This window comes from Halomonas sp. V046, assembly GCF_052645355.1.
Map to the genome: position 1 here is coordinate 1 of NZ_JBQXYF010000018.1, position 90,859 is coordinate 90,859.

Below are 90,859 nucleotides of genomic sequence, written 5' to 3' on the forward strand. Positions count from 1 at the left end.
ACTCAAGCTGGTGTCACCGTGCAAACACTGCTGTGCCACCAGCAGTTTGAACCACTCGTCGTATCGGTTGCTCATGAAAACACCCCGAAGGTTGGATGTGGGTGTCCAACTTTCGGGGTGCAGTTCATTACCTGGCAGGGCCTTGGAATGTGGTAACAGCCGCTGGAATCGCACCAGCTCTCTCCGGGTTATGAGCCCGGCGACTTAACCATCTGTCCCGACTGATGAAACGAAAACGCCCCGGCTCGGAAGCCAGGGCGAAGTCTTAGATGCTGGGGATAGCTTAGAAGGTTCTGATGCAGTTGGCAATACCAAAACCTTTCTGGCGACGTCACCGAGTGTCATCTATGTTTAAAATGCAACTTAAATAACAAGGCATTAAAAATGCAAGCACATGATTCGTTCATGCTCAGCTTTTTGGCTTACAAACTAGCATCGATACTATCTGGAACCTTTATTTGCTGGATGGGTTTTAAGCTTTTTGTGAAAGGATTTCATGGACCATCTGGCGACATAGATGCCACGTTCTCAGGAGGCAATCGAATATATATAAAGAAAATTGCGCCCGGATCTTTTTTCTCGCTGCTTGGAGCTGCAGTAATTGGCGTGACGCTATACAAAGGACTTGAAGTGGAAACGTCAGGAAGTAACAGCCAGCCAACGAGCGAAACAGGTTCATCAATCACTTTGCCAAAGCAACTTCCATGAGGCGTACTTATGAGAATAACATCAGTATTCATTCTGTGTTTTTTGGCCAGCACCCCTGTGCTTTCTAACGAAGAATCTAACAAAATTGGCGAAGACTACTACAACAAAGGGATTGAAGAGCTAGAGAATGAAAACTATGTGGCTGCGCTAAACAATTTATATGCTTTTCGCGCAATGAATGACGAATACCTGGGCTCAAACTCAAGCATCAGCCAGCGACTGAATGAAGCTATAAAAGAGCTTTCTGATTCAATTAACAATGCTGTCAACGGATTCTGGGGAAAAGCGATCGCCACTGGTGATGGCAACCAAGGAGGAGCTAACGGCTCTATAACTCCTGTAGTTCATCAAAGTGATGACCAAATATTCATCTACACGGGACATGGAAGCTTTTCTTTAGGCGAAGATAACTATCAAATGATGAGCCAAGAGGAACTTCGCAGTGAAATACAAATAAAAGACAACCAGATAGAAGAGCTAAACGAACAAGTGAAAAGAATACTAGAAGGACGCCAACCAGAATAACAGACCTCAGGAAAAACATCAAATTACTACAAAATCCAAAAATCGAAAGCGCTGTTTTCTTGGCATTACAAGGAACGAAGGCCGGCCACATCCACTAAAACTGAAATGACCGACCATTTTGACACCGACAGCGGCTATGAAGGACTTTAAAAAAATCGCTCTTAGTTTTTTTACAAACGATTTATCAATCACGCGGGCCCCGGCAACTACGCTGCGGCATAGATCAGTAAAGCCACCGTGCCAAGGGACTGTTCCTCATAACGATCAAGGTTCTTTAGCGCGAAACCCCAGACCGAACCCCATGACGCTCGGTCATGACGGGTCCAGAACCTAGTATCAATATCCGTTCCATACTCACGCCTCAACCAACTCCTGATAGCATTCGGCGCTGGCAGCCCGGCTCGCCGATACGGCCAGGTCGTCTCGCTGTGGTGGTAGAGGGCTGCCGCGCACAGGTACCGGAGCGTCTCCAGCTGCTGCGCCGTAGGCCTGCCCTTCCCCTGCCCTGGTAGCTTTACGCCGTCGGCCAATAGCTGGCGGTACAAGGCAATCTCGACAGTCTCCCTGTCCTCATCCAGTTCGTAGCGAGTGAATGGCCCAAAGCAGTAGCGAGCCAGGGCCGCCAGATGCGGAGGCAGCGCCTCGACCCGGCTCATCACGGCGCCGGCCTCAAGGCCGTGGACGATACGCCAGTCGTTGTTGCTCTTCTGAGTCGTCTGGACTCGAGCACCAAGCTGGGCAATTTCCGTCGCCCCTGCCATCACACTGCCCCGCTGCGCCTGATAGGCGTCAAAGATCATCTGTCGTGCGCTCAGGTATCGCATTGGCTCTCCCGTTTCCTACCGTTTCCCAAATCGTTTCCCGTTTTCCCGATTCGTTTCCTTTGGCATCGGAATGCCCTCTTTCCAAACCGCTCTAGCACGCCGTTCATCCGCCACTGGGAGCGTTTTCTGCCACCGCGTAAAAAAGGCGCGCCGCTCCTTTCTGGTGTTTCCTCTGAGCGATATCGCACCGGCGATCATGCTCCACACACAGCCTTGCTTTGCTGGCCAGGGTGCTCGTCGCGGGCCAGACATCTCGCCACTCCTCGTCGTAAACCTCGTTGATGACCATCCCTCTAGGAATCATCAAGACCGATAGCGGTGGCAGGCCGCGTACTCCTTCACGGACCGTCCTGGGTCTTACTCGGAAATGGTTCATGCCGCAGTCCTGAACCGGATGCGGCGATGGCCGGCAGCAATATCTTCGCCCTCTCCTACCGGGATGATCTCCACCCATGTGCCTGTCTCAGCCTTCCGATCTATCTCTGGCGGCTCCAAGATGATCCGACGCACGAACTCACCGCGGTCATCGGGCAGGAGACCGGCGGCAACTAGTCCGTCCTCCAGGTGCTTCATGCTCAAGCTGTAGTTGCTCGTATCCCGCCGCCGTACTCCTTTCCCAAGCCTGGGCGTGAACACCAGATCTACCTGGCACTCAACCGGAGTAAGGCCCGCCCGGTTCACAGCGTTGCGGACGATAAGGTGGCAGGTATCCACCTCACGCTTACGTCTGCTCCAGTGCTGACGAGTGCCCACGTTGGTGCTACTGGCCAAATACGGCACGAAGATGCGCATCAAGCGGCCTCCTTCTCGTCGATGAATTCCCAGGCTCGGATCAGCTCCGATCGGATGTCACCGCTGAACTGCCTCACTCCGCGGGCAATGACATGGCGTAACCAATCAGGCTGGTAACGCTGCAACTCTGGCAGCCGGTGAATGTCCTGGTGACACGGTCGGCAGGTTGGCATGGCGAAGCTGTCCGGAGCTGTGGTGCCCATACCGGATAGCCCCCAATGCAGGCCGATTACGTGGTGAGCGTCATCCGCCGGCGCACCACAACGGCAGCACGGCAGAGTGCGAACGAACGCAAGATAGGCTGGGCTGCGGAAGCGCTTGTCCTTCGCTGGAGAGACACAAGGCTGTTTGTGTTTCGTGGAATGGCGATTCTTTGACGACAAGCCTCGCTTCACCGGTTTGCGAGCCATTGGTGCCTTGGCCTTGAGTGGCGTTCTGCGCTGGAGGGGCTGGCCACGGTTCATCGACTTCCCTCCTTGGTTGCTCGCTTCAAAGCCTTCTTGATTGCCTCCCGGTTGTGCTGTCGCTCGACCTGTCGGCTGATCCAGGTGAGAGCCAGCACGATGCCAATGCCGAGGAGGACGGCGCCGGCGAGGAATGTGGTGACAATGGTCATGCGGCCTCCCGGTATTGATCAGGCCCGATGCCTTGGAGCCCTGGATCAGTGAGGTGGAACCCAAGACCTGTGAAGTGCTGCCACATGGCATTCAGGTATTCCGTCTTCTGGCTCTTGTTCATGCCCCGGGTCACCGGCCAGTCGAACGGCGTCATCTGGAGCTCGAGCTTCTGCTCGTAAGGAAGCGGCTTAATGACGCGATCATAAGCTTCGCGATACGCCTCGCTGTCTCGGCGCAGAATCGGAATGCCGTAGTGAAGCTTGCAGTAGCCGCGGTATTCCTCGGCCGTCATGTCGCCCTGCTCTGCGGCTTGCTTGCACCACAAGCGCTGGAGACGGTTCTGGTCCAGGCTGCGCTTCTGCTTGCGCTTCTGGACCACCACCTCGACGTCACCCCACGCGTCGATGGCCTGAGCTAGGACGCTCGGGAGCCGGGCCACGATCGACAACGAATCCTTAATACTGCTGGCCCGGCTGACGAAAGGCTTGGCGTCTTTCACGCCGCACCTCCGGTGCCGCCGTCCCATGCGGCCATTAGTCGATACTCGTGCGGCCGGGTCCCACCAGGGCCCGGTGATTGACGATTGGCGATGGTGACGCCCTGGGCTCGAAGGTCGCGGATGCGAGCAGAGATGGCGGCATGGCTATCCATCTGGCAGAAGCGGGCCTGAATCGCATCGCCAATCTCGTGCAACTGCATCCAGTAGGTGGCGTCCCGGAGGACGATGTAGGTCCGGCCCAGCTGGTTGTTGGGGTTATCCAGACGACGATTACGACGGGTGCTGAGGTTGATGACGGTTCCCATGGCTATGCCGCTCCTCGTTGCTTGGTCTGCATGTTTTCGATCAATCCGGACAAGCTGGAATCAGTAACGCGCTTCACCTGGGTGCCGTTGGCCAATGCGCCGCGGCCCTGGTCGATTACCTGCTTGGCCCGGTGCTCATCACCAATCAGCGTGATATTCTTTCCGGGCATCCGGCCCCGGGTGTGCTGGCCGATCTGGGCGTTCTGCTGCGTGGAGATGCCCGGGAGAAATGCCGGCCATTGGTCAGGCTTGTGGATGGCGTAGGTGCGGTATTGAGCCTCGAACCGTTGGCGTAGCCACACGATGTCCTTCTCGCTTTCCACCATGGCGATTTTCGGCCAGCCGCCCATACGCTCGATCGCTGCGTGAATCAGGGGATCGTCAAAGGCCACGTCGCTGTAATGCCCAACGCTGCGGATGGCGCGCTCGACCTTCGCCCAGGCGTGCAATGTGCGGCTCTGGCTGTCGCCTCGGGCGAACTTGATGACGTCACCCGGTTTCGGCGGGAACTGCCCCGTGTCAGGGCTCTGGATGTGCAGGGTCAGTGCGCGCCGGACTTCCTCGATGTCCAGGTGCTTGAGTGCCTGGTAGACCAGCTCAATGGTTCCGGACGTCACGGTGCGGTTATAGATCTCCTGGGCTTGGCCCCAGATGTCCGCGAACTTCTTGAAGTCGTGATCGGTCATCACCAGTGCCCTCCCTCGGCTTCGTAGACCTGGCCGCCCCAATGACTGGTACCCGCTCGGCGATTCTCCACGGCCTGACGTACCGCTTCCTGGTTGGCGGCGTGCACGCGCTCTGCTGCGTTCATGCCCGCACCTTGGCGCTGCTGGGTGCTGAGGCGACGAACAAGCCAGTCAGCTTTGACGCCTTGCCATCCGGCGAGCACGGTTTCATCCAGCGCTTGGTCTGGTGTCAGGTCCGGAATGCGTTCGGCAGCCCGAAGGGCCTCGTTCACATTCAGGTTCAGCGCTCTCTGGGTCAGAGGCTTCTTCAGCGCCTTGCGGTGCTCGATGAATCCCTGGACGGCCTCCGGAGTAACACCGCCAGGCAAATTGCTCAGATCGAGCTGGATTGGTTTACCCTTCCCCGGCTTCGCTTCGGATGGCTTGGAAGGCTTTTGGTCCTGGTCGGATTTTGGCGAGCGCCCTTCCCCCTCGACCGAAGGGAGAGGGGGTATGTCTTTCATGTCTTTAGAAGCGTTACCAATTTGGTAAGACTCAGATTTACCGTTTTGGTAAGAGTCGTACCGTTTTGGTTGAGGCTCGCCAGTTTGGTAAGTCTCGACCGGATTGCCCTGTTTCGGGGGTGGTGTCTTGCGGCTGGGTTCGTGCAACTTCCACTGGTCAGCATGCTTGTTGAAGGAAACCGGTGAGCGGCTGCCACCGTGACGAGTCACTACATTTTTCTCCACGAGTGCCGCCAGTGTTTGGCTGGCCTTGGTGTCGGGCAGGCCTGTCAGCTTGCCCAACAGGCCACCAGTGACTCGCGCCTGCTTACGATTCCAGCCGTAGGTCAGCCGGATGACCGCCAAGACGACTCGCATCTCCCGCAACGTGAGTGGTGCCGCCATCACTTGCTCCATAAGCTCGTTGGCGATCCTCGTGAATCCGTCTTCCACTTGAGGGCTCCTGCCAGGCCTGCTAGGGCCAGGCTCTTGGCCGTCATCACGACGGTCTGGGAACTGGAAAATCTGCGCTGGCTCGGTCATAATTGACTCCTCTCTGAGCCCCGGCACACGGCCCCTACAGCCCGCCGGGGCTTTCTTTTTACGGCCTTAGTTGGATTCCCCCCTCCTCCAGCTCCCGCTAATCTGGTTTGGCTAGGGCTGCGACCCCTAGCTGTCACCGATCGCAAGGTGGCGAAAGGGCTCTGCAATCCGGAGCGTTTCGGCTCTCGCCATCCCATGGCGTTGGCCAAGGGCCACCCCCAGTGCGGTGGCGTGAATCCCGGAATTAACCGCTGCTTGCCCGCCTGCTGATCCCTCGTTGCTAGCGCGATATCAGCGAGCGCTTGGCAAAGCGCTATACAAATACAGGTCTTCCAAAGACCTGAGGCCTCAGGTCGCTGACACGGAGTACTTCCCGTGGAAATGCACCTGAACCTGGCTGTCACCATCGACGTCGCACAGACGATCTCCGCGTTTGCAGCACTGTTGATCGTTATTCGTCGCACGAAGTGACTCCAAAAAGTCCTGATCGGGGTAGCCAGCCCCGACCAGGCATCCACTTGCCCTGATAGGCCCTACCTTCATAGAGACCGAGCATCACGCTCGGCCACCCTCCACGACTCTCAACTGTGGCTTGCCTCGCTGGCTTCGCAGGGCGTACAGCTGGCCTTGGACGGTTTCGAGGCACTTCTCCAGCACCACGTCCTCCACTGCCATTCCCCGCATCACTGCTTCTCTCCTCGCCGCCTCCTGGGCTTCGGGAGTCAGCAGGCCCAACACTTGCTGCATTGATCCGCGATCCAACATCGCGCACTCCTTGGCCCTTTCAGGCCGTGTCTCGTTGATCAAAACTCTTCATTAGCGATTGCTCAGCCATCTTGGCGAGCATCTGGATTAGCTCGTCGTGCTGGTCATCCGTTGGGACTTCACCGCCAGCCAGCTTGGCCAACAGCGCTTGGCGGCGTTCGCGCATGACCTCGAGGCCAACCATCGTGGCGTCGTGCACAGTCGTCGCGAGCTTGCCGTCATAGCGCATAGCCGCCTCCGCTTGGATGAGCTCGAACTCGTCATCGGTGAATCTGGGTTTGACGAGGTGCTGTAGGTGCTCGCCTTCCGGCTTGCAGCGACGATCACTGAGGTGTGAAAGCATGGGCAGTTCCTTCTCTTTCAAGGTGGTGGCTGCGGCCTTCACAGGCAGGCGGATGGAGAAACTAGGCGGCGATCGCCGTGGTGAAGAGGTCTTCAATAGACACGTCAACGCCACAGGACCGGACCACCTCAATAATCTTTTGAGCCACCTCGAGGCTCGGCGCGCGTATGCCAGCCTCGTAGTTGCCGATTGTGGATTGACCAAGGCCGCAGGCTTCGCCCAGCTCTCTCTGAGTCATGCCTGCCTTGGTTCGGAGGGAACGAATGTCCATGCCATCGCCTCATTGTGTTTCAAATCAGAATATCACGTTTCGTGGTTGTGTAAACCACAAAACGTCGAGTGCGGCTAACACAATCCGTGTTGATAATGCTGACTAAGGGACACCTTCCGTGTCATCGGATCGCTCCAACCGAGCTCGACTAATGGCAGGAGAGATACAAGTGGCGGCATCGACGATCGGCGACCGCATCAAAGAAGCCAGGCAGCGTGCAGGGATGACCCAGCCTGAACTGGCAAGAGAATGTAAGTGGGCTTCTCAGGGGCGCGTTTCCAACTATGAGCGTGGCCTGAGAGAACCTAAAAGTGGGGATGTGGCGCTACTGGCGAAAGCGCTTAGTGTCAGCGAGGGATGGCTCTGGACCGGTGAGGATGGTGCGAATAACGTCACCAACCTGAAGCCGCGACAATCTCCGCGGAGTGACGAGGTAGAGTTTTTCGGCAGCCTAGACCCCTGGGATGACAACACTCCTCTCAGCGGTGATGAGGTAGAGCTGCCTCTATACCGAGAAGTCGAGCTAGCCGCCGGCGCGGGGCGCACGCAGGTCATAGAGAACCATGGGGCGAAGCTGAGGTTTGCGAAGGCCACCTTGCGCCGCGCCGGAGTCATGAAGGAGAACGCCGCATGTGCGTACGTGAATGGCGATAGCATGGAACCCGTGTTGCCGGACGGCTCTACCGTCGGCGTCAACACCGAAGAAAAATCCATCAAGGATGGCAAGCTCTACGTCATCGACCATGATGGGTTGTTGCGTGTGAAGCTGCTGCACCGGCTTCCTGGCGGTGGCCTGCGGATTCGCAGCTATAACCAGGCGGAGTTTCCAGACGAGGATCTTGGTCCTGGCTGGCCAGAATTGGTCGAGATCAAGGGGCGTGTATTTTGGTCCAGCACCATGTGGTAACGCTGACCGAGAGGGTGTAATCGTCTTTGGGGCTGTACTCATTGGCGTGTCACTCGACACCCCTCAGCCCGCCCTGTGTGGAGGGCTCTTGCTACGCTAAAAGCTCTCCATCCACAGGAAGGGAAGGATCATGCGTAAGCTCATCGCCTATCTCGTTGTTACAACTACGCTTGTCCTCGCTGGTTGTGCCTTCGCTTGGGACGGCTACGACAAAGACAGCAATAGCGATATCACCATCGAATCTGAAAATCCCATCCGCACTGGTAGCGAAATCGAGTACTACGACTGGGACTCAGGCGAGTACCGCCGCGCAGAAGTCGAGAGCACCAGTAGCTACGGCAACACTGTCGAGCTAGAAATCTACGACTACGACACTGGTGAGTACCGGATCTTTGAGATGGAAGAATAGCCCGCCTCTCCGCACAACCAGATCCCTTGAGCCCGCTTGAGCGGGTTTTTTTATGCCTATTTTTCAATGGACTGCTTCAAGACCCTCTCAAATATCACAATTTGTGGTTGACGAAAGAAACACATTACGTGATATTGGATCACATCCGAGGCGTGAACGCTTCGGAAGGCTCCAACAGGGCCGCGCTCTTTAAAATCACGAGATCCCCCGGTGCTTGGGCCAATGCATCCGCTCACGAGATGAGTGCTTTCGAGAGTCCCAAGCGGGGCGTCAGGCGCACGCCGAGAGGTTAGAGCCTGGCGCGGGTGGCACCGGCTGTAGCGAAGCCGCTTGATTGAAGACCTCGCCGGGGTCAGTACCGGAAGGTTTTCGGGCTTAGCCTTGGCAAAGCCCGTATGAGTTTGACGTGATCCGCTACGCAGTGCGGCGCATGGCCTGCCGCCTGGGCCGAGAATACAGGCGGCGTCTGTAAGGCCATTCGTTCAGAGTGGTCTGCCAGACGCCTGAGCACTACCCGTTACAGGCGCAACCAGGAGGCTGGTGACAGGAATAGCTACGACTAATACAGCTGTTACCACACGCTTTTCCTTGCCTGCATACCCTGCAACACCCTTGAGCGAGCATCACATCTGATGCGGTAAGCGACGTGAATTCCTCGACCTCAGGGCACTGGCCTTCAAATTGTACTTCTTGGGTGAATGTCTGCGTTTGGGAGTCAGTTGGTGTCGGTTGATCTGCATATGCAAAAGAAAGCGACATCACCATGCTAGCAAGCATGGCTATCACAATTTTCTTCATGGAATACCCCTAGCGTATATTAATTTATTAGTAATGCCTCTTTGGGCACATCTAACGCTCCCACCCTTACGCTCCTAAGCCAATAGCCCATTAGTCGCCTGATAGAAACACTTTAGGCGGCTTCAGCCCTGTCATTCTTTCTATTCCCTGCGTCTTGCCTGGCTATGTGCCGGGCTTTTTTATTTCCGGAGGTCGCCATGGCCAGCAGATATATCGTCCGCGAGACGCCGACCGGGCGCCCTTCCGTACCTCGCCCCGACCTGGGGCTCCACTCCAGCCGCAAGGTAGCAAAAGCCGTGGCTAAGACGTTGCCGGTGGACACAGAAATCGTGACCGTCAGGAGGTCAGCATGAAACGCAATCCCGTACTCATAGAGTTGAAGGCGCAGCAGCTGGCCCGTGGCGAAGTCATCAACGCGCGGAATAGGCCGATCATCGGGTGCCGAGCCCATCTTCCGAAAGACCCGGTGAACGCCGCGAGAGCAGCCACGTTCCAGGCACGCTGGCATGGCCAATCAGAGCCACTACTACAGCTAATCCGGGGATAGCGATGCCAGCCGTTTCTCCCCCTCCCATGACCCGCCAAGAAGCTCAATGCGGCGTCATCCACCACATGCTCATAGAGCACGGCCGGAAAAGAGCATCAGAGCTGATCCTCATCAACGGCAAGGCCTACCGACTGACCGTCGAGAAAGTGGCCCACGACGACATGCCGGCGGCGACCCGCCAGCTGATACAGGAGATGACCGATGAAGAAGTTGATCGCTGAAATCGAAGAGCTGGTCGCGGAAATCCCACACCAGTGTGGCCTGACCGCCAGCACAACAAGATCATTCGGCGAGGACGGCTGGCAATCGCTCCAGGTACAAGTTTGCCTTGTGCCGCCTGGCATCGAGCCGAAACGCGACGACTGGCTCTTCCTGCACGCCAACGAGGAGCACCACTTCTCTGGGCTGCGCGATCGTCTGGCTCAGTTCATCGCCGAGCATCGCAGAACGGAGGCCGCATGAGCTTCGTGACGCAGGTTGCCGGCATCCCCTGCCGGTGCGAGGTGACGTTCTACAGCAGGCCGGCACCGATGCGAGTCACTGGCTCAGGATTTGGCGATGCCGAACCGCCGGAAGCGGGTGAGTTCGAGTACCGGATCCTCGACCGTCGAGGGCGCCATGCGCCGTGGCTCGAAGAAAAGCTGGTGGAAGCGGACCACGATCGTCTGCTTGAGGAATCCCTCACTCTGCAAAACAGAGCCGCATGAAAAAGCCCGTCACCAGGTGGAGCTGGTGGCGGGCCGGATGATCCACACGATATGAATCAGCGAGGAGTATCCCCCGATGAACCAACCCGCACAAGACCACCAGCATCCGGGGCGACAGCAGACGCCGTTCCAGATGATGGCTACGCGCCTAAGCGTCGATCCCGAGACGGTACAGAACCTCATGACGCAGACGCTCATGAAGGCCAAGGGCGGCCAGCAGCAGGTCACCCACGAGGAGCTGATGGTCTTCATGTCCATCGCCAACGAGTACCGACTTAACCCGCTGGCGAAGGAGATTTACGCCTTCAACAACCGCGGGGCCATCCAGCCGATCGTCAGCATCGACGGCTGGCTAAAGATCATCAACACGCACCCGCAATTCGACGGCATGGAGTTCGACGACAAGCTAGATAACCAGGGCGGGCTGCTGGCGATCACTTGCCGCATCTTCCGCAAGGATCGGAGCCGGGCCACCGAGGTCACCGAGTACCTCAACGAGTGTCGCGACCAATCCGGGAAGTCGGAGCCGTGGAAGAAATGGCCGGTTCGCATGTTGCGTCACAAGGCCACCATCCAGTGCGCCCGCTACGCCTTCGGCCTGTCGGGGATCATCGACGAGGACGAGGCAGACCGGTACCGAAGCACCAATCTCGAGCGCGACGTCACGCCGCCGAAGGAGGAGCCGCAAGCCCTGCCCTTCTACCCGGCCGAACAGTTCGACGACAACTTTCCGACCTGGCAAGCCGCCATCGAGGCCGGCAAGCGCACTCCCGAACAGGTCATCGGCTTCCTCACCAGCAAAGCCCAGCTCACTGACGAGCAGAAACAGCAGATCCAGGAGGTAAAGGCATGAAGATCGTCAACGTCCAACAAGGCAGTCAGGAGTGGCACGACCTGCGTGCCCAGCACGACACCGCTAGCGAGGCCTCGATCATGATGGCCTGCTCGAAGAACGTGAAGCGCAACGAGCTTCTTCACATGAAGGCCACCGGCTCCGAACAGGAGTTCAGTGAGTGGTTTCAGAAGAACGTGCTCGACAAAGGACATCGCATCGAGGCCAAGGCTCGTCAGATCGCGGAGCACATTGTTGGCGAGGAGCTATACCCGGTCACTGCGGTGTCGGATGACGGCGCTCTGCTGGCCTCGTTTGATGGCATCACGATGCTTGAGGATGTTGGCTGGGAGTGCAAGCAGTGGAACGCCTCAAAGGCTGAGGCTGTGACGTCGGGAGAGGTGCCGCAAGAGGACTACTGGCAAGTGGTTCAGCAGCTGATAGTGAGCGGCGCAGAAAAGTGGCTCTACATGGTCACGGATGGCACCGAGGAAAACACGGTCAGCACTTGGGTCACTCTCGATAACTTCCACGCAAGACAGCTGCTCGCCGGGTGGGTGCAGTTCCGCACCGATCTCGAGACCTACCAGCCCACCGAGCAAATGGTCGCGCCCCAAGGCGAAGCACCCTCAGCCCTTCCAGCGCTCAAGATCCACCTCGACGGCGCGGTAACCGCCAGCAACTTGCCCGACTTTAAGTCCCGCGCGCTGCCGATGATCGAGGGCATCAAGACCGAGCTCGCCACCGACAAGGACTTCGCCGACGCTGAGTCCACGGTCAAGTTTCTGCAGAAAGGCGAGAAGCAGCTCAAAGCTTCGAAACAGGCGGCGCTCGAGCAGACCGCCAGCATCGCCGAGGTATTCGCCACCATCGACGAACTGTCCGAGACCATGCGCCAGAAGCGCCTGACCCTGGAGAAGCTAGTAAAGGCCGAAAAGGAAAATCGTCGCCTGGAGATCCAGCGCAAGGCCACCGCATCGTTCGATGACTTCCTGGCCGAGCTGGACTGCCCGTTCGAGCCGGCTCACAGCCTCAACATCACCGGTGCCATGAAGGGCAAGAAGACCATCGCCACCCTTCAGGCTGCTGCCGACGACGAGGTAGCCCGAGCCAAAATCGAGGCTAAACAGGAAGCCCAGCGTCTCGCCGATAACAAGGCTCTGATCGAGCAGCATCAAAGCAACTACGCCTTCCTATTCAGCGACTGGCGCGACCTGATCCAGCGCGATGCCGAATTCATCAAGCTGCAAGTCGAAAACCGTATTGCCCATCACAAGCAGGAGGAGCAGAAGCGGCTCGACGCCGAGCGCGAGCGTATTCGTCAGGAAGAGGAAGCCAAGGCGAAGAGTGAAGCAGAGCGAAAGGCGCGCGAGGAAGCGCCGGCACCGACGGAAGGCGAGCCGGCCATCGGGACCCACGGCTCGAGCGCAAGTCAGCCCAGCTACCGGAGGCCGATCGACACCAGCCGCATCGCCCAGGCTGCCGACACCTTCCAGCGCGGCAGTCAGATGGCCAAGCCGGCGACGGTCGAAATCACGAAGAAGGAACACGAGGTGCTGCTCGCCGACCAAGCTCGCCTCCACGCCCTGCTGGACGCCGGCGTGGACAACTGGAGCGGCTACGGCGACGCCATGGCCAGCCTCAAAGCAGCCTAACCCCTACCTTCTGGAGCTGTGACGATGCCCCCTATCCTGTTCTTCGATACCGAGACCACTGGCCTTCCGGACTGGAAGGTTCCGTCGGACAGCGAACACCAGCCGCACATCGTGCAGCTGGCCGCCATCCTCGCCAACGCCGACACCCGCCAGGAGATCGCCACCCTCGACCTGATCATTCGCCCCGACGACTGGGAGATCCCCGACGAGGTGGCCGAGATTCACGGCATCACCCACGAAAAGGCCATGGACGTCGGCGTGAACGAGGAACTGGCGGTGATGCTCTTCCATGAGCTGTGGGCGGGGCATCGCCGCGTCGCCCACAACCGCACCTTCGACCAGCGGATCATTCGCATCGCCATGAAGCGCTACGGCTTCGGCGAGAAGCCGATGGAGGAGTGGGCCGACAAGGACACCTTCGACGACACCATGCTCATCGCCAAGCCGATCATGGAGCTGCCGCCGAAGGGAAAATACGGCTGGAAGTCTCCGAAGCTCGTTGAAGCATACCGGTTCTTTACCGGCAAAGAGCTTGAAGGTGCTCACTCAGCCATGGCTGATACCCGGGCTTGCATGGAAGTTTATTGGGGGTTGCTCGACCACCGCGCCAAGGCTGCCTGATCACCCACCCTAGGGCCTGTTCTGGCCCTGCCCCACCCTCCTAGAGGCAATCCCAATGTCTCACCCAACAGACGTGGCCAGGTTCTTTGAGGACCTGGACGGCGGCGTGCTGGCCGAGAGCCTGGGCGTCATTCTCAGTCACGCCGCGGCAGCAGCCACGGACAACCCGAAAAAGAAGGCCAAGGTCACCTTGGATCTGAGTATCGAGAACATCGGTTCCGGCAGTCAGGTGGGCGTGCTCCATAAGCTGTCGTTCAAAGTGCCGACTGCCCACGGGGCCACCGCTGAAGATCACACCACCGAGACGGTCATGTACGTGAACACTGGTGGCGAGATGACGCTCGAGCCGAAGAACCAGCTCGACATGATCGGCCACTCTCACCGCAAGTCCACCCACCAACAAAAGGAGAGCGACCAGTGAGCCTGACCAAAGAAGCCCTTCAGCATTTAGAGCAGTCCCACAAGACCGGCACCGAAGTGGCCGAGGGCCACGCACTGATGCTCGGCAGCGACTTCCAGATGGCGGACCTGGAGAAGTGCCAAGACCACCGCCGCCGGTTGCGTGGCAAATTCGACACCGAGGGCCTGGCATCCTTCATCGCCTATGTGTCTGGCCGCGCACCCGAAGGTGTGCCGGTATTCATCGACCGCGACCAAATGGCCGCCCGCAGCTATCTCGACATCGGCGAGCAGACGCGCGCTGGGCATTGTGAGCACGTTGCCACCTTGACCCTGCCCAAGACGCCGGAGTACAGCGCCTTCCTGCGCGCCAACGGCAGCACGTTCGACCAGGAAGAGATGGTCGCCCTGATCGAGGACTGGGGCCACCTGATGACCTTCGCCAACAGCAAGGGCGATGCGCTGGATCTACGCAAGGTGATCCACGCCTTCCGCAAGGTCTCCATCGACGACCTGACCAGCATCGACAGCGAGAAGCAGGAGCACAGCTCGCAAGTCGGCGTAATGAGCAAGGTCACGGTGAAGAATGCCGAGCGCCTGCCGGCGGTCATCACTTGGCGCTTGGCACCCTACGAGGAACTGGAAGAGCGCAAACTCGAAATGCGCGTCGCAAGCCTGAGCAAGGGCGGCCCCGGCTTTCGCCTTCGCGCCATAGCCCTGGATGCTGCAGAGAAAGAGGTCGCCCAGGAATTCGCCGACACGATCAAGCAAGGGCTGCCGAGCTACGAATGTCTTATTGGCGTTTTTGCTCCCTGATCTCTGCAAGGTCTATGTGGAGCCTTAATGGACCCTACTTCTGGAGACGTTTATGGGCAAGCAGCACCAGTGGACGACGGCCGAGCACCAGGAGGGTAAAATAAGCACTACTAAGGAAAATATCAAAATTATATTTCTAATCAGCCGATAAGAATGACCTGAATCAATCATCAAAAAAAACCTCATGATGAGAGATGGTCATTTCCACTGTCTCTATCATGTTTTCTATATCTAATAGATCCACATCCAGCTTTGACAACCTCCGCTTTGCTACTATTAATTCTAGCTCATGTTTTTTGCCCTCTTCTGACGAGGAATGCCCGTGCCCATGCAAGCTTTCATTGTAACGCCAAAACTTATTCTTAATTATTTCGGAGCGCACCTTCTCTCTTTCCAGTTGCAACTCTGACTTTTTGACATACAGCTCATCAAGCTTGCTCCTCAGTTTCATAACTTTGCCATTGGGGTAAAGATATTCGTGATTTATTGTGCCTCTACGCCCGCTCTCAGATAAATCCTCTTCTATTTTACCTGCATTAACGCTGTGACTGTGAACGTGGTTGACTCGAGATATTTGCTTGGTTTCTTCAGCAAGGCTAGACTCCTCAGCAACATCAAACTCAACAGAAGCTCTACTTAAGAACCTTTCTGGCGTATAAAACAAAATATCCTGTCCAGAAGCCGAATAAAACTCTTGAACTAGTTCAGGCCTAGCTGAGATCAATTTTCCATTGGCTATTTCCCACCAATCTTCCTTCTGATCATCCGTGACAAATATAACTGGCCGGCCTAACCCCTCCACACCTTTTAACAACTGAGTCCAAACTATATAATCTCCATACGCGCTGATTTTTTCTGACAACGTTCCCCCGACCTTATCTTTAACCCAGTCTTTATAGCCCGGCGGTGTTTTGTTTTCGTATCTTCTTTCTCCTTCGCTGATCAGACCATCTAGCTCACCAGCCTCCGGAGAATCCCCAACGCAGTCCGTAAACAAATCTACAATCTCAGCCAGCGCCCCATCATCTGTCAAAAGTTTTTCATAACTTTTCATCCCCGACTCTAGATCACCATTCAATTTCTCAAATGAAGCATGAAGATCCTCTTGAACTTCGGGGCTTACAAAGGGGTGGCTTCTTTTTGCGTCCAGTTTTTCGCGAAAAGATCTTAGCTCTGCCAATGAATTATTGTACAGCTTTATCTGATCAGAAATAACCTTTAATCTATTGGTAAAAAACTCTTCTAGCACACGATGCGGAACCCAAAGGCGGCATTTCATTTTTCTAAAAAGATCTAAAAGCTCAGCTTTGGCATCTGGAGAGTATCTATAGATGTTTAGCAAGACATTTGCATCTAAAACAATAATAGCACTATTCCAAATCTCTTTGATGCACGCCTCATCTTTTGGAACAAAACCAGGAAATTTATTCTTCATCACCCCCCCTAATAAGAAGTTTAACCTTAATTCCTTAACCTTCATTTTACATCTGAATAAAAACAGAACAACAAACATCGCTCTGGAACTCGTTTACTACTAAGGCTTGACAAGACAAAAAACCACCTAGCCAACCGAAAAAATGGATTTCTAGGGCTTGTACGAAACACCGTCACCTACGGGCATTGCTACGGCCGGAGAGTGCCGTCACGGATACCCCGCTGAGCGGACGCTGCGGCATCGGTGGCCACCATCGAATAACTCGTGTTCCGAGAGGGTGCGTGCTGCTGCATGGCCAGCGTTTAGAAGTCTACTGACCCCAGGGTTTAACCGGCTTAATAAGCAGCGGCGTCATGCCCGAAGTGGCTAAGAAAGGCTGTCGGGATGACCTGCTATTTCTCCGGAATCAGGGGATTGAGGAGAAAAATTGAAAGCTGGTCCAGCCTTGGATGATGTGGAGCGCGATTGCCAGGCTGCTCGAAAGCAGCGCGACACCCTAGCGTCTGCTGAGGAAACTGGTGCTATCCAAATACCAACCTAAAGGCTGGTTTTCCTCATCCTGGTCACGAAAGGAACTCAGAATTTCAACAAATTTTTGTGGATTCTCGCAGTATGCATGGGTTATCATACCGCAACTTGAGCTGCCTCAATTTTCCGAGGATCTGGTAATGTTTATACACAATATAAGTTTTTCAAATTTTTACTCTTTCTACGAAGAAAGTCTCATTGACTTCACTACCACAGAAAGCAAAGCGACCCCGTCAACAGATCTATGTTGCGGGAGTTACGTTAATAAAATAAATGGTGTATTTGGTGCAAATGGGTCGGGCAAGACTAACGCTCTAAAAGCCATTGCCTTTTTAGATTTTATGGTGTTCTCATCTTTTTTAGGAATGGAAGAAAAAGAAGACATACCACTGGAGACTCATGCATTACACCAAGACGAGCAATCGAATTTCAAAATCGAATACAGTCATGGCGACGAAACTTTTCGCTATTCCATTTCTATTGAGAAAAAAAAGTTAAAAAGCGAAACCTTGCTTTTTAAAAATAAAAAAACAGGAAAGTTTAACACTATATTTAAGCGCTACAAAAATGGTGGTGAATTTATATTATCATCGCCAAGAAAAAGCATTCTTCCGAGCTACGCGGAAAATTTCTCAAGAGATAATGTTTCACTCTGCTCCTATATATTGAGCGCCGAGAAACAAAATACCTTAGAGGCTAGATACCCTTTACTTAACTCCGGAATATCAGCTTTTTCTGCATTAAGAACCAACGTAGTGTCTAGCGGGAAAAATGATGACCTTGAATCTGCCATCTATAACCTATCTAAAAGTTTAAATGAAAAAAACTCTATTGCCCTAAAACTTATAGAGCATGTGGTAAGAAATATTGACCTCGGAATAGACCGTTTGGAAGTTAGAAAGATCCCTGTAATAGATGACAAGAAAGCTGCTGAGAGAGATCTTTTATTCGCAACACACCGAGATGAGAACGATGATTTTTTCTCTATCCCTGTTTTCGAAGAATCAACTGGAACTCAGAAAATACTATGTGCGTTGTGGCGCCTTCTACCAGTTATGTTCACAGGTGGCGTTGCCGTCTACGATGAGCTAGATAGTGACCTGCATCCTTACATGATGCCGTTTATAGCAGAGCTTTTCATGAACCATGAGGTAAACATTGGTCGCGGACAGCTAATTTTTAGTGGCCACACGCTCGAATCTATTAAAGATCTATCAAAGCTACAGGTGTTTTTTGTAGAAAAGCACAACCTACGAAGTGAAATATTTAGAGCAGATGAAATAGAAGGCTTGCGCTCCGACGATAACCTTTATAGTAAATATATTAAAGGGGCATTAGGAGGAGTTCCTGAGCTTGACGCTTCAGAAATATCTGTCGCAAAAATATTAGACGATATTAACGAGATCAAGGGGAGGCAATAATGGCTCCCAAGAAAAAAAGGACAATATCTCAAGCCACAATACTGATAGTCGTTGAAGGTTATGTAGAAAAAGCTTTTGTATCTGTTCTGAGAAGCTATTACTCAAAACCAGGATGCAAAGTAAATATAAACAACAGGTGCGGGGGAAGTTCTGATAGTGTGGTTAACTTCGCCTGCGCCGAAGAAAGTGGGAACGAAATAGTCGCGGCAGTATTCGACGCTGACGTACCACTTTCTGCCGAAGTTTCTGCAAGATCCAGAAGGTGCGGTATAATTCCAGTAATAAGCACTCCATCAATAGAAGGAACTCTTCTTGATATTTTAGAAGTTGAGCGTGATAACAATACAAAAAACTGCAAGAGACTTTTTAAAGGAATTATTGGAGAAGGAAAAACAACCTACAAAGGCGCGCATAAAACGCTATTCCCCAAGTCACTTATAGACAGGAAAAGGAGCGACGTAAAAGCACTGAATGATTTGATATCTGCCATTGAAAGGAAAAAATAAAATAACCAAGTATTTACTGCTTTTTCTTTTGCTGGGGCGTTAAAAATTAGTTATCTAACGCACTGAGGCTTATCAGTCCGGCAATCGTAATCATCGCTATAGCCTGTAGCTTACGTGCATTTTATCGTAAATTATTTAAATAGCAGAACAGCAATTAAAATTAGAACGCTTACAATATAGCGCATCAACCATTAGATTCTAGGTATCCGACGATTAATTGAGAGACAATATTAATGTTAACCGACCGCCTACGAGGCGGTTTTTTTGCCTGAGGCCCTGCATGTCCCTCGCAGGCCTGATAAGGAGAGGTAATTATGATGCTATTCCTGGCCAGTGACGAGATTGAAGAGCTCACCGGTCGAAAGCGTCGGAAGGAGCAGTCAGCGGCTCTCGATCGTATGGGGATCCGCTGGAAGATGAATGCAGCAGGAAGCCTCATCGTCGGGAGACGTCACGTTGAGCAGGTGCTGTGTGACGAAGGTAACTCCGACCGGCAACGCACGCGACCAAACCTGGAGGCACTATCTCGATGACGGAGAAATTCGGTGTTCCCCGAGTGTACTGGCGCAAGGGGGCATGGCGGTACATGTGCAATCAGCACCAAAAAGCGCTCTTGGGGAAAAGCTGGATCCGGCTTGGAGAGACACGAGAAGAGGCCCTTGCCACACTGAAAGAATGGGAGGCCAGACTATTCCCGAAAGCCGGGATGGGCCGCCTCTTCGATCGCTACGAAGCGGAGATCATTCCAGCGAAAGCAGCTGAAGCAACACGAAAGGCCAACAAGCAAGAACTCAAGCGGCTACGCGCGGTGTTTGGTGAGTGTGAGACCGGCGACATTACCGTGCACGATATTTTCGCCTTCATGGATGCCCGTGGCGCCCAATCGAAGACGCAAGCCAATCACGAGCTCGCCCTTCTCAAGCATATCTTTCGCTATGCCCAGCGCTGGGGAGTGATGGAGCACAACCCGGCAGATCCCGTGGCGAAGTTTAAACTGAAGCCCCGCGACCGCTACGTGACAGACACCGAGTTTCGACGCTTCCTGAAGCACACGTCCCCGTGGGTTCGTCGATATGCCCTTTTGAAGTACAAAACCGGGCTGCGCCAGGCTGACATGCTGAAGCTGCGCCTGGATCAGCTGTCGCCCGATGGCATCGCACTACGGACCAGCAAAGCCGGGAAGCTGGCTATGATTCCATGGGACGATGAGCTACATCGCCTCGTGCAACAGGTCAAAGCGGACAATCTCGTTCGAGGCCGGCAGGGCCCGACCCTGTTCTGTAAGCGAAACGGGAAGCCGTACGATAAAGACCAGTTTCACAGCCGCTGGCAGTACGGTATGCGGCTTGCCATCAAGGAAGGTCAGATCGAGCGGTTCACAGAGCATGACTTGCGCGCAAAGCACGCGACCGATGCTGAGCGTCAGGGGTTGGACGTTCAAGCCAACCTGCAGCACAGCGATCGGCGTACGACCGAAATTTATCTGCGTGCCAAGCAGGTGCTAAGAATTTCTGCACTGGAGGCAGAGGGGTTCTTTTCCGAGTGAAAAGGAGCAACAAAAACCCAGACAACAGTCAGGGGTAACAGGCACAAAGAGCAACGGTGCAACAGAATATCGTTGCACCCACATTACCTAACCACATGATTATAAAGACAAAAAATATTCAAATCTACTCGTCTTGAAAACCGGCGTAGGTTAATAGCCTACCCAGGGTTCGAATCCCTGTCCCTCCGCCACCTTATTCAAGGGGATCAGCGACTTAGCTGGTCCCCTTTTCTTTGTGTGCGGCTTTTCCATATACGGGCTCTTTGTGTGCTGGCCCAGGAACAACCCAACGAGCCACGTTTGCCGCGCTACTGCCCCCTGTCGGTGCGAGTGGTTTATCACCGTAATCCACGAGTTTCCAGGGTGCGTAGGAGAGTTAATGCCATGAGCCGCCGGGCACTCTCGGCTGGCCATGAAAGTTCCAAGATCACGCCACAAGCACCTGCACTAGTTAACTCAGGGGTAGACTGAAATATTTAAGAAATGCTTCCACAAGACACGCCCCCGTTGTCTATGAGTTATTATTGCTTGCTTGCTTGCTTGCCCGGCACGCAGAACGCAAACACTGAATCATGCGCGCGCGGTGAAAATGATTAAAATGAATAGCTATAGGCCAGTACCGGGCCTTCGTAAACGACTTCATCCAGATAATCAGCATGCCGAAGCTTCCACTTCATATAACGATATCCGGCCGTCACACTGCTATTCCCCCAGTGATATTGGGCGGCACTATATGCCTGAAAACTCACGTCGGAACCTCCGGTGCCGACATCGACTACAAATGGCACTTTCCATCCAGTCGCTACGTTATAGTTTCCGCGAAGCCCGAAAGTCGCATCCGTTACATCTTCCTGGGTGTTAAACTTCTTGGCGCCTAGTCCGTCAGCATCCACGACGAGTTCCGTTTCAAATCGAGTGAATCGCAGCCCAGCCGTGCCGTAGATCGACCAATCGCCTCTCTCGAACCACTGGTGCCCAATATAGGCATTGATAAACGTGGTCTTGGTGCTAAAGTCCAGTACCGTATCGATGGCTCCAGAGCTTCCAGGTTCCGCATCCTCGACCGGAACATCGACGCTACCGTCTTTACCAATATCAGCGTACAACGCATCCAGCCCATACATCCAGGCATCGCTCCGGTGAGCGATAGCCCCCATCAAGCCGAAGTCGAGATTTTCTAGTACTGTTCGACTATCGGTTTCTACGCTTGCTCCTCCCTTCAAATCCTGGCTGACATCGGTGCTCCACAAGTAAACCGATGCCGTAGTCTCGCCTGCTAAGCAGCCGTTCGCACCCAGGCTCGTGGCCAGTGCCGTAACGCCCAACAACATGGGCCTGCGGATGCTTGGATTAGCGGTATTTTCCAACGGCATTGCGACGCTCCTATACGCGTGATGGCGAGTTGGTAATCTTGGTAAACCTAGCAGAGAATTAGTGTTTTGCGAATTTTCGTTTGACTACATTTTCAGCTTGTTCATGGGCTCCTTTAGAGCGCATGTTCCAGTTGCTGGCCACCCGAACCTAGCGACTCTCCGCTTACTCCTCTGCAGTTGGTGAACGCCTTGTTCCGCAAAGGGCCCGCCGGAAATCCTGTCTCGCTTTACGGTCGGGTGACGTCGAGGCAGGGACTTGCTGGCATCGTCAAAAGGGGGGGCGCCCCAGAACAAACCCGATGAGCATACGACTGGATGGTACGAAGCGGACGCGCGCCAATATCGATTCACGGAAAGCGCTGTTAACGACGCTCGGAACCTGACGTCAAAACGCGGGAGCGATTCATTTCCCTTCGAGACTCACCTTCTGACTAACGACGACGGCGATAATGACCGCTCTCGACCAGGTGCCTGGCACCCAGGAGATGCGTTCAGAACCGAGGCCCGCGTTCACGATTGCATTGGCGCCCGCCAATGCCGATCGACCCAGTCGTCGCCTGCCTGCAGTAAATGGCGTCGAGACGAGTGATGCACGCCAGTGCAATCCGGTTCCGCCATATGCCGAACTCGGTCCAGTTACGGTCCGGCTTCGATACGGCCTGGCCGATCCCGTTGCGCCGACAGAGTCGGACTACGGGGAGAGCGATGCAGAAAGACAGCCACAACTGCCAAACGACACCGAACATTTCATTAGACAACAATTGCTTACAAAAATTGTGGCGGATGTGGCGGATTCAGTCCGCAGGAGACGCACTGTGCTCAAATTGTACTACATTCATTAGCGACCACTGAGGGAGAAGCATGGACAGTCGATCATTCCAAGGGAAATCAACCATGATGAAACGCAAACAGAGTCTCGCCATCGGCCTGCTAAGCGTGGCTTTCGTAACGACTCCTGGTGCCTATGCCCAGCAGGCCACCTCGCCGACGTCCTTCGCTGATCTATCCATGCCGTCCAGCGAAGTGACTCCCCATCCAGGGTACGTAAAGGCGATTGCTCGGGCGGCCTATATCTGGGCATGGCCTATGGTAAATATGCAAAATAGGTTCGATGCCATCACACAAGCGCCCGAACCGGGCCTGCTAGGCGGCATACTTCCCGTGGGCCCACGAGGCCAAATCGGAATGCTCCATGACTACCTTGAGCCCTCACAGCGTTTCATAGCTTGCCCGAACCAGGATGTTGTCTACGGTCTAGGCTTTTTCCAACTTGATGAAGAACCGGTGGTTGTGCAAGTTCCTGAGTTTGGCGACCGCTTCTGGGTATATGCCGCCTATGATCAGCGTACTGACCAGTTTGGCGAACTGGGGAAGCCTTATGGAACAAAACCAGGGTTCTATCTTCTCGTCGGACCAAACTGGGATGGTGAAGCGCCCGAAGGAATCAATGGCGTCATACACTCCTCTACGTCATTGGCGAATATCGTACCTCGTGTATTCATGAATGATACAGACGACGATCGGGAAGCCATTCAGGATCTGATTGACCAGGTGGTGGTATATCCGCTCTCAGAGTTCGATGGCGACATGAAAACCATTGACTGGAGTGAAGCCCCTTCCATTCCGGCTCCTGATCAAGGCAGCAGTGGAGGCGGTGAAACCAAGTGGGTGGTACCAGAGGCGTTCTTTGACCAGTTGGGTGACGTACTCGACGATGTTCCTCCCCTGCCGGGTGAGAAGGCAATGTATGCTCAGTTCCAATGGTTATTGGACATGGCTGAGACCGACCCCAGCATCAAGCAGATGATTGTTGAAGAAGCGGCTATTATCGAGGAGGAAGTCATCACGCCCTTCTTCCGTTGGGAGAATAACGGAAAACCTGCCGGAAATGGCTGGAACCGTTCCGTCAACAATGCTCAATGGGGCATTGATTATTACAACAGAACAGGAACCGCCCGCTCTAACATGTTCGACAACCGACCTAATGAAACGCAATACTATTACACTGATCACGATGAAGGCGGTGAACAACTCCGCTCAGAGAAAAATTACGAGGTTACTTTCGAGGCCGGTGAACTGCCCCCAGTCAACGGATTTTGGTCCCTTACTATCTATGATGAAAATCACTTCTTTACAAGCAATGAGCTCAACCGTTTTTCACTTGGGACCAAGAATACCGATCTTGAGTATAATGATGATGGCTCCCTGACGCTGCAAGTTAGCTCAACGGCGCCTGAGCAAGGCACCAGCAACTGGCTACCAGCGCCGGAAGGAAACTTTTCCCTCTATATCCGCGCTTACTGGGGGAAAGAAGGAATACTCGATGGGTCGTGGCAGCCGCCAGCCATCACCGCCTCTCCATAACGAAACTGCCAACACCGCCTCGAGATGCCTGCTCGTGTTTCGGCGCGAAGCCGGCATCTTCTCGCCGCCGACCTATCGAGTCTTCACGTTGGCGATCATCCTCGCCCAGGCTAGGTCGAAGATCCGTCTGTCGGCCCTGCACCGGCTATTGGCCGGTACAACGCTTTAGGACCCCGTATCACCCTCACCCATGGCACGACGCCGGCGATACACTCTGAAAGCTGGCCCGGGCGGCTTCCATGTGTCGGCGCAAGCCGTCGATGCGAGACGCGTGGGCGGGGTGTGTGGAGAGCAGCTCCGGCGGTTGTCCCGATGAGATCGCCGCCATGTTCTGCCACAGCCGCACGCTCTGCTCCGGATCAAACCCTGCGTTGGCCATTATCGCCAGCCCCATCTGGTCGGCCTCCTGTTCATGGGCACGACTGAACGGCAAGGCGATACCGAGTTGGGTGCCGAGGCCGAGTGCCTGCATCAGCGACTCATGCCCCACCTCGCCCTCGCTCATTAGCCCGACCACCAGCATCACGGCACTCAGACCCAGCTTCTGGGTGAGGCGTTCGTTGCCGTGGTTGGCCAACACGTGGCCCATCTCGTGGCCGATGACGGCGGCTAGTTGGGCGGGTGTCTCGGCCACGTCGAGCATTCCGGTATGGACCCCGATACCGCCCCCCGGAAGTGCGAAGGCATTGGGACTCGCGTCCTCGAACACCACCACCTGCCATCGTTGTGGTTGCGTGGCACCGGGGTAGGTCGTCTCCGCCGAGTCCGCCAGGGCGTTGGCGATGCACTGCACCCGGGCCTTGGTCTTGGCGTCGCCCAGGGTTGGCGCGGCGGCGCGACGCTGATCGAACGCCTGTCGGCCGATGTCTGCCATCATGACGTCCGGCACCAGAGCGATCTGGGACCTGCCGGTTGGCGTCTCGTCACAGCCTGTCAGGGTGGCCAGCAACAGGGCCAGCAGCACGAATACACGCATGGTCAAGAATCCCTGCGATGGTACGGTGATGATCGTTCGGCGGGCACGCCCCGCGTTGTGATCGAAACGCGGCGATAGCAATCGACACCATGGCTCTACGCCGGCGGCAGCCATCACGGCGCCCTATTGGATCAAGGTGGCTACGGTGTCGACAACGGTACCGCCCGGCCTGATCTCTGGTCCCCGAGGTGGTCTCGTCAATCTTTCGAGGGCGCGACCCAGATGCAATTACGTCCCGCACGCTTGGCCTGGTAAAGGGCGTCATCGGCGCGTCGAAACACCGCCTGCATAGCCTCCCCGGGGTGTCGGCACGCCACGCCGATGCTGATCGTTATCGAGAGTACATCGCCGTTGTCGAGGGCGAAGCGCCCCGACTCGGCACGGGCGCGCATTCGCTCCAGCACCGTCGGATAATGGTATGAGGAGGTATCCGCCATGATCAGACAGAATTCTTCGCCGCCAATGCGCGCGCAGAAGTCGTCGGCCCTCAGCACCGAGGCGAGTGTCTCCGCCAGCCACGACAACACCCGATCCCCCACCAGGTGCCCATGGCCATCATTGACCGCCTTGAAATGATCCACGTCGAAGACGGCGAGTACGATCTCCATGGGGCTGTGCTTGAGCGACGCCTCCAGGGCGGCGGTATGACGCTGGTAGGCGAGCCGATTCGGCAGTTGGGTCAGGGCATCGGTGAGAACCTGGGTTTCGAGCTCGTCGCGCTCGGCCCTGACCGCCTCGATCACGCGGCGGTCGGCAACGACTCGTTCGATCGCACTGCCCAGCAGGCACAACAACTCGATCTCGGCATCATCAAAGGGACGCGAGCGTGACGCCGTACTCGTGAAGTTGAGCGTCCCCCAGAGCTTTCCCGCCAATCGCAATGGTATGCCGATATAGGTTTCCAGGCGAAACTGCTGATAACACGGGTGGCCGCTGATCCGACCATCACGGCCGGCATTCGTCGTATGGAAGACGCCGCCGTGCTGAAGTAGCAAATGGCAGTAGGTGTTGCCAAGGGCGAATACCTGACCGGGACGCAACCCGAGATCGGGTGGCTGAACCCAGGCCACGGTGTAGTCGTTGCCTACGATCTGGCTCACCAGGCCGATCTCCAGGTCGAGAAAGTCCAGCGAGCGCTTCAAGATGTCATTGATGATCTGATGGTTACTGATATCGGTGCGGTTGATCAGGCGATAGACCTCACGCAGCAGGGCAATCATCCGATTGTACTCGGAGACATCATCAATCAATGCATAGAAGCCCACCACCTCCCCGCCTTGAATATCAGGCAAGTACTGTACTTTCAGGTGCACATGGCGCCCATCCCTCAAGGCCAGTGAGTCTTCGTAGCAGACACGCTCCCCTGCCAGAACTCGCGAGAAATACGGCTGAAGCCGGGCGAAGGACTCCTCCCCGACGATGTCATCGATACGCTTTCCAAACAGCGCCTGTCGCGACTGGCCGATGAAGGCCTCAAACGCACGGTTATTGAATCGATAGCACAAGTCCGTATCGAGATAGGCAACGACGGTGGGCAACTCGTCGGCGATGCGATCGACCAGGCTACGAAGTTCGACGTCGCTGGTCGGGCTGAGGTGAAGCACAACTTCGCCCGGGGAGAGGCGGCAGATGTGGCAGCCAAGGCTCCGTCCGCTGTCGGTGCGAGCATCGACAAGCGGATAAAAGGTGCTCCGCCCCTCGCGCAGCACATCCTCGATCCTGGCAACCAGCACGGGATCCGCCAGTGCCGGCGAGAGCTCTGCCAGAGGGCGCCCCACGGACTGGCCAGATAGCCCGTCACCCAGCAGGGCCATGTCACCGGTACAATCCAGCAGCACCAGCTCCGATGACACCCTCAGGTAAAGGCCGTTCATTTTTTCTATGGCCGCCGCGAGCCACGCCTGTCGAGCCAACGCGTTACCTCCACTACCGCTGGTGACCACACCTGCCCTTACGCTGCACTCAGTATAACCGTAACCCCACCTGGGTGATGCGATTGCCCTCCATGGCGCTGACCACCCAATGAATTCCGTGCCAGTCGACGTCATCCCCGACGACAGGGTGTCCCCCTACTCGCAGGGCGATAAAGTCACCCAGGCTAAACGCCGCTTCCCCCGGACTCAGGGTCAATCCGTAGGCATCGGCCACATCACGCATCCTGGCGTCGGCATCGAGAGTAAAGGTGCCGAAGAAGGCGCGCTCCTGCTTCAACTTGGCATCGCCATTGAACAGCCGGTTCAAGGCCGGCAGGTCATCGTCACGGCCGATAACACAGATTACGTCACCGAGACAAAGGCGCGTACTGCCCTTGGGATGTAGCATCACATGATCGCGAAACAGTGCGGAAATCAAGGCTCCAGACGGAAAGCGCAGCAACCGAATGGGGACATCTTCCAGGTCGGCGTTGTCGACGCGATAGACGAACATCTCGAAATCGTTCTCGGGCAGGATGCCGAGCGGACCGCGCTGATTCGGCGTAGCACTGTCGGGAACCATGACCCGCATCTTGCGTGCCATCCACGGCAGGCTACCGCCCTGGATCAACAGTGACAGCAGCACCACCGCAAAGGCGACATTGAAGTACAGCGCGGAATTCTCGACGCCGCCTATCACCGGAAAGATCGCCAGCACGATGGGAACGGCGCCACGCAAGCCCACCCAGGAAATGAAGAACACTTCGCGCCATCGAAAATGAAAGAACGGTTTGAGAGTCACGATCACGGCCAGAGGGCGCGCGATAAAGATGAGCGCCAGAGCCACGATGGAGGCCGGCAGGATGACATCCAGCATCTCGGTAGGCGACACCAACAGCCCCAGCACCAGGAACAGACCGATCTGGCTCAACCAGGCCAGACCATCGTGCACCGGCAGGATAAAATTGAGGTGCCTGCCGGGCCTGTTGCCGATCATCAGGCCGGCCAGGTAGATGGCCAGGAAGCCGCTGCCACCGAGCGCGCTGGTCAGGCCAAAAACGAAGAACCCCAGGGCAAGGGCGAGTAACGAATAAAGGCCAGGGGCAAGATCCACCGCACGTAACAGGCGCGCGATCAACCACCCCGCACCGAGACCAATCGCGATGGCCAGCGCAAACTGTTGGACGAAGAACAGCGCCATGCTGGCGACGCCACCGACATCCCCGACCAGGGTTTCGACCAGCACCAAGGTCAAGAAGATAGCCATGGGGTCGTTGGTGCCCGATTCGATCTCCAGCGTGGCCCCGACTCGCTCGTTCAGGTTTAGTCCCCGCCCGCTGAGCATCGAAAAGACCGCCGCTGCATCGGTGGAGCCGACGATAGCCCCGACCAGAAGCCCCTGGATCAGGGTCAGATCGAACACCCACATGGCCAGCACGCCCACCAGGCCGCTGGTAATGAACACCCCCAACGTGGCCAGGCCCAATGCTGGCCGGAAGCCCACGCGAAAGGTTTTCAACCGAGTGCGAAGGCCGCCGTCGAGCAGTATCATGGCCAGCGCCAGATGCCCGATGACGAAGGCCAACGAGTAATCATCGAAGGCGATGCCCAGAAGGCCATCCTCGCCGGCGAGCATCCCAAGTCCCAGGAACAGCAGCAATAGCGGCACCCCGGCCATGGCCGACAACCGGCTGGCCAGCACGCTCAGCGCGATCAAGGCGCCGCAGAGTAGAAAGAGACTATTGATCGAGTCCATAGGCATCCCTTGCCGACATTGGTGGCATTGTCTCACGGCCCCTGCGCCGGTGCGACGGCTATACGAACTGCAGGATGAACAGCGTTCGATCGACTCGACAGCCGGTGAGTCTATCGCGATGACAATTGATCCGGCGCTGGTCTCAAGCGTCTACGCTTGGCTACACTAGCGCCTTCCTACGACAGTGCTAGTTCCCTGGAGATTCACCATGTCGATGGCCCAACGCCGACGACCATGGCTGGTGGGCGCGCTGAGTGCAGTTTGCTTTCTCTACGCGCTTGGCCTGCCCGCCGATGGTTTCGCTCAACAGGCCGATGGCCCCACCGCGCCAGTCGCCACCGAGGACCGCCCTGCGGCCCCGTCAGCGTCAGCCCCAGCGACCGATGGCGAGCCGACAGCAAACGATGACGAGTCGGCCCCGCCGGCGGATGCCCCGAGCCACAGCGCCCCCGAGGGCAATCCGGACACCCCGGGGCCGCGACCACAAGACGCCCGTATCGGCATCCCTGGGGCATCCGGTTCCGACAGCGTCGACGATGCTGTTTCGCGCTACCGGGGCCTCCCTAGCGGGCCGAGCGTCGATACGCCCTCGATGCCTGTCGCGCCATCGGTGGTCGATTCAGCGCCAGAACCGATCGCCTTACCGCCGGTGCAGCGAGTCGACATCGCGCTCGATTGGCACCCCGGGCCAACACATGCGGCACTGATCATCGCCAAGGCCCGCGGACTGTTCGCACGACGAGGCCTCGACGTCAGGCTGCAGACGCCGGCGGACCCGGACGTCCCATCGAAACTCGTCGCCGCTTCCCGCGCCACCCTGGCCGTTACCGATCAGCCCACGCTGCACCGGCTGGTCGACCAGGGCAAGCCGCTGGTTCGCGTCGCCACCCTGATCGAACTACCGCTGTCGGCTCTCATCGTGCGCCGAGCCTCGGGCATCGACTCCGCCTTGGCCTTGATCGACCACCGCATCGGCTACGCCGACGATGTTAGCCACGACGTACTGCTCCGCGCGGTGCTCGATGAAGAAGGGCTCAACCTGAACCACGTGACGCCCAGGGACGTGCACTTTGGAGCGGTGTCGGCCATGGCCGAGGGGCGCGTCGATGCCTTTCTCGGCGGCTTGCGCTTCACGCTCCCGCGTCAGTTGGCCGACCTCGGCATTGCCACCCGGCTGTTCACCCTGGAGGATCTGGGCATCCCCATTCACGACGGCCTCATTCTGGTGGCAAATCTCGATCACTATCGCACCCAGCGCGAGATTATCCGGCCTCTCGTGGATGGCCTGCAGGAAGCCACCGAGTGGATCATCCAGCACCCGGACAAGGCGTGGGGGCTGATGGTCAGCACCGAACCAACGCTGGATACCGCGGCCAATGCCGAGGCCTGGCCGCAGATTCGTCGCCGCCTGGCACTGCGCCCCGGCGCCGTCGACCGAGCCCGCTATCGACGGCTGGAACGCCACCTGTGGGAAAGCGGCATCCTCAAGGCCCTCACTGACGTCGACCGCCTGGCCCGGGATCCGGGGTAGCGCAAGTTCTCCCGTCGCCTGCGATGATCCGCTCCCAGGCCGTGGTGCCGGGCAACGGCAACTGCACTCGTCTCACGCCAAGCGTGACAGAAAGGCGTTGACTGCCTGCTGGAAGCCTTCGGCCTGCTCGGTGTGCAACCAATGCCCGGCAGACAGCGTGACCAGTTCGGTGCGAGGGAGCACACGCTTCGTGGCCTCCAGGCGTTCGTCGTTGACGTAGTCGGAGCGATCGCCGCGCAGCACGAGAGTGGGTAGATCGACGCTGCCATCTCCCGCCGGCAGCTGCATGATGTCGGCGTAGCCCTGCTCGATGGCATCCAGCCCTACCCTTACCCGCAACACGCCTTCGCCGTCGCGCACCAGGTTGGTGGCGAGAAACATCCGCGTGGGTTTTTCGTCGATATGCTCGGCCAACAAGGCGTCCGCCTGGCGACGATCCGTCGGCTCTCCGGATTCGACCCGCCGCAGGGCAGCGAACACCGCATCGTGGTGGTGGTCATACGCAACCGGCGCGATGTCGGCGACAATCAGCGCGGCGACCCGCTCAGGCATCAGGCGGGCGAGGCTGATGACCACCTTGCCCCCCATGGAATGACCGAGCAGGTACGCCTTGTCGACATTGCAGCGATCGAGAACAGACACGACATCGTGTGCCATATCCGCATAGGCCATCCCCGACGCGTGAGGCGAACGCCCGTGATTGCGCAGATCGAGAGCGATGACACGATAGTGCGATGCCCAGGCTTTGACATGCGAGCGCCAGTTATCGGCGCTGCCGAGCAGCCCGTGGACGATGACCAGAGGAACCCCTGCCCCTCCCGTATCGGTAAAATGCAGTTCCATGATCAGGCAACCTCCAGTGTCGTTAGAATCGCGGTGCGTCGAGCCGATCCGTCAGGTTGACGCCCGGCTAGGAGCGTGAGCCTTCGACGCCATGCTCGTGTGCACGCTCGCCGTCCCCTGTGGCGGCGACCAGACGCTGACTCAGAGCCCGCAACAGCACGCCGTACAGGGGCAGAAAAAATGCCAGACTGATGGCCAACTTGATCGCATAGTCGACCGCGGCAATTTCCGGCCAGTGCAGCGCCATGAAAGGATCCGGGCCCCGGTGAAAGGCAATCGAGAAGAACGCAAAGGTGTCCACCAGATTCCCCACCACCGTCGAGACCGCCGGTGCAACCCACCAGGCGCCGAGTCGCCGCAGCCTGTCGAAGACCTGAACGTCCATCAGTTGCCCGAAGAGATAGGCCATGAAACTTGCCAGTGCAATCCGCGCAACGAACAGATTCCATTCACCAAGCGCGGCAAAGCCCTCGAAGCTGCCGCGTGGGAACACCACCGAGATCACATAGGAAATCACCAGCGCGGGGAGCATGACGCGCACCACGATCGCCCTGGCCGGCCCCTTGCCGAACAACCGAACGGTGAGATCGGTGGCGAGGAAGATGAAGGGGAAACTGAAGGCACCCCAGGTGGTATGCAGCCCGAAGATGGTAAAAGGCAGCTGAACCAGATAGTTGCTGGCGGCGATGACGACGATATGGAAACCGATCATCAGAGCCAGCAGACGCTGTTGCTGGCGGGAACTGAGAACAAACATGACGCACCTTTTTGGTCAGGGGTGAGGGAACCCTGTGGGCGAGACGCGAACGACGTATCGAACACCTTTTTGGGCCACGTATTGTACGTGAGCCACTCATCGGGGGCCAGGCCGCCGTCATTCACCTGCCACTACAGTGCTCGGCATGAGTCCAAAGGGCCGCGACGAGGAGCCTTGCAATCGCCAGCGTTGTGACGGGTTGTGCTGAAAGCAACAAACCCGACCCTTGTCTTGGGACATTGTCAACAAAGCAGCGCGACCTTGCGCAACAAAAACACATACTACCGCAACCAATCGCAACAAAAGCGTTACGGAGCTTATATTTCACACCAAATTGTCGACAATTATCGAAGTGTCATGCACAAATTCTGCAGTTCCGATTACAAACAAGCGTTTAAGACGCGTTTACTCCTACAATGCGCTATTATTGAGGAGATCCTGAATCAATAGCGGTAGACCAGCGTTACTGGCAGAAGATGCCGACGTTCCACGAAGCGGCTTGCGTGTTGAAAGAATGCGTTAAAACGTGGCGCCGCGGGGACTTCGGCTGGAAGCACACTCAACAGCGAACGGTGCCGGTGAAGCAGCGACAGCAACGGACACACTGAATGCACGGGGAAAGCACAGGGAACGCAGAACGAGAGTCACCTGCATAAGCCACCTGCACAAACTGTGCACAAAATAGAAGTGTTGTCGACATGCTTCACCGCTGCTGCCGCTGTAACAGATGGCTGGATGGATGCGACAGCCGGTTGCGACAGTCGGTTGCGACAGGAGGCTAGGCAGATGGAAGGCTCGCATGCAGTGGCATTGTCGCCAGACCAGGTTTCCGTTGTCTTGTACCGGCGGGGATGCGCTAAACAAGGCGTGATTGAGCAAGGCGCGATTGGGCACCATGCCGACGTCGGAGTTTCGTCGTACCGCTGGGCCCGAATCGCCATGGTGATTCGCGAACCGAACTTCACTTATCGAGCTTCACGAACCGAGCTTTACGAACCGAGCTAGGCCAGGCGTACCGGCAGCAAGCAACCAGATGCAGCGGCATGTCATCAGGCCGATCTCGCATCGTCGGACACGGCAATTGGCCTGCCCATGGGCACTGAGTCAGCCGTAATGGCAGAACGGTGGTGCGGAAATGCGCGTAGCACGTCACACGAGCAGCCGCATGGCACGCATCGCGGAAAAGATCGAGAAACACGAACGGACTCCACCCGGCGGCAGGATGGAGTGCCGTAAGCACCATCAATAGGCACCATCAACAGGCACGATCGCCTCATGGCATATCGGGAGGGGGATGTCGATGAATAGCTCACAGCGTGTGGCAGGTCGTTTGCTGGAAGGCGGCGACGCCGTGGTCGATAAGGCCAGCGGTTTATTGAAGGCCATAGCCAATGACAACCGCCTCAGAATTCTCTGCCTGCTTGAAGGTAGCGAGCTTTCGGTAACGGAGCTCAATCAACGACTGAGCCTTAGCCAGTCGGCCCTTTCTCAGCATTTGGCGATTCTGCGACGAGCCGAACTGGTGACGACGCGACGGGCGTCTCAAACCATCTACTACTCTCTCAATGGCGACAGCGCGAGCATCATGATAGCGGCCATCGTCAAGATGAATGCCGCCAATGACGGATAGGCCGCTACAGCACAAAGGTGGAGGATAGCGGCACCGAGCCACAACCTGGGGAACGCCACGACCTCGCGATGACGGCTCGAGGGGCCACGGCGGGTCAGCATCGCGAACAGGCCCGAAACCGTCGCGGCCTCGGCTCCTGCCCTTCGGTTTCTTGGCGATCGGCTCGGTCGCCTGGCTACAGTGCGGTTTAGCGCTTTTCCCAACGAGCGGCGTCCAACCGCTCTTCCACCCTCTCGATAAGGCGCTCCGCCACTTGCGCGGCACTGAACCCCAGGCGTTCGGCCAATGGTTTGGGACGTTCAATACGCAGTGACATGACACGCGAGCGCTTCATCGCCGCCATCAGATAGTCCTCGCTCGTGCCCACGTCATCGGCCAGTCCCTTGTCCACGGCCTCGGTGCCGTACCAGATCTCTCCCGTGGCGACCTCGTCGATCGCCAGGCTCGGCCGCCGATCGGCGACGTAGCGCTTGAACTTGTCATGGGTCATTTCCAGGTCCGAGCGGAACTTGTCCCTGCCCTCGTCGGTGTTTTCACCCAGCACGGTCAGCGTGCGCTTGTAGCGTCCCGCGGTCATCAGTTCGACATCGATGTCGTGGCGCTTCAACAACCGATGAATATTGGGCACCTGGGCGACGACGCCAATGGAACCGATGACGGCGAAGGGTGCGACGCGAATGCGGTCGGCATTGCAGGCCATCAAATAGCCGCCACTGGCCGCAACGGCATCCACGCAGACGGTCGTGGACAGCCCGGCCTGACGCAGGCGGTCGAGCTGCGCCGCGGCCAAGCCGTAGGTGTGTACGAGACCGCCAGGCGACTCGAGGCGTACCACAATCTCATCATTCTGCTCCGCCACCGACAACAACGCGGTGGTTTCCTGAGCCAAGCGCCCTACGCCACTGGCCTTGAGGTCACCATGAAAGTCGATGACCCATAGCGTGGGTTTGCGCTCGTCACTGCCACCATCGGCAACAGGATCGGCCTTGCGTCGGGAAAGGCTCGGAAACCGGCGCCACCGCGCCTTTTTTTTCGCCGGCGCAATGGTCTCGTTAAGGTGCTTCTGACGGCGCTCGAATCGCAGGCTCAAGTCTTCAAGGCGCAGGCGATCGGCGTCACTCCTGGTGCCCGACTTGGCCCGCAGGATAGCAAGGGCCACCAATACGACGACCAATGCGACGGCAACCAGTTGAACCAGAAACGTGCCCATTTCCGCGAGCCAGTGGATCATGTCGAACTCCTCATTCACAACTGTGTCTGTGGTAAGACGCTTTCAGGGTTAATGCGAAGCGCTTGAATAAAACGATCGTTTGAAATAACCTGCGCAGCTCCATCACTTTTCACCAAGGACGCCGTCATGTCACAGACCCTCGCCGCTCTGCAAGAACGCTTCGACCCCGCCGCCGCACAAGGCATGCGGGAAGTCTTCCAGTTTCACTTCAGCGACGCCGACGACCACTACGTTGCGATCAACGACGGCACGCTGGACATTCAGCAGGGCGAGCACGACGACCCATCGGTCAGCCTGAGCATGAGCACAGATACGCTCAAAGGCATCATGACCGGCGACATCAATGGCATGACGGCCTTCATGACGGGCAAGCTCAAGGCCACCGGTAACATCATGCTGGCGACGAAGCTCACCGAGCTCTTCCCCAAGGGCTGAAAGACATCGCCGAGGCGCTCCCCCTGCACTTTCGATGGCTGCCGGAGCTCTTGCGTGGCCCGTTCCGGCACCGGCCAGCCTCGACCTTGCGGCCGGCTCGGCTCGGCAGGACGAGGAGCCTGCTCGAGGCAGGGGCGGTAGCGACCTGCCCCGCTATCTGCCATCGCGCACTTCGGCCAGATGGAGCTCGATCAGTTCCCGCGAAATCGAGTACAGCGGCGGTAACTGGGGCAGCTTTCGCGGAGAAAACCAGGCGGCATCCTGTATTTCGCGGCCATCGATGACGATACGACGACTCGCCGCCTCCACCAGGTAGCCGAGCATGAGCGAATGCGGGAACGGCCAGGCTTGGCTGCGAACATAGCGCAAGCGACCCAGCGTCAGCCCCACCTCTTCATGGACTTCTCTATGCAGCGCCTCCTCGGCCGACTCGCCCGGCTCGATGAAGCCTGCCAGCGTAGAGTAACGCCCCGGAGGAAAGCGCGGACTACGCGCCAGGAGAAGCGACTCGCCGTGGGTGACCAGGGTGATGATGCACGGCGAAATCCGTGGATAGTTGCGATGGCCGCAATTATTGCAGTGCATGGCAAACTCGTGGTCAAGCCGGTTCGCCGGCGAACCGCAACGACCGCAGAAGCGATGATTGAGGGCCCAGGCGCCAACCTGCAAGGCGGTCGACACCAGCGGAAACCAGCGCTCTGGCAGATGACTCAGCCAGGTGCGCCCATCGGGCCAGTCGTCTTGCGGCGACTCGACGAGTTCGAGCCCCACCGGCTCGTCGCCCCACCAGCACAACGCCTTGATGCCCTCACCCCACGCCCGGGGTTCGCTTAACGGTGTGCCATCGAGCCCTGGCGCAATACGCCCACTCGCCAAGGAAATGACGCGGCCACGACTCACTCCGATGGGAATCTCACGTCTCAGCATCATCACGCCTCGTTGCTGCGACCGGTGCCATACAGACGCTCGGGTAACGCATCCCAGACGCAGGTGCCGGCCTTCGCGCGCAGCCCATCGAGCTTGCCATGGTGAGCCGCGAGCTCGGCATCGGACAGACGAGAAACCCGTAGCTGCCCCGGCTCGAGTGCCAGGCGCCGCACGCTAAATTCTCCCGGGGCCTCGCTGGTCTTGCTGCCGGCGTCATCGCCGGCGTCCAGCGACAGGGCCGTCTGCCCACCGGTCATCGCCAGATAGACGTCGGCGAGTATCTCGGCATCGAGCAAGGCCCCGTGAAGCACCCGGTGACCGTTATCGATATCGTAGCGCTTGCACAGTGCATCCAGGCTGTTGCGCTGACCGGGGTGCATCCTACGGGCCATGACCAGGGTATCGAGCACCCCACAATGCTCTTTCACCGGCCCCAGGGGAGCGCCCTGCCGCGCGCCGTTCAGCCGGTTGGTCTCGTGGTCGATGAAGCCGACGTCGAAGGGGGCGTTATGGATCACCAACTCGGCGCCGCGAATAAAGTCCCAGAACGCATCGGCGATCTCGGCGAACACCGGCTCATTGGCCACCCGCTCATTGGTGATGCCATGAATGGAGATCGCCTCGGCTTCGATCTCCCGCTCGGGGTTGATGAACTGATGGTAGGTATTCCCGGTCAACCGCCGGTTGATCATCTCCACCGCACCGATCTCGATCAGGCGGTGGCCATCGCGAGTCTCGATGCCGGTGGTTTCGGTATCCAGTACGATCTGGCGCATCTCGGAGTCTCATTGGTCGGGTGGCGAGCAAGGCCTTGCTCGGGGAGAACTGCAAACGCGAAGCACGACTAGCCCGAGGCGCTCAGCCTTTCTCGAGCAAGTCGTCGATGGCTTCATTGACCAGGCGGTCGGCGGCTTCGTTCCCGGGGTGCCCGCTATGCCCCTTGACCCAATGCCACTCGACGTCATGACGTAAAGATTGCTCGTGTAGCGCGCGCCAAAGGTCGGCATTCTTCACCGGTTGTCTTGCCGCCGTCTTCCAACCGCGCTTGATCCAGCCGTGGATCCACTCGGTGATCCCTTTGCGCAGGTACTCGGAGTCCGTCCACAACGCCACACGGCACGGCCGCTTGAGCTCGCGCAAGGCCATGATGGCCGCAGTGAGTTCCATACGGTTATTGGTCGTCGACGCTTCGGCGCCCTTCAAGGCTTTCTCGTGAGGCCCGCTGGACATCAGCGCCCCCCAGCCACCCGGTCCAGGGTTACCACGGCAACCGCCGTCCGTATAAATGATCACTTGGGGGTCTGAGTTGACCTCTGTCACCGAGTCGTCACCTTGTGCTTGGCGTGAGCCTTGGGGTTGGGATCCAGCCGCGTCGCGCCGAGGCTGGATGTCCCCAGTGGCGTGCCAAACAGGGGCCGCTTGGTCTGGTGACATGCCAACTGGGAGCGACAGCGCGCCTGGATGATATAGCCGTCACCCAGCGGTAAGTTATGGCGCCGCCCGAGGGTTTCGAGCAATGCGTTGCGCGGCGCCATGCCGGGTAAATGGAAGCCGCAATAGTCTAACCGTTCGATCTCGAATTCCACAAACTCCAGCCAATCCTTCAACCGCCCGGCGGTGCGCCAATGGCCCTGGCCCGGCAGTCGCTGACGGTGCCCGGGGCCCAGTCGCATCATCCCTGCCGCGGAGACCGGCGACCAGCCGACGATGATCAACCGCCCTTGCGCAGCGGTGACCCGCGCGGCTTCCTGAAGCAGCTGGTGAGGGTTTTGCACCACCTCGAGCATATGGTGCAACACCACCAGGTCCAGCACCCCTGCCGGCAGCGGAAGGCTCTCCGACGGGCACACCAGGGTCGAGGAACTTTCCGCCAATTCGCGGGTCGGAGCCCAGCGCATCAAGTGTCGGATATGGCACATGTCGGCGACCAGCGGGTCACCCAGCGACATCTCCAGCCCGTGGGCCCCGAACCAGCGCTCCCCGAGTGGGCCAAGGCAGGCCCGTTCCGCGCGACGCATCGCCTGACCCGCATCGCTGGCCCAGAACTTCCGACCATGCCGCATCAAGCGGGCGAGTTGCATCGGTTCCGGCTCATTTGACATGGTGAGGCGTTCCCTCCAGAGTGTCGGATTTTGCGGGGCACTTTACCTATCACCTTCGAACAGACGGCGCCAGGCATTTTCGAGCAGACGACGCCAGTATTTTTCGAACTGACGGCGCCAGGCCGAGGCCACTATCGCCCAGACCAGACGCATCGAGGACTCTTTTGCCCATGTTGAGCGTGACACCGATCCCAGCCTTTAGCGACAACTATATCTGGCTGCTGCGCCAGGACTCGAGTCAAGAAGTCTGCGTCGTGGATCCGGGTGATGCGGCTCCGGTGATCGCGTATCTCGAGCGCGAGGGACTCACCCTCGGCGGCGTCTTGATCACCCATCACCATCATGACCACACCGGTGGCCTGGGTGAGCTGATTCAACGTTACGCGCCTCGCGTCATCGGCCCCGACAATCCCGAGATAGACGGCATCGACGAGCGCGTGTCCGATGGCGATGAGTTTCGCATCATGGGCCGGCTGTTCGAGGTCATCGCCGCCCCGGGGCACACGCTGGACCACATCGCCTTCTTTACTGCCGGGATCCCGCCGTTGCTGTTCAGTGGTGACGTGCTGTTCAGTGGTGGTTGCGGTCGCTTGTTCGAAGGGACTCCGCCCCAGATGTGCGCATCGCTGACCCGCCTCGATGCACTGCCCGACGATACCCTGGTATTCGCTGCACACGAATATACCCTGTCGAACCTCGCCTTCGCCAAGGCCGCGGACCCCGACAACGACGATGTGATCGCTGCCGCACGAGAGTGCGAGCGCGCCAGGGACCTGGACCGACCCACATTGCCTACCACGCTGGAGCGTGAGCGCCGCATCAACCCCTTCCTGCGTTGCGACGACGCCGGGGTACGGCGCGCCGCCGCGGCTCATGGGTCGACTGATAGCAAGGATGCCACCTTTGCAACGCTACGTGCCTGGAAGGACAACTTCTGACTTCGCACGCGGCGCCCTTTTCCCGTTATCCGTTTGATCGATGAGCGACCGGCGACAGGCTCGCCGGCCAGGAGACCCTAGTAAGCATGACTTTCCACACTGCCCGTAGACGACTACTCGGCGCCGCCAGTAGCCTGGCCCTGCTTGGGTCCTTGATGGCCGGCGCCTATACCAGCCAGGCTTCCACTCTGCCTGCCAACCACCTGCCCGGTGCCGGTTTTACCACCTCACAGGCACCTGGCTCACAAGCCCCGTCCGCCAGCCCCCACCAGAATCTGACGATGCACTTCTGGGATGCGCTGGAGCTCGAGCCCCAGGATGCCTGGACCAGCCTGCGGGCCGATTTCCAGTGGCGCGACGAGGTGGTCAATGCACGGGTTCAGGAGTGGATCGACTACTATCGGTCCAGTCCCGAAAACATCGCGGAGATCACCGAGCGCGCCCGTCCTTGGCTTGCCTGGATCACGCAGCAGGTCGAATCACGTGGCCTGCCGGGCGAAATCGCTCTGATTCCCTTCGTCGAAAGCTCGTTCGATCCCAAGGCGCGTAGCCACTTCGGCGCCGCCGGGCTATGGCAGATCATGCCCCGTACCGGCGATGCGCTTGGCCTCAAGCGTAACGGTGCCTGGGACGGTCGCAACGATGTCGTCGCCTCGACCCGCGCCGCGCTCGACTATATCGAGACCCAGGCCGATCAATGGTACGCAGGCGACCTGCAGCTATCGCTCGCCGCCTACAATGCCGGCGCCGGCACGGTCAACAACGCTCGCCGCGCCGCCAAGGCACGCGGGCTGACCGGCGACTACTGGGACCTGAACCTGCCGTCCGAGACCATGGCCTACGTGCCCAAGTTGATGGCCATCTCTCGGATCATCGACGACCCCGAGGCCTACGGCATCGTGCTGCCGGAAATCAGTGGCTCGGCGGCCTTCGCCAAGGTGTCTCTGACGTCGCCGATCAGCCTGAGCAAGGCGGCAACACTGGCAGGCACCACGACCGCCGAGCTTGCCGCGCTGAACCCTGGCCTGAAATCGTCGACCGCGGACCCGCGCCACACGCGCCAGCTGCTGGTTCCGTCGGCGAATGCCGCGACTCTTCGCTCTGAACTCGCCACCCTCGGGGCGATCAACGTCGCCAGCTCCGCCACCGCTGGCTCCATGCACACCGTGCAACGCGGCGACACCTTGTCGAAAATCGCCTCGTTGCACTCGGTCGCCGCCACCGATCTGGCGCGTTGGAACGGCATCGATAATCCTCAGGCTTTACAACCGGGTCAGCAACTGACACTTTCCGGTAGGTGAAGGCGGGCGCCACCCCGGCGCCCCGTAAGACAAGGACTTACCTTCGATGCGATGCCTGGCGACTGGCACCTGGCTGATACTGGGTGCCTTGCTCGCGGCCCCCGGGCAGGCCGCCGAGCCCTCCGAGGTGCCCACCGTGCATGCCCTCGCGCTGTATGGGGCGCCTGGCCTACCCGATGGCTACGACCATCTGCCGTATGCCAATCCCGAGGCCCCCAAGGGCGGCAGCTTGATTCGTGCGGCAGTCGGCAGCTACGACTCGACCAATCCGTTCATTGTTCGTGGCACGCCCGCCTCAGGCCTTACACTCGTCTACGATACCTTGCTCGAAGCCAACGCCGATGAACCGTTCACCATGTACGGTTTGCTTGCCGGCGGCATTCGCCTGGACCCCGATCGGCGCTGGGTCGAATTCGACCTGCGGCCCGCGGCACGCTTTCATGACGGCGAGCCGGTGGAAGCCAGCGACGTCGTCTTCAGCTTCGAGACCTTGACCCAAAAGGGCCAGCCTTTCTACGGCGCCTATTACAGCGATGTCACCTCGGTCACGGCCGTCGACCAGGACACGGTGCGCTTCGAGCTCGGCGAGAGCGAGTCGCGGGAGCTGCCATTGATCCTCGGCCAGATGCCGATTCTGCCCCAGCACTACTGGGCCGAGCGTGACTTCACTGCCGTGACACGCGATGCGCTACTCGGCTCCGGTCCCTATCGCATTGCCGAGGTCGACCCCGGACGCCGCATCGTCTATGAACGAGTCCCCGACTACTGGGGCAAGGACGTGCCGGTCAATCGAGGCCGGCATAACATCGATCGACTGGTATTCGACTACTACCGTGACCAGACCGTCGCGCTGGAGGCGTTCAAGGCCGGGAACCTGGATATGCGCATGGAAAACTCGGCCAGCAACTGGGCGACGGCCTACGATTTCCCGGCCCTCAACAACGGTTTCGTGACTCAGTTGACGGTGCCCGACGGCCAGCCCGCCGGGATGCAGGCCTATGTGATGAACCTGCGCCGAGCCAAGTTTCAGGACAGAAAGGTGCGGCAGGCGATCAACCTGGCCTTCGACTTCCCGTGGCTCAACAAGAACCTGTTCTACGGTGCCTACGAGCGCACCGACAGCTACTTCGAGAACTCCGAGATGGAGGCCACCGGCCTGCCCTCGGAAGCGGAACTGGCGCTGCTGGAACCGCACCGGGATGAACTCCCCGAGGCCGTCTTCAGCGAATCGTTACCGATGGCGACACCCGAGGCCATGAGGCCACGCCTGAGCGAAGCCCTCGCCCTGCTCAGGGACGCCGGTTACGAGGCTCGCGACGGCGCCATGATCAACACCGAGACAGGCGCCCCGCTCTCCGTCGAGATCCTGCTCTACAGCACCCAGTTCGAGCGCATTGCCCAGCCGCTGCTGCGCAACCTCAAGCGCCTCGGCATCGACGGCAACGTGCGCACCGTAGACGTCAACCAGTACCTCAACCGGTTGCGTAGCTTCGACTTCGATATCGTCGTCGGCAGCTTTCCCCAATCGGCCAACCCCGGCAATGAGCAGCGCGATTTCTGGGGCAGCGAATACGCCGACCAACCGCAGAGCCGCAACCTGATCGGCCTGGCAGACCCCACCATCGATGACCTGGTCGATCGGCTGATCGCCGCCGATTCACGCGTGGCGCTCGATACGGCCGCCCAGGCCCTGGACCGGGTGCTGCGCTGGGGCTTCTACGTGATTCCGCAGTTCCATCTCAGTGCGCATCGTATCGCCCTGTGGGACAAGTTCGCCTGGCAGGAGCCGTTTCCGCGGTACACCCTCGACCTGGAAGCGTGGTGGGTCGACCCCGACCGTGGCGCCGACATCGAGAGTCGTCAGCGTAGTCGCTAAGCCATGCCGGGCACGACGCGAATCGCTGCCAGATAGTCGCTAGGCGCGACGCCGGGAAGCCGGCGTCGTCTTCGTTCCCGCCGTAACCAAGGATCGCCCGTGGCCGCTTACGTCCTGCGCCGCCTGCTGCTGATGATACCGACCCTGTTCGGGATCATGCTGCTCAACTTTCTCATCGTTCAGGCCGCTCCGGGCGGACCGATCGACCAGATTCTGGCGCGCTTCGAGGGGCTCTCCAGCGAAAGCAGTACCCGCCTGCAGGGCGGCGGCGGTGATACGGTACAAGGTGGTGAGTCTCGCGGTAGCCGCGGCGTGCCCGAACAGTTCATCCGCCAACTGGAGGTCCAGTTCGGCTTCGACAAGCCGGCCCCGGAGCGTTTCCTGGACATGATGGTGGACTACGCGACCTTCGACTTCGGCGAGAGCTTCTTCCGCGGTGAGAAGGTCACCACGCTGATGCTCGACCGACTGCCGGTGTCGATTTCGCTGGGACTGTGGACCACGCTGCTGGTGTATCTGGTCTCGATTCCCTTGGGCATACGCAAGGCCCTTCATCACGGCTCGCGTTTCGATGTCTGGACCTCGGGGCTGGTGATCGTCGGCTACGCCATACCCGGCTTTCTGTTTGCCATCCTGCTGATCGTGCTATTTGCCGGCGGCAGCTACTGGGACCTGTTCCCCTTGCGCGGGCTGACGTCGCCGGACTTCGCCGATCTCTCCAACTGGGGCAAGGTAAAGGACTATCTGTGGCACATCGTGCTGCCCGTCACGGCGTCTGCCATCGGCAGCTTTGCCACCCTGACCATGCTGACCAAGAACAGCTTCCTCGATGAAGTGCATCGTCAGTACGTGCTCACGGCGAGAGCCAAGGGCGCCAGCGACCGCCGCGTCCTCTACGGCCATGTGTTCCGCAACGCCATGCTGATCATCATCGCCGGCCTGCCCTCGGCGTTGATCGGCATCTTCTTTACCGGTTCACTGCTGATCGAGGTGATCTTCTCGCTCAATGGACTTGGTCTGCTCGGCTTCGAAGCGGTAATGCAGCGCGACTACCCGGTCATCTTCGGCACTCTGTATCTGTACACCCTGATCGGGCTGGTACTGAAACTCGTCTCCGACCTGACCTATGTCTGGGTCGACCCCCGCATCGATTTTGACACTCGGGAGTCCTGAGCATGCGCGCCCCGTTCGCCTCCCTGTCCCCCATCACCCGTCGTCGGCTACGAGGCTTCCGCCAGCACCGTCGTGCCTGGTGGTCCTTGTGGGTATTTGCCTTCCTCTTTGTCATCAGTCTCGGCGCCGAGCTGGTCGCCAACGACCGTCCACTACTGGTCAACTACCAGGGGCAATGGTACTTCCCGGTAGTGGCGGACTACCCCGACACCCAGTTCGGTGGGTTCTTGCCTACACCCGCCGACTACCGTGACGACTTCACTCGGGAAGCCATAGAGGCCGATGGCTGGATGCTCTGGGCTCCGATCGCGTTCTCCTACGACACCCTGGACATGGCCCTGACCCACCCGGCACCGTCGCCCCCGGACGCGACCCATTGGCTGGGGACCGATGACCAGGGACGCGACGTGCTCGCCCGCGTCATCTACGGCTTCAGGTTATCGGTGGTCTTCGCCTTGATTCTGACGGCGGGATCGCTGGTCCTGGGAGTGGTCGCCGGGGGTGTCCAGGGCTATTTCGGTGGCCGCGTCGATCTTATCGGCCAGCGTTTCACCGAAATCTGGTCGGGCTTGCCGGTGCTGTTCCTGCTGATCATCCTGGCAAGCCTGGTCGAGCCGAATCTATGGTGGTTGCTGGGCATCATGCTGCTGTTCTCCTGGCTCGGGCTGGTCGACATCGTACGCGCCGAATTCCTGCGTGCCCGGAACCTTGAATACGTCCGAGCGGCCAAGGCCATGGGCTTGCCCTCGCGGCTGATCATGTGGCGCCACGTATTGCCCAATGCCATGGTCGCAACCCTCACCTTCGTGCCCTTCCTGTTCACCGGGGCGATCACGACCCTGACCGCGCTCGACTTTCTCGGCTTCGGTTTGCCGCCCGGTTCGCCATCGCTTGGTGAACTGGTCGCCCAGGGCAAGAACAACCTGCAGGCCCCCTGGCTCGGGATTACCGCCTTCGTCACGCTGGCCACCATGCTGTCGCTGCTTGTCTTCATCGGCGAGGGAGTACGCGATGCCTTCGACCCCCGCCATGTACAACACCCTGAGCCGTCCGATCGCGCCACGCCGACCACAGGATCTTCCGCTCATGACCACTGAGCCGCTGTTCTCCCTGGACGAACTGTCCATCGCCTTCGATGGCGTCACCGTCGTCGATCGCCTGTCACTCAGCGTGTCCCCCGGTGAAACCTTGGCACTGGTCGGCGAGTCCGGGTCCGGCAAGTCGGTGTCGGCGCTGGGCGCCTTGAACTTGCTACCGCGCAATGCGCGCATCAGCGGCGGACGCCGCCTGGACGGCACCGATCTTTCCACACTCGCCCCGAGGCAGTGGCAACACCTGCTCGGACGACGCGTCGGCTTCGTCTTCCAGGAGCCCATGACGTCGCTCAACCCACTTCACCGCATCGGCCGCCAGATCGCCGAAACCCTGCGTCTGCACCAGGGACTGAGCGGCAAACATGCCCGCCGGCGCTGCCAGGAACTGCTTGAACAAGTCCAGCTACCGCGCGCCAACGAACTGCTGGACGCCTGGCCTCATCAGCTCTCGGGCGGCCAGCGTCAGCGCGTCATCATCGCCATGGCGATCGCCAATCGGCCCCAGCTACTGATCGCCGACGAACCCACCACGGCCCTGGATGTCACCGTGCAACAGGACATTCTCGCTCTCTTGGCAAGCCTCAGAGACGAGAACGGCATGGGCATGCTGTTCATTACCCATGATTTGAATCTGGTCCGACGCCACGCCGATCGCGTGTGCGTCATGCGTCATGGTGAAGTGCAGGAAAGCGGCACGGTCAAGGAAGTGTTCAATGCCCCGCGTAGCGCTCATGCCCGAGAGTTGCTGGCCGCGGAGCCCGCCGGGAAGCCGTCGGCCAGGGCGAGTCAACGCCGCTTGCTCGAGACCCGCGGCCTGGCGGTGGCCTTTCAGCGCCCGAAACGGCTCTTTCGCCGCCGACCACCGGCCTTCGAGGCAGTCGCGCCACTGGATCTGCATGTCGGTGAGGGCGAAACCCTGGGCATCGTTGGCGAATCCGGTTCCGGCAAGACGACTCTCGCCTTGGCCCTGCTACGCCTGACAGCGAGCCGTGGAGAGATCGACTTCGACAACGAACGACTGGATCTGCTCGCCGGCGATGCCCTGCGCCGTCGGCGCAGACAGCTTCAGGTCGTCTTCCAGGACCCCTACGGCTCGCTGTCACCACGCCTGCCGGTGGCCGACATCGTCAGCGAGGGGCTCCGCTTCCATCATCCGAACCTCGGTGCCGACGAAGTGGCTCGGCGAGTGCGCGACACTCTGAGGGAAGTCGGCTTGCCGGAGGATGTCAGCGAGCGCTATCCCCATGAGTTTTCCGGCGGGCAGCGTCAGCGGATCGCGGTGGCACGGGCCATCATCCTCGAACCGAAGCTGATCGTGCTCGACGAACCGACCTCGGCGCTGGATCGCACGGTGCAAAAACAGCTCGTCACCCTGCTGCGAGATCTGCAGGCACGCCGCGGCCTGAGCTATCTTTTCATCAGCCATGATCTGGCGGTGGTACGTGCGATGGCGCATCGCATCATGGTGCTCAAGGACGGACGAGTGGTCGAGCAAGGCGACTGTGATGCCGTGCTTAGCGCCCCCTCCAGTGACTATACTCGTGCCTTGGTAAACGCTTCGGGCTTGTGTGCGCCTGCGATGGACGAATGACAATATTAGATGTCTGGCGTTTCGTTGTGCGTTGTGGATGTTGGATAGTACAGCAGGTAACGGTATAACCCCGGGCGCCTGTGATGGATACGCGACAGGGAGTACCGAGTCTAGCGGTGCGCCATCACCGCCTCCCCGGCGCCACTGCCCCTGGTATTGTTCCCCACGTCGTTGCTCCTGATGCCGCCTCGCCACCCGAGACCATTCAACCGGTCGTGACGGGCCCAGCGACTTGGAGGGTGGCAGATCGTTCGAAGTAGCCCGTGCCATATCGGCTCAACGCCTATCGTTTGAGCACATTAGCGTTGACTCAGTCTGCCGAAATCGTCCCCCTATGCGCTCTTCAGCCGTTCTATACTGCCCGGGTCGATTTTCGCTGGGTCTATGATGTCTTCGCTTTTGCGCTATCTTGTCGCCCTGCTGGTCCTAGCGACCTCTACGGTCCTGCCCGCTGCCGAGCCGGGCGGAAGCGCCGTGCCGCTCACCCAGGGCTGGGAATACCGTTGGGGCGATTCGCCTTTTGGCACCGACGGGGCCCCTCGATGGGCTGCTGGCAGCGATGACCCGGGCTGGCAGGAGGCGCCAGGGCCACTGAATCCGCCGGGACGCGGCTCCCACGACAACCTCTGGCTCAGGATCGCCCTGCCCGATGGCGAGTGGCGCGAGCCTGTCCTGTTCATCTCGAGCATCAACCTTATCGCCGAGGCCTATCTCGGCGGCAAGGTCGTCTATCGCCATGGCCAGTTCGATGGCGACGGAAAGGGCCGATTCGCTGGCTGGACCTGGCACAGCATTGCGCTGTCCGAAGGTATCCCGGGCAAGCTCCTCTATCTGCGTCTGTTTTCCGATTACAAGGATATTGGGTTGTGGGGCGAGGTCTCGATCATGGAGCAGGCCGACGTGCTCCCTAGGATCCTCAAGTCGACCCGGGGAGACCTGATCGTTTCCGCTTTTTGCCTGCTTCTCGCGGCCCTCGCCGCGCTGATGGTCCCCCTGCAACGAGAGAGTTTGCATTTCGGCAGCATCAGTCTGTTCGCCTTGTCGGCCGGCACCATGGTGCTGGCCGAGAGCGACGCGAGTCAGCTGCTGCTGGCAAGGCCACTGCTGTGGGACTATCTCGCCGCCCTTGGCTACTTTTCCCTCCCCATCGCCATGGCGTTGATGCTGGAACACTGGTTCCCCACCAAGGGGACACGGATCCTTCGCGCGATCTGGCTCGGTCACCTGGGGTATGCGATTGCCGCGGTCGGGCTGTCTCTCGCCGGTGTAGTGTCCTTGGCGGACACCTTTCCTGTCTTCGACGCCTTGCTATTGACGAGCCTTATCCTGCTCACCGGCATTCTGGTCCTTCACCACCGGACCCTCACCACCAATCAACGGCTGGTGGTAAGCAGTTACGCTGTATTCGCCATATTCCTGGTTGTCGACATGCTTGTCGCCCATGGCTTCGTCGACTGGTACATGGTGCCAGTGCACCTGGGAGCCCTGGCCTTTACGTTGGCCATGGTCATCATCTCACTGCGTCATTACGTCAGCAGCCAGCGCGAGTTGACTCACCTTAACGCCTTTCTGGAACGCGAGATCGCCGAGCGCACCCACGAACTGGCCGTCCTGGCCGAGCAGGAAGGACAACGCGCCACCCAACTCGCGCTGGAGAATCGCAAGACCCATGAGCTTGGCAATCTGATCGATCGCCTGCAGCGCACGGGCAGTATCGACATCGCCCTGGACATCATCGCGGGCGAACTGCCCACGCTGCTGTCCCCGCTCGCCGGCGCCTTCTACCGCCCCGCGGTCAGTAACGACCGCCTGCTGTTTGAACATTCGTGGCCTGACGGGGTGCACTTCCCGGCGATCCTCGAGGATGTGCCCAAGCCCGCCGAAACCGAACTTCAGAACGGCAGCCTGGTGACGCCATCCCAGCACATTCCGATCATGCTACGCCAACCTATCGTCCGATCCGCGTACCGGCAGCAACAGGATGCCAACGCCAGCGCCCCCCTCTGGTACCTGCCACTCGATGTTCCCCGGCCACATCGCGAGTCGCGCCGCCTCGCCGTGCTGGTGCTACAGCCAGGGGAATCTCTCGATGAGCGACCGTCCCAGCGGGAACAGACGCGACGCTTCATCGAGCGTGGCCTGTCCCGGGTGGCGCTGGTGCTAGCGGGAATTCTGCTGCAGGACGAACTGGCCACCCTTTCCTATCAGGACGGCCTGACAGGCCTGCACAACCGACGCTACTTCGATGAGTTGATGGCCCACGAGGCGGCGATCTCTCTGCGCAAGGGCAACCCCTTGAGCCTGGTGATGATCGACATCGACCACTTCAAGCACTTCAATGACCGCTTCGGCCATGCCGCTGGAGACGTCGTGCTCACCGGCGTTGGCCGACTGCTGGCCGGCAGCTTTCGCGAGATCGATGTCGTCTGCCGACTCGGCGGCGAAGAATTCGTCGTGCTGCTGCCGGGCGCCACGGCAGACGAAGCCAAGGCGCGCATCGTCGACATGACCAATGCCCTGGCCAGGGCCGCGTTCCACCACGAAGGAGAATCGCTCGGGACCATTTCGGTGTCCTGTGGCGTCGCCAGCTTCCCCCACCACGGCAATGACCCGCGCGGCCTGCTGGCCCAGGCCGACCGGGCACTGTACCGCGCCAAGGCAGCAGGCCGGGCGCGCATTGAAATCGGCGACTGACCCGGCGGGGCGAGCCCGAATCAGAACAACGCCACCTCCTCATCACTCAAGGTGCGCCATTCCCCTGGCGCCAGCGACGCATCAAGGGTCAACTCACCGACCGACTCGCGATGCAGCGCATCGACATGATTCCCCAGCGCCGCGAACATCCGGCGTACCTGGTGATAGCGTCCCTCGTGAACGGTCAGTCGTGCCTCCTTCGGCCCGAGCATTTTCAGCTCCGCCGGCTGGGTAGGCTTGTCCTCGCCCTCCAGCAGCAACCCGTCCACCACACGCTGGATGGCTTGCTCGGCCGCCTCGCCCTCCAGTGCGCGAGCCAGCGTCGCTCGATAGACCTTGGCGCAGCGACGACGAGGCGACGTCACGCGGTGCGACCACTGCCCATCATCGGTCAGCAACAGCAGGCCGGTGGTTTCGACATCCAGGCGTCCCACCGGCTGCAGGCGATCGGCATTGGGCAACTCGATCAGGTCCACCGCGCGGGGGTAGAGGCCGCGTCTGGCGGTACACTCGACGCCGACGGGCTTGTGCAGCATCAGGTGGCGCAAACCGACCAGCGCCAGCGGCACATCCTGCCAGGCAACGCGATCATCGTCCTTCAGGTGTCGTGCCGCCTTGGATTCACGCTCGTCGTTGACCGTCACTTCGCCACGGGCGAGAGCCCGTTTAGCGAGGCTACGGGTCAGGTCGGTGGTTTCAGACAGAAATCGGTCCAGGCGCATCAGTGTCCTACCTCGGTGGAAAGCATAAAGGCATCGGCGTCCATCCAGGCGGGGAATTTCTGGCGAAACTCGGACAGCGCATCGCGATCCAGCACGCCGGTACGCAAGAACGGCTGCCCCTCGGCCTCATCGATCAAGGCCTCACCCTTGGCATCGATCAGCATGGAATCACCGGCATAGGGCAACCCCTTGGCATCCTCACCGACCCGATTGACGCCGATGACGGCGCACAGGTTCTCGATGGCGCGAGCCTGGAGCAGCGTGCGCCAGGGATGGCGACGCGGCGCGGGCCAATTGGCCACACACAACAAGGCATCATATTCGAACTTGTCACCTGCCGCGGGCTGCTGACGCAGCCATACCGGAAAGCGCAAGTCGTAGCAGACACTCAACAGAATGCGAAAGCCGTTGAGTTCGACAATCACACGATCCAATCCCATGCCATAGCGTTCGTGCTCACCGGCCATGCGGAACAAGTGGCGCTTGTCGTAATGCACCAGGGTACCGTCGGGCCGTGCCCAGATCAGGCGATTGAAGTACTCACCGCCCTCCTGAATGGCGACGCTTCCGGTCACCACACAGCCGCGCCGACGCGCCTGGTTGACCAGCCAGGCCACCACCGGGCTATTGTCCATGGGTTCCGCCATGTCACGAGAGTTCATGGTGAAACCCGTGGCAAACATTTCCGGCAACACGATCAGGTCTGTCTCACCCTGCCCTAGCTCGCCCAGCAGGTCTTCCAGCATCCGGCAATTGGCCTCGGGGTCTTCCCAGCGCAGGTCACACTGCACCAGGGTAGTTCTCAACTGGGTCATGACCGCCCCCTTGTGGATGTCGACGTGATGTTTCGCCGACTAGCGTACCGGAGCCAGGCCCGAGGCGCAGCCCCGGCGACGGCGGTGTGGTACCGTGAGCGTTTTTCCGCCGGGAGAACACCATGGGGCAGCCCACCGAGCCGCGCAAGGGAATCGCACTGGGCCTGATGGCCTACGGCATGTGGGGGTGCTTTCCGTTATTCTTCGCCCTGTTTCAAGGCATCGGCGCCGGTGAAATCCTCATCCACCGGATCCTCTGGTCGTGCGTCTTCCTCGCCTTGGTGATCACTGTCCTGCGGCGCTGGTCGGCGGTCCGCTCCGCCCTCACCAGCCCCTTGCGGCTATGGCGAGTACTCGGCTGTGCCGTGCTCATCGCCGTGAACTGGGGACTCTACATCTATTCGGTAGAAACGCACCGTGTGCTCCAGGCGAGCCTCGGCTACTTCATGACACCCCTGGTCAACGTGGCATTGGGCATGCTGGTGCTCAAGGAAACACTGTCACGTGCCCAGGCTATCGCCGTTGCGCTGGCCGGCGCCGGCATCGCCCTGCAGCTCGCGTTGCTCGGAACCCTGCCCTGGATCAGCCTGGTCCTGGCGCTGTCCTTTGGTACCTATGGCCTGCTCAGAAAGCAGGTGGAGCTCGATGGGCTCTCGGGGCTATTCGTCGAAACCCTGCTATTGGCGCCCATCGCGCTGGCCGCTCTCACCTGGCTGGTCGGCGACGGCCTCTCCCACTTTCTCCAAGACAGCCGCTCCACCGCACTGCTGGTCGCCAGTGGCGTGATCACCGCGATTCCTCTCCTCGCGTTCGCGGGTGCGGCACGACGCCTGTCGTTGGGCACTCTGGGCTTCCTGATGTACATCAATCCGACGCTACAGTTCTTCATCGCGCTGTGGATCTTCGGCGAGCCACTCGACCCGGTGCGTTTCGCCACCTTCGTACTGATCTGGTTCGGGCTCGCCCTCTATTCATTCTCGACCTGGCGACGCCAGCTTCCCTCCGCGGGGTAATCCGCTGCGCCGACATCGAACTCGCCACCACCGGCCCGCTGCCCGGGCCTATAACGCCTCACGAAGTCGCGGAGCTCCATGGGGCGGGCGAAGAAGTACCCCTGCCCCTGCTGGATGCCCAACGTGATCAGCCAGCGGGCATCCTCGATGGTCTCGACGCCCTCGGCCACCACGGTGAAGCCCAGCCGCAGGCACATGGCCACCAGCGCGGCATAGGCCTGACGAGCCTGACTCATGTGCCTGGCGGCGTGGAGCAGGGAGTGGTCCAGCTTGACGGCTTTCAGCGGCAAGCGTTGCAACAGCTGAAAGGCCGTGTGGCCGGTCCCGAAATCATCCAGCGCCACGGCGATCCCGCTATCGCGCAGCGCCGCCAACTGCATCCTCAGGCGCTCGACGTCGTCGAAGTGCTCGTGTTCGACCAACTCAAGCTCGAGGCAGTAGTGGGGCAGTCCGCGCAGATCCAGTTCGGCCACGACGAAGTCACGAAAATCGTCGGCAAGCAGCGTCGAGAGATGCACGTTGACCGCCAGGGATCGCAGCCAATCGCGGCTGTTCGCGGCGAACCAGTCCAGGCTGGCCTGGATCACCCAGCGGTCGAAGCGCTCGGCCAGGGCCAGCATCAAGAGCACCGGAATAAACTCCTGCGGCGAGATATCTCCGGCTTCGGGGTGGTGCCAGCGCGCCAGTACCTCTACCCCGAGGAGGCGCTCGTTCAACGGCGACACCTTCGGTTGCACCACCAGCCGCCACTGCTGCTCGGGATGATCGATCAAGGCACCGACCTGACGGCTGAGCCAGCGAAAACGCGTGTCGTGGTAAGGCTCCACCGCCACCACGGTCAGTGTGGGCCGGATCCAGCCCTCGCGTTCGAGGCGCTGAACGCCCTCATCCAACGCGCTCAGGCAGGCCTTGGCGTCCACGGTGTGATCCGGGACCTTGACCAGCACCGCATGCCAGCGCAGCAACTGCGCCGACGCGCGTCGCTGGGTCACCGACGCCAGGCTGATACAACTGTCGATACAGGACTCGATGTCGAGCTGTCGCGCACAGACCGGGACGACACCGATCAGTTGTTTCTCATCTCCCAGGTACAACAACCAGCCAGCGGGCAGGTGGTGGCGCAGCGCATCGATATTGATCCCGAACAGCCACTCCAGGCTGACCGCCTTGAAACTGCTGCGATAGAGCTTCAACTGCGGCGAGACCAACAGGAACATCCAGCCGACTGAGCCACATAGTTTGCTCAATTGGCTTGTCTCGAGGGCGAGGCGCGTTGGCAGCTGATAAGACGAATCCACCATCAGGGTGCGGCGCCGCCTGCGCGCCAGGTAACGGCTGAGAAGCAGATACAGGCTCGACACGATGGAAAGCCCGGCGACAGCAAGCAGCACACCTACCGAGGTCCGATACTCCCCCGCCAGCTCGTCGAATCGCCCTCGGATGCCGACCCATTCGAAGGGCAGATCGGCTTCGCTGGCGAACAGCTCGTACCAACGCACGTTGATCTGACGGCGCTGGGCCATGACCGAAGAGCGTTCCGGTACCAACTCGAACGCCGGCGACAATGCCATTTCCACGGCCGCATGGGCGAGGAACTCGACGTCAAGAATCGCGCCACCGGCGCAGCCAATGGCCATCTGAAATTCGAAATGGCAGAACACCGGAATGTCGGCCTCGGCAAGACGCCGGATCCTCGACTCGGTGCTACCCACATCGTCACGCCACCCCGAATCCTGTCCGCCCTGCAGGTAAAGCCGGGTGTTATCCGGTGCGCTGGCCAGGCGCCCAATCACGTCCTCGGGACGCCAGCCGGCCAGAACATCCACCAGTTCCACCTCAGCGAGGGTGCCAATCACCTCAGCGAGGTCATCGATCACGTTGCGTCCGTGGTCACTGTCATCGCCGAGAATGATGATCCTCAGTGGCGCGCCAAAGGCCTCCAGCAACAGCCGCAACGATTGCGCCATCACCGGGTAGGAGGTCAGGATCCTGACCTGAACGGCCTTTGCCTCGAGGCGTAAGCGGTCATCATTGAGCCCCATCGCGACCACCTGGTCGGGCCAATCGAGCTGCTCGCGGTAACGCAGATAGAAGGCCATGGCCGGATCATCGGCCAAGATCAGGCCGCCGTTTGCCGGCATGCCGCGATCCTTCAAGCGCTGGTACAGTCGGCCTTGGCCATCGGCTTCGCTCAGGCGTAACGCATCGACATACTCGACCAACAAGGAGTCCCTGGCCGCTCCCGACTCAAGGTAGTAATAGGTGACTTCCTCGACCACATCGTCGTTCCAGCGATAGCCCTCATGATAGGAGGTCAGTAATACTAGCCCTTCGCCTGCACGTTCATCGCTTGCGAGGAGCGCCGGCCGAGGAGACAGCAGGGGCAAAGGCGAACCAGCAGGCGCCAGCCCCATCAGGATGAGGCCAAGCAGGACGGCAGCTTTTGCGACGATATGGCACAGAGAGGTCATGACAGCCCCCTCAAGGTAACCAGATAACGAAACGACACCGCAGCGGGGCCGCATCTGGTACAAATGCATAGGCCGACCGCTGTTTATTCAGCATAGGCCTATCGACCGAGCCGCTCCGTCCATCATCGGAGGTAGAGGCCCTCTCCCATTCGCCCGCGATCACCAGGATTCCCGAATGCCAGCAGCACCGCCTCCTCCGCCAGAGATTCCCGAGTCCTGCCGCCGTTCGGGTGCAGGCGGTGGACAACGACACATCGTCCTGGTGGGCGCCGGCCACGCTCACCTGCACCTGCTGCGACATGCCAGTCGCCTGGCACCGGCCTGTGTGACCCTCATCGATCCGGGCGGCTTCTGGTATTCGGGCTTGGCCAGCGCCATGCTGGCGGGTCAGGCATCACCGCCCCAGGATCGCATCGACCCGGCCGAGCTATGCCGACGCCAAGGCATCCGTTTGATCAGGGCAAGGCTTGTCGCCATCGATCACCAGGCGCGCCGGGTCCATCTCAGCGACGCGACCAGCCTCCCCTATGACTGCCTGAGCCTCAACCTGGGGTCCGCCTCCAGCGCATTCGCCGCGGCGACACCCGGGCCGACCTGCTGGCCGGTCAAGCCGATTCCCGGACTGCTGGTCCTCCGGCGAACCCTGACCCAAGAGCTGACGCACAAGCCACGATTGCGCATCGCGGTCATCGGCCACGGCGCCACGGGCATCGAGGTTGCCTGCGCCATTCGCTCCCTCGGGCACCGCCTGGGCGTCGCCCCCGAGCGCCTCGCCATCAGCGTGATCGGGCGCGCCGGGGCGCCGCTGGCGGATGCGCCGGCCAAGGCTCAGCGCTGGCTGAGTGCTCGGCTGGACGAACGGCACATCGCCCAGATCAACGCCACCGACGTCGTCGCCACCACCGCCACCGGGATAACGTTGAAGGCCCATCAGGCCCCGGCTGGTGTGAGCCCAACGCACCTCGCCTGCGATCACGTGGTCATGGCCGGCGGCCTCGGACCCACGGCCTTGTCACGAACGCTGGGGCTGAGGGTTATCGAAGGCCGTGGAATCGCCGTCGCGCACACCCTGCAGTGCTCCGGCCAGATCAATATCTTCGCCGCCGGCGACTGCGCAGCCCTGCTCGACCAGCCGCTCCCCCGGCTCGGCGTGCATGGGGTGAGGCAAGGGCCAGTGCTCCTGGACAACCTGATCGCCAGCCTCCAGGGTGCGCCACTCACCCGCTACCGTCCGCCGAAGCGGGTGCTCTCGATTCTCAACCTCGGTGACGGGGAAGGGTTGCTGCTTTACGGCCGTTGGTGGCTGGGCGGGCGCCTGGCGAGTCGGGTCAAATCCTGGCTGGACCGGCGGTTTCTCGAGCGCCTGAGACGCATCAACCCAAGCGCCGTCCCCGCCGAGGCCTCTACCTCAGGCAGCAAATCCGCTACGCTGTGACGTCCCCTGATCGCCCAGGACCCTGACCGGAATGTTCAAGCGCTACCTGCCTATACTCAGCTGGCTGCCTCATTACAGCACTCGCCTGCTGGGTGCCGACCTGCTGGCCGGTATCATCGTGACGATCATGGTGATTCCGCAATCGCTCGCCTATGCCATCCTGGCTGGGCTGCCCGCCGTCGTCGGCCTCTATGCCAGCCTGCTACCGGCGGTGTTCTATGCCTTTCTCGGCACCAGCCGCACCCTGGCCGTCGGTCCCGTGGCGATCATCGCCTTGATGACTGGCGCCGCCTTGAGCAAGGTCGCGGTGCCTGGCAGCGTCGACTATGTCCAGGCCGCCCTGGTCCTCTCACTCCTGTCGGGCCTGATGCTGACCATCATGGGCTTCCTGCGCCTGGGGTTCTTTGCCAACTTCTTGAGTCATCCGGTCATCGGTGGTTTTCTCTCCGCGTCAGGTCTGTTGATCGCGGTCAGCCAGCTCAAGCACCTGCTCGGCATCGACGCCGGCGGCTATACCGCCGTCGCCCTGCTCGAAAGCCTCGCCCACCACCTCAAGGACATCCACTGGCCCACGGTGGCGGTCGGCGTCGGCACCCTGACCTTTCTGGTGGTCACCCGTCGCCTTGGGCGGCGCGCCTTGACCGCACTCCGACTCCCCGCCGGGCTGGCAGCACTGCTGGTCAAGGCAGGGCCGGTCGCGGCGGTGGTGGTCACCACACTGATCAGTTGGCGGCTGGACCTGTCGTCCCACGGCGTCGCCACCGTCGGCGCCATTCCCGCTGGCCTCCCGGGCTTGACGCTTCCGGCCTTCGACATGTCGCTGTGGCATGCCTTGCTGGTGCCCGCCCTGCTGATCAGTGTGGTGGGCTTCGTCGAGTCCATTTCGATGGCCCAGATGCTCGCCGCCAAGCGCCGCGAGCGTATTTCCCCCAATCAGGAACTGGTCGGACTCGGTGGCGCCAATCTCGCGGCGGCCTTCACCGCCGGCATGCCGGTCACCGGCGGACTGTCGCGTACCGTCATCAACCAGGAATCCGGGGCTCAGACACCATTGGCGGGACTCTTCGCCGCCATCGGCATCGGCGCCGTCACCCTGGCCTTGACGCCTCTGCTCGAGCACCTGCCCATCGCCACCCTCGCCGCCACGATCACCGTCGCCATCCTGACCCTGGTGGACATCGGCCTTATACGCCAGACCTGGCGCTATTCCCGCAGCGACTTCTCGGCCCTGGCGGTGACTCTGGTGGTCACCCTGGTGGAAGGAGTCGAGGCGGGTATCATCGCCGGCGTCGCCCTGTCCATCGGCCTGTTCCTGTATCGCACCAGCCGCCCGCACAGCGCCGTGGTCGGTCGCATCCCTGGCAGCGAACACTTTCGCTCCATCACTCGCCACGACGTGGAAACGGTCAGTCATGTGGCGCTGCTGCGTATCGACGAGAGCCTGTACTTCGCCAACGCCCGGTACCTGGAGGATACCCTCTACTCCCTGGTGGCTAGCCGGCCGGAACTCACCGACGTCGTCCTCATCTGCTCCGCGGTGAACCTGATCGATGCCTCTGCGCTTGAGAGTCTCGATGCCATCAACGCTCGCCTGAAGGATTCTCGAGTGACCCTCCACCTGTCCGAGGTGAAGGGCCCCGTCATGGATCGTCTAAAACTGTCGGACTTTCTCGATCACCTCACCGGCCGGGTATTCCTCAGCACCTATGCCGCCTGGGCCGAACTTCACCGAGTTCGCGATTGACCGCCGCAACGGCGGGTGGCCAAGGCGGGCCAACCCTGGAGGGTTGGCCCCGCATAAGGCCAGTCGGTAGCGCTCAAATAAGATCCATCTGATCTACGTTGAATGGCCGCCATTGTCATCTCGGCGCCGGCGGCCAAGACTCGCAGTCTCAGGATCGGTTTCCCGTCTGCCAGGACATGCCATGAACGACACCCAGCAGGATCGCGCCGTCCAGGTGATGATCGACGCCCTCGCCGGCTGCGCCCGGGGCGAGGGCACATCACTCGCGCGACTCTATCGATCGACCTCGGGGCATCTGTACGCCCAGTTGCTGCGTATAACCCGAAACGAGGCCGCCGCCGAAGACTGCCTGCAGCAGGTCTATCTGCGTGTGTGGCACAGCGCCGGGCAGTACGATCCGTCGCGCGCCCGGCCGATGACCTGGCTGTCGACGCTGACGCGCAATATCGGCATCGACTGGCTACGGCGCAAGCGCCCCGACAGCGACGGCAATGACGAGTTGATAGACAGCTTGATGGGGGAGCGACGTCCCGAACAGGACCTGGACGCCGAGCAACAGGCAGGAGACTTGCATCGCTGCCTGGCCGAACTGCCCGGCCAGCACCGCCAGGCCATGGAGCTCGCCTACTTTCAGGGCTTGACCCATAGCGAACTGGCCGAGGTGGTGGCCGAACCACTGGGCACCGTCAAGAGCTGGATTCGTCGCGGACTGGAGAGGCTGAAGTCATGCCTAACGCGTACCGCCTAGGCGGACATCGTGGCGCTGACACTCGGGTTCGTCTGAGCCCAGGCCGCTCAGCGTCGCCTTCAGCGGCCGGGCACTTACGTTCTGGTCTGCGCCCCAGGGGCCCTATGTACCGAACACCGACCAACGACCACCGCGTCGAGCGCGGATCTGAGAGGCTGATGGCATGTCCGACACCTGGAACCTGAGCGACCCGGACGAGCGGCATCTGGCGGCCGGCGAATACGTTCTCGGCGTCCTGTCCCGGGGGCAGCGCGCCGAATTCGAGGCGCTGATGGCGGTCAGCCACGAACTGCAGACCGACGTCGAGCGCTGGCGCGAGCACGTTCAGCTGTTCAACCAACAGCTGGGCGCCGTCACGCCCCCACGCGGAGTCTGGCCTCGCATCCGCCGAGACCTTGGCCTGGCCCCGGCCAGTCCGTGGCGATCGCTTGGCCTGTGGCGCGGCGTCACCGGTGCACTTGCCGCCGCCGTGGTGGCCATCGCCCTGTGGGTCCCCGGCGACGCTCCACGCGCGCCGACAGACGCCGTCTACGTGGTTCAGGATGAGAACCGTGTGCCGGGCTGGATCATCAGCGCGAGCCAAGATGGCCAACTCTATGTGCAGGCGGTACAACCGAGCCAAGTCGGTGAGGACCAGACCGGCGAACTGTGGCTGATCGCCGATGGCACCCCGGTGTCCCTCGGCCTGCTGCCGAGCCGCGGCGAACACACCCTGGCGCCCCAGCAAGACCTGGTGGCGCGCCTGCAGACGGCAGATCTGGCGGTCAGCATCGAACCGGCCGGCGGCGCTCCCCAGGGACAACCCACCGGTCCTGTCATCGATCATGGTCGTCTGACGCCGGTAAGGCATAGCCTATAGCACCGCCGCACCGGCGCCCCACGGCCCGACGCTCAGCCCCGGCAATGCCACCGGCACAGCAACCCAGCTACGTCTACCGCGCCCCGCCGGCGACAAGGAGTTGTCGACGAGAATATCGACATTGTTCCGCTTTGGGTATGATGTGGTAGTCACCCAAGGACAGGCTTCGAGATGGAACACTCGCCCAAACAGAATCTGGCCATCAGCGCCTATCGCTGGTTGAAGCACGACATCATTCGCGGTGCCTTTGCCCCCGGCGAAAAATTGTTGATGGCACGACTCAAGGAGCGTTACGACCTTGGCATCGGTCCTCTGCGCGAGGCCCTCTCCCAACTCGTCGCCGATCGGCTGGTGGTGGCGATCAGCCAACGTGGCTACCGCGTGGCGCCGATGTCCCTGGCCGAGCTCGAGGATCTCTACGACGCCAGGGCTCAGCTCGAAGGCCTGATGCTGGAACTGGCCATGGAGCGCGGTGACGATGCCTGGGAGGCCGCGATCCTGGCCGCCGCCCATACCCTGTCCAAGGTTGAGCGCATCAGTAGCCCTGAAGAACTGCTAGACGTCTGGGATGCCCGGCACAAGGCCTACCACACGGCTATCGTGGCAGGTTGCCGCTCGCCCCATCTGCTCAAGGTCAGAGAGACGCTCTTCGATCAGGTCGAGCGCTATCGACACCTGTGGCTACGTGAAACGGTCTTCTCCCCCAGCGCCCTGTCCACCAAGCGTGATGAACACGCCCGCCTGACCGAGGCCGTCCTCTCGCGTGATGCTCCCAAGGCACGGCGCATGATGCGCGATCACCTGATGACACCGGTGCCGATCATCACCGCGGTCATGGCCCGACAGGGGCTGTCCTGAGCGCTCGCCACGTACCCCCACGCCCTCGTCGACGTACAGCCAACGAGGAATGGTCAGGCGGCGACGCGGCCCTCGATCATGACTCATGCGTCCCTCGCCTCATGAGCCCCTTGCGTTGACTGTCATCGCTCCGTCATACCGACGCCCTAGGGTATCGTAAGAGCCGGGGCAGCCTCGCCTTCCCGGCACCGATCTGGAGAACCTCCCATGCCACACCTGATGCGCTTTTCCCGAGAGCTCGAGGCTCGCCTCGAGCGTCTTGCCCGGCAGACTGGGCTCAGCAAGAGTGAACTGATCGAGCGCCTGGTCAGCGAGGGCGCCGATGTGCTGGAGGCGGAGTTACTCGTCGAAGGTGCCGGCGCCGAACGGGCCGGACGCTCCATCGACCAGCTCCTGCGCGAGAGCGGGCTCGGCGCCTGAGCCGACCCGTTTGCCCAATCGATGATGGCCCCCTAGCCCGGGCCTGAGGTAGCGCCCAACCCCGCGGTCTCCCGCTCGAGTCTCGCCAGCGCCGCGCGAGGATCCCGCGGATAATAGCGCTCGGCCTGGCGGGCGACGTGGGTGAAGACTCGGGTGTCCTTGTAGGGCATCTTCATGAACCCCGAGACTCCCAACCCTTCGATCAGCCCCACGGCGTCCAGGATATCCTCCAGCCGCTCGCGAAACTCCTCCTCCCGAGAAGGATCGAGCAGCCGATAATGGTGATGGATCTTCAGGTGCGAAGGCAGCGCCTCGAAGATGATCATGCCGGTGTGATGGATATCGTTGAGGGCCTCGAGTGAGGTGATGATCGCCTCCGGCAACACCAGAAACTCCTCGGGGTCGGGCCCATCCTCGAAGTAGCTGTGCAGCCTGGAGCGGTCTTCAAGCTCCGGCATGGCGTTCACCTCGTAGGCCAAGCGCATCCGTGGGTCGACGACGAAGGGGTGGTCGACGCCCTCGCGTTCGAGGTGCAGGGTATCCCGGGCGTTGAACAGGCAGCTCTTGAAGATGCCTTGACGATGAATGGCCCGGGCCAGGGTGACCATGTTGTTGACCGCCGCGATGAAGGCCGGCTTGAGCTTGGGATCATGCAGATTCAGCGACGAATCGATGTAGACGCCGTCGGCCTCCCAGCGCACCGCCAGCCCTCCGACCACCGGGTACTTCGCCAGACGACTGACCGCCGCCAGGAAGGCCTTTTCGGTCTCTCCCATTCCCTGCATGAAGTTTCGGTAGTAGCGATCGAGCTGGACATCGTTAACGTCGTTGAGCGTCTCCTTGCTCCCCTCCTCGCGCAGGAACGCCTTGCGCGAGCTGTACACCACGGTATCGATGTCGCGACTCGCCGGACGACTCCAGACCGGCACCTGGGAAGCTTCCCGCGGCATTGGCAAGTCCACCATCACCAACCGCGACAGCCGCGGCATCTCACGGATGAAATGATCGCCGGCCTTTAGCCGCACCGCCGGATCGGGATCGAGCATGCCGTCGAGCATTCGCGCAAACTCCATGGGCAGCCCCAGCGACGTCGCCGGCAGGGCCCGATGACCAAACCGACAGGACTGGGCGGAGGCCAGTGCATAGAGGGTACCGGCGACACCCTGCTCGTCGAAGCGCGGCGACGACAGGGCGCCATTGAGCTGATCCTCGCCGATGAAATAGACATCGCCAAGGCGGGCATTGGTCTGCTGCAGGTTGTCGGACATCAGCTCCATGACGTTGGCGGCGACGAACTGCAGGCGAGCATCCAACTGCGCAAACACCGATGACCCCCAGTCGATGAGCGCCACCGTCTCATCGCGCTCATCGAACACCAGGTTGGACGGCTTGATGTCGCCGTGAACCACCGGACGCCCTGGCCCGGGCCGGCCGGGGCGGTCCTCGCGACGCAACTCACGCAGGATGTCGGCCAACTGGCCGGCGATGCGCACCACCAGGCGCGGCGAGAGCCGGCCCCTGGCCAGGGACACCTCCTCGAGATTGAGCCCAGGAGCCCGCTCCATCACCAGAATCGGCTGATGACGAACACGCTGATAGGCAATCAACCGGGGCACACGGGGATGATCCACCTGCTCGAGCATGAAGGCCTCTTCCTCGAGGCGGTCCTGAAGGTGTTGAGGCAGGGTCACGCGGGTGAACTTGAAGACGTAGCGGCTGCCTGTCGCGGTGGTTCCGGCGAAGACGAAGCCGTAGGCGCCCTTGCCGATCAGCTCGATCCGACGATAGCCCAACTGCTCGAGCTGATCCTGGCACAACGCCACCCATTCCTTCAGCTTGCGCGCATCGTCCTGGCTGAGCAGGTAGATCGATTGCTCTTCGGGAATGTAGAACTGCTGTAGGGTGGCCTGGGACATCACCGGTCTCCGCCGCCTGTGCTCGGCCTCAGGCCGAACACAGGAAAGGATAGGAAGCGATCAACTCAAGTGCAGCAGCATGCTTTCCGGGGCCTCCAGGTAGCCCTTCCAGGCATTGCAGAAGCGCGCGATGGCGCCCCCATCGAGCAGGCGATGATCACCGGCCCAGGTGACGGTCATGATCGCTCGCTTGACGACCCGATCGTCACTGTCGAAGCGCGGCAGCCACTGGGTCTTGCCAATGGCGACGATGGCCACCTCCGGCGCATTGATGATCGGCGCCGCGTAGGTTCCCCCCAGGGCGCCGATGTTCGAGATGCTGATGGTCCCCCCCTTGAGATCCTCCGGCGCCACGCGCCCCTGGCGAGCCGCATCCGTCAGACGTGCAACCTCCGCGGCGACCCCCAGCAGGCTGAGCGATTCCACGCTCTTGACGTTAGGCACCATCAGGCCCGCCCTGCCGTCGACGGCCATGCCGATATTGCAGCTGGGCAGATAGTGGATCTCGCTGGCCTCGGCGTTCAGTCGGGCGTTCAACAACGGGTTGTCGCGAATCGCAAGCGCCATGGCTTTCATGAAGAACGGCATCAGGGTGAGCCGGACTTCACGGGCCTGAGCCTCGGGCTTCAATCGTTCGCGCAGCGCCAGTAGCTCGGTGACATCGAGCTCCTCGCCATACTGGAAGTGCGGAATCGTGCTGGCGGACGCGACCATCTGCCGTGCCATGGCGGCGCGCACGCCCTTCAACGGCTCGACACGTGCCTCCTGGCCAGGCGTCGCCATCCGGGCCTGGGAAGCGGTTCCCACCTCGGCCGCACCGGTCGCCGGGCGCTGCGAGGCGCCGTCCGATTCGATGAAGGCCCGAACGTCTTCCTTCAGCACCCGTCCCTGAGGGCCGCTACCCGGCACTTGCTCCAGGCGCAGGTCATGCTCACGGATCAGGCGCCGCACCGCGGGACTCGCCGGGATGCGCCCGTACGCGCCTTTCCCGGCGCCTTTCCCGACGCCTTTTCCGACGTTATCGCTCGCCGTCGCGGCCGCCTGAGCCGATGCCGAAGCGGGTGCCTCCGTTGGCGCCTTCGTCGCCGCGTCGTCAGTGCTCGGTTGCCGCTCGCCGGCGGCACCGGACGCGTCTGCGTCCTCGAGCTCAGCGTCCGCCCGGTAGGCGAACAACGGCGCATGCACCTTGGCCATCTCACCCTTGGCCACATAGAGCTCACTGACGACACCATCCTCTGGCGCGGTGATTTCCACCATGGCCTTGTCGGTCATGACATCGACCAGAGACTGGTCCTCGGCGATGGCGTCACCCACCGCCACATGCCACTGAACCACCTCACACTCGACGATGCCCTCGCCGATGTCCGGCAAGATGAAATCGACACGACGACGGGCCTCGCCGGCGTCGGCTCGCTCGGGCTGACGCGGCGTCGCTGCGGTGTCGGCACTGTGCATGGCCGTTGTCGTCGGCGTACCGGCCTCCGCGGCCTCATCTTCGGCGTCATAGGCGAATAGCGCCGCATGCACCCTGGCCATGTCGCCCTTGGCGACATGCAGTCGAGTGATCCGCCCCGCCTCCGGCGCGGTGATCTCGACCAGCGCCTTGTCGGTCATCACTTCGACCACTGGCTGGTCCTCGGCGATGGTATCGCCCTCGGCGACCTTCCACTCCATCACCTCGCATTCCACGATGCCTTCGCCGATATCGGGCAGCTTGAACTCTGTCATCGAAAATCTCCTGTCCTGATACCGGCTCAATAGGCCACGCTGGCACGAATCGCTTCGAGAATCTTGAGATGGTCGGGGAGGTACTCCTTTTCCAACGTCAGGGGGAAAGGGGTGTCCATCCCGGTCACTCGCTGGATCGGCGATTCCAGATACAGAAAGCAGCGCTCCTGCACGGTGGCCGATACCTCACCGGCAAAGCCTCCGGTACGCGGCGCCTCGTGGGTGATCACCAGACGCCCGGTCTTGAGCACCGACTCGACGACGGTGTCTTCGTCCCAGGGCAGGATGGTGCGCAGATCGATCACTTCGCAGGAAATCCCTTCCTTTTCCGCCGCCTCGACCGCCTTGTCGATGACCTCCATCTGGGCTCCCCAGCCCAATACGGTGATATCGGCTCCCTCCTTGGTCACCTCGGCCTCGCCGATCGGTAGCTGATAGTCCTCTTCGGGGACTTCTCCGATCGCCGCACGATAGAGCCGCTTCGGCTCGAAGAAGAGAACCGGATCGGGATCACGAATGGCGGCCAGCAGCAGTCCCTTGGCTTCATAGGGGTTGCGTGGCACCACGATCTTGATGCCCGGCGTGTGGGCGAAGTAGGCCTCCGGCGACTGGGAGTGGTACAGCCCGCCCGAAATACCGCCGCCGTAAGGCGCGCGAATGGTCAAGCCGCCAACATTGAACAGATCCCCCGACCGGTAACGAAACTTGGCGGTCTCGTTGACGATCTGGTCGAAGGCCGGAAAGATGTAATCGGCAAACTGGATCTCGGCCACCGGCACCGAGCCTTGGGCGGCCAGGCCATTGGCGAAGCCGACGATGCCCTGCTCCACCAGCGGCGTATTGAAGCAGCGCGCGCGGCCGTACTTTTCCTGGAGATGGCTGGTGGCACGGAAGACGCCACCGAATCCGCCAACGTCTTCGCCGAAGCACAACACCTTGTCGTCTTCGGCCATGGCCGTATCGAGGGCCTGGTTGATGGCCTGCAACATATTGATAGTTGGCATCTCAGTCCTCTCCCTGACCGTCGTCGGCGTCGGTGGTGCTATCGGCCCCGGCGAGTAACGTCGGATCGAGCGACCTTGCTCCCTTGGGATAGGCCTCAGGATAGCGGCGGATATGCGCCTTGAGCTGATCCAACTGGCGCTGGAGCGTCGGCGTGACGTCTGCATAGACATCGGTGACCATGCTATCCAAGGGCGGTGGTGGGCGTTTCTCGGCCCGCTTCATGGTGTCCAGCACCTCGCGGCGCAGACGGTCCTGCAGGGCCTTTTCTTCATCGTCGTTCCACCAGTCCTTGAGTTCCAGCCAGCGCTGCATGCGCAGGATCGGATCCTTCTCCCGCCAGGCCTCTTCCTCCTTGCGCGAGCGGTAACCGGAAGGGTCGTCCGACGACGAGTGCGCCGCCAGACGATACGTCATCGCCTCGATCAGCACCGGCTTGTTCTGCTCCACCGCCAGGCGGCGAGCCTTCTGGGTGGCGCGGTAGACGGCGAGGATGTCGTTACCATCGACGCGAATCACGTGCATGCGGTAGCCGAAGGCTCGGGGCGCCACTCCATCGGCCGCGAACTGCTCGACCGAGGGCGTCGAAATCGCGTAGCCATTGTTGCGGCAGAAGAAGATCACCGGCGCTTCGTGTACCGCCGCCATGTTGAGCGCGGCGTGAAAGTCGCCCTCGGAGGCGGCCCCTTCGCCGAAATACACGATGGTGCATAGCCCCTCGCCGGCGAGCTTCTGACCATAGGCGTAGCCTGTGGCCTGGGGAATCTGTGTCGCCAATGGCGACGAAATGGTCATGTAGTGCAGCTTGCGTGAGCCGTAGTGGATCGGCATCTGTCGACCCTTGCCATAATCCAGCTCATTGCCGAACAGCTGGTTCATGAATTCGTCGGTGGAGAAACCGCGATAGGCGAGTGCGCCCTGCTCACGATACTGAGCCATGATCATGTCGCTATCATCCAGCGCCGCGGTGCTGCCGATCACCGCCGCCTCTTCACCGGTGCACTGCATGTAGAAGCTCAGCCGGCCCTGGCGCTGAGCCGCCAGCATGCGCTCATCGAGCACGCGGGTAGCGACCATCGCATGGTAGATACGCAGCGCCTTGTCCTTGTCGAGCTCGGGCGCCTGGGCGCCGGGATGCAGACTGCCGTCCTGACTCAAGACGCCGTAGGTAGGAATCGAGAATTCATCACCGGACAGGAAGTCCGGATCATGAGTGGTCTGTGCGGTCGTGGTCATGATGCTGATCCTAATGCCCCTTGTGAGGGCAGTGTTGTTTGTTATCCCCCGCCCCGCCAGGGGTTGCCCGGGGACGAGTCAACGCACTCAGTTGACGTTAACGTAAACTGAGCAGCATGGATAGCCACAACTTTGGTCGAATATCAGCAAGAAAACACGAACGTGAAGCCCGTGCCAGTGGAAAACACCAGGAGGAACGCATAGGAAGAGATTCATGCGGGTGTCCGCGCGGCACCCTCGCCACCCTGCGATGCCAGCCCAAGCGCCCAGGACGCCGACCTGCCTTGGCCGAGCGATAAGTCGCTAGGCGACTCGCCTCGGTGCGAGTTGACCGAAAAGGCTATCGACGGTGAGCGCGAGCAGCGCGATCAGTACCGCCCCCTGAACGATATAGGCCGTATTGCCATTGACGATGCCGGAGATGATGGGGTCCCCCAGATTGCTTGATCCCACGGTGGCACCGAGGGCTGCCGTGGCAATATTGATCGTCACCGAGGTGCGAATGCCGGCGACGATCACCGCCGCGGCCAGCGGCAACTCGACCTGGCGGAGGATCTGCCCCGGCGTCATCCCCATGCCCCTCGCCGCCTCCTTCACACTCGGGTCTATGCCCTCGATCCCGGCCAGGGTGTTGCGCACGATCGGCAACAGCCCATAGAGCACCAGGGCGACGATGATCGGCAGCGTGCCAAAGCCCAACACCGGCACAGCCAGCGCCAGCACCGCGACGGGAGGAAACGTCTGCCCCATCGAAGCCACCTGGGTGACCAGCGGCAGGAAGTCACGCCCCCCCGGCCGAGTCACGGCAATGGCCCCCGCGACACCGACAACGATGGCCACAATGGCGGCAATGCTGACCACCAGCAGATGGCGCCCCAGCAATACCAGAAAATCGACGCGCTGGAAGATCACCTGACGACTGTCGGGCTCGATCACTCGAAAGAACGCCTCGAATCGCTCCATCATCAGGCAGCCCGCAATCAGCAGCAGCAGCCAGAGCAGCGGTGCCAGCAGGCCAGGGAAGCGACGTTCATTCATGGCCACGGGCCCCGACAAGACGACGAAAGCTGAGCTCTCCGATGGGAATGTCACCATCGTCGACGACCGCCAGGCACTCGACCCGACGCCACAGCATGATCGACAAGGCCTCTCGCAGCGAGGCGCCCTGGTCGATACGCTCCCGCGCCACGCCCCCCACCCCGAGCGGGCTCATGCGCTCGCTGACCGGCAACAGCGCCGCCTCCTTGAGGCCACGATCTTCTCCCCCCAGCATCGACGCAACGAAGTCGTTGACGGGCTCTCTGAGTAGCGTCAGGGGGTGCCCCTGCTGCACGATGCGCCCTTCGTGCATCACCACCAGCCGATCGGCCAGGCGCAGCGCCTCATCCATGTCGTGGGTGACGAAGACGATGGTCTTGCCAAGGCGCGTCTGCAGTTGGCGTAACTCGATCTGCAGGGTTTCGCGGGTGATCGGATCCAAGGCCCCGAAAGGCTCATCCATCAGCAGAATATCGGGATTGGCGGCCAATGCCCGGGCCACACCGACACGCTGAGCCTGTCCGCCGGACAGCTGGCTTGGGTACTTGCCGGCGAACTCGCTGCCGGACAGCCCCAGCAGCGTCAACAGCTCCTCGACCCGGGCGTCGATTCGGGCCTTGGGCCACTTGAGCAAGCGCGGCACCAGGCCGATATTGCGTGCCACCGTCCAGTGGGGAAAGAGCCCGGTACTCTGGATCGCATAGCCGATGCGGCGGCGCAACTGCTCCTCGCGGAAGGAACGGATCGGCTGGGAGTCGATATGAATCTCGCCATCGCTATGCTCGATCAGGCGATTGATCATCCTCAAGGTGGTGGACTTGCCACACCCGGAGGTGCCCACCACGACGCAGAATTCCCCGCTCTCCACCTTCAGCGAGATATCGTCGACGGCGGCGGTATCGCCGAAGCGCTTGGAAATGTGGATCAGTTCGATCATGTCGGCTCTCCCTTGCGCAGACGATTGGCGAGGTTGCCCAGCAAGGCGTCGGCCACCACCGCCATCAACAGGATGGGTAGTGCCCCCAGGAGCACGAGATCCATGGCGGCCTGTCCCAGGCCCTGGAAGATGAAGCGTCCGAGCCCGCCCGCACCGATCAGGGCGGCCACCGCGGTCAACCCGATCGCTTGCACCGTGGTGATACGCACGCCCTCGAGCAATACGGGCAACGCCAGAGGCAGCCGTACCTGAAGGAAGCTCTGCAGCCGACTCATGCCCATGCCTCGGGCCGATTCGACGACTCCCGGGTCGACGCCTTCGAGGGCGACGAAGGCGTTGCGGACCATCGGCAACAGGCTATAGGCCACCAGCGCAATGAGCGCCGGGGCCCAACCGATGCCGCTGACACCGAGGCTATCCAGCCAGGCGTAGCGATCGGAAAGCCACGCTAGCGGGCCGAGCAACAGACCAAACAGGGCCAGGCTAGGGACCGTCTGCAAGAAATTCAGCAACGAGAAACCCAGGCGTTGCACGCTCGGGTAACGCCGCATCAGCAGTGCAATCACCGCCCCTAATACCAGACTGATGGCGACCGTGGCCCCGACCAGCAGCAAGTGCTCTCCGATCGCGGCAATAAAGTCCTGCCGGCGCCCGGCATACTCCTGCCAGAGCGCGAGGCCGTCCAGGCCGAGGGGCAGGCACAGCACGAACACGACGAGAGGCAGCAACGCCACCCCCCAGGTCACGGGCGACGGCAAGACCAAGCGGGTGCGCAACTCCACCAAAGACAGCAGCAACATGAACAGCGTCAGCCACAGGCCAGCACCGATGCCGATGCGCGCCTGTGGCACGTTGGGGTCGACCAACTGCACGCTGGCCGCCGTCAGCCACAGCGGAAGACCGACAAGCCCGGCCACCACCAGCGCCAACAGTGCCTTGAGCCGGTGCCGGTCCAGGTCGCGGGCCAACCAGGCCGCGGCGGCCAGGGGCAGACTCGCCAGGATCGCCGGCCCCCACCCCGCCACCTCCCGAGCGGCATATGCCGTCCCGGGCACGATGCGATTGGGCGCCATGGTGACACTCGGTAACGTCCACCAGGCCACCAGGGCGGCCCCCATCAGGGCCATCAGCACGAGGTTGGGACGTCTCGCGTCCCTAAGCGACTCGATGGCCTAGTCCTCGAGGGTGGCCAGGTAATCGGAGGCCACCTCAGCTGGGGCGAGGCCGTTGACGGCAACGTCGCCATTGAGCCGCTGCAAGGTTTCCAGGTCCAGTGAAGCGAACACAGGCGCCAGCACCTCGGCGATCTGAGGATAGGCGTCGAGCACGTCCTGGCGGACGACCGGTGCCGGCTGATAGACCGGCTGTACGCCTTTGGTATCTTCCATCACGATCAGGTCCAGTGCCTGAAGGCCGCCGTCGGTGCCATAGGTCATGGCGGCATTGACGCCGCTGGTCTGCTGCGCCGCCGCGCGCATGGTGGCGGCGGTATTGCCACCGGAAAGGACCAGCATCTGCTCATCGCCGAGGGCAAAGCCGTAAGCTTCCTGGAAGGCCGGCAGAGCGAATGCCGACTCGACGAAGTCGGTGCTCGCCGCGAGCTTGTAGTCACCGCCCTCGTTGATGAAGGCCGCCATGTCCTCCAGGGTCGTCAGGTCTTTGTCCCTGGCCAGCTCCCCGCGGACACTGATGGCGTAGGTGTTGTTGGCCGATGCCGGCGACAACCACACCAGCCCTTGGGCCGCGTCCTTGTCCTTTACCGTAGCGAAGGCGGCCTCGGCGTCATGCCAGACGTCACTGTCGGCCATATCATGGAAGAAGGCGCCGTTGCCGGTGTACTCGGGGTAGATGTCGATCTCGCCATTGATCAGCGCCTCGCGCACGATGCTGGTGCCGCCCAGTTGCAACCGGTCCTCGACCTCGATTCCCGCGTCGGTGAGGCTCTGCAGGATCATCTGGCCGAGTACCGACCCCTCGGTATCGATCTTGGACGACACCACGACGGGATCGGCGGCCTGTGCGGACGCCATCAATGTCGACGTGGCGATGGCTGTGACAAACGCTAACGGTCGTTTCATCATTTCCCACCCGATTCCTTGTGTATGTATGCTGAGTATACGGCCAACGCCTTCGGGCTGCAGATCACGCCTCAACGCCGGAAGAACATCGATGCCTCCGTTCTCTATCATTCAATCAGCGCCCCAGATTGGCGCCCTTAAGCACCCTCTAGTGCGGGATCTTGCCTGGCTTGTTGATGCCCCTGATCTGGTCGCCACTCGCTGGGCGGGGCGGCCGAGTCGTGCCGACCTGGGCCTAGGTGACGGCGAGCGACTGAGGCGTTGGCTGGAAGCTATCGCCGCCGCGCCCGGACGCCTCGAAACCCTTATTGGCGATACGGCTTTTACTCGTCTCGGACAGTATCACGAACGCTTGTGGCAGTACCTTCTGGATAGCGCGCCTGGCACAGCGCTGCTGGCGAATAATGTGCGTATACAACAGGAGCGACGCACCCTGGGCGAGCTGGACATTCTCTATCGACAACGGGATAGCGGCGACATCGTCCACCTCGAGGTCGCGATCAAGTTCTATCTCGGCCTCGAGACCGGGCCCGGCGCCGCCGACGATGCCACGCGGTGGATCGGTCCGGGCGGCCTCGATAGCCTAGCCCTGAAGGCCGGCCACGTGAGCCATCATCAATTGCCGTTGATGCACACCGCAGCGGCCCAGCAGGCGTTGGCAACCGCTCTTTCACAGCCCTTAAAACCGCCCGAGAGCGAGCCGGCGTCGGCGGCCTTGTCACGCCCTCCCCGCTCCCAGCTCGCCATGCCCGGCCTACTGTTCTATCCCTGGCGTGACGAGTTGCCGCCACCGGCCATTGGCCACGCCAACGCCTACCATGGACTCTGGTGCCGCTGGAGCGACTGGTCGGCGCTATGCGCGTCGTGTCCCGAGCTGCGGTTCGGCACCTGCCTGGCGAAACCCCATTGGTTGGCGCCGCCGCTGCCCGAGCATTGGCTACCCCGCGATACGCTGAGCCGCTCCCTCGCCGCCCACTTCGCCACCTACGCCACGCCGGTGCAGCTCATGCTGGCCCGCCACCCGAGTCACTTCGCCGATACTCCGCTCGCGCCCGGGGCCCCACACGACAAGGCGCCGCCCGGCGGAACCGGGCGGCGCGTATTTGTCGTTGCGGATGATTGGCCGAAGCAGATCCCGCTGGCGCCGCGACAGCACCCCTGACGGTCTCGGGCCGGGCGCCAATGCCAGTACCAGTGCTAGCCCCCAGGCTCGCGCGGGTCCGGCGTCAGCCCTGGTGCTCGGCGGCCTTGGCGACCACCCAGGTGGTCCCCTCGCGAGAGTCCTTGAGCACGATGCCCATGCTCGCGAGTTCGTCGCGGATGGCATCGGCACCGGCGAAGTCCCTGGCTTTCTTGGCCGCGGCGCGGGCCGCGATGCGCGCCTCGATGTCCTGCTCCGAGAGGCCGAGGCTTGCGGTCGCACCCTTGAGAAATGCGCCCGGATCTTGGCCCAGCAGCCCCAGTACGCCGCCGAGCCGTTTGAGTTCGGTGGCAAGCCCGGCAGCACCGGCAGCGCCCTCCTTCTTGGCGCGATTGAGTTCGCGGGCAAGATCGAACAGCACCGAGAGGGCTTCAGGGGTATTGAAGTCATCATCCATCGCGGCGCTAAACCGGGCCGCATAGTCCCCTGGCGCCACCTCAGCGGTTGCCGCGGGCGAGGTGGCGTCGATGGTCACGCCCTCCAGCGCCGTGTAGAAGCGCTCGAGCGACTTGCGCGCCTCACCGAGCGCTGCCGGCGCGTAGTTGATCGCACTGCGATAGTGGCTAGCCACCAGCAGGTAACGCACGACCTCCGGATCGTGGTGCTCGAGCACCTCGCGGATGGTGAAGAAATTGCCCAGCGACTTGGACATCTTCTCGCTGTCGACCCGCACCGCGCCGGCGTGCATCCAGGTGTTGACGTAGCGCTCACCGGTGGCCGCTTCGCTCTGGGCGATCTCGTTTTCATGGTGGGGAAAGGTCAGGTCCGGCCCGCCACCGTGGATATCGAAGGTATTGCCCAGGCAGCAGGTGGACATCGCCGAGCACTCGATGTGCCAGCCAGGACGCCCCTCGCCCCAGGGCGACGACCAGCTGGCCTCAGCCGGCTTGGCCCCCTTCCACAGCACGAAATCCAGTGGATCTTCCTTGTGCTCATCGACCTCGACACGTGCGCCGGAGCGCATCTCGTCGAGATCACGATTGTTGAGCTTGCCGTAGCCATCGAACTTGCGCACGCGATAGTAGACGTCGCCATTGCCCGGAGCGTAGGCGAAGCCCTTGTCGATGAGCGTCTCGATCATGGCGACGATCTCGGCCACATGCCCGGTCGCCCGTGGCTCCTGGTCCGGACGCTTAACGAACAGGCGTGCTTCGTCTTCGTGCATGGCGTCGATCATGCGCTCGGTGAGGGCACCGATGGTTTCGCCGTTGTCGTCCGCCCGGCGCAGGATCTTGTCGTCGATGTCGGTGATATTGCGCACATAGGTCACGTCGAACCCGCGGCTACGCAGGTAACGGGTGATGACGTCGAAGGCCACCATCACCCGGGCGTGGCCCAGGTGGCAGTAGTCGTAGACGGTCATGCCACAGACGTACATGCGCACCTTGCCCGGTTCGATCGGGGTGAACGCTTCCTTGGTCCGGCTCAGGGTGTTGTAGATCTGCATATCAGCCCTTCTTCTGGATCTTGGCCCAGCTGTCCTTGAGTCCTACGGTGCGGTTGAACACCAGCTTATCGGGACGCGACAGATGACGGTCGGCACAGAAATATCCGACGCGTTCGAACTGGAAGCGCGACTCCGCCTCGCTGCCGGCCAGACTCGGCTCGGCGACGCCCTGGACGGTGACCAGCGACTCGGGGTTGAGGTGGTCGAGGAAGTCGGCGTCCTTGTCCTTGTCCGGCTGTTCGACCATGAACAGGTTGTCGTAGAGACGCACTTCCACCGGCACGCCATGGTGCGCACTGACCCAGTGGATCACGCCCTTGACCTTACGCCCTTCGGGGTTCTTGCCGAGGGTGTCGAAGTCGACGCTGCAGCGCAGCTCGACGATCTCGCCGGCAGCGTCCTTGATGACGTCGTCGCAGCGAATCACGTAGCTATTGCGCAGGCGCACTTCCTTGCCCGGCGCCAAGCGGAAGAACTTCTTCGGCGGCTCTTCCATGAAGTCGTCACGGTCGATCCACAGCTCGCGGGTAAACGGCACACGACGCACCGGCATGTCGTCACGTGCAGGGTGCCCGGGCACGTCATAGACCTCTTCGTGGCCTTCCGCGACATTGGTCAGCACCACCTTGAGCGGCTTCAAGACGCACATGGCGCGCGGCGCATTATCCTCAAGATCCGAGCGAATCGCGTGGGTCAGCATGGCCAGTTCCACCAGGCCCCCGTCGGCCCGGGTGACGCCGATCATTTCGCAGAACTTGCGCAGCGATGCCGGGGTGTAGCCGCGCCGGCGCATGCCAGAGATGGTCGGCATGCGTGGGTCATCCCAGCCGTCGACGATGGCGTTGTCGACCAGCGACTTGAGCTTGCGCTTGGAGGTCAGGGTATAGTCGAGATTGAGTCGGGCGAACTCTATCTGGCGCGGCTTGGCCGGCACCGGAAGGTTATCCAGGAACCACTCGTAAAGCGGGCGATGGTCCTCGAACTCGAGGGTGCATACCGAGTGCGTCACCCCTTCGATGGCGTCGGATTGCCCATGGGTGAAGTCGTAGGACGGATAGATCTTCCACTTGTCGCCGGTCTGGTGGTGCTCGGCATGCCGAATGCGATAGAGGATCGGGTCGCGCAGGTTGATGTTGGGCGCGGCCATGTCGATCTTGGCCCGCAACACCTTCTCGCCTTCGGCAAAATCGCCACGCCGCATGCGCTCGAGCAGATCGAGGTTCTCTTCGGCACTGCGATCGCGATACGGACTCGGTCGACCGGCCGCGGTCAGGGTGCCGCGATACTCGCGGATCTCGTCGGGAGACAGATCATCGACGTAGGCCTTGCCTTCGGACACCAGGTGTTGCGCCCACGCATAGAGCTGGTCGAAGTAATCCGATGCATAGCGGACGTCCCCCGCCCACTGAAACCCCAGCCACTGCACATCGTCCTTGATCGCATCGATGTAGGCCTGTTCTTCCTTGGCCGGATTGGTATCGTCAAAACGCAGATGACAGTCACCACCGAACTGCTCGGCAAGCCCGAAGTTCAGACAGATCGACTTGGCGTGCCCGATATGCAGGAAGCCGTTGGGCTCGGGGGGAAAACGCGTCACGATCTGTTGCGACCGTCCGGCCTCGATTTCCTCGCGAATCTGGTTGCGAATGAAATTCGGCGCGCTGCTGGTCTCGGTGGTCATGTCGATGAGTCAACCTCTGATGGAGAAAGGACGATGGAGACGAGGTCGTCGTCTCGGCTTCGCGCTGCGAAGCAAAACCGCTATTATAGCGTCACGCTAGGGCGCGGCGCCAAGCCGTGCCGACAATGAAAAAGGCGCCACGAGGCAGCCGAATTCCGACAGGACCCGCCAATGATCATTCTGCAGACCAATTTCGGTGACATCAGCGTCGAACTCTTCGACGAGCAGGCGCCCAAGACCGCCGCCAACTTCGAACAGTACGTCCGCGACGGCTTCTACGATGACACCCTGTTCCACCGCGTGATAGATGGCTTCATGATCCAGGGCGGCGGCTTCGACATGGACTTCAACCAGAAGCCGACCCGTGATCCGATCGAGAACGAGGCCGACAACGGCTTGAAGAACACCCGCGGCACCCTGGCCATGGCCCGCACCCAGGACCCGCACTCGGCCACCGCCCAGTTCTTCATCAACGTCTCCGACAATGACTTCCTTAACCACACCGGCAAGAACATGCAAGGTTGGGGCTATTGTGTTTTCGGACGCGTCGTCGACGGCATGGACGTGGTCGAGCGCATCAAGAACGTTGCCACGACTCGCCGCGGCATGCACGCGGATGTACCGGCCGATGATGTGGTCATTCAACGGGCGTATATCAAGGAAGACGCCTGAACCAACCGACACGCCTGAGCCAAAGACGCCACCGAGTCGTCAGCGATACCTGACGCCGGGCGACGCTCGGTAGCCGCCCGTTTGACTCTTTTCGCTCACCACGCCCGCTCTGCGGGCGTGGTCCGTCGAGGACCGAAGAGCTCGCCATGACTACCCTGCTGATATCCGACCTGCACCTGCACCCCACCGCCCCAGCGCTCACCGAAGGCTTTCTCGACTGGCTGGAACGCAACACCCAAGACCCGGTTTCGCTGTACCTGCTGGGCGACATCTTCGATGCCTGGATAGGCGACGACCTGATGGCCCTGGAGCACCACGACCCCAGCGGCCATGCGGCCTTGGCGGTGCGTGTGGCCCGGGCGCTGAAGGCCGCGTCCCAGCGCGGCGCCACCCTTCACCTGATGCATGGTAACCGCGACTTCCTGCTCGGCGAGGACTTCGCCGCCGCGGCCGGGGCTTCGCTGCTCGCCGACCCCAGCGTGATCGATGTCCACGGTCGCCGGATCCTGCTGATGCACGGTGACAGCCTGTGCACCCGGGACGATGCCTACATGGCATTCCGGGCCCAGGCCCGGGATCCCCAATGGCAGGCCAGCATCCTGGCCATGCCGATTCCTGAGCGCCTAGCGCTGGCCCAACGCCTGCGCGAGCAATCCGGCGAAGCCAACAGCACCAAGGCCGCGGACATCATGGACGTGACCCCGGACGAAGTGGTCAAGGTCATGCACGATCATGGCGTCACGACCCTGATCCATGGCCACACCCACCGCCCGGATGTCCACGACCTCGAGGTCGATGGGCGGGCGGCCAAGCGCTACGTCCTGGGGGACTGGAGCCAAGCACAGGGCTGGCAGCTAAAGCTCGACGACAACGGTGAGCTCGAACTGACGGCCTTTTCGCTTTAGCCGTATGCCGCCGCCGGGTGCCCACCGGGCTCAGTCTCAGCGGATGCGACAGGCGTTCAGCGCTAGCGACCAGGCGTTTTCGTCCAGGCGCTGATCGACCGGACAGATGATCTCGAGGCGCGAGTCGCGACGCCACTGGCTCGCATCGATCGTATCGACGCCCGCGACCCGATGATAGCTCTTCCACCCCTGGTCGGCATGAATCACGGCCTTGACCCGGCAATCGCTCGGCAGCTCGGCGAGTCGCGCCATGAACTGGTCCAGGCCGAAACGCTCGGCAGGATGCCAGCGCCATCCCAGCGTCTGGTAGCCCAGCGCCACCCCCACCTCGACGGTCGCGGCTCCAGGAGTCAAACAGGGGGCGGGGTTCCCCGCCCCATCACTCTCCTCATCGCTCGGCCGACTCCCCGAACGCACGTGGAGCAACGACCTGGGCATGACCGCCGCGTCGCGGCGCTCGCCCTGGAGCAAGCGCTCGATCGCCAGCTCGCCGTGACGGATCCGCTCGACCCAACGAAACGCCGGTCGACGTTCACGAAGCCAGGCGTCGAGGCGCTCGAGCTGGGCCGGTGTGGCCAGGTCGGTCATTGCCACCACCAGGCCATCCGCCACCGCCAACTGATCACGGAACGTCTCGTGATCGCGACAGCGTTCGTCATCGAGACGGCGCGGATCCAATAGCGTTATCACTTCGCGCAGCTCCAGCACACCGGCAAAGTCCCGATCACCCAACAATCGGATCAGCCCCGAGGGATGGCCGAGCCCCGATGGCTCGATGATCACGCGGTCCGGGCGTTCTCGGCGAAGGACCTCCACCAGGGCGGCCTTGAGAACGACCGCCAGTTGGCAGCACAGGCAGCCCCCGGGAAGCGCACGCACCTTGACGTCAGAGGAGGTGCCAAACAGGGCCTGGTCGATGCCCACCTTGCCGAACTCGTTAACGATGACCACCCAGCGTTCGCCCGGCGGCTTGGCGTCGATCAAGCGCCGAATCAGGGTGCTCTTCCCGCTGCCGAGAAAGCCGGTGACGATATGGGTAGGAACATGGGCAAGGGGCTTCATGCAGACTCCAGGAGGCGATGGAACGGTGTAGTACATTGCCCGCCCCGCGACCCACAGGAAGGTTGGGCATGGACCCATTTTCGCGGTATGACATGTTAGACGGGTGTCAGGCCGGCCGGTTCGGAGCGGGGTCGCGTCAGTACCGACTCACCAATTCAGTAAGATAACGGTATAATTATAGCGCACGATTCACCCGCCAAGATTCCGCATCCTCGTGCATCGGTGCCATCGCAGCGTTGCAGCGTTGCAGCGTTGCAGCGCCGCCCAAAGCCACCGACTTGGCGCTAAAACCAACAAGGGCGCCGTGAGGCGCCCTTGTCATGGTGCGTGACACCAGTTACTGGCGCTCGATCTCCCCGGTATCGCGCAAGTAGTCGAGCAAGCCCTGCACCACGGACTGCGAGCGCATGCGCTCTGCCATGGAAGCCACCAGCGTTTCCATCTGCTCATTGACCTCGCCGCTACCGACCGACTCCAAGGCCAACAGTGTCACCCGGTTTCCGTCCACGGCACGCCCATAGACGGGACCGTTCTGCTCCGGATGTGGCAGGCGGAAGACCGCCCCCAGCACGCTATCGGGCACGTTGCTCTGCTGCTGCCGACTGACGTCGCTGGCCTGCTGCCAGTCGATGGCCAAGTCCTGACCGCCTTTGAGCTGCTGGGCCCTTTCGGCGGCGAGGTCGATCAACGCGTCCCGGGTCTTGGCCTGGTGCACGGCCCCTTCGACGCGATCCGCGACCTGCTCGAACGGCAAGGTCGTGGCCTCACGATGGTCGGTCACCCGCAGCACCAGGCGACGGTCGGTGTCGAGTTCGATCACTTCGCTGTTGAAACCGTCCGTCAACACTTCGTCCCGGAAGGCCTCGTCCAGGACGCCGGGCTCGGCCATTACGCCCTCGGCGGCGTCGCGGCTGACCCAGTCACTATGGTTGAGTTCGACGCCAAGATCATCGGCGACGCTCTGCAGGTCCTCGGCGGCAAAGCTCTCGTCGATCAGCTGCTGAACCTTGTCATTGAACGCGTCTTCGACCTGGCCCTCGGCAAGATCCTCACTCAGCCGGGGCCTGGCCTCCTCGAAGCTCGGCCGGTCGATGTCGGTGACCTTGATCAGGTGAAGTCCGTTATCGGTCTCGACGATATCCGACACCTGCCCCTCGTCAAGGCCGAAGGCCGCGTTCTCGAAGGCCTCGCCGAAGATACCGCGGGTGATCACCCCAAGGTCGCCACCGGCGTCGCTGGTCGAGGTGTCGTCGGACACATCGGCGGCCACATCGGCAAAACTCTCGCCGTCATCGAGACGCGCCTTGGCATTGTCGAGCTCGGTCTCGGCCTCATCCCGGGTGCGCTCGTCACCGAAGGTCAACATGATGTGAGACACGCGACGGTCTGCCTGTCCGGCACTCTGCTCCCAGGCCTCGCGCAGATCGGCCTCCTCGACATCGACATCGGCGGCCATCGCCTCACGATCGACAATCACGTAGGCCAGCTTGACCTGTTCCGGACGCAGGAACTCATCCTGGTGATCGGCGTAGTAGCGCGACAGGTCCTCGTCGCTCACCTCCACCGGGCTATCGAGATCCGACGCCACCAGTGTGTGGTAACGGAAGCTCCGGGTCTGGCGCTGCAGATCCGCCAGTCGCTGCTGCTCGTCCTCGAGGGTAAAGTCACTGAGTGACATCCCAAGCTGGATCTGCTGACGCATCAGGTCCTTCTCGAGCTGGGCCCGGAACGACAGCGGCGTGTAGCCAGCGCTGGCCAACCGATTGCGAAACAGGTCTTGATCGAAGCGACCATCGGCATCCTGAAACTCGCTGCGATTGACGATCACCTGGTCGAGCTGTGCATCAGACAGGTGAAGCCCGCCGTCGTCGGCATAGCTCGACATCAGGCGATCGGCGATCAAGCTGTCCAGCACCTGCCCGCGCAGGGCACGCTCCTGCTCTGGCGGCACCTGACCACTGCGCAAGGCCCGCTGGACATTGCCCTCGACCTGTTGGCGGGTAATGCTCTGACCGTTGACGCTGGCGACTTCGTCGCCGGAGTTGCCGAACAGGCCCACCAGCGACTCCACGCCGAACAACGCCATGGTGACGATCACCGCGCCAATAATAACCTTCGCGACCCAGCTCTGGGACCGCTCACGAATACTTTGCAGCATGCACGCCTCTGCTGAAGGGTTGAGTCTGATCGGGCCACATTATACGCATAAGGGCGTCCTCCGCGACCGCCTTCCGGCTCGAATCGCCAGTGACGCCGAGTCCCCGACAAAAAAAGGCGCATCGCTGAAGCGATGCGCCTTTTATAGGACCGGCTGTCAGCGACACCTCGGCCTGATTCGTCGAACCAAGGAGACTCCCTTAGTTGACCGAATCCTTCAGAGCCTTGCCGGCCTTGAAGCTAGGCACCTTGGCGGCGCTGATCTCAATCGGCTGGCCGGTCTGCGGATTGCGGCCAGTACGAGCGGCACGCTCCTTGACGGTAAAGGTACCGAAACCCACCAGTGACACACTGTCACCGTTCTTCAGGCTATCGGTGACGGAATCCACCATGGCATCCAGTGCACGCGAAGCGGCGGCCTTCGGAATGTCAGCAGACGCAGCAATGGCATCGATCAGCTCGGACTTGTTCACACTTCACCCCTTGACTGTTACAAAAAAAGATTCAAAACGGCGATTACTTTGCCCACAGGCACGATCGCAGCATGGCGATAGTTTATAGCAATGCGGCAAAAGACCTGTCAAGCAACCTTCCCTGCCAATCCGCATCATGGCGGGATTTCACTCCCACCATAATGACGAAAAAGTCGCTAGTGAGTACTGACCATTGAATGTGTAGAAGCGGACTCAGAGGGTAACGAATCCTCAGATTTCGGATCCGCCCTTTCCGCTAAAGCCACTTGCAGGACTTCATCAATCCAACGAACAGGACGAATATCGAGGGCATCCTTGATATTGGACGGGACCTCCTTGAGGTCTCGACGGTTCTCTTCGGGTATTAGCACTGTCTTTATACCACCGCGCCTGGCAGCCAGCAATTTCTCCTTCAGCCCGCCGATAGGCATTACCTCACCGCGCAGGTTGACCTCACCAGTCATGGCAACGTCGCAGCGCACCGCACGGCCGGTAAAGGCAGAGACCATGGCGGTAACCATGGCGACGCCGGCACTAGGGCCATCCTTGGGCGTCGCGCCCTCGGGCACATGGATATGCAAGTCTTCCTTCTCGAAGCGCTCCGGGTCTATGCCGAGTGCCTCCGCACGCGCCCTGACGACCGTCTGGGCGGCGCTGACCGACTCCTTCATGACATCGCCCAGGGAGCCGGTCTTGTTGATCCGCCCCTTGCCCGGCGTCACCACCGACTCGATGTTGAGCAACTCGCCGCCTACCGAGGTCCAGGCGAGACCGGTCACACGCCCGACCTGATCCTGCTGATCGGCCAGTCCGTAGCTGTAACGGCGGACGCCCGCATAGGCCTCGATATCCGCGGCGGTCAGTGCTTGGGAGCCGAGCGCACCAGCCTTGCCTTCCTTCTCGAGCCGCTCACGCAGCACCTTGCGGCAGACCTTGGCAATCTGACGCTCGAGCTCACGCACCCCCGCTTCCCGCGAGTAGTAGCGGATCAACTCCAGCACCGCGTCGTCGCCGAACTCGAGCTCATCGGCCTTGAAGCCGTTGGCGCTGAGCTGCTTGGGTACCAGGTAGCGCATCGCGATGGCCAATTTCTCGTCTTCGGTATAGCCCGGCAGACGAATGACCTCCATGCGATCGAGCAGCGGCCCGGGAATGTTCATCGAATTGGCGGTACAGATGAACAGCGTCTCGGAGAGGTCGTAGTCGAGCTCCAGGTAGTGATCGCTGAAGGCATTGTTCTGCTCGGGGTCGAGCACCTCGAGCAGCGCAGACGCCGGGTCGCCCCGATGGTCCATCCCGACCTTGTCGACCTCGTCGAGCAGAAACAGGGGGTTCTTGACCCCGGCCTTGGCCATGCGCTGGATCGGCTTACCGGGCAGCGAGCCGATATAGGTGCGGCGATGGCCACGAATCTCGGATTCGTCACGAACACCGCCAAGCGCCAGTCGAACGTACTTGCGGTTCGTCGCGCGGGCGATGGACTTGCCCAACGACGTCTTGCCGACCCCCGGAGGCCCCACCAGACACAGTACAGGCCCCTTGAGCTTCTTGACCCGCTTGTGAACGGCGAGATACTCGAGGATCCGCTCCTTGACCTCGTCCAGCCCGTAGTGGTCCTCATCCAGCACCTTCTGGGCGTGCACCAGGTCGTGCTTGACCCGAGTACGCTTCTTCCACGGCACCGACACCAGCCAGTCGAGATAGGAGCGCACCACGGTCGCCTCGGCGGACGAGGGAGACATCATCCGCAACTTCCCAAGCTCCTGGTTGGCCTTGTCCGCGGCCTCCTTGGGCATGCCCGAGTCGTTGATGGCCTGCTCGTACTTGTCGGCCTCGTTGGGCACATTCTCGAGCTCGCCCATCTCCTTCTGGATGGCCTTCATCTGCTCATTGAGGTAGTACTCGCGCTGAGACTTCTCCATCTGGTCCTTGACCCGGGAGCGAATACGCTTTTCCACCTGAAGCAGGTCGATCTCGGACTCGATCAGCGCCATCAGATGTTCGATGCGATCGCGCACGCGATCCATCTCGAGGAGCTGCTGCTTGTCGTCGATCTTGAGCGAGAGATGCGCGCAGATGGTGTCGACCAGGCGGCTCGGATCCTCGATTCCCGACAGCGAGTTGAGCACCTCGTTAGGCACCTTCTTCGACATCTTGACGTACTGTTCAAACTGGTTGAGCAGTACGCGAACGAGAGACTCCTGTTCGCGGGTACTCAGCGGCTCACTGCTCCTGAGCACCACATCGGCCCGGCTAAAGCCGGCGTCGTCGGCGATGATGCCTCGAATATCGGCCCGAGACTCCCCCTCGATCAATACCTTGACCGTACCATCGGGGAGCTTGAGCAGTTGCATGATCTCGGCCACGGTGCCGATGGCGAACAGATCCTCATCATCGGGATCATCCTTGCTCGCTTCCCGCTGGGCGACCAGCAAGACACGCTTGTCGTCCGCCATGGCGGCCTCGAGCGCCTGAATCGACTTCTCTCTGCCGACAAACAGCGGAATGACCATCTGCGGATAGACCACCACATCACGCAGCGGCAAAAGGGGCAGACTTAGAGTCTGTTCGGCGTTCTGCTGCATCGCAGACGTTCCTCAAACAAAGCGAATGAATACTCTGTGGGTGGGGGCACCCGGCCGGCATTGCAAGGGCGAGCCACCAGAACCACACCACCGCGAGCGGGAACCTGCCTGGCTACCGAACCGGCTTCGCCAAGGGCCTGTGCGGGGGCCGGACCAATGGAGAGCGGCGACTCGATGGACAGGCCCCGAGGGCACAGCGAAACACGACTGACTGGCTCGGGTTGACGGGCTCGCTTCCCCGACGCCATCCGCATCGCTTCCGGCTAGTCGCTCCGGCGCCCCCTCGCCAGCCAACCACTCACGGCCAGGTCGTTGGCAAAGCGCTCTGGCAAACAAAGGGGCCGCATCGGCGGCCCCTTCGTTGGCGTCGCTGACAGCACAAATCGTGCTCAGCCGTCGGTACCGTCGACCCGCGGCTGCTCTTCCTGATCCTGTTGCGAGTAGATCAACAGCGGATCGCTCTCTCCCGCGATCACGGAGCCGTCGATCACCACCTTGGACACGCCTTCCAGGGAAGGAATCTCGTACATGGTGTCGAGCAACACGGACTCGAGAATCGAGCGCAGCCCGCGGGCGCCGGTCTTGCGCGCCATGGCCTTGTGAGCCACCGCTCGCAGCGCATCCTCGCGGAAGTCCAGCTCGACGTTCTCCATATCGAACAGCCGGGCATACTGTTTGACCAGCGAGTTCTTGGGCTCCGTCAGAATCTGGATCAGCGCATCCTCGCTAAGCTCGGTCAGCGTGGCGATCACCGGCAGTCGGCCGACGAACTCGGGAATCAGGCCAAACTTGACCAGGTCTTCCGGCTCGACCTCGAGCAGAAGATCACCGACGCCCTTGCTCTCATCCTTGCTCTTGACCTCGGCGTTGAAGCCGATGCCGCCCGTTTCGGCGCGATCACGGATCACCTTGTCCAGGCCGGCAAAAGCCCCACCGACGATGAACAGAATGTTACCGGTATCGACCTGCAGGAACTCCTGCTGGGGATGCTTGCGCCCACCCTGCGGCGGCACCGAGGCCGTCGTGCCCTCGATCAGCTTGAGCAACGCCTGCTGCACACCCTCACCGGACACATCCCGAGTGATGGAGGGGTTATCCGACTTGCGCGAGATCTTGTCGATCTCGTCGATGTAGACAATGCCACGCTCGGCCTTGTCGACATCGTAATCACACTTCTGCAACAGCTTCTGGATAATATTCTCGACATCCTCGCCCACATAACCCGCCTCGGTGAGGGTCGTCGCGTCGGCGATGGTGAAGGGAACATTCAACAGCCGCGCCAGGGTCTCGGCGAGCAGTGTCTTGCCGCTACCGGTCGGTCCGATCAGCAAAATATTGGACTTGCCGAGCTCGACCTCGTCCTTGCCGCTGTGCCGCAGACGCTTGTAGTGGTTATAGACCGCCACGGACAGCACCGTCTTGGCGCGGTCCTGACCGATCACGTAGTCGTCGAGAGTGTGACGAATCTCGCGCGGAGCGGGCAGACGCTCCTCATCGCTCTCGGCATCGGCATCGAGAACTTCTTCGCGAATGATGTCGTTACAGAGATCGACACACTCATCGCAGATATACACGGACGGACCGGCAATCAGCTTACGCACTTCATTCTGGTTCTTGCCGCAGAATGAGCAGTACAGAAGCTTGCCGTTGTCGTCCTTGCCTTTGCCGTCGGCCATTCGCGTACCTCTCTGGCAGCGGCAGCCACTTGGGCCACCGGAATCACGTAATCATTGCGCGGAACTTGCCAGCCTGGTGCCTCTGAGCTGTCTCTTAGCCTGAAGCGCCAGCCTGGTGCGTCAGTCTAACCGCTGGTCGCCCTAGGCGACGGCCTGGCCGACTCTACGCTATCAAGTCACGCTATCAGGATGTCGGCCGCTTATCCAGCACGGCATCAATCAGGCCATACTCGCTGGCCTGGGCGCCGTTCATGAAGTTGTCGCGGTCGGTATCCTTGGCGATGGTTTCAATATCCTGACCGGTATGCTCCGCCAGGATCTGGTTCAGTCGTTCGCGGATGCCCAAAATTTCACGGGTATGAATCTCGATGTCCGACGCCTGCCCTTGATAACCACCGAGCGGCTGATGAATCATCATCCGCGAGTTGGGTAGGCAATAGCGCTTGCCCGCCGCCCCGCCGGCAAGCAGCAAGGCGCCCATGCTGGCTGCCTGACCGATGCACACGGTCGACACGTCCGGCTTGATGAACTGCATGGTGTCGTAGATCGACATCCCCGCCGTCACCGACCCGCCCGGCGAATTGATGTACAGATGGATGTCCTTGTCGGGGTTCTCGGATTCGAGAAACAGCAACTGCGCAACCAGCAGGTTGGCCATGTAGTCTTCCACCGGGCCCACCAGGAAGATCACGCGCTCCTTGAGCAGCCGGGAGTAGATATCGTAGGCACGCTCACCGCGCGCGCTCTGCTCTACCACCATGGGAACCAGCCCACCGGCGGCTTGAATGTCGAACTCGTTGCTCATCGGGTGATGTCCTTGCATCCGGTGTATGGGGAAAGCACGACCCGGCCGACCCTGTCGGGCCGGCCGCGGCGACGAATCAAGCCTCGTCGCTGTCGCCTTCGGCCTCTTCGCCCTGCTGCTGAGCAGCGGCCAGCACTTGCTGATAGGACATCTCGACGTCCTTCACGCTAGCCTGCTCGAGCAGTTGGGCCACGGCTTTCTCTTCGAGCAGCGCAGACTTGACCTGATTCTTCATCTGCTCGTTGCCCATGTAGTACTCGACGACCTGCTGCGGCTCCTGGTACTGCTGCGCAAGCTCCTCGACCTTGGCCTTGATCTCGTCGTCACTAGCGTCGAGCTCTGCGGACTTGATCACCTCGGCGAGCAGCAAGCCGACCTGCACACGGCTCTTGGCCTGCTCGGCAAACAACTCGTTGGGCAACTGGCTGACATCGAAGTCCTCACCAAGGCCAAACTGCTGGGCGGCCTGGCGCTTGAGACCGTCGGTCTCCTGCTGAATCAGCGCCTGGGGCACCGGAATGTCGTTGGCCTTCTTCAGCGCTTCGAGCGCCTGCTGCTTGACGCGATTCTCGACCGCCTGCTCGGCCTCGCGGGTCATGTTCTTCTTGACCTCGGCGCGGAAAGCGTCGACATCACCGGCTTCGACACCAAATTTCTCGATAAACTCAGCGTCTACCTCGGGCAATGCCTGTCCCTTCACGGCGTTGACCGTGACCTTGAAGGTCGCCTCTTGGCCGGCCAGATTCTCGGCCTGATAGTCCTCGGGGAAGGTGACCTGGATTTCCTTGGCATCACCGCCCTTGGCGCCAATCAACTGCTCTTCGAAGCCAGGAATGAAGCTACCGGAGCCGATGACCAGGTCATGACCTTCGGCGCTACCGCCTTCAAACGGCTCATCGCCGAGGAAGCCCTGGAAGTCGATATTGATCTGGTCGCCGTCCTGCGCGGCGCGGTCCACCTCTTCCCAGGCAGCATTCTGCTTGCGCAGGGTCTCGATCATTTCGTCGACGTCCGCCTCGGACACCTCGACCACCGGGCGCTCGACCGCGGTGCCTTCAATCGAGGCCAGCTCGATTTCCGGGTAGATCTCGAGGGTCGCGGTGAATTCGAGATCCTTGCCGGCCTCGTTGACACTGGCCTCGATCTGGGGGTAGCCAGCCGGGTTCAGCTTCTCGTCGGTGATGGCGCGGACGTAGCGCTCGCGCATGACTTCGCCAACCACTTCGTTGCGGACTTCGCTGCCATAGCGCTGGCGAATCACCGACATCGGCACCTTGCCCTGGCGGAAGCCGTCAAGGCGAACGTTCTTGGCGGCATCCTTGAGACGGGAGGCGACGGCCTCGTCGATCTCAGCGGCCGGCACCTGCACACTGATGCGGCGTTCGATCTGGGAGGTCGTATCGACGGAAACTTGCATGAATAGTCCTCTACCGACTGGTGGCGTACTGGAAAAAGATAAAGCGTCAAAGGGGGGATTTTAAGAACCCCACCCGATACTGGCAAGCGCCAAGACCCACTACATGGGGGAGCAACCCACGATTTCCAAGGGGAAACCGGCAAAATTGCCACCACAGCGTCAAAAAACGGGGGCTTCGCGCGAAACAAGACCGAGACGACAGGTCCCTGACAAGACCCCTGACCAAGGACCCTGACCAAGGACCCTGACCAAGGACCCTGACCAAGGACCCTGACTAAGCCCCTGGACCAACCCCCGGGCAGCACCTCTTGCCCGCAGGAACCGGCCAACGTCTCGCGGCCAGGAAAACACGAACGAAAAAGCACCGCTCATGACCGAGCCATGGCAGCATATCGACGACCGGAATGTCCGAAAACCGAGACGGTACGCGAAAGCCCACTTAGGCTTGGCGAACACCTGAAAAAGACAACTAGAACAACACGGAGATCACCACGCGGACGCGCTGACGACCAAAAGAAGGGAGGCACTGGGGTGGATGATGGGGATCGAACCCACGACCACCGGAGCCACAATCCGGGGCTCTACCACTGAGCTACACCCACCACTGCCTGGATACTGCTACCACTATCGTCGCCATGGGGTGGATGATGGGGATCGAACCCACGACCACCGGAGCCACAATCCGGGGCTCTACCACTGAGCTACACCCACCATAACGACAGCACTGCAATAAATCACTTCAGCCATTACCACCCAAGTACCGCTAACCGGCACTGGCGCAACCACTGCTTCACTCAACCCGACCGGCGTCTCGACGACCCGCCTGAACCACCAGTTTATGGCGCGCCCAGCAGGACTCGAACCCGCAACCTACGGCTTAGAAGGCCGTTGCTCTATCCGGTTGAGCTATAGGCGCATTCTACAAAACCAAACGCCTCACCACAACCTCAGACTGACAAAAAAACCCGATCAATCAAAACGTTGTGGTCGGGGTGGAGGGATTCGAACCCCCGACATCCTGCTCCCAAAGCAGGTGCGCTACCAGACTGCGCTACACCCCGCCGGCTTACTGCACGGCCTTGACGCCGCCGCATTGGCCTCGTCAAGCGCTGCGTATTCTACGGAACTTTTCGCCCACGTCAAGTGAAGCGAAACACAAAGCCCACCAAGGCCTCGCCAATGACGCTTTGCCTTAGCCACCAGGCGTGCGAAAATCCCCTCCCCCATTTTGATCGTCCCCCGTGGACTCACCACCATCATTTTCCGAGGGAAGCCAATGACCGCCCAACTTATCGACGGCAAGTCGATCGCCGCTACCGTCCGCCAACAGGTCGCCCGCCAGGTGCAGGCTCGCCTCGAGGCCGGTGGGCGCCCCCCGGGTCTGGCCGTGGTGTTGGTGGGCGAGGACGCGGCATCACGCGTGTACGTGCGCAACAAGCACAAGGCTTGCCAGGATGCCGGCATCCGCTCCGTTCAACATGCCCTGCCGGCCTCGACCTCACAGCAAGAACTCGAGGCGCTGGTCGATCGTCTGAATGACGATTCAAGCATAGACGGCATCCTCGTGCAGCTGCCGCTCCCCGAACACCTCGACGCCCGCCCTATCCTCGAGCGAATTCGCCCCGACAAGGACGTCGACGGCTTTCATCCTTACAATCTTGGACGACTCGCTCAGCGCCTGCCGTTGCTCAGGCCTTGCACCCCCAAGGGCGTCATGACACTGCTTCAACACAGCGATCTCCCCGTGCGCGGGCTCAATGCCACGGTCGTCGGTGCCTCCAACATCGTCGGCCGCCCCATGGCCCTGGAACTGATGCTGGCCGGCTGCACCACCACCGTCTGCCACCGTTTCACGCGCGACCTAGAGCAGCACGTCCGGCGCGCCGAACTGCTCGTCGTTGCCGTGGGCAAACCGGGGCTGGTCAAGGGCGAGTGGGTACGCGATGGGGCGATCGTCATCGATGTGGGCATCAATCGACAGGAGGACGGCCGTCTGGTGGGCGACGTCGACTTCGACGCCGCTGCCGAGCGGGCCAGCCACATCACACCGGTTCCCGGCGGCGTCGGCCCCATGACCGTCGCCTGCCTGCTGGAAAACACGCTCATGGCCGCCGACATCCACGATGCCACCGGCCCGGCAAACGCAACGTCGCCCTGACCGCGGCAGGGGCTAGCCTGGTCGCGCCGGCCTCGCTCGCCGACAGATCAACGCCTACCGGCGAGCCGGTAGATTCGGACTCGACCAGCCAACCCATGCGCTCCCGACGGCGCCGGCACGATCCGGTCCCGGCTCGGGGCGTCGGGCCAGCCACCGACTGCGGATTCTCACCAACCTACGAGGTATGCCGATGACCGATAAGAAGATGAATGTCGAAAGCTTCAACCTGGATCACACCAAGGTGAAGGCCCCCTACGTGCGCCTTGCCGACATCAAGACCGGCATGAACGGCGATAGCATTCACAAGTACGACCTGCGCATCTGCCAGCCTAATCACGGCCATATGGAGATGCCGGCGCTGCATTCCCTCGAGCACTTGATGGCTGAACTGTCACGCAATCACTCCGACAAGGTCGTCGATATCAGCCCCATGGGCTGCCAGACCGGGTTCTATATCGCCATGATCAACCATGACGATTATGACGACGTGCTTGCACTCATCGAGGGCACGCTGAACGACGTGCTCAGCGCCACGGAAGTGCCCGCGTGCAACGAGATGCAATGCGGTTGGGCCGCCAGCCACAGTCTCGAGGGGGCTCAGCAGCTCGCACGAGACCTGCTCGCCAAGCGCACCGAATGGACCCAGGTCTTTGCCTGACACCCACCACTCAACGCCCACCAGGAGATAGGTCCCAAGATGAAACGCATCGGCATCATCGGCGCCATGGCCCAGGAGGTCGCCCGGCTCGCCGCTCAACTGGAAGACGTCACCACGCGAAACCACGTCGGCTCGACCTTCCATTGTGGCAAGCTTCACGGCGTGGAGGTCATTGTGCTGCAGTCCGGCATCGGCAAGGTGAATGCCGCCATTGGCACCACCCTGCTGCTGGACACCTATCAGCCCGAGGCGATCATCAATACCGGTTCAGCCGGTGGTTTCGGCAAGGGCCTCGACGTAGGCGACATCGTCGTTTCCAGTGAAGTGCGCCACCACGACGTCGATGCCGTGGTATTTGGCTACGAGCACGGTCAGGTGCCCAACATGCCGGCGGCCTACCTGCCCGACGAGCGCCTGGTGTCCGTGGCCCGAGAATGTATCGAAGCCATGGATGAGGTGCGGGTGGTGGAAGGCCTGATCGCCACCGGTGACGTCTTCATGGCGTGTCCCGACCTGGTCTCTCTCACGCGATCACGCTTCCCTACCATGCTGGCCGCAGAAATGGAGGCCGCGGCCATCGCCCAGACCTGCCACCTGTATGGCTGCCCCTTCGTGGTCATCCGTGCGTTGTCGGACATCGCCGGCCAAGGTGACAACCACCTGTCCTTCGACGCCTTCCTGGAGCAGGCTGCCGACCATTCCACTCGCATGGTCACCGCCATGGTGGCACGACTCGCCGACAGGACCCCTCAGCAGGAACGATCGGTCGACCCCGCCTGACGAGCAGGTCTGTCGTCGCGGACCGGGATAGCGTGCGCAGACGCGGCTACCCATCACCCCCGCGGCGACAAGCAAGAGCCCACGGCAAACTCGCCGTGGGCCTTCGCATCGTCGCTTAGGCCTACTCGACTTGCGCCGCGCCGTTATCCAGCAGCCGCGCGAGGAAGGCGTCGCTGTCGCCCCCCATATCGACCCCCGCCAGCGTCAGCTGCTGGTCGGCGTTGCTGCCGTCCACGCTCAAGCCTCCCCCTGGCTTCACGAAGACCACCGTATCGTCACCCTCCTGGGTCGCCAGCAGGTAATCCGACAGCGCATTGTCGCCGCTGTCGTCGATCAGGTCGCCCAACTCCAGCGACAGCTCCGCCAGGGTCGTAGCGCCGTCTGTCGCCAGCATGGCCGACTCCGCCTGGGGCGTCTGTCCCAACTCCCAGGCGAACACCTCCGCCACGGGCAACACATCAGCGTGCGGTGCCGAGTCCGACTCGGTCACGGGCTCCGCCCGCAGGGCCGTCAGAGCCTGGAACTGAGCGGCGGTCTGCGGAAACAGCGAGCCGAGGTCGATGCCGGGACCAACGGATGGAGCATCGTCGTTGATGACCACATTGACGTGGCCGACGGCCGTCGAGCCATCGCCGTCTGTGATCGAGTACCCGAGCGTCACATCGATATCATCTTCCTGCAGCGTATCGCCGTGGTCGACATCCTGATACAGGGTGGCCTCGACCTCACCTTTCTCGGCGTCGGTCACTGTGACCGAGAACACTGCGTTGCCATCGCTGTCTGTCGCTTTCACGGTAAGGCCCTCGTCGGCGAGGCTATAGGTAATCGGTTTATCATGGCTGGTCATGGCGGGTAGTCCATCGAGAGACCAGACGAAAGCACCGCTCTGGGCGGGACCATCGGCCCCGTAATCGAATCCCAGTTGTCCTGTGGCGACGACGGCGCCGTCGCCCCGATCACCCTCGCCTTCCTTGATGCCGTCCGTCAGCCCATCTTCATCCAGCAGTAAGGTCGGAGACTCGGTCGCAGGATCCCCGTCGCTATCCGGGGTGACCGGGCCGGTGTCGGGGCCGATCGGCAGCATGATGGTCGTGTCGGCCTCGTCGCCGTCGCCGTCCGTCACCGTCAGGGTCACGTCGAGGGTCGGCGTCTGCGGCTCGCCTTCGCCGG

83 protein-coding genes and 5 tRNA genes are annotated in these 90,859 nt (G+C 60.9%); 40 read left to right on the forward strand and 48 right to left on the reverse strand.

The features are described 5' to 3' along the window. Positions 1-150 precede the first annotated feature (150 nt). Positions 151-226, reverse strand: a tRNA-Ile gene (locus ACUN9Y_RS19705). Between the two features lie 158 nt (positions 227-384). Between ACUN9Y_RS19705 and ACUN9Y_RS19710 the strand changes: the two genes are divergently transcribed. Both ACUN9Y_RS19710 and ACUN9Y_RS19715 read left to right on the forward strand, forming a co-directional pair. Continuing rightward, complete coding sequence (locus ACUN9Y_RS19710; RefSeq protein ID WP_445462441.1) at positions 385-708, forward strand: hypothetical protein; 324 nt, start codon at positions 385-387, stop codon at positions 706-708. 9 nt (positions 709-717) lie between these two features. After that, positions 718-1,233 (forward strand): hypothetical protein, encoded by a 516-nt coding sequence (locus ACUN9Y_RS19715; RefSeq protein WP_445462442.1) that lies wholly within the window; start codon positions 718-720, stop codon positions 1,231-1,233. Between the two features lie 206 nt (positions 1,234-1,439). Here the strand turns inward: ACUN9Y_RS19715 and ACUN9Y_RS19720 are convergent, their stop codons facing one another. The 10 genes from ACUN9Y_RS19720 to ACUN9Y_RS19765 all read right to left on the reverse strand — a co-directional run bounded on the left by ACUN9Y_RS19720 (position 1,440) and on the right by ACUN9Y_RS19765 (position 7,360). After that, entirely contained in the window at positions 1,440-2,057 is a 618-nt protein-coding gene (locus ACUN9Y_RS19720) for a hypothetical protein (protein WP_445462443.1), read from the reverse strand. A gap of 372 nt (positions 2,058-2,429) precedes the next feature. Further along, on the reverse strand, positions 2,430-2,849 hold the full coding sequence (locus ACUN9Y_RS19725; RefSeq protein WP_445462444.1) for a hypothetical protein: 420 nt from the start codon (positions 2,847-2,849) through the stop codon (positions 2,430-2,432). Further along, positions 2,849-3,313 carry a DUF968 domain-containing protein gene (locus tag ACUN9Y_RS19730; RefSeq protein ID WP_445462445.1) on the reverse strand — a complete coding sequence of 155 codons (465 nt, stop codon included), beginning with the start codon at positions 3,311-3,313 and terminating at the stop codon, positions 2,849-2,851. The genes ACUN9Y_RS19725 and ACUN9Y_RS19730 overlap by 1 nt, the downstream gene beginning before the upstream one ends. Beyond that, positions 3,310-3,465: a hypothetical protein gene (locus ACUN9Y_RS19735; RefSeq protein WP_445462446.1), complete on the reverse strand. Its 156-nt coding sequence runs from the start codon at positions 3,463-3,465 to the stop codon at positions 3,310-3,312. Before ACUN9Y_RS19735 ends, ACUN9Y_RS19730 begins: the two co-directional genes overlap by 4 nt. Then, positions 3,462-3,965 carry a hypothetical protein gene (locus ACUN9Y_RS19740; RefSeq protein ID WP_445462447.1) on the reverse strand — a complete coding sequence of 168 codons (504 nt, stop codon included), beginning with the start codon at positions 3,963-3,965 and terminating at the stop codon, positions 3,462-3,464. The genes ACUN9Y_RS19735 and ACUN9Y_RS19740 overlap by 4 nt, the downstream gene beginning before the upstream one ends. Continuing rightward, positions 3,962-4,270, reverse strand: coding sequence for a hypothetical protein (locus tag ACUN9Y_RS19745; RefSeq protein WP_445462448.1), 309 nt, complete (start codon positions 4,268-4,270; stop codon positions 3,962-3,964). Before ACUN9Y_RS19745 ends, ACUN9Y_RS19740 begins: the two co-directional genes overlap by 4 nt. A 2-nt stretch (positions 4,271-4,272) precedes the next feature. Next, positions 4,273-4,956 (reverse strand): DUF6475 domain-containing protein, encoded by a 684-nt coding sequence (locus ACUN9Y_RS19750; protein WP_445462449.1) that lies wholly within the window; start codon positions 4,954-4,956, stop codon positions 4,273-4,275. Then, positions 4,956-5,891: a replication protein gene (locus ACUN9Y_RS19755; RefSeq protein ID WP_445462450.1), complete on the reverse strand. Its 936-nt coding sequence runs from the start codon at positions 5,889-5,891 to the stop codon at positions 4,956-4,958. The genes ACUN9Y_RS19750 and ACUN9Y_RS19755 overlap by 1 nt, the downstream gene beginning before the upstream one ends. Before the next feature lie 874 nt (positions 5,892-6,765). Further along, entirely contained in the window at positions 6,766-7,089 is a 324-nt protein-coding gene (locus tag ACUN9Y_RS19760; protein WP_445462451.1) for a hypothetical protein, read from the reverse strand. A gap of 61 nt (positions 7,090-7,150) precedes the next feature. Further along, positions 7,151-7,360, reverse strand: a complete 210-nt coding sequence (locus tag ACUN9Y_RS19765) for a helix-turn-helix transcriptional regulator (protein ID WP_445462452.1) — start codon at positions 7,358-7,360, stop codon at positions 7,151-7,153. 169 nt (positions 7,361-7,529) lie between these two features. Between ACUN9Y_RS19765 and ACUN9Y_RS19770 the strand changes: the two genes are divergently transcribed. The 10 genes from ACUN9Y_RS19770 to ACUN9Y_RS19815 all read left to right on the forward strand — a co-directional run bounded on the left by ACUN9Y_RS19770 (position 7,530) and on the right by ACUN9Y_RS19815 (position 15,051). Next, a complete protein-coding gene (locus ACUN9Y_RS19770; RefSeq protein ID WP_445462453.1) occupies positions 7,530-8,267 on the forward strand; it encodes an XRE family transcriptional regulator in 738 nt (245 codons plus the stop codon). 130 nt (positions 8,268-8,397) lie between these two features. Beyond that, positions 8,398-8,676, forward strand: coding sequence for a DUF5334 family protein (locus tag ACUN9Y_RS19775; RefSeq protein WP_445462454.1), 279 nt, complete (start codon positions 8,398-8,400; stop codon positions 8,674-8,676). A 1,347-nt stretch (positions 8,677-10,023) separates the two neighbouring features. Further along, a complete protein-coding gene (locus ACUN9Y_RS19780; protein WP_445462455.1) occupies positions 10,024-10,242 on the forward strand; it encodes a hypothetical protein in 219 nt (72 codons plus the stop codon). Further along, complete coding sequence (locus ACUN9Y_RS19785; protein ID WP_445462456.1) at positions 10,223-10,483, forward strand: hypothetical protein; 261 nt, start codon at positions 10,223-10,225, stop codon at positions 10,481-10,483. Before ACUN9Y_RS19780 ends, ACUN9Y_RS19785 begins: the two co-directional genes overlap by 20 nt. Continuing rightward, entirely contained in the window at positions 10,480-10,728 is a 249-nt protein-coding gene (locus tag ACUN9Y_RS19790) for a hypothetical protein (RefSeq protein WP_445462457.1), read from the forward strand. The genes ACUN9Y_RS19785 and ACUN9Y_RS19790 overlap by 4 nt, the downstream gene beginning before the upstream one ends. Positions 10,729-10,804: 76 nt before the next feature. Continuing rightward, positions 10,805-11,581: a phage recombination protein Bet gene (gene bet, locus ACUN9Y_RS19795; RefSeq protein WP_445462458.1), complete on the forward strand. Its 777-nt coding sequence runs from the start codon at positions 10,805-10,807 to the stop codon at positions 11,579-11,581. Beyond that, positions 11,578-13,215 carry a YqaJ viral recombinase family protein gene (locus ACUN9Y_RS19800; RefSeq protein WP_445462459.1) on the forward strand — a complete coding sequence of 546 codons (1,638 nt, stop codon included), beginning with the start codon at positions 11,578-11,580 and terminating at the stop codon, positions 13,213-13,215. Before bet ends, ACUN9Y_RS19800 begins: the two co-directional genes overlap by 4 nt. Before the next feature lie 24 nt (positions 13,216-13,239). After that, positions 13,240-13,836, forward strand: coding sequence for a 3'-5' exonuclease (locus ACUN9Y_RS19805; RefSeq protein ID WP_445462460.1), 597 nt, complete (start codon positions 13,240-13,242; stop codon positions 13,834-13,836). 106 nt (positions 13,837-13,942) lie between these two features. Beyond that, a complete protein-coding gene (locus tag ACUN9Y_RS19810; RefSeq protein ID WP_445462461.1) occupies positions 13,943-14,257 on the forward strand; it encodes a hypothetical protein in 315 nt (104 codons plus the stop codon). Continuing rightward, the gene (locus ACUN9Y_RS19815) at positions 14,254-15,051 is read left to right on the forward strand and encodes a DUF2303 family protein (protein WP_445462462.1); all 798 of its coding nucleotides are present in this window, start codon (positions 14,254-14,256) and stop codon (positions 15,049-15,051) included. The genes ACUN9Y_RS19810 and ACUN9Y_RS19815 overlap by 4 nt, the downstream gene beginning before the upstream one ends. Before the next feature lie 163 nt (positions 15,052-15,214). Here the strand turns inward: ACUN9Y_RS19815 and ACUN9Y_RS19820 are convergent, their stop codons facing one another. Next, positions 15,215-16,564, reverse strand: coding sequence for a PIN-like domain-containing protein (locus ACUN9Y_RS19820; RefSeq protein WP_445462463.1), 1,350 nt, complete (start codon positions 16,562-16,564; stop codon positions 15,215-15,217). A 590-nt stretch (positions 16,565-17,154) separates the two neighbouring features. On the opposite strand from ACUN9Y_RS19820, the gene ACUN9Y_RS19825 reads away from it, so the two are divergent. From ACUN9Y_RS19825 to ACUN9Y_RS19840, 4 genes are all read left to right on the forward strand, one after another. After that, positions 17,155-18,435, forward strand: coding sequence for an AAA family ATPase (locus ACUN9Y_RS19825; protein WP_445462464.1), 1,281 nt, complete (start codon positions 17,155-17,157; stop codon positions 18,433-18,435). Further along, positions 18,435-18,941 carry a hypothetical protein gene (locus tag ACUN9Y_RS19830; RefSeq protein ID WP_445462465.1) on the forward strand — a complete coding sequence of 169 codons (507 nt, stop codon included), beginning with the start codon at positions 18,435-18,437 and terminating at the stop codon, positions 18,939-18,941. Before ACUN9Y_RS19825 ends, ACUN9Y_RS19830 begins: the two co-directional genes overlap by 1 nt. 314 nt (positions 18,942-19,255) lie before the next feature. After that, positions 19,256-19,474, forward strand: a complete 219-nt coding sequence (locus ACUN9Y_RS19835) for a DUF4224 domain-containing protein (RefSeq protein WP_445462466.1) — start codon at positions 19,256-19,258, stop codon at positions 19,472-19,474. After that, the gene (locus tag ACUN9Y_RS19840) at positions 19,471-20,487 is read left to right on the forward strand and encodes a tyrosine-type recombinase/integrase (protein WP_445462467.1); all 1,017 of its coding nucleotides are present in this window, start codon (positions 19,471-19,473) and stop codon (positions 20,485-20,487) included. Before ACUN9Y_RS19835 ends, ACUN9Y_RS19840 begins: the two co-directional genes overlap by 4 nt. 593 nt (positions 20,488-21,080) lie before the next feature. Here ACUN9Y_RS19840 and ACUN9Y_RS19845 read toward each other — a convergent pair. Continuing rightward, positions 21,081-21,860, reverse strand: coding sequence for a hypothetical protein (locus tag ACUN9Y_RS19845; RefSeq protein WP_445462468.1), 780 nt, complete (start codon positions 21,858-21,860; stop codon positions 21,081-21,083). Between the two features lie 894 nt (positions 21,861-22,754). Between ACUN9Y_RS19845 and ACUN9Y_RS19850 the strand changes: the two genes are divergently transcribed. Then, positions 22,755-24,224 carry a DUF1254 domain-containing protein gene (locus ACUN9Y_RS19850; RefSeq protein ID WP_445462469.1) on the forward strand — a complete coding sequence of 490 codons (1,470 nt, stop codon included), beginning with the start codon at positions 22,755-22,757 and terminating at the stop codon, positions 24,222-24,224. Between the two features lie 184 nt (positions 24,225-24,408). On the opposite strand, the gene ACUN9Y_RS19855 is transcribed toward ACUN9Y_RS19850, so the two are convergent. From ACUN9Y_RS19855 to ACUN9Y_RS19865, 3 genes are all read right to left on the reverse strand, one after another. Next, positions 24,409-25,200, reverse strand: a complete 792-nt coding sequence (locus ACUN9Y_RS19855; RefSeq protein ID WP_445462470.1) for a M48 family metallopeptidase — start codon at positions 25,198-25,200, stop codon at positions 24,409-24,411. Positions 25,201-25,397: 197 nt separating this feature from the next. Further along, positions 25,398-27,113, reverse strand: a complete 1,716-nt coding sequence (locus ACUN9Y_RS19860) for a sensor domain-containing diguanylate cyclase (RefSeq protein ID WP_445462471.1) — start codon at positions 27,111-27,113, stop codon at positions 25,398-25,400. A 49-nt stretch (positions 27,114-27,162) separates the two neighbouring features. Further along, complete coding sequence (locus ACUN9Y_RS19865) at positions 27,163-28,869, reverse strand: potassium/proton antiporter (protein ID WP_445462472.1); 1,707 nt, start codon at positions 28,867-28,869, stop codon at positions 27,163-27,165. Between the two features lie 208 nt (positions 28,870-29,077). Between ACUN9Y_RS19865 and ACUN9Y_RS19870 the strand changes: the two genes are divergently transcribed. Then, positions 29,078-30,400: an ABC transporter substrate-binding protein gene (locus ACUN9Y_RS19870; RefSeq protein ID WP_445462473.1), complete on the forward strand. Its 1,323-nt coding sequence runs from the start codon at positions 29,078-29,080 to the stop codon at positions 30,398-30,400. 72 nt (positions 30,401-30,472) lie between these two features. Here the strand turns inward: ACUN9Y_RS19870 and ACUN9Y_RS19875 are convergent, their stop codons facing one another. Together ACUN9Y_RS19875 and ACUN9Y_RS19880 are read right to left on the reverse strand one after the other, a co-directional pair. Continuing rightward, positions 30,473-31,243, reverse strand: a complete 771-nt coding sequence (locus ACUN9Y_RS19875) for an alpha/beta fold hydrolase (RefSeq protein WP_445462474.1) — start codon at positions 31,241-31,243, stop codon at positions 30,473-30,475. A 67-nt stretch (positions 31,244-31,310) separates the two neighbouring features. Next, positions 31,311-32,000, reverse strand: a complete 690-nt coding sequence (locus ACUN9Y_RS19880; protein WP_445462475.1) for a 7-cyano-7-deazaguanine/7-aminomethyl-7-deazaguanine transporter — start codon at positions 31,998-32,000, stop codon at positions 31,311-31,313. A gap of 1,300 nt (positions 32,001-33,300) precedes the next feature. Here ACUN9Y_RS19880 and ACUN9Y_RS19885 point away from each other — a divergent pair. Further along, complete coding sequence (locus ACUN9Y_RS19885; RefSeq protein WP_445462476.1) at positions 33,301-33,630, forward strand: ArsR/SmtB family transcription factor; 330 nt, start codon at positions 33,301-33,303, stop codon at positions 33,628-33,630. A gap of 187 nt (positions 33,631-33,817) precedes the next feature. On the opposite strand, the gene sohB is transcribed toward ACUN9Y_RS19885, so the two are convergent. Continuing rightward, on the reverse strand, positions 33,818-34,861 hold the full coding sequence (gene sohB / locus ACUN9Y_RS19890) for a protease SohB (RefSeq protein ID WP_445462477.1): 1,044 nt from the start codon (positions 34,859-34,861) through the stop codon (positions 33,818-33,820). 126 nt (positions 34,862-34,987) lie between these two features. Between sohB and ACUN9Y_RS19895 the strand changes: the two genes are divergently transcribed. Then, positions 34,988-35,296: an SCP2 sterol-binding domain-containing protein gene (locus ACUN9Y_RS19895; protein WP_445462478.1), complete on the forward strand. Its 309-nt coding sequence runs from the start codon at positions 34,988-34,990 to the stop codon at positions 35,294-35,296. Positions 35,297-35,449: 153 nt separating this feature from the next. Here the strand turns inward: ACUN9Y_RS19895 and nudC are convergent, their stop codons facing one another. The 4 genes from nudC to ACUN9Y_RS19915 all read right to left on the reverse strand — a co-directional run bounded on the left by nudC (position 35,450) and on the right by ACUN9Y_RS19915 (position 38,325). Then, the gene (gene nudC, locus ACUN9Y_RS19900) at positions 35,450-36,223 is read right to left on the reverse strand and encodes an NAD(+) diphosphatase (RefSeq protein ID WP_445462522.1); all 774 of its coding nucleotides are present in this window, start codon (positions 36,221-36,223) and stop codon (positions 35,450-35,452) included. 2 nt (positions 36,224-36,225) lie between these two features. Continuing rightward, entirely contained in the window at positions 36,226-36,999 is a 774-nt protein-coding gene (dnaQ, locus tag ACUN9Y_RS19905) for a DNA polymerase III subunit epsilon (RefSeq protein ID WP_445462479.1), read from the reverse strand. An 82-nt stretch (positions 37,000-37,081) separates the two neighbouring features. After that, positions 37,082-37,543 (reverse strand): ribonuclease HI, encoded by a 462-nt coding sequence (gene rnhA, locus ACUN9Y_RS19910; RefSeq protein WP_445462480.1) that lies wholly within the window; start codon positions 37,541-37,543, stop codon positions 37,082-37,084. Further along, a complete protein-coding gene (locus ACUN9Y_RS19915; RefSeq protein ID WP_445462481.1) occupies positions 37,540-38,325 on the reverse strand; it encodes a class I SAM-dependent methyltransferase in 786 nt (261 codons plus the stop codon). The genes rnhA and ACUN9Y_RS19915 overlap by 4 nt, the downstream gene beginning before the upstream one ends. 170 nt (positions 38,326-38,495) lie before the next feature. On the opposite strand from ACUN9Y_RS19915, the gene gloB reads away from it, so the two are divergent. From gloB to ACUN9Y_RS19950, 7 genes are all read left to right on the forward strand, one after another. Then, positions 38,496-39,263: a hydroxyacylglutathione hydrolase gene (gene gloB / locus ACUN9Y_RS19920; RefSeq protein ID WP_445462482.1), complete on the forward strand. Its 768-nt coding sequence runs from the start codon at positions 38,496-38,498 to the stop codon at positions 39,261-39,263. Between the two features lie 86 nt (positions 39,264-39,349). Then, the gene (locus ACUN9Y_RS19925) at positions 39,350-40,564 is read left to right on the forward strand and encodes a transglycosylase SLT domain-containing protein (protein ID WP_445462483.1); all 1,215 of its coding nucleotides are present in this window, start codon (positions 39,350-39,352) and stop codon (positions 40,562-40,564) included. A 46-nt stretch (positions 40,565-40,610) separates the two neighbouring features. Next, positions 40,611-42,440, forward strand: a complete 1,830-nt coding sequence (locus ACUN9Y_RS19930; RefSeq protein WP_445462484.1) for an extracellular solute-binding protein — start codon at positions 40,611-40,613, stop codon at positions 42,438-42,440. Between the two features lie 99 nt (positions 42,441-42,539). After that, complete coding sequence (locus tag ACUN9Y_RS19935) at positions 42,540-43,613, forward strand: microcin C ABC transporter permease YejB (protein ID WP_445462485.1); 1,074 nt, start codon at positions 42,540-42,542, stop codon at positions 43,611-43,613. A gap of 2 nt (positions 43,614-43,615) precedes the next feature. Beyond that, positions 43,616-44,710: an ABC transporter permease gene (locus ACUN9Y_RS19940; protein WP_445462486.1), complete on the forward strand. Its 1,095-nt coding sequence runs from the start codon at positions 43,616-43,618 to the stop codon at positions 44,708-44,710. Then, positions 44,700-46,298 (forward strand): ABC transporter ATP-binding protein, encoded by a 1,599-nt coding sequence (locus tag ACUN9Y_RS19945; protein WP_445462487.1) that lies wholly within the window; start codon positions 44,700-44,702, stop codon positions 46,296-46,298. The genes ACUN9Y_RS19940 and ACUN9Y_RS19945 overlap by 11 nt, the downstream gene beginning before the upstream one ends. Before the next feature lie 474 nt (positions 46,299-46,772). Beyond that, entirely contained in the window at positions 46,773-48,992 is a 2,220-nt protein-coding gene (locus ACUN9Y_RS19950) for a diguanylate cyclase (RefSeq protein WP_445462488.1), read from the forward strand. Positions 48,993-49,012: 20 nt separating this feature from the next. On the opposite strand, the gene ACUN9Y_RS19955 is transcribed toward ACUN9Y_RS19950, so the two are convergent. Together ACUN9Y_RS19955 and ACUN9Y_RS19960 are read right to left on the reverse strand one after the other, a co-directional pair. Beyond that, positions 49,013-49,714, reverse strand: coding sequence for a pseudouridine synthase (locus tag ACUN9Y_RS19955; RefSeq protein WP_445462489.1), 702 nt, complete (start codon positions 49,712-49,714; stop codon positions 49,013-49,015). Next, on the reverse strand, positions 49,714-50,529 hold the full coding sequence (locus tag ACUN9Y_RS19960; protein WP_445462490.1) for an amidohydrolase: 816 nt from the start codon (positions 50,527-50,529) through the stop codon (positions 49,714-49,716). Before ACUN9Y_RS19960 ends, ACUN9Y_RS19955 begins: the two co-directional genes overlap by 1 nt. 122 nt (positions 50,530-50,651) lie before the next feature. On the opposite strand from ACUN9Y_RS19960, the gene rarD reads away from it, so the two are divergent. Further along, a complete protein-coding gene (gene rarD, locus ACUN9Y_RS19965) occupies positions 50,652-51,542 on the forward strand; it encodes an EamA family transporter RarD (protein ID WP_445462491.1) in 891 nt (296 codons plus the stop codon). On the opposite strand, the gene ACUN9Y_RS19970 is transcribed toward rarD, so the two are convergent. Then, positions 51,497-54,013, reverse strand: a complete 2,517-nt coding sequence (locus ACUN9Y_RS19970; RefSeq protein WP_445462492.1) for an EAL domain-containing protein — start codon at positions 54,011-54,013, stop codon at positions 51,497-51,499. The two genes, rarD and ACUN9Y_RS19970, sit on opposite strands and share 46 nt — an antisense overlap. 175 nt (positions 54,014-54,188) lie before the next feature. Between ACUN9Y_RS19970 and ACUN9Y_RS19975 the strand changes: the two genes are divergently transcribed. From ACUN9Y_RS19975 to ACUN9Y_RS20000, 6 genes are all read left to right on the forward strand, one after another. After that, on the forward strand, positions 54,189-55,448 hold the full coding sequence (locus tag ACUN9Y_RS19975; RefSeq protein WP_445462493.1) for an NAD(P)/FAD-dependent oxidoreductase: 1,260 nt from the start codon (positions 54,189-54,191) through the stop codon (positions 55,446-55,448). A gap of 31 nt (positions 55,449-55,479) precedes the next feature. Continuing rightward, positions 55,480-57,192 (forward strand): SulP family inorganic anion transporter, encoded by a 1,713-nt coding sequence (locus tag ACUN9Y_RS19980; RefSeq protein WP_445462494.1) that lies wholly within the window; start codon positions 55,480-55,482, stop codon positions 57,190-57,192. A gap of 181 nt (positions 57,193-57,373) precedes the next feature. Next, positions 57,374-57,940 carry a sigma-70 family RNA polymerase sigma factor gene (locus ACUN9Y_RS19985; protein WP_445462495.1) on the forward strand — a complete coding sequence of 189 codons (567 nt, stop codon included), beginning with the start codon at positions 57,374-57,376 and terminating at the stop codon, positions 57,938-57,940. A gap of 163 nt (positions 57,941-58,103) precedes the next feature. Further along, the gene (locus tag ACUN9Y_RS19990) at positions 58,104-58,799 is read left to right on the forward strand and encodes an anti-sigma factor (RefSeq protein ID WP_445462496.1); all 696 of its coding nucleotides are present in this window, start codon (positions 58,104-58,106) and stop codon (positions 58,797-58,799) included. Positions 58,800-58,970: 171 nt separating this feature from the next. After that, positions 58,971-59,657, forward strand: coding sequence for a DNA-binding transcriptional regulator CsiR (gene csiR, locus ACUN9Y_RS19995; protein WP_445462497.1), 687 nt, complete (start codon positions 58,971-58,973; stop codon positions 59,655-59,657). Positions 59,658-59,864: 207 nt separating this feature from the next. Continuing rightward, positions 59,865-60,077 carry a ribbon-helix-helix protein, CopG family gene (locus ACUN9Y_RS20000; protein ID WP_445462498.1) on the forward strand — a complete coding sequence of 71 codons (213 nt, stop codon included), beginning with the start codon at positions 59,865-59,867 and terminating at the stop codon, positions 60,075-60,077. A 32-nt stretch (positions 60,078-60,109) separates the two neighbouring features. Here the strand turns inward: ACUN9Y_RS20000 and ACUN9Y_RS20005 are convergent, their stop codons facing one another. From ACUN9Y_RS20005 to osmF, 8 genes are all read right to left on the reverse strand, one after another. Further along, the gene (locus ACUN9Y_RS20005; RefSeq protein WP_445462499.1) at positions 60,110-61,993 is read right to left on the reverse strand and encodes a protein kinase domain-containing protein; all 1,884 of its coding nucleotides are present in this window, start codon (positions 61,991-61,993) and stop codon (positions 60,110-60,112) included. Positions 61,994-62,053: 60 nt separating this feature from the next. Continuing rightward, positions 62,054-63,721 (reverse strand): dihydrolipoyllysine-residue acetyltransferase, encoded by a 1,668-nt coding sequence (locus ACUN9Y_RS20010; protein ID WP_445462500.1) that lies wholly within the window; start codon positions 63,719-63,721, stop codon positions 62,054-62,056. A 26-nt stretch (positions 63,722-63,747) separates the two neighbouring features. Next, on the reverse strand, positions 63,748-64,725 hold the full coding sequence (locus ACUN9Y_RS20015; RefSeq protein ID WP_445462501.1) for an alpha-ketoacid dehydrogenase subunit beta: 978 nt from the start codon (positions 64,723-64,725) through the stop codon (positions 63,748-63,750). 1 nt (position 64,726) lies between these two features. Continuing rightward, a complete protein-coding gene (locus tag ACUN9Y_RS20020; protein WP_445462502.1) occupies positions 64,727-65,959 on the reverse strand; it encodes a thiamine pyrophosphate-dependent dehydrogenase E1 component subunit alpha in 1,233 nt (410 codons plus the stop codon). A 303-nt stretch (positions 65,960-66,262) separates the two neighbouring features. Further along, positions 66,263-66,997, reverse strand: a complete 735-nt coding sequence (locus ACUN9Y_RS20025) for an ABC transporter permease (RefSeq protein ID WP_445462503.1) — start codon at positions 66,995-66,997, stop codon at positions 66,263-66,265. After that, positions 66,990-67,934 (reverse strand): ABC transporter ATP-binding protein, encoded by a 945-nt coding sequence (locus ACUN9Y_RS20030; protein WP_445462504.1) that lies wholly within the window; start codon positions 67,932-67,934, stop codon positions 66,990-66,992. Before ACUN9Y_RS20030 ends, ACUN9Y_RS20025 begins: the two co-directional genes overlap by 8 nt. Further along, on the reverse strand, positions 67,931-69,061 hold the full coding sequence (locus ACUN9Y_RS20035) for an ABC transporter permease (protein WP_445462523.1): 1,131 nt from the start codon (positions 69,059-69,061) through the stop codon (positions 67,931-67,933). The genes ACUN9Y_RS20030 and ACUN9Y_RS20035 overlap by 4 nt, the downstream gene beginning before the upstream one ends. 45 nt (positions 69,062-69,106) lie before the next feature. Then, on the reverse strand, positions 69,107-69,964 hold the full coding sequence (gene osmF, locus ACUN9Y_RS20040) for a glycine betaine ABC transporter substrate-binding protein OsmF (RefSeq protein ID WP_445462505.1): 858 nt from the start codon (positions 69,962-69,964) through the stop codon (positions 69,107-69,109). Positions 69,965-70,103: 139 nt separating this feature from the next. Between osmF and ACUN9Y_RS20045 the strand changes: the two genes are divergently transcribed. Further along, the gene (locus ACUN9Y_RS20045) at positions 70,104-71,174 is read left to right on the forward strand and encodes a DUF1853 family protein (RefSeq protein WP_445462506.1); all 1,071 of its coding nucleotides are present in this window, start codon (positions 70,104-70,106) and stop codon (positions 71,172-71,174) included. 64 nt (positions 71,175-71,238) lie between these two features. On the opposite strand, the gene cysS is transcribed toward ACUN9Y_RS20045, so the two are convergent. Then, positions 71,239-72,660: a cysteine--tRNA ligase gene (gene cysS / locus ACUN9Y_RS20050; RefSeq protein WP_445462507.1), complete on the reverse strand. Its 1,422-nt coding sequence runs from the start codon at positions 72,658-72,660 to the stop codon at positions 71,239-71,241. Position 72,661: 1 nt separating this feature from the next. Next, positions 72,662-74,341, reverse strand: coding sequence for a glutamine--tRNA ligase/YqeY domain fusion protein (locus ACUN9Y_RS20055; RefSeq protein ID WP_445462508.1), 1,680 nt, complete (start codon positions 74,339-74,341; stop codon positions 72,662-72,664). A 171-nt stretch (positions 74,342-74,512) separates the two neighbouring features. Here ACUN9Y_RS20055 and ACUN9Y_RS20060 point away from each other — a divergent pair, with 171 nt between their 5' ends. After that, on the forward strand, positions 74,513-75,013 hold the full coding sequence (locus ACUN9Y_RS20060) for a peptidylprolyl isomerase (protein WP_445462509.1): 501 nt from the start codon (positions 74,513-74,515) through the stop codon (positions 75,011-75,013). A 146-nt stretch (positions 75,014-75,159) separates the two neighbouring features. Next, positions 75,160-75,918: a UDP-2,3-diacylglucosamine diphosphatase gene (locus tag ACUN9Y_RS20065; RefSeq protein WP_445462510.1), complete on the forward strand. Its 759-nt coding sequence runs from the start codon at positions 75,160-75,162 to the stop codon at positions 75,916-75,918. Positions 75,919-75,954: 36 nt separating this feature from the next. Here ACUN9Y_RS20065 and ACUN9Y_RS20070 read toward each other — a convergent pair whose 3' ends face one another. The 11 genes from ACUN9Y_RS20070 to ACUN9Y_RS20120 form a co-directional block, all read right to left on the reverse strand. After that, positions 75,955-76,980, reverse strand: coding sequence for a CobW family GTP-binding protein (locus tag ACUN9Y_RS20070; RefSeq protein ID WP_445462511.1), 1,026 nt, complete (start codon positions 76,978-76,980; stop codon positions 75,955-75,957). A 337-nt stretch (positions 76,981-77,317) separates the two neighbouring features. Beyond that, a complete protein-coding gene (locus ACUN9Y_RS20075) occupies positions 77,318-79,138 on the reverse strand; it encodes a SurA N-terminal domain-containing protein (RefSeq protein ID WP_445462512.1) in 1,821 nt (606 codons plus the stop codon). Between the two features lie 199 nt (positions 79,139-79,337). Continuing rightward, positions 79,338-79,610 carry a nucleoid-associated protein HU-beta gene (hupB, locus tag ACUN9Y_RS20080; RefSeq protein ID WP_445462513.1) on the reverse strand — a complete coding sequence of 91 codons (273 nt, stop codon included), beginning with the start codon at positions 79,608-79,610 and terminating at the stop codon, positions 79,338-79,340. A 176-nt stretch (positions 79,611-79,786) separates the two neighbouring features. Then, on the reverse strand, positions 79,787-82,195 hold the full coding sequence (gene lon / locus ACUN9Y_RS20085) for an endopeptidase La (RefSeq protein WP_445462514.1): 2,409 nt from the start codon (positions 82,193-82,195) through the stop codon (positions 79,787-79,789). Between the two features lie 389 nt (positions 82,196-82,584). Next, positions 82,585-83,871 (reverse strand): ATP-dependent Clp protease ATP-binding subunit ClpX, encoded by a 1,287-nt coding sequence (gene clpX, locus ACUN9Y_RS20090; RefSeq protein WP_445462515.1) that lies wholly within the window; start codon positions 83,869-83,871, stop codon positions 82,585-82,587. Between the two features lie 184 nt (positions 83,872-84,055). Next, on the reverse strand, positions 84,056-84,676 hold the full coding sequence (gene clpP, locus ACUN9Y_RS20095; protein WP_445462516.1) for an ATP-dependent Clp endopeptidase proteolytic subunit ClpP: 621 nt from the start codon (positions 84,674-84,676) through the stop codon (positions 84,056-84,058). A 76-nt stretch (positions 84,677-84,752) separates the two neighbouring features. Further along, positions 84,753-86,093, reverse strand: coding sequence for a trigger factor (gene tig, locus ACUN9Y_RS20100; protein ID WP_445462517.1), 1,341 nt, complete (start codon positions 86,091-86,093; stop codon positions 84,753-84,755). Positions 86,094-86,620: 527 nt separating this feature from the next. Then, positions 86,621-86,695, reverse strand: a tRNA-His gene (locus ACUN9Y_RS20105). Between the two features lie 34 nt (positions 86,696-86,729). Continuing rightward, a tRNA-His gene (locus tag ACUN9Y_RS20110) sits at positions 86,730-86,804 on the reverse strand. 128 nt (positions 86,805-86,932) lie between these two features. Continuing rightward, positions 86,933-87,009: transfer RNA gene (locus ACUN9Y_RS20115), tRNA-Arg, on the reverse strand. A 68-nt stretch (positions 87,010-87,077) separates the two neighbouring features. Then, positions 87,078-87,154: transfer RNA gene (locus ACUN9Y_RS20120), tRNA-Pro, on the reverse strand. 215 nt (positions 87,155-87,369) lie between these two features. Between ACUN9Y_RS20120 and folD the strand changes: the two genes are divergently transcribed. The 3 genes from folD to mtnN all read left to right on the forward strand — a co-directional run bounded on the left by folD (position 87,370) and on the right by mtnN (position 89,689). Next, positions 87,370-88,251 carry a bifunctional methylenetetrahydrofolate dehydrogenase/methenyltetrahydrofolate cyclohydrolase FolD gene (gene folD / locus ACUN9Y_RS20125; RefSeq protein WP_445462518.1) on the forward strand — a complete coding sequence of 294 codons (882 nt, stop codon included), beginning with the start codon at positions 87,370-87,372 and terminating at the stop codon, positions 88,249-88,251. A 190-nt stretch (positions 88,252-88,441) separates the two neighbouring features. Next, entirely contained in the window at positions 88,442-88,909 is a 468-nt protein-coding gene (locus ACUN9Y_RS20130; RefSeq protein ID WP_445462519.1) for an S-ribosylhomocysteine lyase, read from the forward strand. Between the two features lie 39 nt (positions 88,910-88,948). After that, on the forward strand, positions 88,949-89,689 hold the full coding sequence (mtnN, locus tag ACUN9Y_RS20135; protein ID WP_445462520.1) for a 5'-methylthioadenosine/S-adenosylhomocysteine nucleosidase: 741 nt from the start codon (positions 88,949-88,951) through the stop codon (positions 89,687-89,689). Positions 89,690-89,810: 121 nt separating this feature from the next. Here mtnN and ACUN9Y_RS20140 read toward each other — a convergent pair. Continuing rightward, positions 89,811-90,859: DUF5801 repeats-in-toxin domain-containing protein (locus tag ACUN9Y_RS20140; RefSeq protein WP_445462521.1), on the reverse strand; the 1,049-nt coding region annotated here is incomplete at its 5' end.

Excerpts from the sequence above, each read along its gene's own strand:
- ACUN9Y_RS20045 (WP_445462506.1), top strand. The coding sequence starts at position 70,104 with ATGCCTCCGTTCTCTATCATTCAATCAGCGCCCCAGATTGGCGCCCTT.
- ACUN9Y_RS19940 (WP_445462486.1), top strand. The coding sequence starts at position 43,616 with ATGCGCGCCCCGTTCGCCTCCCTGTCCCCCATCACCCGTCGTCGGCTA.
- ACUN9Y_RS20025 (WP_445462503.1), bottom strand. The coding sequence starts at position 66,997 with ATGAATGAACGTCGCTTCCCTGGCCTGCTGGCACCGCTGCTCTGGCTG.
- ACUN9Y_RS20070 (WP_445462511.1), bottom strand. The coding sequence starts at position 76,980 with ATGAAGCCCCTTGCCCATGTTCCTACCCATATCGTCACCGGCTTTCTC.
- osmF (WP_445462505.1), bottom strand. The coding sequence starts at position 69,964 with ATGGCGTCCGCACAGGCCGCCGATCCCGTCGTGGTGTCGTCCAAGATC.
- ACUN9Y_RS19845 (WP_445462468.1), bottom strand. The coding sequence starts at position 21,860 with ATGCCGTTGGAAAATACCGCTAATCCAAGCATCCGCAGGCCCATGTTG.
- csiR (WP_445462497.1), top strand. The coding sequence starts at position 58,971 with ATGGAACACTCGCCCAAACAGAATCTGGCCATCAGCGCCTATCGCTGG.
- ACUN9Y_RS20075 (WP_445462512.1), bottom strand. The coding sequence starts at position 79,138 with ATGCTGCAAAGTATTCGTGAGCGGTCCCAGAGCTGGGTCGCGAAGGTT.
- ACUN9Y_RS19955 (WP_445462489.1), bottom strand. The coding sequence starts at position 49,714 with ATGCGCCTGGACCGATTTCTGTCTGAAACCACCGACCTGACCCGTAGC.
- ACUN9Y_RS19805 (WP_445462460.1), top strand. The coding sequence starts at position 13,240 with ATGCCCCCTATCCTGTTCTTCGATACCGAGACCACTGGCCTTCCGGAC.
- ACUN9Y_RS19960 (WP_445462490.1), bottom strand. The coding sequence starts at position 50,529 with ATGACCCAGTTGAGAACTACCCTGGTGCAGTGTGACCTGCGCTGGGAA.
- ACUN9Y_RS20130 (WP_445462519.1), top strand. The coding sequence starts at position 88,442 with ATGACCGATAAGAAGATGAATGTCGAAAGCTTCAACCTGGATCACACC.
- ACUN9Y_RS19725 (WP_445462444.1), bottom strand. The coding sequence starts at position 2,849 with ATGCGCATCTTCGTGCCGTATTTGGCCAGTAGCACCAACGTGGGCACT.
- ACUN9Y_RS20060 (WP_445462509.1), top strand. The coding sequence starts at position 74,513 with ATGATCATTCTGCAGACCAATTTCGGTGACATCAGCGTCGAACTCTTC.
- ACUN9Y_RS20015 (WP_445462501.1), bottom strand. The coding sequence starts at position 64,725 with ATGCCAACTATCAATATGTTGCAGGCCATCAACCAGGCCCTCGATACG.
- ACUN9Y_RS19990 (WP_445462496.1), top strand. The coding sequence starts at position 58,104 with ATGTCCGACACCTGGAACCTGAGCGACCCGGACGAGCGGCATCTGGCG.
- ACUN9Y_RS19865 (WP_445462472.1), bottom strand. The coding sequence starts at position 28,869 with ATGGACTCGATCAATAGTCTCTTTCTACTCTGCGGCGCCTTGATCGCG.
- ACUN9Y_RS19745 (WP_445462448.1), bottom strand. The coding sequence starts at position 4,270 with ATGGGAACCGTCATCAACCTCAGCACCCGTCGTAATCGTCGTCTGGAT.
- ACUN9Y_RS19800 (WP_445462459.1), top strand. The coding sequence starts at position 11,578 with ATGAAGATCGTCAACGTCCAACAAGGCAGTCAGGAGTGGCACGACCTG.
- sohB (WP_445462477.1), bottom strand. The coding sequence starts at position 34,861 with ATGATCCACTGGCTCGCGGAAATGGGCACGTTTCTGGTTCAACTGGTT.
- ACUN9Y_RS19820 (WP_445462463.1), bottom strand. The coding sequence starts at position 16,564 with ATGTTTGTTGTTCTGTTTTTATTCAGATGTAAAATGAAGGTTAAGGAA.
- ACUN9Y_RS19835 (WP_445462466.1), top strand. The coding sequence starts at position 19,256 with ATGATGCTATTCCTGGCCAGTGACGAGATTGAAGAGCTCACCGGTCGA.
- ACUN9Y_RS20020 (WP_445462502.1), bottom strand. The coding sequence starts at position 65,959 with ATGACCACGACCGCACAGACCACTCATGATCCGGACTTCCTGTCCGGT.
- ACUN9Y_RS19710 (WP_445462441.1), top strand. The coding sequence starts at position 385 with ATGCAAGCACATGATTCGTTCATGCTCAGCTTTTTGGCTTACAAACTA.
- ACUN9Y_RS19715 (WP_445462442.1), top strand. The coding sequence starts at position 718 with ATGAGAATAACATCAGTATTCATTCTGTGTTTTTTGGCCAGCACCCCT.
- ACUN9Y_RS19760 (WP_445462451.1), bottom strand. The coding sequence starts at position 7,089 with ATGCTTTCACACCTCAGTGATCGTCGCTGCAAGCCGGAAGGCGAGCAC.
- ACUN9Y_RS19970 (WP_445462492.1), bottom strand. The coding sequence starts at position 54,013 with ATGACCTCTCTGTGCCATATCGTCGCAAAAGCTGCCGTCCTGCTTGGC.
- folD (WP_445462518.1), top strand. The coding sequence starts at position 87,370 with ATGACCGCCCAACTTATCGACGGCAAGTCGATCGCCGCTACCGTCCGC.
- ACUN9Y_RS19880 (WP_445462475.1), bottom strand. The coding sequence starts at position 32,000 with ATGTTTGTTCTCAGTTCCCGCCAGCAACAGCGTCTGCTGGCTCTGATG.
- ACUN9Y_RS19945 (WP_445462487.1), top strand. The coding sequence starts at position 44,700 with ATGACCACTGAGCCGCTGTTCTCCCTGGACGAACTGTCCATCGCCTTC.
- ACUN9Y_RS20065 (WP_445462510.1), top strand. The coding sequence starts at position 75,160 with ATGACTACCCTGCTGATATCCGACCTGCACCTGCACCCCACCGCCCCA.
- ACUN9Y_RS19930 (WP_445462484.1), top strand. The coding sequence starts at position 40,611 with ATGCGATGCCTGGCGACTGGCACCTGGCTGATACTGGGTGCCTTGCTC.
- ACUN9Y_RS19830 (WP_445462465.1), top strand. The coding sequence starts at position 18,435 with ATGGCTCCCAAGAAAAAAAGGACAATATCTCAAGCCACAATACTGATA.
- ACUN9Y_RS19980 (WP_445462494.1), top strand. The coding sequence starts at position 55,480 with ATGTTCAAGCGCTACCTGCCTATACTCAGCTGGCTGCCTCATTACAGC.
- lon (WP_445462514.1), bottom strand. The coding sequence starts at position 82,195 with ATGCAGCAGAACGCCGAACAGACTCTAAGTCTGCCCCTTTTGCCGCTG.
- bet (WP_445462458.1), top strand. The coding sequence starts at position 10,805 with ATGAACCAACCCGCACAAGACCACCAGCATCCGGGGCGACAGCAGACG.
- ACUN9Y_RS19985 (WP_445462495.1), top strand. The coding sequence starts at position 57,374 with ATGAACGACACCCAGCAGGATCGCGCCGTCCAGGTGATGATCGACGCC.
- ACUN9Y_RS20000 (WP_445462498.1), top strand. The coding sequence starts at position 59,865 with ATGCCACACCTGATGCGCTTTTCCCGAGAGCTCGAGGCTCGCCTCGAG.
- ACUN9Y_RS20010 (WP_445462500.1), bottom strand. The coding sequence starts at position 63,721 with ATGACAGAGTTCAAGCTGCCCGATATCGGCGAAGGCATCGTGGAATGC.
- ACUN9Y_RS19870 (WP_445462473.1), top strand. The coding sequence starts at position 29,078 with ATGTCGATGGCCCAACGCCGACGACCATGGCTGGTGGGCGCGCTGAGT.
- ACUN9Y_RS20055 (WP_445462508.1), bottom strand. The coding sequence starts at position 74,341 with ATGACCACCGAGACCAGCAGCGCGCCGAATTTCATTCGCAACCAGATT.
- ACUN9Y_RS19925 (WP_445462483.1), top strand. The coding sequence starts at position 39,350 with ATGACTTTCCACACTGCCCGTAGACGACTACTCGGCGCCGCCAGTAGC.
- tig (WP_445462517.1), bottom strand. The coding sequence starts at position 86,093 with ATGCAAGTTTCCGTCGATACGACCTCCCAGATCGAACGCCGCATCAGT.
- ACUN9Y_RS19885 (WP_445462476.1), top strand. The coding sequence starts at position 33,301 with ATGAATAGCTCACAGCGTGTGGCAGGTCGTTTGCTGGAAGGCGGCGAC.
- ACUN9Y_RS19735 (WP_445462446.1), bottom strand. The coding sequence starts at position 3,465 with ATGACCATTGTCACCACATTCCTCGCCGGCGCCGTCCTCCTCGGCATT.
- cysS (WP_445462507.1), bottom strand. The coding sequence starts at position 72,660 with ATGCAGATCTACAACACCCTGAGCCGGACCAAGGAAGCGTTCACCCCG.
- ACUN9Y_RS19780 (WP_445462455.1), top strand. The coding sequence starts at position 10,024 with ATGCCAGCCGTTTCTCCCCCTCCCATGACCCGCCAAGAAGCTCAATGC.
- ACUN9Y_RS19785 (WP_445462456.1), top strand. The coding sequence starts at position 10,223 with ATGAAGAAGTTGATCGCTGAAATCGAAGAGCTGGTCGCGGAAATCCCA.
- ACUN9Y_RS19855 (WP_445462470.1), bottom strand. The coding sequence starts at position 25,200 with ATGCGTGTATTCGTGCTGCTGGCCCTGTTGCTGGCCACCCTGACAGGC.
- ACUN9Y_RS19975 (WP_445462493.1), top strand. The coding sequence starts at position 54,189 with ATGCCAGCAGCACCGCCTCCTCCGCCAGAGATTCCCGAGTCCTGCCGC.
- ACUN9Y_RS19840 (WP_445462467.1), top strand. The coding sequence starts at position 19,471 with ATGACGGAGAAATTCGGTGTTCCCCGAGTGTACTGGCGCAAGGGGGCA.
- ACUN9Y_RS19875 (WP_445462474.1), bottom strand. The coding sequence starts at position 31,243 with ATGGAACTGCATTTTACCGATACGGGAGGGGCAGGGGTTCCTCTGGTC.
- ACUN9Y_RS19765 (WP_445462452.1), bottom strand. The coding sequence starts at position 7,360 with ATGGACATTCGTTCCCTCCGAACCAAGGCAGGCATGACTCAGAGAGAG.
- ACUN9Y_RS20030 (WP_445462504.1), bottom strand. The coding sequence starts at position 67,934 with ATGATCGAACTGATCCACATTTCCAAGCGCTTCGGCGATACCGCCGCC.
- ACUN9Y_RS19915 (WP_445462481.1), bottom strand. The coding sequence starts at position 38,325 with ATGTCAAATGAGCCGGAACCGATGCAACTCGCCCGCTTGATGCGGCAT.
- ACUN9Y_RS19825 (WP_445462464.1), top strand. The coding sequence starts at position 17,155 with ATGTTTATACACAATATAAGTTTTTCAAATTTTTACTCTTTCTACGAA.
- ACUN9Y_RS20035 (WP_445462523.1), bottom strand. The coding sequence starts at position 69,061 with ATGGCCCTGATGGGGGCCGCCCTGGTGGCCTGGTGGACGTTACCGAGT.
- clpP (WP_445462516.1), bottom strand. The coding sequence starts at position 84,676 with ATGAGCAACGAGTTCGACATTCAAGCCGCCGGTGGGCTGGTTCCCATG.
- ACUN9Y_RS19720 (WP_445462443.1), bottom strand. The coding sequence starts at position 2,057 with ATGCGATACCTGAGCGCACGACAGATGATCTTTGACGCCTATCAGGCG.
- clpX (WP_445462515.1), bottom strand. The coding sequence starts at position 83,871 with ATGGCCGACGGCAAAGGCAAGGACGACAACGGCAAGCTTCTGTACTGC.
- mtnN (WP_445462520.1), top strand. The coding sequence starts at position 88,949 with ATGAAACGCATCGGCATCATCGGCGCCATGGCCCAGGAGGTCGCCCGG.
- ACUN9Y_RS19775 (WP_445462454.1), top strand. The coding sequence starts at position 8,398 with ATGCGTAAGCTCATCGCCTATCTCGTTGTTACAACTACGCTTGTCCTC.
- rarD (WP_445462491.1), top strand. The coding sequence starts at position 50,652 with ATGGGGCAGCCCACCGAGCCGCGCAAGGGAATCGCACTGGGCCTGATG.
- ACUN9Y_RS19750 (WP_445462449.1), bottom strand. The coding sequence starts at position 4,956 with ATGACCGATCACGACTTCAAGAAGTTCGCGGACATCTGGGGCCAAGCC.
- nudC (WP_445462522.1), bottom strand. The coding sequence starts at position 36,223 with ATGCTGAGACGTGAGATTCCCATCGGAGTGAGTCGTGGCCGCGTCATT.
- gloB (WP_445462482.1), top strand. The coding sequence starts at position 38,496 with ATGTTGAGCGTGACACCGATCCCAGCCTTTAGCGACAACTATATCTGG.
- dnaQ (WP_445462479.1), bottom strand. The coding sequence starts at position 36,999 with ATGCGCCAGATCGTACTGGATACCGAAACCACCGGCATCGAGACTCGC.
- ACUN9Y_RS19850 (WP_445462469.1), top strand. The coding sequence starts at position 22,755 with ATGATGAAACGCAAACAGAGTCTCGCCATCGGCCTGCTAAGCGTGGCT.
- ACUN9Y_RS19730 (WP_445462445.1), bottom strand. The coding sequence starts at position 3,313 with ATGAACCGTGGCCAGCCCCTCCAGCGCAGAACGCCACTCAAGGCCAAG.
- ACUN9Y_RS19895 (WP_445462478.1), top strand. The coding sequence starts at position 34,988 with ATGTCACAGACCCTCGCCGCTCTGCAAGAACGCTTCGACCCCGCCGCC.
- ACUN9Y_RS20005 (WP_445462499.1), bottom strand. The coding sequence starts at position 61,993 with ATGTCCCAGGCCACCCTACAGCAGTTCTACATTCCCGAAGAGCAATCG.
- ACUN9Y_RS19790 (WP_445462457.1), top strand. The coding sequence starts at position 10,480 with ATGAGCTTCGTGACGCAGGTTGCCGGCATCCCCTGCCGGTGCGAGGTG.